Genomic DNA, 86,397 nt, shown 5'->3' with positions numbered 1-86,397 from the left:
CCTGAACCTGTTCGTCACGGCGGGTCAGGTCAGCGATTACATCGGCGCACGAGCATTGCTGAGCAGCCTGCCGGACGTGGACTGGCTTCTCGGGGATCGCGGCTATGACGCCGACTGGTTCAGAGAAGCATTGAAAGACAAAGGAATACGCGCCTGCATCCCCGGTCGAAAACAGCGCAAGAAGACTGTGAAATACGACAAGCGCCGATACAAGCGACGCAACAGGATCGAGAACATGTTCGGCAGGCTCAAGGATTGGCGGCGAGTGGCAAGCCGATACGACCGCTGTCCGAAGGTCTTCCTTTCAGCCATCGCTCTTGCGGTACCCGCCATCTACTGGCTACGAGTCCTGACCCTAAGTAACAAGCAACAAAGTCTTATGCGCACAGGTCTTTGTTGCTCTTGAATATTGTCTCATGCCAAGCTGCCAAGAACCTACAACCGGATACGTGCCTTATGTTCAAAAGTTCTGCTGGTATACTCATATGTGTTTCTCTCATGCTTCCTTTTCCGGCATCGGCCCAAGCGGAAGTCAAAACAGCTGAGTTCATTCCTTATCTGTTGGAAGAGCTCGACGAGGTGCGACGTGCGTTGGACGGTCGTGAGGCATCCCAGGAGGGAGGATGGTTCACGAGCGGGGCGGAGGACTACCAAGATGATCTCGACGAGCTTCTTGATGAGGCGCTTGAGCTCATAGCACCCGAAGAGCATGCGCAATGGACGGAAGAAGTCGAACGCTTGGATATGGCCTTGGCTGAGGTGCTTGACCTGCAGGCAGAGCTTCGCCTCGAACAAAAAGGGGCACCGGCCTCCGAAGGAGCGCGCATGGTCGATCGCCTGGTCGGCCGCGAACATCCCCCTGGAACGGTCGAGGCGATCAACCGGCGCCTGATCGAAACCGAGACCGCGATCCAAACCCTTCGCGCTGAGCGTGAAGGGGCAGCCTCTGGACTGGCTGCCGATTTGCGTGCCTTCCACGGTATCGAATTGACGCCCGATCAGGCACGTGCCGCGCTTTTGTCGGTTCACGGCGGCTTGATGGTCGAGTCCGCAGTTGTCGTGAACACACTGGTCGCGGTTGAAAAACAGTTGAGTGAGGCTCTCGAGGAAGGCCTCTCGCAAGAGACCGGGCGCCGCTATCTGGGTGCGGCCTCGATCACACGTCTCGTTCATAGTCGAATGCTTGCACGGCATCTTTCGACCTACGATGAAGTCTGGCTCCCGCGATTGGAAGAAATGCGGTCCGAAAACCTGACGCTACTCGCCGAAACACGTTTACAGCGGGAGGCCGCGCGCCTCGAAGCAACTCGCGCAACTTACGCCCGCAATGTCGAGACCCAGGAACACATCCTTGATGTGATCGGGCAATACGAAAGTATCCTGAAAGGACGCCGAGCAGAAACGGTAGCGGCCCTCCAACGTGCGACCGAACGCGCCGACGCGGCCGTGAATACGCTACGCACGCTTGAAGCGGCGGCGGCTGTATCAGGGTTGATGGACCAGTCATGGTCCGAGTTCCGGGCAGTGACTGAAGTCGAGGTGCCGGAGTTGCTCGAGCTGGAAGCGGAGGACCTTGAGCAGTTCCTTGATATTTCACGTCAATTGAGCGCTGGTATGTAAGAGCTATCTGGGCGTGGATTGCATTGGTTATCAGACTTGCCACTTCTGGGTTGCTTTAAGCTCACGCATATTAATCGCACGATTTCAGAAGTATGGCGGCATTACTTGGCGCGCTGCTGAGCGGACAGGGCAGTGTGGCATTCCGCCGACACGGCCAATCCTTCGGGGGGCCACTCGGAGATAGGTCACAGTGCCGGAATTTTCTGCCCCTGTAAGACTTTATGTGCAATCAGCGGCACCACACGTCAGGTCGTGATGAAATCCACGCTGTCGCCGTGGATGCCGGCGGCTGTCAGGCGTCCGGTGGCATAGGCTCCGGTATCCAGCGCGATGCGCCCCTCCGCGGCACTGGGGGCGTCCTGGATCACATGGCCGTAGGCCACCCACAGTCCGTCGCTGCGCGGCACGGCCATGAAATCGCGATGTCCCCACATCAGGTCGCGGTCGTCCTGATCCTGTGGCGCGCGGGCGGGATCGGCACCGGCATGGGTGATCAGCAGGTTGCCGGTCTGCATCCATTTGGGCAGGTCGCGCAGCCAGTTGATCCGGGCGTCACCCATCGCCAGTGCCAGGTCATCGCGCACGCGGTCCAGCGGGCGGGTGCCGTCGGCATTGGGACCGGCCACACCGTAGCTGGCCAGCGTCTGCAACCCGCCGTTGCGTAGCCAGCGTGGGCCCTTGGCCGCAGCATCGTCGAGGAATCCCAGCAGCATCGCCTCGTGGTTGCCGGCCAGGCAGGTGATCTGGGGGCTGGCCATCAGAGTTTCGATGACGGCGGCGGATTCGTCGCCGCGGTCGATGTAATCGCCCACGCAAACGATGGTGGCCTGCGGGGCCAGCGTCGCGATCCGGTCCAGAAGGATATCGAGCAGGCGCGCGCAGCCGTGGATGTCGCCGATGATCGCCACCGGATCGGGCACGTTCAGGGGGGGCATCGGGGCAGGCGGCGGCGTCTGGCGCGCAAAGAGGCGTGAAAACAATTGCAGCAAGGCGCTGTGGCTCCTGGTCGGTCTGGTCGGGTCGGGCGGACCGTGGGCAAAATTTGCGTCCGTATCAAGTCTGTCATCGGCAAGTGGCCCGCGACTTGATATTCAGGACGAAATTTGAAAATGGAACCTTCGGGTTGCATCGTCTATGCAAGGCGCAGCGCGGCCTGCGCATCGCGCAGTGCGCGGTATTCTGGATGAAAGAAGAATTTTGATGTCCCCTGCCCCCCAAAATACCATGACAGCCGCAGATCAGGACACGGGCAAGACCTTCAGCATCCTGACCATCCTCAACACGCTGTGGCGGGGCAAGTGGATCATCGGGGTCTGCGCGTTGATCGGTTTCCTGCATGCCGCCAACAAGGCCTACCGTGTCGAGGTGCCGACCTACCGTGCCACGACGCAGATGGCGCTGAATTTCGATGCCGATCCGGCCGCCCTGGAGATCACCGGCGGTGTGCCGCAGCTGGGACGCGACCAGTCGAGCTTCAACACCGAAATGGAAATCATCCGCTCACGGGAATTGATCGGCCGCCTGGTGGACCGTCTGGACCTGACGCAGGACCCCGAATTCAACCCTGCATTGCGCGGGGATCCGCCCTTTGGCCTGCGCGACGTGCCGGGTTGGGTGATCGGGCTGTTTCGCGCGGACCCCGAACCCGCACCCGCCGCAGCGCCCCGGCCCGTAAACCGCAACGCCGTGATCACCCGGGTGCGCAACCGGATTTCAACCTCGATCCAGCGTTTCACCTATGTGTTCTCGATTTCCGCCGTCAGCGAGGACCCGCGCAAGGCCGCATTGCTGAGCAATACGCTGGCCGAGATCTACCGCGAGGACCAGATCCAGTCCAAGGTGCAGGGCACCGAGGATGCCGCGATCTGGCTGTCGGACAGGGTGTCCGAATTGCAGGCCGAACTGGAGACGCGCCAGAACGAGATCAACGAGTTGCGCGCGCGCAGCGCCTTGGCCAGCCCCGAGGCGATTGCCCAGCTCAACAGCCAGTCGGTCGCGGCCACCAGCCAGCTGCAACTGGCGGAACTGGCCCGGACCCGCGCCGAGGATGCCTTGGCCCGCATCATCGCGGTCGAGGATGCGACACCCGCCGAACAGGTCGCAGCCCTGGACGACGCGCAGCTGCGCGGCCTGTTGGCCCGGGTTCAGACCGGCGAGGCCACCAGCCAGCAGCGGTTCGACCGCCGTTTCGTGCAGCTGCGCGAGCAGGCCGAGGCCGAGGCGATGCGGGCACAGAACCAGATCACCGAGCTGCAATCGCAGATTGACCGTCTGTCGTTGCAATTCGAAAGCCAGTCTGCCGACCTGATCACGATCGAACAGCTGGAACGCGAAACCGAGGCGACCCGGATCCTGTATGAAACATTCCTGAACCGCCTGCGTGAGACCAGCGTGCAGATCGGTGTCCAGCAGGCCGACAGCCGGGTGCTGTCAGAGGCGCTGTGGGGCAGCTATGTCGCACCGCGCAAGAGCCGGATCACCTTCATGGGGTTCCTCATGGGTGTTCTGGTCGGGGCAGGCATCGTTCTGGGCCGCGAGATGCTGCAAAACACCTTCCGCACCGCCGAAGAGCTGGAAAAACGGACACGGCTGTCGGTGTTGGGTCAGATCCCGCGAATCCCGGCCAAGGGGCGCGTGCCCACGATCATGTATCTGGCGAACAAGCCGACCTCTGCGGCGGCGGAATCGGTGCGCAACCTGCGGACGTCGTTGCTGATGTCCGATATCGACCGGCCACCGCAGGTCATCATGATGACCTCGTCGCTGCCCGCCGAGGGCAAGACGACGACCGCCATCGCACTGGCGCAGAACCTGGCCGGTCTGGACAAGCGGGTGCTGCTGATCGAGGGCGATATCCGACGCCGGACCTTCAGCGCCTATTTCCCCGATGCGACGGAACGGCCGGGCATCCTGTCGGTGATCGCGCAGTTCAGCCAGAACGCCGACAACCAGCGTCAGGCCTCGCTGGAAGAAGCGGTGCTGCGCAATGGCGATCTGGGCATCGACATCCTGATGGGCGAGAAATCGGCGATCAACGCGGCCGATGTCTTTGCCTCTTCGGCGTTTCGCGATTTCATGGCGCAGGCGCGCACGCTGTATGACTACATCATCGTCGATACGCCGCCCGTGCTGGTGGTGCCCGATGCCCGCGTGATCGGCCCCTATGCGGATGCGGTGCTCTATGCGGTGAACTGGGACAAGACGAGCCAGACCCAGGTCGCAGAGGGCCTGTCACAGCTGGCCAAGGCCAACCTGCGGGTCACGGGTCTGGTGCTGACCCAGATCGACCCGCGCGGCATGCGCCGCTACGGCTATGGCAGCAAATACGGCTATGGCGCCTATGGTGGCGGCAAGAACGGATATTACGACAACTGATCGCGGGACCGCAGGCGCCCCCGCGACCTGCGGGGGTGTCGTCAGTTCGATGCGAGCTGGTTTGCGGCGTTCAGCGGGCTGAGCAGCGACGGAATCGCCTGGGCGATCGCACGGTTCCAGCGCGTGATCGGTTGCTGCTGGACAAAGATGATGTCATCGGGTCGCAATTCGAACCGCGGGGCCAGCGTAAAGGCCGCCGCATTGCGCGCATCCAGATGCCAGGCGGTCACAGCACCCTGTGCCGCAGGATTGGGATCGGCACGCATCACGTAGATCTGCGCGGGGTTGCCTGTGATATTGTTGAACCCGCCGTTTTCGAACAGCGCGTCCGCCAGGCTGGATTGCTGGTTGAACGGCAGCGGGAAACGGGTCTGGCGGGACACCTCGCCCACCAGGAACACGTAGTCGCGTTCGGTGGCACCCAAGGATTCGCGGGTCTGGAACAGGCCGCGCTCTTCGGCCAGGACGGCGCGGCGCAGGCCGATTTCGGTCGACAGTTCGGACAGGGCCGTCGTGCGGTTTGCCCGCTGGGTCGCGATCACGCCCAGTTGGCCCTGATAATAGGCCTGCGCACGCGCCAAGTCATAGGTGACATCGACGAAAATCGCATCCCCCGGCAGCACCGTCAGGTTTTGCAGATCGGTCCGCGCCCGGAAATCCGCCAGCGGAATCTGGTAAAGCGTGCCGTCGCGGTAAATGCGGATCGAGGCGAATTCAGGGTCGTCGACCTGCAATCCGCCAGCGGTCAGCAGGGCCTCGTTCAGGCTGGGCGGGTTAAGCGTGATCGGCACTACCCGTGGCGATCTGACAGCCCCGCCCACCGCCGCGCGCCGTGCATTGAACTGCACCACGTCGAGGCTGAAATTGGGGTCGATCCCCGCCGAGATCAGGCGCGAGAATATGGCGGCTTCGGCGTCCTCGACGGTCATGCCTGCAACATTGATCGACCCGACCTGCGGGATCGAAACCGTGCCGTCGTCGCGGACCGTCAGTTCCTGTGCGGTGGTCGTCGTCGCATCCAGCGCCGTCGATTGCGCCAGCGTCAGCCTGACCGCATCACCGGTGCCCAGCGTATAGGGGCCGGGCACGGTCTGGGGCGGGGGCCGCAGTTCCAGCCGCTGCGGGGTAATATCGGGGAAATCGGGGGCCGCAGGCAGCGCACCGGCCCCGCGCAGGGACCCTGCACCCGCCGTCTGAAAGAATTCGGCAGGCAGGCTGCGCGGGCTGTAGGGCTGGCTGTTGGCAAAGCGGATGGTCTCTGCCGTCATCTTGATCTCGCGCACCGTCAGATCGCCGAAATTCTCGGATACGGTGCTGCTGACATAGGTGGAACCACAGCCGGTCAGGGCCAGTGTGGGCAGGGCCAGGGCCGTGCCCAGCAGAAGAGTGCGCAGGTTCATGTCTGAATTCGTCCCCCAAAGCCGCGCTGATCACGACCCGTTGCTTGTCGTGCCCTTATGGCATGGTGGTCTTGCGACGTCACCCTGCGACATGCCAGCAGTGCCGGTCGGTTGCAGCAACGCGACACCTTTCACGGGGCCTTGCACGGTTGCGCGGTCAAATAGGGTTGGCCTTGGAGGGTAATTGCCGTGACAATCGCCGTGGCATGTCAGACGAAAGGCCCCAGATGAAGACCAGACCTATCGCGAAACTGGACCTTGCGTCCTTTGTCCGGCCGCAGATTCCCGGCCAGCCGGGGCGGGTGACGCTGGCGCTGTGGTATCTGGTCAATGCGCTTGTCCTGCGCGGTGCTGTGCTGGGCCTGCTGCCATCGGGGGCCAAGGCGGCGCTCCTGCGGGTCTTTGGCGCGCGGATCGGGCGGGGGGTCGTGCTGAAACCCCGGATCGACATCAAGTCGCCCTGGTGGCTGGAGGTCGGGGATAACGTCTGGATCGGTGAACGGGTCTGGATCGACAACCACACCACCGTGAGGATCGGGTCCGACAGCTGCATCAGCCAGGGGGCCTATGTGTTCACGGGCAACCACGACTGGACCGATCCCGGCTTTGCCTTCTTTTGCAGGCCGGTGGACATCGGGGCAGGGGTCTGGGTCACGGCCTTTGCACGCATCCCGCCGGGCAGTGTCGTGCCCGACCACACGGCCGTGCTGGCGGATTGAACGCCTCAGCCCGCCAGCACCGCACGGTAGATGGCATGGGTCCGCGCCGCGCTGTCGTCCCAGTCAAAGGCCGCGCGCGCAAGCTGGCCTGCCGCTGACGCAGCACGGATGCGCGCTGCGGGATCGACCAGCCAGTGTCGCCAGCCTGCAGCCAGATGGGTAGGAATGGCGGCCTCATCGGTGTCGTCGATCACGACGCCTGCGCCCGCACCTGTGATCTCGCGCCAGATATTGACCCGGCGGGTCAGCAGTGCGGGCAGGCCCGCGTGCAGCGCCTCGGCCAGGGCGATGGCGAAATTTTCCTGCCGCGAGGGCAGCACGAACAGATCGCAGGCCGCCATTGCCTGCCATTTGTCCTGGCCTGACAGAAACCCGGTGAACCGCACCGCGTCTTGTAACCCCAGCTGTCGGGTCAGGTTGCGCAGCGCCTGTTCTGCCGGTCCCGTGCCGACCATCAGCAGACCGGCGTCCGGGTGATCGGAACGAACCAGATTCAGAGCCTGCAATGCGGTTTCGGGTCTCTTTTTATCGTCGAGGCGGCCTAGAAACAGGGCCAGTGACCGCCCGGCCAGATCGGGGTGCCGCGCGAAAAAGGCCGCGCGCAGACCGGCCGTATCCCCGGGCGGCGCATCCGCCCCCAGGGCCACGATATCGGCGCGGTCGTGGCCCACGACGGGGGCGGCCAGATCGCGTTCGTCCTGTGCGGTATAAATCAGCCGTGCGGCCCCGCGTAGCACGCGCCCCTCGACCAGTGCGAGGTAGGCGCGTTTTTTCAGCCGCTTTTGCGCCAGTGAATAGGGATCGAGCATACCGTGCGGTGACAACACATAAGGCACGCCCTGCCGACGGGCCGCGGCAGCGGCCACGGCGGTCAGCGGCGACCAGACCGTGTGCAGATGCAAGATGTCGGCCTGCGCGACGGCGCGCCTGACAGCGGCGCGACCGGCCCCGGTCAGTGCGGCGCGCTGGTGCGGCAGCAGGGTCAGGTCAGGATAGGTCCGGCGCAGACCGGCACCACTATCGTCGCTATAGGCGGTAGTCGTCAGGATATGTGCATCCGCACCATTCGCAGCAGCGCGCGCGACCAGCCGGTCCACGACAACCGGTGGTCCACCGGCGGCGGCGGCCATATAGGGGCTGACGTGCAGCACGCGCAGCGTCACCGCTGCACCTGTGCATAGAGGTCGGCCGTGGCCCGCGCCATGGCGGCGGCGCTGAAACGGTCCTCGGCTGCCGCGCGGGCCGCTGCACCAAGGCGCAGGCGGAGGGCCTGATCGGTGATCAGCCGCTGCAATGCATCCCGCCAATCGTCGTCGCTGTCGCACATCAGGCCGGTGACCGGATGGGTCAGTGCCTCTGCAATGCCGTCGGCGCGGCTGGCGGCGATGGGCAGGCCCGCGTGCATCGCCTCGAGCAGGGCCAGCGGCAGGCCTTCGAACAGCGAGGGCAGCACAAAGATGTCGAGCCCGGCCAGCCGCAGGGCGGCATCGTCGCGCCAGCCATCCACGTGCAGGGGCAGGCTGGCCTTGGCCGCCCGTGCGGTCAGCGAATCCCTGAGGTCACCGTCGCCGATCCAGACCAGCTGCACCCCGGTCTGCCCGGTGGCGGCGGTGTGATCGACCAGCGCCAATGGTGCCTTTTGCGCGGCGATCCGGCCGACGGTGCCCAGAACGATCGTGTCGTCATCCACACCCCAGTCGGCGCGGGCCTGCGCACGGGCGCGGGTCAGTGCGTCCGGGTCCGGCACCGCCACGCCATTCGGCACCGGATGCAGCGTGACCGGTCCCAGCCGCGCCGTCAGTTGCTGGCATGTGGCCGTGCTGACGGCGATATGATGCCCGCGCAACCGGCCCAGCACATGGGCGGTGACCCGGTCGCGCAGGCCGCCCAGCCGTGCGCCCAGATCACGGGCGGCATGGCCCACGTGGATCGTCGACAGCCAGGGTTTGCCACTGGCGGCGGCGGCCAGCACCAGATCAAGCGCATCCTCTGCCACCTGTTGGTTGATATGCAGCACATCGACGTCGAGCGTCGCAAACAGCCCTGTCAGGCGTCTGCGCTGGCGCAGGTCGGCCCAGGCCCCCAGCGCGCGGGTTGGTCGGTCATAGGTGGTGCAAAAGGCAAAGCGCCGGGTCGGAATCGCACCCATCTGGGTGGCAAATTCATCCATGCGGGGGTGATCGGGGATCAGCACCAGCACGTCATAACCCAAGGCCATCAGCCCCTGCGCCAGCACCCGCAGATAAAGCTCGCCTCCGCCGCGCGATCCCGAGCCCGAGGAGACCAGCGCGACCTTCATGCGTCAGTGCCCAGCAGGTCATGGGCGAGGGTGGCCCACCGTCGTGCACCTTCGTCCACGTCCCAGCGGGCGGCGGCGGCACGCACGGCATCGGTCATGCGCGCGCGCAGGGCCGCATCCCCCGCCAGCCGGTCCAGCACCCGTGCCAATGCGTCCGCGTCGCCCGCAGGTGTGATGAAACCGGTTTCACCGTCCTGCACCAGATCGGGGCCAGCCCCGACCGCATCACTGACCAGCACCGGCAGACCCGCGCCAAGCGCCTCGTTGACGACGACGCCCCAGCCGTCGTGACGGCTGGGCAGGCAGAACAGGTCGGCGGCGGCAAAGACCTGCGGCAGATCGGCTGGATCGCGGTGCCCCAGAAACACGACGCGGTCGCGCAGGTCTGCGGGCACGGCGGCGGCGTATTCATCCTGCGCGGGTCCGCCGCCAAGGGCCACGATCCGCAGCTGTGGGTGGGACCGCGCAACACGGTCAAAGGCTGCGAGCAACACGTCGAACCCCTTGCGCGGAATCATCTGGCCGCTGAACAGCACGTCGATGGTGTCGGGGTCAGCTGTCGCGGCATCGCGGGCCGCGCGGAACGGGGCCAGATCGCAGAAATAGGGAATGTTTGCCACCCGCACGCCCGGAAACAGCGCACGGTAGGCCGGCACGGCGACACTGCCCATGGCTGCGATGGCGCGCGCACGGCGCAGCGGTGCCTGAAGCTGGCGGCGCAGGAACGTGCCCAGCCGTCCGCGCGTGGAAAACCCCGGCACCTCGCCCCAGAATACGAATGGCCGCCCATGGCGGGCCATGCCGCGCATCGCCACCTGTGCGGTTACGGCGGAATAATCGCTGACGATCATGAGATCGGGGTCGGCCTGCGCGATCCGGCTCATGATGCCGGGGTTCCAATGGGCCGATGGGCCCAGGCGGGTCAGGGTGCGGCCCGGCAGGATCGTCTCGAAGTCGTGCAGATCGGGGATCGCCCAGGACCGGTCATGGGCGCCTGCGGTGAAATAGAACACCTGCACCTCGACGTCATCGCGCGCGGCCAGGGCCGTGAACAGCTGCCGCTGGTAGGGTGACGGGATCACGGTGAGAAAGAGGAGTTTCACGAAGGACCTTGTGTCAGGAGGAAACGCAGCCTGTCAGCCGGCGCTGAAACTGCGGGGGCGCAGAGAGGCCAGCGCGTTGTGCAGCGGGGCCATGCGGGCGTTGTAGCGGGCGTTTGCGGTGCGGAATTGCGCCAGTGTGCCCTCGAGGTCGTCAAAGGTCGCGGCCAGTTGCGCATCCAACCGCTGACAGGCGAAATCATAAAGCGCACGGTCCATCTGCGATCGGTCCTGAATGGCGCGCAGGGTATCTGGATCGAGGACTGGCGCGGCGCCGCTGCGGGTGGTGTTCAGACGCAGGTAGCGTGGGCGCGCGTCGCCCAAAAGGTGCCCCAGCAGCAGGAAGGATTCGTCGAAACGTTCCTGAATGCCGGTAAAGAAAAACGCTGTCTCGAGATTGCGTTTCGCGGTGGCGAGCATGGCGTCGTCGACGCCGCCGACCGGCGTTCGGTTGATGAAAGCCGATCCGTCGTCCGATCCGGCGATAAAGCGCACCATCCCGTTGTCCAGTTCCAGCAACCCGCTGTCGCGCACAAAGCTGGCCAGATCGCGGTCACGGGCGTGGCTGTGGTAATAGGCGGTCGGTGTATCGCGCGAATAGGTATAAAGCGACACGAAGCGGGCCACGGGATCACGCAGATAGGTCATGTAGCTGGCGGGTGCGGGCAGGTCGCGGTGGATGCCGAAACAGAAATGCCCGCCGAACATGCGGTCCTTCGTCTTGCGCGCCCGTGCGGCCGTGCGCAGATCGCCCGCCAGGCGCGGGTCACGGGTCAGCCGCCATGCCATGCGGCGCAGTGATCCCGGACCGAACCGCTGGCGCAGGTAGGTCTGCACCGTGATGCCGGCGGTTTTCTGGATATGCAGAAAGATGGCAAAGGTCTGTGGGTCCAGACGGGGTGACAGGGGATGCAGGACCGGATCGTTCATCGCAGGGAAAACCGGATGTTCCGGTAGATGACAAAAGCGATCAGCGGCAGCAGGGCCGGGGCCACCGACAGAAAGCTGCGCATGCACAGACCCGCCGGAAAGAATCCGGTGGCATAGAGGATCATGTCCATGTTCGAGCGTGCCCGAAGTGCCTTGCGGTTCCACCATCCAGCCACCGCGCCAAGGATCAGGGCCGCAAGGCCGACGGCAAGTGTCCCGCCCGCCATCCAGAGTTCTCCGACGAAAGTGGCCGACAGGGTCATGCCCGTCACGCCAAGCGCCTCTTCGATGCCCAGTGACAGGCCCTCGGGCTTGCCCGGCCAGAGTCCGCGCGGAATGGGACGGATCGCGGCGGTATAGGGAATCTCGGCCCCCAGAAACGGGTGTTGTTCGGGAAAGATATCCGTCAGCTGGGCGATGTTCACCAGGTTCATGTCGACAAAGAAACTGTCAGAGGTCGCCTCGGCCAATTCAAAGTTGCGCAGGCCCACGGTCCGGATTTCCGGCAAGTAGTAGATCGCGAAATAGCCGATGATCAGCGCAGGCCCGAAAACTGCCGCGGCCTTGGCAAAGGTCAGTTTCGGGCTGAGCAGGGCGTAGGCCGCCAGAAACGTCATCATGTGGCTGAGAAACACGTTGCGCGTGCCGCTGGCAAAGCTTTCGAACAGGACCAGATACAAGATCAGCCCAGTCAGCACCAACTGCCACAGCCGGTATCTGCGCCATTGCGCAAGGACCGCCGCCGCAAGCGGCGGGATCAGGAACTTGAGCAGGGCCAGCTCGCCGAGCAGCGCGCCCAGCGATCCCAGCTGTCCGCGGCTCCAGGGTTGGGAAAACCGTTCCCGCGACATATGAAAAAGTAGTTCCGATAGGCTGAAATTCACCGTCAGCAGCATGTAGAAATAGCCCAGCACGGCGCAGGCCAGCAGCATCAGGATCGTCGCACCGGGCGCGCTATAAAGCGTCACCTGGCGCGGCATGGCACGGCGCACGGGGGCCAGGTGGCGCCCGATCACGATCCCGGCAAACCCTAGGATCACGATTTCCACCGTCAGCTGGGCCGATCCGGTGGTCACCACGTTGCGCACCGGATCCTGCGGCAGCAGGAATTCAAAGAAGGTCAGCAGATAAAGCACCATCAGCATGAACAGGTCGACCCGGATCAGATTGCGCATGCCGACGCTGCCCTCGACCCAGAGCGCCAGCGCAAGGCCCACCGCCAGCACCGCCGATGGCTGGGTAAAGATGTCGTTCGGTGTGGTGGTCGACATGGCCAGCATGTAGCCGATCCCCAGGGCTGCCAGCAGGATCAGTGTCGACATCAGCATCAGCGCGTTCAGGTCCTGCGGCGATACCATATCCTGCGCGCGGCTGACATCGCCCTGCGCAAAAGGTTGCATGGTCTGCGTGCTCATCCAGGATGTCCCGTCGTAACTGCGCCCGGCGTCAGTGCGGCCAGTGATCGGCCCAATGTATCAAGATCAAAGCGCGTGTCGAGGCGGGCGGCCTGCATCATGCGCCGGACGCAGGCCGGGTCGGCACTGAGCCGTGACAGCGTGTCCGCCAGTGCGCCCGGTGTCAGGTCGGGCAGGATCACGCCGTCGGTGCCGTCGCGCACGACCGTGCCGCAGCGGTCCGAGGCGATGACCGGCAGGCCCTGCGCCAGCGCCTCGAGCTGGGTCAGTCCGAAGCCGTCCGACCGGGTGGGAAAGACGAACAGATCGGCGCCGGCATAGGCGGCGGGGGTTTCGTGGCGCGGGCGCGATCCGTGGAACACGATCCGGGGGTCGGCGCGGGCTGTGTCGGGGATGGTGATCTGCACGGGCCCCACCACGTCCAACCGCAAGGGCGCATCCGGCAGCGCAGCCATGGCGTCCAGCGCGATGTCGATCCCCTTGCGCCGGGTGACCTGTCCCAAGAACAGCAGGCGCAGCGGGCGATCCGCCGTGAACCGGTCGGGCAGGTGCGTGCGGGCGGGTGGGGTGGCGGCCCCCTCAAAGGCCAGCGGGACAACGGTGATGCGATCTGCGGGCACGCCCTCGGCGATCAGCCCCTGCCGCGACCAGTCGGAATTCACGAGGATGGTATCGGCCCGGTCAACCTCGCGCCGCCAATGATCCCAATAGATGGCGGGGATGGGGTCCAACGGGTCGCCAGCGGCGGCATAGATGTCGGCCACCATGCGCGCCTCGAACGGGCCGGGGTCGATCTGGCCCAGCACGGTCCGCCAGCCACGGGCGCGGGCCAGTGCGAAAATGTCACCCGCGGCATAGCTGTAGGCAAAGACTGTCAGGTCCTGCCCGGCGGGGCGGTGGGCCAGATGCGCAGCCGCGTGTCGCGCGAACCAGGCGTTGCGATGCAGGATGGCGTCCCAGCCGCCGCGCCCCGTGATCCGGTCGCCCACCTCGCGCAGCAGGGCGCGGGTGGTGGGGGCCCAGACCCGGTGATCCGCCAGCGTAGGGTGATCGCGCCCGGCCAGACGCGCGGGCAGCATCCGCCGCAGTGGATGCCCGCCTGCCCAGACATCGGTCAGCAGTTCCGACAGCAGCCCCTGCCGCGCCAGCGCCCGCGCCACCGCGAAATTCTCGCGCGCGCCGATCTGGCAGACGATCCAGGGGGCAGGGCTGGTCATGGCTGGGGCTTGGCCGTCCAGGCCAGCGCCGCCCCGGCAGAGCCGCGTTTGAGCGCGCGGTAGTCCCGGTAGCATGCCGCCGAGACAGGGCGGCGGTCGCGGCGGTGCTGCCAGGCCTCGGACAGGCCCTGTGCCAGACCGCGCAGATGCCAGCCCGCGTGACCGTGGCGCAGCCCGAACCGCAGGCCGTTTACGATGGTGCCGGCCAGATGGACGATGGCCTGCGGCATCGGCACGTTGTGCATGACGAACAGCACATCGTTCTTGCGCCCGCAGATCGCGGCGCGACGCGACGACCGGCGCGGCGATTCAAAATGATGCATCGGTGGTGCTGTCCCGGCCCGGACCTCGTGGCCGTGATCCAGCAGGCGGATCGCAAGATCGCCCTCTTCGCCCATGTAGAAATAATGCGCGCGAAACCCGCCGACCTGCTGAAAGGCCGAACGCCGGACCGCATGGGCGGCCCCCACAAAGGCATGCAACTGCTGGCGGGGATGGGCGGTGACATGATGCACCTCTTGCGAGATGCGCACGTTGACAAAGGGGATGCCGATGGCGGCGACCTGCGGGTCGGCGAAATCGGGCAATGTCTTTTCGCAGGTCGTGGGGTCGACCAGTTCCACGTCGTCATCAAAGGAAAAGACGATCTCGCAGCTGGCGGCCGCGATGCCTGCGTTGCGCTGGAACGCGGGGCCCTGCCCGGTGCCTGCGTGCAGGTAGCGCGCGGAGGACGCGATCCGGGCGACCAGATCGCGGGTGGCCGCCGACCCCTTGTCGTCCATCACGATGATCTCCAGCGGGATCGTCTGGCGTTGCAGCGAGGCCAGACAGGTGGCCAGTTCGTCATCGCGGTCGTGGGTGGTGATCACGACAGAGGCTGCGGGGGGCCGGGGGGTATCTACGTTCATCACAAGGCTCCTTTGGCGGCGGGTGTCAGGGGCCGTCCCGGCACGCCTGCGATGCGCGCGCCGGGGGCCACGTCGCGGGTGACGACGCAGCCTGCGGCGATCACGGCATCATCGCCGATCGTCACGCCCTTGAGGATGATGGCACCAGCCCCGATCCAGACGTTCCGCCCGATGGTGACGGGGGTGCCTGTCAGCGGCTGATCGGCCAGACGGATGCCGGGGGCGGTGCCGTGATCGTGGTCGGTGATATAGACGAAAGGCCCGATCATGCAGTCTGCGCCGACGCTGATCCGTTCGGAGGCGTCGAACATCGTCTGGCGGTTCACATAGCTGCGCGCCCCGATCGTCAGGCGGGGGCTGGCCGCGCGTGTGCCGCTGGTCAGCAGCACGACGCCATCGTCCAAGGCGACACCGTCCGCCAGCGCGATGTCCCAGGGGTTGCGCGGCACGCGAATGCGGTGCAACCGGCAGTGGCCTTCGATCTGCATGCCCAGCCTGCGCCAGGTCCAGACCCGCAGCCGCGAGGCCAGCCCCACAGGCCAGCTCAGCAGACGGTTGATCGTGGTGTCGGTCATGGTGTCACCCGTCCTGTCATGCGCCGCATTGCCTGGCCAAGCGTCAGTGCAGGCACCGCCAGCAGATAGCGCCAGCGCCCGGCCGCCAGCGCCCAGGGCAGCGTCCGCAGATAGAGCCGCAGGGCAGCAGTATCGCCCTGTCTGACCCCGGCCAGCACCGCAGCGCGGACATGCCCCAGCAGGATTCGGCGGCGCTGCCCGCGCCGCGCGGTCCCACCGGGATAGCGGCCCGCGGCCTCTTGGGCGACCAGCCGCGCGATCCCGGCGGTATTGCGTGCAGCATCGCCCATTTCATTGCTGTCGTGCAGGCGGTGCAGCAGGGTCACCGGGGCTGTGACCTGCACGAACCCCCGTGCCGTGCCCAGACGCAGGGCCAGATCGTGATCCTCTGCGTTGATATGGGCGGTGGTGAAACCGCCTGCCGCGTCAAAGGCGTCGCGCCGGATCACCATCATGCCCGCCCCCGCAAAATGACCGGCCCCCGCGCCGGCCAGAAAATCGGCATAAGCCTCTCCTGCGGCGGGTGCACCTTGGTGCGGTGGCGGTGTGCCCGTGAAATCGGCAAAGCGGGCGAACAACAGGGCCGGGTGGTCATGGGCCACGATCAGGCTGGCAAAGGTCCGCAGGCTGTCTGGCACCCACAGGTCATCACTGTCGAGAAACGCCAGGTAGGTGCCCGTTGCCTGGGCGGCCCCTGCGTTGCGGGCCGCACCGGGGCCTGCGTTGGCCTGTGTCAGCACCTGCACGCCCGGTCTGTCCGCCAGGGCCGCCAGCGTGCCGTCGGTGGATCCGTCATCGACCACAATCACCTGCGCGGGCGCATGGGTCTGGGCCGCGACACTGTCGAGACAGGCCATCAGATAGTCCCGTCGGTTGTAGCTGGGGATCACCACCGAAAAACCGATGTCCGCGGGATCAGTCAAGGAAATCGACCCGGTCCGTTGTGGCATGCAGCGCCAGATGCGAGGTGTCGCGATAGAGATCCGGCCCGTAAGCCTTGGTGGTCAGAAAGTTCGCCCGGGGAAAGCTGTCCTGCACCAGCGCCACATGATCCAGCAGCGAAAAGGGATAGAAGATGCCGTCGTAATCGGTGTCGTAATAGCCCTTGCCACGGGTGTGCAGCCGGCAGAACAGCGGCCACAGCCGCAGGCGGCGCAGCGCGTTCTTGATGCGGCGCGACCTTGTACCGCCCCAGCCATAGGCGTTGTGGTCCGAGAGAAAGACCCCCTTGCGTGCGACGCGACAAATTTCGCGCAGGGCCACGTCGGGGGTCGCGATATGATGCAGCACGCCAAAGGCACAGACATAGTCGAAACTGTCGTCGGCAAAGGGCAGCGCGCAGGCGTCGCCCTGTTGCACTTGGTCCTCCCCCAGCCCCTTGTCGCGGCAGACGGCGATCATTGCGGCCACGGGTTCGATGCCCCGCAGGGTCATGTCGGGATGGCGGTCGCGCAGATGCACCAGGGCCCGGCCCGTGCCGCAGCCCACGTCCAGCAGGCTGGTGACGGGGGTATTGTGCAGGATACCGTCCAGATAGCGCAGTGCGATGGTATGTTCGTCGCCGTCGATGATCTGCATTGCGTCGTAATGCGCCGCAGTGCGATCGTAATAGGCGGTCTGGGGACTGTCAGGCGTCGGTGTCATGGGCGGCGCGCTCTCAGGTTGGAGGATCGGTGACGCAGGGACCGCAGGGCGGTTTCGGTCCAGATTGACAACTCTATCAAAAAGGCTTCAACGGCGCGTTCCATGGACGCACTGGATCGCCGATGGATCGAAATGCCCTCAACTGGGTACGCCCCAGCTTTTTTGCGATCTTGTGTTTGATTTTGTCGAGTCGGCTACGATGCTGGAAGGGAGATAAATCAATCTCTTGAAGTGTGTGCGCCATATTTTTCTGTACAAAGCCGATGGCTTTTCTGACGTGTGCGTCAGAGCAATCATCTAGCAGCATAAGACCACCTTTCGTCATGACCCGCGCTGAAAAATATATATCAACAAATACATCCTCAAAAAGGTGAGAGCCATCAATATATATAAAGTCAAATGATAGACCTTCATCTATCATTTGAGGTAGTGCTGATGCAGAAAACTTATTCAGAGTTTTCATATATTCCGAAAGGCCTGCTAAATCGACATTCAGCTCACCGCAGCCATCCCATACCGTGTCCTGAAATGGATCGATCGCGTAGTGCATTCGTATTCCTGCCGGACCTAAATTTCGGTGTGCAGATGTAATTGTCAGTGCCGAAGCACCGAGCGCCAGCCCGATTTCAAGAGTTTTCGCAGGTTTTTCAACCCGCATAATTTCAGAAATAACCTCAATATTGCGACGCGTTGATAAAGAGTGGGTTTCGATACGTTTTCCAGTCCGGCCTGTCATATGGCCGGCTTCCCGAATATCTTGGATAATTTCTACGACGTTCATTGTATAAACTTTCTATGGTATGTCGCTATCACTTCTGCGAGTTGAAATCCAAAAATACGGTAGACAATACTGTAATTTACGGGTGCCGCAGCCCCGGCGGGCCGGAACCCGCGCCCCGAAATGGCGGCGTGATGCGCGCGCGCCTCGGTCCGGTCGTGGGGCCATGCGGCGCGGGCCATGTCGAACCGCGCCTGATCGATGGCCTGCTGGCGGTGCGGTGTCAGACCGCCGGTCTGGTCCAGCCAGGCCTCCAACCTGTTCAGGATCAGCGCCCGCTGGGTCCGCACGCGGGCCGGATCCCGCGTCGACAGGGTCCCGCTGTCGAACCGGCGATAGATCGCACCCCGCGCCGCAGGATGATGAACGAACCGTTTGCCCGCCATCAGCAGCCGCAGATAGAGCTCGTGTTCCTGACAGCAGGGCTGGTCCACCCGGAACCCGCCCACCGCGTCCAGGGCGGCCTTGCGCCACAGTGGCGCGCCGGTCTGCGGCAGATGCCAGCCTGCCAGCAATGCGGGCGGATCATGCGGCGCGGGGGTCGGCGTCCATGTGCGGTGCACGGCACCATGGCCATGCCATTCGACGGTTTCGGCCCCGTAAAGCACATCCGTGTCATCATCCACCGCGTCCAGCTGGGCCGCGATCTTGCCTGTCTCAAGGCAGTCGTCGGCGTCCAGAAACTGCACCCAAGGGGCCTGTGCCAGCGCCAGCGCGCGGTTGCGGGTAGCAGGGGCACCGCGGTTCGGTCCCGTTTCCCAACGGATGCGCCCGTCAAAGGCGCGGATCTGCGCCAGCGTCTCGTCGGTGGACCCGTCGTCGATCACGATGACCTCGATATCCGGTCCCTGCGCCAGCGCGCTGTCGATCGCGGCGGCAACCCAGGGGCCCGCATTATGGGCCGGGATCAGGACAGAGGCGCGGGGCGTCACGCGGCACCCTCTGGCTGGCTGGCGCGGGCGCGCCGGGGCGGGAAATCGCGGGCAAAGGTGGCAGGGTCCACACCGGCAAAGCGGGCGATGTCATCCAGCCGGTCCCAGATCTCGTCAAACGCAACACAGAGCACATCACCCCGGTAGCGTTTGAAACGGGCCAGCTGCCGCGCCTGACCCCGCAGATAAAGCCGCTGACCCAGCGGTGTATCCCCCAAGACCACACAGGCGGGCAGCCCCAGCTTGGCCGCCTGATAGGGAAAGAATCCGCGCCGGATGATGCTGCGCAGGGCCACGTCGGGATCGCCGTGGATGAACAGAATGCGCGGCCGCCCGCGCAGGAACAATGGCGGACGGGCGGGATGTTTCAGCCCGTCCTGATCGTGGGCCGCGTTTGTTTTGACGAACTGGTGCAGGTGTTTCATCACGAATGTGGTGCCCACCCCGCCGGGCGAGCAGACCAGCACGTCAAAGCGGCGCGGCGTGATCTGGGGCCAGAGCGCGCGGCGCAGCGCCTTGACAGAGAATTTGATCTTTGTTTTCGGAGTCAGCATTGGATATTCCTGAATTGTGAAATACTCAATTTAACTTGATCGCGCGCAATTAAACCGAGCGGCACGCGGCCAACGAAGGCAGCCCACCGGCTGAATGTGCTTGGGACCGCAATAATATAATCGCATTGGCTCATAGCTTGAAGGTCACCGATCACGGATCCTGGCCCCCTAATGATGTTCATGTTGGGGCTAGATGGCAGATCTTGAGGACTATCTGAAAAAACCATAATTGATACTCGGCGTGGCACACATTGTTCTGCAACATGGCGTGCGGCGATAAGGTATTCTTCTAGCGTTAGAAAGTATCGGCCATTTTGAAATACGGCATAATCGCCATGCCGCACATGTAGCCCAATGATAATATCCGCTTCTAGACGTGCCTGTCTGATGACATGATCCGAAGCAGCAGTATTTTCAAAACGAAAATATGAGCGAATGGTCGTATCGTGTTTCTTCGTGAGAGTGGTGTTTCTGAAGCGCCAGCCAAACAATGCAGTCACAGGGGTGTTCATAAGCTTTGCCAATCGGGCTGGCTCGCTTAAATCAATATCATAAGCTGGCGTAAAACCCTCGCAGGTGATGCTTTGCGCCAGAGCGTTGCTCGGCATGCGCCGAATAATTTTAGCACCCGTCAAAAGAATATCATGGGTTTTTTTTCTAATTTTTGTGGTGCCTGGTCTCTGAACTGACGTGGGATAGGTCGGAACTGCTCCTGGTCGTGACCCAACAAAAGCATCAGCATACGCATGGAATGCCGGATTTAGAACACGCAGTCCTGTTTCTGCGCCAAGCGCAACAAGATGCGCTGCTTGAAAGAGCTGGTTGCCTAGCTGTCCTCCCGTTTGCGCCATCAAAAGAGTTGGTTTCAAATCTGTTCCCCTCTTGAAATGCTCATCTCCCGGCCTCCAGCGCCTGTTCAAAGACAGCACGATGCTGTGCCGCGACGCGGTCCCAGCCGGTGGCGGGGTCCGGGGTGCGGGGGCCGCGCGGCAGGGCGAGGGCCTGCAATATGGCCTGTCCCAGCGGGCCGGGGGTGGTGTCATCTGCAATGACCGCGTTGCGGGCCTCTGCCGTGCCGGGGGTGCGGGGCACAACCACCGGCACGCCGTAATCCTGCGCCAGCGTCACCGTGCCCGAGGTCAGGCTGGCCGCAAAGGGCAGCACCAGCACATCGGCGGCGGCCAGAAGAAGCGGCACCCGGTCGTCCGGCGCCTTGCCCATATCCAGCCGGACCTGCGGCAGATGCTGCGCGCGGGCGCGGGTGGCACTGGCATGGGCGGGATCAGGGGCCTCGCCCGCGATCATCAGCTGGGCGGTTCCGCGCTGCATCCCCAGCGCGTCCCATGCGTCAAGCAGGGGCAAAACGCCTTTGTAGGGTCTGATCATGCCGAAAAACAGCGCCAGCGGCGCATCGGGGTCCAGCCCCAGGGCCGCGCGCGCGGTGACCCTGTCGGGTGCGGGGCCGTAGACATCGCGAAACGTGCCGTGGGGGATCACCGTGATCCGGGCCGGATCCGCGCCCAGCCGGTCCAGGACCGCATCGCGCGCGCCGTCGCCATGGGTGATGATCCGGTCGGCCAGCCCGGCCAGCCGCCGGGCAAAGACCAGATCGAGCCGCGGTGTCGCGGTGTCATGGCCGGTCAGGTTATGCGCGGTCCAGACCAGTCGCGTGCCGCCACGTTTGACCAGGGCCAGATCGGCCAGTGTGCGCAGGACGTAGGCTGCGCGCAGCAGCGGGGCGGTGCGGCGCAGATAGGCCTCTGGCCAGTGCAGATGGAGGATCTGGGGGCGGGGCGCGCTGCGCAGGTCGCGCCACAGCGGCAACCCGCGCCGGTAGCCACGGGGAAAGGTCACATCGACACCCAAGGGCGACAGGGCCTGTGCCAAAAGCTGCTGATAGGGATTGCCCTGCCGCCAGTCGGGGGCCGCACGCACCTGCATGTCACCCCCGCCGGTCATGTCGTTAGCAGTGCCCCCTGCAGACGCCGCATGCCTTCGGTATACATCTGGTTGCGGACCGCACCGACATAGTGGCGATAGGGTTTGTCACCCACATCCCCTTGCAGGAACACGCGGTAATCCTCGGGCAGCAGTTCGGCCCCGAAACGCGACCCTGACAGGGCAAACAGGGTCTGTTCGATGCGCCAGAAATGCCCTTCCATCATGCCCGGAATCCCTAAAAATTCCTCCATCCAGTCAAGGTTGAGACTGTCGCGGTGCACCAACCCGAAGCCCGAATTGATCTGCGGGACAATGTCAAAGCCATGGGCGCGGATCGTGTCGATATCCACCGCATAGGCGGTATCCACATCGGCGTTATAGGCGTTCACCCGGCGGTTGCGGTCGTCCAGCCGGTCCAGAAAGGCGGTAGGCCGGTCAAAGAACAACAAATCGCTGTCGAACAGGATCATCCGGTCGCTGTTCAGGAAATGCGCGAAATCGAAACTCTTGATCGACAGGGTGTTGGTTTCGCGCAGGCGGCGGCAGCGCGGATGGCCCGACAGGCTGTCGAGCACCGCATCGCGGGCGTCCGATTGTTCAATCACGCGGGCATCGGGGAAATGATGGCGCAGGGCGGTGACCGCCTCTGCGGGCAGGTCGGGGTCGCCATGGATTGCCAGCGCATAGGACCGGCCGGTCTGCGCATAGAAGCTCTTGAGCGACCAGATCAGGTTCAGCCAGTCCCCGGTCGAGGTCAGAACATGCAGTTCGGCGTCAGTATCGGTGGTGCCTGTCACCGGCGCGGTGTTCAGGATGCGGGGCCGGACGATATCGCGGGCGTAGATCAGCCGGGGCGACTGGCGGGCCAGATGGCGCGCCTTGTAGAGGAGTCTGCCGATCACGGGATATCCTTTGACGGGGACGGGAACGCGCCTGCCTTTTGATAGATGGCAAGGTAGGCGTCAATGAACCGGTCTGGGTTGTGGTCGCGGGCTGTGGCCAATGCGCCAGCCCGCAAGCGGTCCATCAGTGCGGGATCGCGGATCAGGCGGCGGGTGGCGGTGACAAGGGCTGCAGGATCATCGGGCGGAATCAGCAGGCCCGACACGCCGTCGCGCACGATCTCTGGCACACCGCCCACGGCGGCCGCGATCACCGGTGTGCCACAGCCAAAGGCCTCGAGGCTGACCATCGAACTGGTGTCGGCGCGCGACGGATGCCAGACCACGTCGGCGGCGGTGTAGTAGCGGCGCAGGGTGGCGGTATCCTCGATCATGCGCGGGGGCAGGCCGGGGATGTCGCGCAGCAGGGCGGCCATGTCACCGTCGGGCGGCACGATCCCCGTGGGTAACAGGAACAGGCGGTCGGCATCGGGCCATGTGGCGCGGATTTCCCGGGTGGCGGCGGCGGTGATGTCCAGCCCCTTGCGCAGGTCCAGCGCATTGCCCGACACCGACACCATGACGGCAAAGGCGTCGTCGGGGATGCCCAGTGCGGCGCGCGCCGCCGCCCGGTCTGTCGGATAATAGTCAGGCCGCCAGCTGGGGTTCTGCACCGTATGGCGGGGCTGGCCGCCCATGACGCTCTCCGCGATCCGGTCGGTGATCCATTGGCTGACCCCCACGGCCTGAAACCGCATCCGCCCGTAGGCCAGGCGGCGGGCGGTCAGGATCTCGGCACTCGCGTCGCGGGCCTGATAGATCAGCGGCCACTGGCCGAACTGCGGACAGGACCCGCAGCGCCGCATCCAGCGGTCACAGCCGTAGGGATAGACGCAGTTGCCCGTCAGCGGCGCCATGGAATGCACGGTCCAGACGATGGGCTTGTCCAGCCGGCGGACCAGATCCAGCAGGCTGACGGGCGGCACGTCGTGCAGGTGCACCACGTCGTAATCCGCCAGTCGCGCGGGATCAAAGGCCACTGGCCCGTTGGGCGACAACAGGTTCAGCGCACCGTAGCCCAGCCTCTGCACCACGCGCCGCTTCAACCCACGGCGCGGCGCGGGTGGGGCGTCGATAGTCTGGACGAAATCCGCATCCGACGTCTTGGTCGCGACCAAAAGGTCGGCGTGGATGCCGCGATCCCGCAGCCCTTGCGTCAGGTAATGGGCGACCCGCGCAGCCCCCCCGCGCCAGTCCGTCGTCGAAAGCGCCAGCACCCGCATGTCAGCCGCGCCCGATCAGGCGGCGCAGGGCCTGTTTCACACGCGAGCCCGCGCGAAAGAACCGGGGGAAATCGGCCTTGTAGTTGCGGCGCAGCCTGGTTTCCCAGACCTGTTTCTGCCAGGGAAAGGTATTGTCCTCGACATCCGGCGGCAGCACGGCGGTGAACACCTCGTCCCAGTTGGGACCGTAGAGGCGGCGCAGCTCCTTCGCGGCGAAATTGCGCGCGCGGCGCTGGTATTCATGGCGCGACAGCGGCACGACCTGACCGTAGGTGCTGCCACCTGGCGCATGATAGAGTGTCGCCACATCCGAATAGGCCAGAAACCAGCCCGCGCGATAGACGTTATAGGCGAATTCGGTCCCGGCCCCCTGGGAATAGTGGAACCGCGGGCTGCAATAGCCGACCTCACGATAGGCATCCCCCCGCAGCAGCATGGCCAACCCGTGGATCGTCGAGGCCTTGTGCCACTGGCGTCCCGGTTTGGGAAAACAGCCCTGATAATCGTCGGCCTCTGGCTCTCCCGGGCCGATCGCGGCCATCGCGGGGTCGGTCTGCATGGCCTCCCACAACAGCCGCAGCGTGTCCTGACCGGGGGCAAAGACGATGTCGTTGCACACGAACCAGTAGTAATCCCAGGCGGGCCTGTCCGCATGGGCAAATGCCAACCCCTGATTGAACGCGAAATAGCGCCCCCGGTAGGTCGGGTCATGGAAACTGTGGGTGGCATGGCGCGACCGGCCCTGCGGGCTGCTGCCGGCCTCGACCACGTATAGCCCCACATCCAGCCCGGCCCCCATGTCGCGGACCTGTTCCACGACGGCGTCGGTCAGGTCGGGGCGGTCACGATTGATGACGATGATGGCGACACTATCCATGGGCGGGATCCTCGAACTGGTCGGACAGATGCAGGCAGGGCCAATACAGCGGGTCCTCGATCCGCAGCGCGCCCACGGGCGGCGGGGCGGGGATGCTGTCCAGTGCCGGCAGGCCCGCCAGACGGCGCAGCAGGGCCGCGGCATTGGCCCATCCGGCCGCGGGCGACAGCGCACCGCCCGGGATATGCAGCAGGCGGTCGCCCAGCCCGGCGGTATCCATCAAGGCGGCGGTCACGGCGGAATCGTCCACCAGCAGGTCATAGCCCGCCCCGTCCCACAGCGGGGCCAGCGCCCAGGGCGTCTTGGCCGCCAGCGACAGGGGGCGGGCGGCATGGGCCGGGGCCGCAGCGGACCACAGCGGGTCCGCGTCGTCGGGGGCGGTGGTCAGGCGATGGGCCAGATCCTCGGCCGCCATGACACGGGGACCCACCAGCGCGCGCAGGGCAGGCAGGCGGTCCAGCAGCAGATCGACACGGGTGCGCGCACTGGCCGTGGCCAGACCAAGGACCGCACCACGGGTCTGCAACCAGCCCAGCACCGACAGCATCGGCAGGTCCGGAGTGACCACGATACGCGGCGCGGTCAGGGCCGGGTGGTGCCTGCGGTCCACGGCATCATAGCGCGGCCGCCCGCGCAGCAGATGCAGCCGCCCGCGCCATGACACCTGCATCCGGTCATAGCGCCAGCCCGGCACGATGGCAGGATCACCATAGCCGCCCCGATCCCAAAGCGCGGGACAGGTCTGGCTACCGTGCAGCAGCGTGTCGTCCAGATCCAGCGCGATCCGCAGACCACCAGGCAGGCTTTGCCCTGCAAGGACCTGTCCGGCCCAGTGATCGACCGCATCCGGGTCCGCCAGCGGCACATCCAGCGCAGTGCGATCCAGCAGCGCAGGCGGCGGCGCGATCGCCTCCGCCGGGCGCAATGCGGCCAGCGCAAGGATGATATCGGGGGCGGTGGTCATTGCCACTGCACATCCGTGCGCAGCACCCGGGCCGGCACACCGCCGACCAGGCTGCGCGGCGCCACATCGCGGGTGACGACAGCGCCCGCCGCGACAACAGCCCCGTCACCGATGGTCACCCCCTTGAGGATCATCGCACGCTGTCCGATCCAGACATCATTCCCGATCACCACAGGTGCTGTCGCAGAGCCGCGCCCCGCCAGACCGTGATTGTCGGAATCGCGGATCACCACGTCAGGTCCGATGGCGACCCGGTCACCGATACGGATATCCGCAAAACAATCGATGGTGCCGCGATAATTCATGTAGCCCGACCCCAGCGTCAGCCGCGCCCCCGGTGCCAGCGCACAGACGAACCCCGTATGCAGCCGAAACCGCCCCGTCACCGTGATCGCAGCCCCGGAGTCGAGCTTGAGCACGCAGGGCAGGGCCACGAAATGCGGCCAGCGCGCGCCCAGATGCAGCAGACCGTCCGACATTGTGATGCAGGCGTCAGAAGCGGCTGCGGCACGCACGCCAGCCTCGACCACCAGCCGACCCGGTCCGGTGACGCGCACCCACCGTCGCAACACAAGGCCCCGCATGACGCCCACCAGTTGCCCGCGCCGTGCACGCAAGGATGCGATCATCCTGTCCCCTCCTGCGGATCGGTGCTGAGCGGGTAGCCCAACAGCTTCAGTTCAGGGGCAGAGAGGGCCTCGAACAGCCTGATCTCGTCTGAGGTCATGCGGTCGCGCCAGCCACCGACCGCGCCGGTTTGCAGGGTATGGGCCTTGCGCGGGTCGTCGCTGGTGGCCCGCGCGCGTTGCCGGTCCAGATCGGTCAATGCGATGATCCGAGCGATGCGGTCATCGCTCACGGATTTGCCCAGAAAATCCGCCACGCGGCGGATCTGGGCTGCGGGATCGTGGCGCAGATCCTCGTAGCGCAGCATCAGGAACCGGTCGGGATAGCGGCGCTGATAGGCCAGCGCCTGCCGGACATGATCATGCCACAGGCCAAAGGGCCGCCCGGCCCGGTCCGCGATATAGGTCAGCCGGTCGCCGGCGTAGCTGCCGACCTTGTCCTGGTAGGCATGGTTCGACAGGGTCGCATCACGCCCGTCGCGCACGTTGTAGATCACGCGCGGAAACAGATCAAAGGCAGGTGTGTGGTTTTTCAGCACCCGCGGGGTGGCCGTGCTGTGGTCCGCCTCGCGGCTGCGCGGCACCAGCCTGTCGATCACATCCAGATCCACGTCATCCAGTGTCGGGTCCAGCACAAAGGCCACGATCATCCGGGTCCAGGTGTTGCCCGAGCGTGGAAAGGAACACATGTAGACATCGCTGGCCCGGCTGTTAGTTTGGCGCAATAAGCGCGCCCGCTGGCCCGGTCGCAGCACGCTGAATGAAATGCCGTGACCAAAGAGCCATGATTTCAAACTGCGCGCCATTGCCGGTCTCAGGTCCAGCTATGGTCGATGATCACCGGCCCGACTTGGGTGTTACCGCTGAGGGTGCCAGTGCCCAGGTAATCGCCCTGTTCGACATCGATTGCGGCGGCGTTGGCCAGATGATGTAGTCGGTTGCCATTCAAAAGCATGTTCAGGTTCAGCGTATAGCGGCCCGCCGCCAGCGGCAGACGGTCGAGGTGGATACGGACCTCTCCGGTCGGGGTGCTGGCGTAGGTCTTGCCGAAATCGTCAGATGACAGCTGCGTCAACCGGTTGCCAAAGGCATCCAGCACCCCGATCCGGAAACTGAGCGATTTCACCCGTTCGGGATCGGTGCGGTAGCCCAGCACGATATCGCAGGGGGCACCGCAGATAGCACCGCGCAGCTTGTTGGCCGGGCTTTCGATGCGCAGGCTGATAAAGGCGGCGCCGTCGCGCCCGCTGTCGGTGATCGCGCTGGAGTTGCTGTCATGATCGCCTGCGTAGCGGGTCAGCACCTCGTCGATGGTGCCGGTCATGGTCAGGCGGCCCTTTTGCAGCAGGATGCCTGTCTTGCACAGGTTGCGCAGTGACCCCTGGTTGTGGCTGACGATCAGCACCGTGCGCCCCTCTTGTGACACCTGTTCCATCTTGCCCAGGGATTTGCGCTGGAACGCGGCATCGCCCACGGCCAGCACCTCGTCCACCACCAGGATTTCGGGTTCCAGATGGGCGGCCACCGAAAAGGCCAGCCTGACGGACATGCCGCTGGAATAGCGTTTGACGGGGGTATCAAGGAATTTTTCCACGCCGGAGAAATCGACGATCTCGTCCAGCTTGGCGCGGATTTCGGCCCGGCTCATGCCCAGGATCGCCCCGTTGAGAAAGATATTCTCGCGGCCCGTCAGTTCGGGATGAAATCCGGTCCCGACCTCGAGCAGGCTGGCCATGCGTCCGGTAATGCGCGCCTGCCCCTCGGTTGGTTCGGTGATCCGCGACAAGACCTTGAGCAGGGTCGATTTGCCCGCGCCGTTGGCACCCACGACGCCGACGATATCGCCGCGTTTGACGTCGAACTCCAGATCACGCAGCGCCCAGAATTCCTCGACACTGTCGCCCGCCAGCAGCTGTTCGCCGCGCAGGGTGCGGCCCAGGTTGCGCCGCAGGCTGGCGGCGGTCTGGGCCAGCCCCTCGCGCAGGGTGGTCGCGCGCTGGGTGTCGTGGCCGATCAGGTAGCGCTTGCCCAGGCCGCGCACGGAAATCATCGTGTCAGTCATCAGATATAATCCGCAAAGCTGCGTTCCGTGCGCCGAAAGGCGCGCAGGCCGAGGAACATCAGGCCCGCCGTCACACCCAGCCCCAGCATGAAACCGGGCCAGTAGATCACAGCCTCGCCACCCAGGATGCACCAGCGGAACCCGTCGATCACCGACACCGCCGGGTTCAGACTGTAAAGTAGGCGCCACTGATCCGGCACCACGTCGCTGGAAAAGCCCACAGGCGAGACATAAAGGCCCAGTTGGACGACGAATGGCACGATGAACCGGAAATCCCGATAACGCACGTTGAGCGACGCCAGATAGAGCGCGGGCCCGAAGGCCATGGCCACCGCATAGACCACGAAAATCGGCAGGAACACGATGTGCCAGCTGGGCGGATACCAGAAAATCAGCATCAGGATCAGCAGCACGCAGAACGAAATCAGGAAATCCACCAGCGACACGATCGAACTGGCCGCCGGCGTGATCAGGCGCGGATAGTAGATCTTGCTGATCATGTTGGCGCTGCCCACGAGACTCTGCGAGGCATCACCCAGGATCGTGGACATCAGAAACCAGGGCAGCATGCCTGCATAGACCATGATCGGGTAGGGGGCATCACCCACGCTGGGCAGGTTCGCGATCCGGCCAAAGATGAAGGTGAACACGATCATCGCCATGACCGGGCGCACCACGGCCCAGGCCGCCCCCAGTGCGCTTTGCTTGTAGCGCACGGCGATGTCGCGCCAGGCCAGCACAAAGAACAGTTCGCGGTAGGACCAGATATCGCGCCAGTAGTGGCTATCTGTCCGCCCGTTTTCCAAGACGATCTGCCGCAAGGCCGGGGTCGGGGTCTCTGTCATGTCCAAATCGGTTCTTTCAGCGGGCGACACCCTGCGGGGCCAGCCTGCGCGGGCGTAAATGCAATGTCGGACCTGGTCCGTGTCAACGGGTGCACAGCTATCCCGAAAAGACCCGGATAGAAAAGAGCCACCATTGCAATTCCACGGGCGAAGGGCACTCTTGGGGCGGACGTTGCCTGTCGGCAACCTGCATGCCGCATCAGCCGCCGTCGGGGCCCACCATGAAGATCGCCTATCTGCTGCCGGACAATGCGCTGAAATTCGTGCGATACTTCCAGCCCTACCTGACGCCCTCGGGGCAGCCGCGCTGGCGGGATGCCGAATTTGTGGTGAACCCCGATGGCGGGCATTTCGACGGGGTCGTGGTCCACCAGAGCGTCAGCGCGCTCAGCCGCAGCTATCGGCTGACCTGCCCGCCCGGCCGGACGCTGATCTGCCTCAAGGAACCGCCCGACATCACCTTTCTGCCGCGCGGCTACCTGGCGCAATTCGCGTCCGTGATCTGCCATGACACACGGGTGCGCCATCCGGGACGCAGGCTGGAGCCGGGTGCCCATCACTGGTTCGTCGAGGTGCCCCATGACGACATCGAACCCACCGGGTTCACCGACAAGCAGCGGCTGATCTCGGCCGTGGTGTCGGCCAAGACCGATACGCCCGGCCACCGGCAACGCCTGGCGCTGATGCACCGGCTCAAGGCGCATTTCGGCGACCGGCTGGACTGGTGGGGACGCGGCATCAACGATCTGACCGCCCCCAAGATCACCGCCCTGCGCGATCACAAGTATCACATCTGTCTCGAAAACGGGGCCTGGCCCGGCTATTGGACCGAAAAGATCATCGATGCCTATGTGGCCAATTGTGTGCCGGTCTACTGGGGGGCACCCGATATCGGGCGCTCTTTTGACCCGGCCACGATCCTGGGCATCGACATCGCGGACCCCCAGGGCTGCATCGACCGGATCGAGACCGCCATCGCCAGCGACATGTATGCCCGCGTGCAGGAGGGGCTGGCCCGCGCCCGGCGGCAGATCCTGACCACATATCACCCCTATCAGATCTACACCGACCGGCTGGCGGCACTGCCCGCCACGCCCGCGCGCGAGATCACGATCGCCCCGCAGACCGATTTCGCCTACGCACCGCAGGACCGGATCGCGCACCGGATCTGGCGCTGGCGCAACCGCCACCGCATCTGAGCGCATCCTGCGCTGTGCAAGTCACACGCCTGTGATTATAGAGATGCCGACACCGATTATTTTGACGCAAAAGGATTTCCGCATGGCCCGCCTTTATGACAGCCGCAAACGCATTCTGGTCACCGGTGGGGCCGGTTTCGTAGGCTCGCACCTGATCGACCGCCTGCTGGAACAGGGCCACGAGATCATTTGCGTCGACAACCTGTTCACCGGCACCAAGCGCAACGTCGATCACCTGCACAACCATGCCCGGTTCGAGCTGATCCGCCATGACGTGACCTTGCCGCTGTATGTCGAGGTCGACGAGATCTACAATCTGGCCTGTCCGGCGTCGCCCGTGCATTACCAGCACGATCCGGTGCAGACGACGAAAACATCCGTGCATGGTGCCATCAACATGCTGGGCTTGGCGAAACGCCTGAAATGCAAGATCTTTCAGGCCTCCACATCAGAGGTCTATGGCGACCCGTCGGTGCATCCGCAGCCAGAGGGCTATTGGGGTAACGTCAATCCCATCGGCATCCGGTCATGCTATGACGAGGGCAAACGCTGCGCCGAGACGCTGTTTTTCGATTATCACCGCCAGCACGGTCTGGACATCAAGGTGGCGCGAATCTTCAACACCTACGGGCCGCGGATGCACCACGCCGATGGGCGGGTGGTGTCGAATTTCATCGTTCAGGCGCTCTTGGGCCAGCCGATCACGATCTACGGCGACGGCCAGCAGACGCGGTCGTTCTGCTATGTGGACGATCTGGTCGAAGGCTTCATCCGCCTGATGGACACCGGGCCGGACGTGACCGGACCGATGAACCTGGGCAATCCGGGCGAATTCACCATGCTGGAACTGGCCGAACAGGTGCTGGCGCTGACCGGGTCGAAATCCAGACTGGAATTCATGGACCTGCCGCAGGACGACCCCAAACAGCGCCGCCCCGACATCACGCTGGCCAAGACGACGCTGGACTGGGACCCGGAGGTCAAACTGACCGAAGGCCTGCGCCGCACCGTCGATTATTTCAAGACACGCCTGCCCGAACTGCAGGTCGTCTGACCCGGACAGCATGGCGCGGATCCCGGCAGGCCCGGGCCGCGTCATTGCAGGCGTAAGTCAGCGCACCGACAAATAAGATTAAGTCTTGTATATACATCCTATACCACTAATATTAGATCTTGAGTAGAATGCCGACAGCGCTGTCTAAACCTATTTGTAGGCAGTTTTTGACGTAAGAAAATAACGCGAAACAAATACAGTTTATGTTCTATAGCATAATTAATTAATGCGTCTGGAATTATGGATTATGAAAATTCACTATTTTTATAGTATGTAATCTCAATTGCCGTAGTGTATTAATTATCAAGAACGTGGAGTAATATTAACTCCGAATAAAATTAACTTCCACATCAGCAGGCAAGGTTGAAAGAAATATAAATGATATTTGAGGATAGAAAAGTCATCTTTCTGCATGTGCCGAAAACAGGTGGAAATTCCATCCAGGATACGCTAAGGGATTACACTGAAGATGAAATTATAATTTCAAACAAACGACAAGATGGCATTGAACGCTTTGAGCTGCGTAATAAAAAATTTGGGAACCTTAGGAAGCATTCCTCCCTTCAAGAATACAAGTTAGCATTGCAAAATGATTTCTATAAATATCAAATTTTTACTACTATTAGAAATCCATTTGATCGACTTGTAAGTTTCTACTTCTCGCCCCACCGCGGCGAAGTGGATTTCTCACCAAAAGAATTTTCGGAGTTTGTGCGAAAGCAAGAACCTCTCGAAAACTTCCTATCTATTCGTAGAGGGTTTTTTAATAATTTGAAACCATATGATCAGGTGAATTACCTTAAATTTGAAAATTTAGGGGAAGATTTCAAAAAATTATGTCGAGCACTTCACATTGATCCACCAACGTTATCACATCGAAACATCAGCAAACGACTGGACTATAAAGAGTGCTTTGATGCTAAACTGAAACGCTGGGTCGAAAAACAACACAGATTTGAGATACTGATCGGTAATTATAAATTTTAGCGTTGGAACCTATAATTTAAGATGTCCAGACTTCCTAGGTGTTTGATCCCACGGTTTGATGGTGCGATCCTTTCTCAGGCTTGGAAGGAAGCATTATGGGACAAGTTCGTCACGGGAGCGCCACGACCACGCACGCCGTCAGAGCTGCAATACAGCGATCGCAAGCTTCGCTCGCGCAGCTAAGCAAGGAATTGGGTATCAACCCCAAGACAGTTGCGAAGTGGCGCAAGCGTGCGACGGTCGAGGACTTGAAGACCGGGCCAAAAGAGCCGCGCTCGACCGTTCTCACTGAGTCTGAGGAGGCAATGATCGTGGCATTCCGTCGACACACGTTGCTGCCGCTGGATGATTGCCTCTATGCTCTGCAGCCATCGCTTCCGCATCTGACCCGCTCGGCATTGCATCGTTGCCTTCAGCGGCATGGGGTCTCTCGCTTGCCAGATGTCGAGGGCGACAAGCCCAACCGCCAGAAGTTCAAGCGTTACCCGATCGGCTTCTTTCATATCGATATCGCGGAAGTTCAGACGGTGGAGGGCAAGCTCTATCTCTTTGTGGGCATTGATCGGACCAGCAAATTTGCAGTCCCGCAACTCGTGGATAAGGCGGATCGCAAGACAGCGTGGGAGTTCCTCGAGCACCTGCTTAAGTCAGTCCCTTATCGCATCCACACGATCCTGACGGACAACGGGATCCAGTTCGCTGAGCAACCCCGCAACCGCAATACCGCATCATCTAGGCAGATGCGGTTCGACATGATCTGCGAGGCAAATGAGATTGAGCATAGGCTCACAAAGCCCAACCACCCGTGGACTAATGGCCAGGTCGAACGAATGAACCGGACGATCAAGGATGCTACCGTCAAACGATACCACTACGACAGCCACGACCAGCTGCGCACGCACCTCGCAGACTTCATGGCAGCCTACAATTTTGCTCGCAGACTGAAGACCCTCAGCGGGCTCACGCCCTACGAATATATCTGCAAAATCTGGACATCAGAGCCAGACAGATTCATCATCGATCCGATCCATCAAATGCCGGGACTGAACACCTACGGCCACTTGATCTGTAGGAAAATATGGCATTTCTATTTTATAGATGTGGGACATTCTAACTTCACGCCAAAACTAATTATCTATTAATGATGATTATGTCATATATCGCCTGCCTTAAGGCCATTTTCCGGCCTACGCGCGCAGCGTGAGTTTCATACTGGCGTCATGCCAGCGTTACATGCGTCTGCACAACAATGGTGAGGGTCTTGCGGATAGGTCGTTGCCGCAGCCCTGAATGACATTGTGCGGGACTGACATGATTGCGCCGTTCTCAGTAGGGTCGAAACCGTATCGTGCGTTCCGCAACCGTCTTGGGTGCGGCGCGCCGGATCATGACGGCGACTTTCGCGATCTGCTGATGGCGCGGGCGCAGATGCCGCACCGGATCGGATTCCGTCAGGCCAATCTCGACACCGGGTTTTCCGCGAACCTCGCACGGTTGTTCCCGCAACTGATCGCAGTGGACGCGCCACAGATCGACGGCGATACCCCGGTTCTGATGTATGGCGCGCTGATGCCCGATCCGCAGAAATCACATGCCAGCACCACCGCATTGATGCCACATGTAAAGCCCGACGATCCCGTCACCTATTTCGAGATGGGGTTCCTCGCATCCACCACAAGCTGGGCCGAGGCGCTGGCGTCACGCGATCCCGCACAGGCCTGTCTGGGATATGTTTTCGACGACCGCGCCCAATATTACATGTCGGACTACGAAACCCGGCTGGACGCGAAACTGAACGGCGATTTCACACTGTCCCCGCAGGATCGCGACCGGGCTGAGGCTGCCATGCGCCGGATCGTCGCCGACCGGATATCCAAGTATAACTCGCAGCCATTCTACCGCCCCGTGGTATCGCCTGAATTTGCGCGGCGCGTGCTGGTGGTGGACCAGAATTTCTCGGATGCATCGACGTTCTACGGACGCGCAGACCACCGGACATTCAAGGCGATGCTGCGCGCCGCCATCACGGAAAACCCCGATGCAGAGATTTTGGTCAAGACGCATCCGGACCTTGCCTGGTCCAGGGACGGCACGCGGCGCGGGTATTTCGACCACATGACCTCGCAGGGGCGGGTGCGGATCATCCGTGACGCGGCCAACCCGTTCGAACTGTTCGATCTGGTGGACACGGTCTACGTCGGCACCAGCGGCATGGGATTGGAAGCCTTGCTCGCGGGCAAGCGCGTCGTGTGTTTCGGCGCACCTTGCTATGCAGGCTGGGGTCTGACCGACGACCGCGGGACCGTGCCCCATCGCCACCGCAACCGCGATCTGGCGGAATTTTTCCACGCCTTCTACATCTGGTATACGGTCTATCATCTGCCGGATGGCCCCGTGCCTGCCCGGATCGAGGACGTGCTCGACTATATCGTCACCCATCGACCTGTCCGGCCCATTCCACAGATCGCCCCGGCACAGCCCACCCTGTCCATCGTCATTCCGGTGCACGGGGTCGAATCCTACATCGCAGAGTGCCTGACCTCGATCCAGAAACAGACGTTTCAGGACTTTGAGGTCATCGCCATCGACGACGTCAGTCCCGACAGATCGGCCGCCGTCGTGCAGGCCTATGCAGATCGGGACCCGCGTTTCCGTCTGGTGACACGCAGGGAAAATGCAGGCCCCGGCTTTGTGCGCAATCAGGGCATCGACCTCGCGCGGGGACGCTACGTGCTGTTCATCGATCCCGATGACTACATGCCCGATCCAGACCATCTGGGCCGGATCATCGCGATGGCAGAGGCTGACGGCGTGGACATGGTCCGGTTCCGCAAGGTCCACGAACAGATCGAGGATGCCGATGGTGCAGTTGTCCGGATGCGTCCCGATCCCACAGAGGCATTCTTTGCAGCAGAGGTGCAGGACACCACGCCCGCCGACCATCCGCAGATCGCGCATTCGCGCCATTTCTGGAACTGGCTCTATCGCCGCGACTTTCTGAACGACAAGGCCATTCGGTTCAAAACGGCCTACCGCGAGGAACGCGCCTTTCTGATGCAGGCCTATCTGGCCAATCCGCGCCTGTCGGTCTGCGACAGCGATGGGGTCGTTTACCGGATCAGGCCCGGGTCTGCGGTGCGCCGCAAACAGACGATGTCCGACGTCAGAGACCAGCTCGACAACTTTGATCATGTGGTCAGCTTGCTTGATGACCAGCACGCATTCGAACCGACATCGCCCCATTGGTGGCTGGCGCGGTTTCAGGTGTCCCAGTTCCTGCACTACCTGTTTTTCGGCTTTGCCTGGAAAACTGCGACAGAAGAGGGCGAAACCGATGCCTTCATGACACGGCTGGCAACGACGCTGCAACGCACCGCACTCTGGCCGGACGATGTGATCGGCGACCCGGACTCCATGGCCGCGCGGCACTTTCGCTGCGGGGCCTACGGGCTGCTGCTGGCGGCGACCATGGCGCAGCGCGCCGACCTGATTGCGCTGGCACGCACCCTGAGCCCGGTCCCGGCCGATACGCTTTATGACATCTACCTGCATGCGCCGCAGACGCCGACCGAACACCGATTGCAGGCCGCACTCAATACCTATGCGCGCAACGAACGTGTCACGCAGGCCGGCGCGCGGGCTGCGGCCCCCGCGCGCCCGATCCGTCTGATCATCCACATCGGGGCCACGAAAACCGGCAGCACTGCCCTGCAGCACCTGATGGACGACAACCGCCCGGCCCTGCTGCGCGCCGGCATCTGGTATCCGGAAACAGGATTGCTGCGCCAGATCGACCGCCCCAGCAAACAGGCCGGACACGCCCGGTTCATGGCAGAGGCCCGGCGCGGGGGCACGGCCCTGCGGCGACATATCCTCTCGGGTCTGGCCGCGATGGGGGACCGCATCCACACTGTCATACTGTCGTCCGAGGCATTTTTCCTGGAGCCGGATTCAACAGCGCTGGCCAAACATTTTCCGGATTTCGACGTCGAGATGATTGTCTACCTGCGCCGTCAGGACGAATGGGCCAACGCCCAATACGCCGAATTCGTCGCGGGCGGTGCCATCAGCCGCGAGGCGTTGCCCTTTGCGGATTGGTTGTCGAAACCGGCCACGCAAAGCTTGCTGGATTATGACGGCCTGCTCCGGCGCTGGAAGGCCTGCCTGCCGCAATCCGCACTGCATGTCCGGCGCTATGACCGGTCGGACGGCCGCGACTGGGATATCATCACGGATTTCACCGACACCCTGAACCTGCCCGTGATCGGCGACCTGCCACGCCCCGCCGCAGACCGTGGCAATGTCGCCAGCCTGTCGGCCTGTCACGTCGAACTCATCCGGCACTACAATCTGCGGGAATACGACACCACCAACGCCTATCTGGGCTTTGTCGGTGCCCTGACGGATCGCCTGCTGGACTGGCGCCGCGCGCGCGACCTGCCCATGCCGAAACCCTGGTTTCTGACCGACACCCTGTCGGACCGCATCATGGCACAAGCGGCAAGGGGCAATGCGCGGATTGCGCAGGAACATTTCGACCGGTCCGGTGGCGATGCTTTTCCGCCCCGTGCGGCATCTCCCCCCGACAGCACCCTTTATCTGGCCGAATGCAACATCGCAGAAGCCACCTATCAGGAACTGGCGATGCGCAGGACGACACGTCCGGGCATGGTGAATTACGGCCCCCTGGCCTGGCGGCGCTGGACCTTTGTGCCGCTGATGACCGCCGGCTACGCGATGCGCGGCAAACGCATTTTGGCCCGTCGGTTCTGGACCGATCCTGCGGGTTTCGCGCTCACGCATTGGGCCGGACGCAGACCGGGACTGATGAAAATGACCTTTGCCCACCTTCGGACGGATTATGCGCCACACACCCCACACACAGGTGCGATACATGCCAGATAAACCCAATACGCGCCGCCCCATCACGCTCGAAGTGCCAGAGGCCTGGTTGATGAACCCCGGCGACGGGGCGCAGCACCGAATGTTCTATGCGGGTCTTTTGTCGGCACTGGCGGAAATGAACGTGACCATCGATCCGGTCTGGCTGCCGCGCGGTGCCGAACGGGCGCCGCGGCGCGGGACGAACGACAATTTCGTCATCAGCTTTCATTCGCATGGGTCCGACGGCTATCTGATGCGCTGCAAGGAATCCTATATCCCGATGTATTTCACCATGGATGCCATGGGATACTCGTGCTTTTCGGAACTGTCGCGCCATCCCGAACGGTTCCTGCCCGCCATTGCGCGGATCGACACGACCCGTGCCAAGGATTTCGTTGACGGGATCGCGCAGGATCTGCGGACCAACAACCTGTCAAAATATCCGCAACCCGACAGCGTGGCACAGGACCGGACGGGCTATGTCTTTGTGCCGTTGCAACTGGAATGGGATTCGGTTGCCAAGGGGACCTGGATCGACCCGCTTGCTGCGCTGGAACGGACCATTCATGCCGCCAGGAACACGGGCCGGCATACGATCGTCAAACGCCATCCCCTGTGCCGCAGCCCCAAGATCGCCGCCACCCTGGACCGGCTGGCGGCCGATCCCGATGTCACCGTGTCCACCGCATCGGTCAACAGCCTGATCGCGGGGGCGGATCTGGTGGTCGGTGCAAATTCGGGTGTCCTGTTCGAGGCACTGCTGCAGGGACGCGACGTTGTCAGCTTTGCCGCATCGGATTTCGGACTGGCGACCCATCAGGTGCGCAGTCTGGCGCATCTGGAAAAGGCGATTGCCGCCCCGGCCCCGCCCGACATGGCATGGCGATATCGGTTTTTGTCCTGGTATCTGCGCGACTACTGCGTGCAGGCCGACAACGTGGCCGCGATCAGGCGCAAGATACAGGCCTTTGTGACGCGCCCACGACAAGCCGACGCGGCAGTCCTGCAACGCAGGTATGCCGGACAGGGCAATCTGTATTTCTATTCCGTCTTTGACCGGATCAAGCGCCGTATCTTCTCTTGATTGGCCGGATGATCGTGATTCGCCCGGCGCGGATCAAGCGGCGCGGTCCGGCGTCCTGTTATTGAGTAGCACCCGGCAGGCCGCATCCTGACCGCCCTTGGGCCGCGCGCATGCCGCAGCGCAGCACCTGGATGGCGCGCGAATCTGGTGCTGTGGGACCCTGCCCTGATTGCGCCTTGAACCGATCATACCTTGGGATGATTCAGCTCATACCTTGGTCTGAAGCGGTTCTGACCTTGGGGGGGGTGTCCCGCAACTCGCCCCATCGGACGATTTCGCAGCACGGCCGGGGCTGTCAAATCTCAGGGCATCCCGGATCACTCCCGATCCATAATAACTCTGAAAGAGACTATCATGACCCTGGCACGTAACCTCCTCTCCAAGACCATCCGCACCTTCGTTCGTGACGAGGACGGCGCGACCGCCATCGAATACGGCCTGTTCGCCGCCCTGATCGGCGCCGTGATCGTCGGCACCGTCGCGACGCTGGGCCAGGATACGCAAGCCGGCTTTTCCGCGATCAGCACCGAACTGAAGGCTGCACAAGCAACAGCCGATACATCCGGCGGCTGAAACAAAGAGACCGGTGCCGCCGGGCCAACCGGCGCACCGTCCCTGCCTCTTCTTTCTCTCTCTGTATCAGGATCACTGCGATGACCCGCCCCCCTTCCGACACAACGCCCCTCGCCGCCTACGTCTGCACCGACGAAGGGGCCGATGTCGCGCGGACGGCGGTGGAACGGTCAGGTGGCGACGACAGCGCCCTGCGGGGTGGCGGTCTGAGCGGTGCGGCGCGTCTCTGCTCGGGCGCGCCCATCGCACAGACCCTGCTGACAGAGATGGGCAATATTCCCGTCGACATGGCCTGCGACTGCGTGACCGAACTGCGCGCCACGGGGGCCGAGGTGATCGTGCTGGGCCGGGCTGATGATATCGGCACCTACCGCGCGTTGCGGCAGGCCGGTGCGCTGGAATATTTCGCCTTTCCGGTGACCGCGGACGAGATCCTGGCGATCCAGCGCCGCCCGCCCGCCAATGATGTCACGGCCCCCGCCAGCCGCCGTCCCTGCATCGCGGTGACCGGCAGCAACGGCGGTGTCGGTGCCAGCCTGCTGGCCCGGAACCTGGCGGTGCATGCCGCCAATCCGCGCGGCGCCAACATGCGCACCGCCCTGATCGATGCCGACCTGCGGTTCGGCGCACAGGCGCTGGACCTCGACCAGGATCACACGCCGGGGTTCATCGATGCGCTGCGCAGCCCCGACCGGGTCGACGCGACCTTTCTGTCGGCCACCATGGCCAGCCTGGGGCCGCAACTGTCGCTCTATAGTCATCACATCCGGCTGACGCAGGATGTCGCGATGCTCGAGGAAGGCCTGCCCGGCCTGATCTCTGTCCTGCAGTCGGAATTCGCGGCCACCGTGCTGGACATGCCCCGCGGCACGCTGCTGCGTGACAGCGCCCTGCTGCAGGCGCTGGATACGCTGGTCATGGTGGTGCCCGGTGGCTACGGCGGGGTGAACGCCGCCGCCCGCATGATCCAGACCCTGCGCGAGGATGCCCCCGACCTGCGCATCCTGCCGGTCCTGTCGGACCTGCGCCGCGATGCGGGCCTGACCGCACGCGACATGGGCCGCAGCATCGGTCTGGACATCGCAGCCACCCTGCCCCGCTGCGACAAGGCCGTCCTGCAGGCGCATCGCACCGCTGGCACGCTGATCGACGCAGCCCCGCGCAGCCCCTACGCCCGCGCCGTCCGTGACCTGTGGTCCATGATCGGCCCGGCCCCAGCCCAGGAACCCTCCGCACGCGCATCGCTGCTCAAGCGGATGTTCGGATGACACTCCACCTTGCCCAACCGTCGCTGCGCAGCGCGGTGACGCAGGTCCTGGACCTGTGCCGCCGGATCGACGCCGAGGGGCTGGCGCATCAGGACCGGGTAAACGCCGCGATTTCGCATCTGGTCGACACGGCCGAAGCGCCCTGGCCGCTGGCGCTGCAACGCCAGATCCTGACCGAGGCGACCCGTATCCTGACCGAAGAGGCAGGCGAGGCCCCGACCCCCGAGCCCGATCCCGCGCCTGCGCCCGCACCCGCACCGCGCCAGACCCTGCGGGCCAACGCCCCCGCGGCGCAGAACCCGACTGCAGCGCAATCCGCAAAACCGGCACCCACCGCTGCCATACGGACCACCCAGTCGGGCAACGACATGATGGCGCTGTCCAACATGGTCATCGCCGACATATCCAACACCGCCGATTTCGCGGATATGGCCAGCTTGCCCCGCGACGAACAGGACAAGATGATCCGCGAGGCGATCCGGCAGATGTCGGACCGGCGCAAGCTGCATCTGAACGGTCAGGACATCACCGACCTGGTCGGCATCGTGCTGGCGGACATGCTGGGTCTGGGCCCGCTGGAACCACTGCTGGCCGATCCCGACATCAGCGACATCATGGTCAACGGGCCGCACCAGATCTTTGTCGAACGCCATGGAAAACTGGAACTGACCGGCATCACGTTTCGTGACAACGCCCATGTGGTCGCCATCGCCACCCGCATCGTCGCCGCCGTCGGGCGCCGCATCGACGAGGCGCAGCCGATGGTAGATGCCCGCCTCAAGGATGGCAGCCGGGTCAACGTGACCGTGCCACCGCTGGCGATCGACGGCGCCACCATCACGATCCGCAAATTCCCCGCGGCCCCCGTGCAACTGTCCCGGCTGGTCAAGGGCGGCAGCCTGTCGCCGCAGATGGCGGGATTTCTGGAACTGGCCGCGTTCCTGCGCCTGAACATCCTGGTGTCCGGCGGCACCGGGTCGGGCAAGACCACGCTGATGAACGCCATGTCGCAATTCATCCCCGAGGGCGAACGCGTCGTCACCATCGAGGACGCGGCCGAACTGCGATTCCAGCAGCCCCATGTCGTGCGGTTCGAGACCCGCCCGCCCAACGTCGAAGGCACGGGCGAGGTCACGATGCGCACGCTGGTGCGCAACGCCCTGCGGATGCGCCCCGACCGCATCATCATCGGCGAGATCCGTGGTGACGAGGTGCTGGACCTGATGCAGGCGATGAACACCGGCCACGACGGGTCGATGTCGACGCTGCACGCGAACTCTCCGCGCGAGGCGCTGACCCGCGTCGAGAGCATGGCCGCCCTCGCCGGTTTCGCCCCCGGTGGCGGCGTGGTGCGCCGCCAGCTGGTGGATGCGGTGAACTTGATCGTGCAGGTCAGCCGGATGCGCGACGGCAAACGCCGAATCACCTCGATTTCCGAAATCGCGGGGCTTGAGGGCGATTCCATCACGCTGCAGGAACTCTTTGCCTTTGTGCCCGATCCCGACAGCACCCGCACCGAAGTGAAGGGACGCTACGTCTATTCGGGATATCGCCCCAAATTTGCCACCCGCGCCGCCGATTACGGGGTGTCCGCAGACCTTGATGCGGTGCTTGGGGGCTGAACCATGCCAACACTCATCCTGACGTTTCTGGGCGGTTTCGTGGTCTACGCGGTGCTGGCGCTGGTCGCGGTCATCATGGCCGACCGGCTGCGCAGGCGCCATCTGGACCGGTTGCTGCGCGCGCGTCCCGACACGGGCGGCATGCAGGTCGAGGAAACCATGCGCGCGGCCAAGCGCAAGGCCGCATCCGACACCCCGCCCAGCGAGTTGAGCGCCAGGCTGGCCCGTCACATGGCCCGCGCGGGCCTGGAGATGACCGTGCGGCAGGCCATGATCCAGGGCAGTCTGGTCGCCGTGGCGGTTTACGGGCTTGGCACCTTGGTGCTGGGCCTGCATCCGCTGGCCGCCCTGATCCTGGCCGCCGCAATGCCGGTGCTGCTGGGCGGGCTGGTGCTGCGCGTGGCGCGGGCGCGCTACATCCGGTCCTTTACCAATGATCTGCCAGAGGCGCTGGACGTCTTTGCCCGCGGCCTGCGGGCGGGCCGGCCCGTGGCCGATTCGCTGACCATCGTGGTCGAATCCAGCACCGGCGGTCTGCCGATCCTGCGCGAATTCACCCGCGCGCGCGACGAGATGCGCATGGGCAACAGCCTGCCGGATACGCTGGACCGGCTGAACCGCCGCATCCCCACGGCCGAGGTCGCGTTCTTTGCCGTGGCCACGGCCTTGCAGACCGAAACCGGCGGCAACCTGATCGAGACGATGGAAAACCTGGCCAAACAGCTGCGCGACCGCCGCCAGTTGCGCCGCAAGGCCCGTGCCCTGTCGTCAGAGGCCCGCGCCAGTGCGATGATCCTGGCCGCCCTGCCCTTTGCCGTGGCGCTGCTGATCGGGTTCCTGAACCCCACCTATCTGGGCGTGCTGTTCACCGATCCACGCGGTCAGGTCATGGCCACCGTCGCGGTGGCCAGCATCGGTCTGGGGATCATGACCATGGTCCGCATGGGCAAGCTCAATGTCTGAGGCGATGACCCCCCTGTTCTGGATGGCCTTTGTCGGGCTCACGCTGATGATGGCGGCGCTGGGGATGCTGATCTACGTCCAGTCGCGCGACAGCGAAACCGCGGCCCGCATCCAGCGCGCCACCGGGTCCGGCCCCGCACGCGACCAGCGCCGCGGGCCACATGCCGCAGGCAGCCTGTCGCACAGTGGCGCCTACCTGCGCCGCATCGTGCTGCTGACCGGCGAGAGGCTGGCCGCGATGATGGGCGGCGAGGCGCGCGAAACCGTGGCCGAACTGGCCTCGGCGGGGTATCGCGGGCGCGACGCGCTGCTGATCTATGCCTTTTTGAAAACCGTGCTGCCTGCCTCGGCGGTGCTGGTCGGTGTGCTGTGGCTGTGGCTGGACGGGCCGCGCGGCGCGCGCATGATCCTGCCCGGCGGGTTGGTTGCCGGTATCGCACTCGCCCTGTCAAAGGGGGTCGACATCTTTATCGACCAGCGCCGGCGCAAGCGTCTGGCCCGCATCCGTCAGGGCTTTCCCGATATGCTGGAACTGCTGGTGATCTCCTCCGAGGCGGGTCTGGGCCCGCAGCCTGCGCTGCACCGGGTCGCGCGCGAACTGGCGGTGGCCGAACCCGAACTCGCCCGCGACGTGCTGCAGATGGTGTCCGAGATGGGCATGACCAACAACCGTCGCGGCGCCTATGACCGGTTCAACGCCCGCATTCCCCTGCCCGAGGTCGGCGTGTTCCTGCAGACGCTGGACCAGTCCGATACCTACGGCACCCCATTCGCCCGTGCCATGCGCACGCTGATCACCGAACAGCGCGCCAACCGGCTGATGGCGGTCGAGGAACAGGCAGCCCGCCTGCCGGTGCTGATGACGCTGCCGCTGATCTTTTGCATCATGCCGGCGGTGTTCGTCGTGCTGCTGGGGCCTGCTGTCCTGAATATCATCGACAACATCATGCGTGGGGGCTGACCCGTGTTTTCTGCATTCAACCAGAGACTGAAACGCCGTGCAGGGTCGTTCTTGCGCGACCGTGACGGGGCCGTGGCCATCGAATTCGTGCTGATCGCGCCGATCCTGTTCGCGCTGCTGTTCGGGATCATCACGGTGGGCTATTTCCTCGGTATCAGCCATTCGGTGCACCAGCTGGCCACCAGTGCGGCCCGCGTGTCGGTGGCGGGGCTGAACGGCACCGAACGCGCCGCACTGGCACAGGATTACATCGCCGAGGCCTCCAGCCATTATCCGCTGCTGACGCAAAGCGCGATCACACCCGCCATCACGGTGGTCGACACCGGTGTGCCCAGCATCACGGTCAATGTGACCTATGCGCTGGACGGATCGCTGCTGGAACTGGCCAACGGGTTCTTGCGACTGGGCCTGACAGATCTGACGGGGCGGGCCTATGTCGCCTATTGACCGGATCATGACCCGCTTTGCCCGCGACGAGGATGGCGCCGTGGCCGTCATCGTCGCATTGGTGCTGACCATGCTGCTGGGTTTCGTGGCCTTTGGCGTGGATATCGGCGCGCTTTATCGCGAACGGGCCAGCCTGCAGGCCACCAGCGATCTGACCGCCATGTCCGCGATGGGTGATCCCACGGCAGCCACGGCGCGGGCGCAGATCGCATTGGGGGCCAACGGGCGGGATGCGGCCACGCTGACCGACCTGCAACCGGGCCGGTTCCTGCGCAACCCCGCCATTGCGCCCGAACAGCGGTTCACCCCCCTGCCCGCCGGCAGCCCCGGCATCAATGCCATCGCCGTCACGCTGACCGATGATGCGCCGCTGTATTTCGCGCAGATCTTTACCGACGAACAGCAGGTCAGCCTGACGGGCCGTGCGCTGGCCACCCGCACCGGGGCTGCCAGTTTCAGCCTGACAAGTCATATCGCCCGGCTGGACGGGCTGGACCTGAACCGCGGCATCATGCGCCGGTTCGGCACCACACAGGGCCTGACCCAAGGCAACATGAACGATCTGGCCGCAGCCGAGGTGCGGATCGGCGATCTGGTGCTGGGCATCGACAGCAGCAATCCCAACCCGGCCGCGATCCTTGATGGCACCGCCACCGACGTGGCCGTCGTCAGCGCCCTACGCGACCTGGTGCCCAGACCTGGCTGGGGTGCGCTGTCGCCAGTGGTGAACAGCGCCAGTGACGCGCCATTCGACATGACCCAGCTGATCAGCAGCGCCGAGACCGATCTGGGACTGACGCTGGTGGATTTCCTCAACCAGATCGAAATGCCGGCACTGGACGTGCTGCGCGGCCTGGTCGGCAGTGGCCAGACCCGGATCGACCCCATCGTGACCAGCGATATCGAGGTGCCGGGGCTGACCGCGATTTCCGCCCGCATCGTCGCGGGCGAACCGCCTGCGCAATCGGGCTGGATCGCCATCGGCGAGGCCGGCACCCAGCTGCACCGTGCAGCCGCACGGCTGACCACCGACATCAGCCTGAGCGCGGGCACGCTGGGGCTGATCGGCACCGGCGTCAGCGCAAGCGAGATCAAACTGCCGTTGATGGTGGAACTGGCCGGATCAACCGCGACGCTGGACGACATCAGCTGCACGGGCACGGACCCCGATACGGTGATCGCCCGGTTCCGCACCAGTCACACGCCGCTGCATCCGGGCAATGGCACATCGGTCGCGGCGCTGTATCTGGGCACCCTGCCCGCAGGCACCTCTGACAGCACCACGATCAACCCCGCGTCACTGGATTATGCCGATCTGCTGGACCTGACGATCCGTGTAGCCGTCCCGCTGCTGCCAGACATCGTGGTGTCCGGCATCACCGTGCAGGCGCGCAGCAACGTCACCGTCGGTCAGTCACAGGTGGGCAGCATCGCATTCACCCGCGCCGATCTGGCCGCAGGCCGGACCACCGCCAGCTATGGGTCAGGTCAGGTGACGCGCACCGCCATCGCGGACTTGTTGTCACCGGACAATCTGGAACTGCGGGTAAAACCGGGCGACGCGGGCCTGGTGAGCGGGCTGGTCGCCCCCGTGCTGGACACCGTCATGGCCGCCCTGCCCGGCCAGATCCTGACCGCGCTGACCGATCCGCTGGACGGCATCGTGGACGGGATCATCGCCCCCACCGGCCTGCAACTGGGTGCCGGAGAGCTGGCCCTGACGGGCCATCATTGCGAATTGATCCGGCTGGTGCAGTGATCGTGCAGATCAGCCCGCGGCGCGGTGGTTCAGGTCCTGTGCATCACGGGCGGGGGCCGCACGGCGCGCGCGGCCGACCAGCGGCAGTACCTTGCGGGTGTCGATCCGCGCAGGCGCTGCGGGGGCCTGTTCGGCCTCCTTGGCCATGGCGCAGACCTCGTCGGTGACAAAGGCCATCAGCTGGTAACGCGACCCCAGACCCGATTTGGTATAGATCGCCCCCAGCTGCGATTTGACCGTCGACAGAGCCGATCCACGCATGTCGGCGATTTCGCTGTTGGAAAATCCCTTGGCCACGAAAATCGCGACATCGGCCTCGGCCTGCGACAGTGCCCAGTCCTGCGCATAGCGCGAAATGACGGTTTCCTTGGCCACGGGTTCGCTCGCACCCGGCGCCATCCGGCGGCGGCGTTCAGAGTTCAGGTTCCGTTTCACCTGACCATAGGCCAGCACCCCCACACCCGTGGTCAGCATGAAAAACGCCACAAAGAGCGCCCCCAGCACCAGCGGTGTCGCCTGCGCGGGGCTCAGTGCGAAATGCATGACAAGACAGGTCTTGAGCGCGGCAATCGCGGCGATCATCGCGGTGCCTGTGATCCATAAACGTGACATGAGGGCCATCCTGACTAAGAAACGATGTGTTTCCCCGAATGTCCCAGCGGAATATGGCTGAACTACGCCATTTTCTGGGGCAGCCCCGCATATATCCTAAAACAGGATCAGTATTTCCGCACAGAAGACCTGCATCACGTCCGGGCGTAGACATCCTCGTAGCGGATGATGTCATCCTCACCCAGATAGCTGCCGGTATTTGGTGGCTGCTAACCGATAAACCATGCATAAGAACGGCGGATGATCGAGAGTGCGCCTAATAATGCTAATCAACTTTTATCAACATGGCACAAAGAACTACAGCGCTGTCGAGAGCCAGATTTTCGGAACCATTCAGGCACATTTGCCGCGGTTCATGTGGCAACAGAAACCTTACTATATACCCGGTGCCTTGAATTTTGCGTTGTTCATCGAACAACAGGCCGAGGTATTGATGTCGCACGGGGCTGCGGACAAAAATTATCATTTCCGCCGCGAACGGTTCAACTCCAGCCTCTATATCAATAATTCACGCGCCAGGCAGCATCTGATCGTGCCAGGCAATTTTCTAAAAAATAGGATCGTAGGGTCCGATTATCTGCGCTTTGACGCGGATCATGTTCATATCGGGGGGTGGCCTCGACTGGATTACCTGCAGGACAAGGCCGCGCAAACCGCACCACGCAAACCTGGTGCAACGCCGCGTATTCTATGGGCACCTACACACAATTTCATCAAGGGCGTGGAGTCGCCCCGGTCAATGTCAAGCTATCCGGGGTTCGAACCCTACGCGGAAAAGCTGGCCGAAACCTATGACGTCGAGGTATCCCTCCACCCGCGCAACCGGACACAGAAACGCCCAACTGACGATGCCCTGATCGACTGCGATATTGTCATCACCGATTTTGGTACCATGGTTTACGAGGCCATTGCCTTGGGCAAACACGTGATTTTCCCGTCTTGGCTCATTGCCGACGAAATGCTGCGCCGGATGAACCCGGACAGCGCTGAATTCAAAATCTTTGATCAGCGAATAGGGATGCACGCGGACTCCTTCGAGCATTTGCAAGAGCTGGTCGCGCAATGCGCCGGGACCACGCCGACCCCGCATCCGTTCTATGCAGATTTTCTGGACCCCAACACCTTTGGCCGGTCCGGTAAGGTGATTGCCCGTAAACTGATGAAGCTGGCGTTGCGGCCGCGGCCTTTGATCCGGCCAATGCCGCTGCGCACTATGGCACAACACGGGTTGGGCCTGAACAATGAGCTGAACACATCCGGCAAGGCGCTGGACATTCAGTTTGAGGCCCCGGCGCAACTGAACAAGGCAAGTCTGACCTGCTACAATCCGATCCGGATTGGTCGATATTCCTTTTTACAATCCGGCACCGTGAAATTTACCAGTAGTATTGGGCGCTACACCAGCATCGGTCCAAATGTCATTCTGGGTGAAACGGAACATCCGACCGAATGGCTGTCGACCTCGCCCGCGCAATACTACGCCGGACAGTTTGATTTCTATCCGCCTGAAAAAACCGCTGCTCCCGCGCGCGTGATCAAACGCACATCCGACAATACAAAAGCCCCAGGCGGTCAGGTGGCGATCGGTAACGACGTCTGGATCGGAGCAAATGTGGTAGTCAGACGTGGTGTCACGATCGGTGACGGTGCAATCATTGCCGCCGGGGCCGTGGTCACGACCGATGTGGCCCCCTATGCCATTGTCGGTGGTGTGCCCGCAAAACATCTGCGCGACCGGTTCCCCCCCGAGACGATTACGGCACTGCGCAAACTGAAGTGGTGGGACTTTGACATCAACGATCTGGCCGACGTGCCCTTTGACCGGATCGACGATGCGATCGACACCATCCGCGCGCGTCTGGCCAATGGCGAAATCGCACGCAAACCACTAGACCTGCGTCAGGTCACGGTCACCGCAACGGGCAAGCGCAAGAACTGGCGCCGCCTGATCCGTTAGGGTCACGTCCGGGCGTAGACGTCCTCGTAGCGGATGATGTCATCCTCACCCAGATAGCTGCCGGTCTGCACCTCGATCAGGACCATCGGCACCTTGCCGGGGTTTTCCATGCGGTGCACGGCCCCCAGCGGGATATAGACCGACTGGTTTTCGCTGATCAGCTTGATCTCGTCGTCCACGGTCACCTTTGCCGTGCCCTGCACGACGATCCAGTGTTCGGACCGGTGGTGATGGCTTTGCAGGCTCAGCGCGGCACCGGGATGGACCACGATGCGTTTCACCTGGAACCGGTCGCCGACCACCAGGCTCTCGAACCAGCCCCAGGGGCGGTGATCCTTGGGGAATGCTTCGGCCTGCGGGGCCTTTTTCTGTTTCAGCGCCGCGACCGCCTGTTTGACGTCCTGCGTGCGGTCCTTGTGGGCGATCAGCACGGCGTCGGGCATGGCGATGGCCACGATATCGGTCAGGCCGATGCCCACGATGGCCTGACCCTCCACCTCGGATCGCAGCAGGGTATTGTCGCAATCCAGCGCCGTGGCAGGCCCCGACAGGGACAGGCCACCGTCCTGGGTTTCGCGCCAGACGGCGGCCCAGTCGCCCAGGTCTGACCAGCGCCCGGCAAAGGGGACGACCGACAGGTTGTCCGCCTTTTCCATGACCGCGTAATCGATGGAAATGGCAGGTGCGGCATCCCAATGGTCTGCCGCCAACCGGGTAAAGCCCAGATCGGATTGCGCCCCATCCAGCGCGCCCTGCACCGCCGTCACCATGTCTGGGGCAAAGCTGCGGTAGGCCGCGACGATGGCGCGCACGGAAAACAGGAAAATACCCGCGTTCCACAGGTAACGGCCCTCATCCAGCATGCCTTGCGCGGTTTCGGCATCGGGTTTCTCGACAAAGGCCTTCAGCGGCAGCGGCGTCAGATCGTCGGTCGGGGCCGCGGCCAGTTCCAGATAACCATAGCCCGTCTCGGGCCGGTCGGGGCTGATCCCGAATGTCACCAGCCGCCCGTCACGCACCGCAGGCAGCGCCGCCTGCACGGTGGCGTTGAAGGCCGCTGTGTCGGGGATCACGTGGTCCGACGGGGCCACCAGCATCACGCCGTCCGGATCGCTGGCGAACAGGTGCAAGGCTGCGGCCAGCACGGCAGGCGCTGTGTCGCGGCCCGCGGGTTCGATCAGCACGGCACCGGGGGCAATGCCCGCCTCGGCCAGCTGTTCGGTCACGATGAACCGGAACGCATCGGCGGTCACCACCACGGGGGCAGCATATCCGTCACCGGCCAGACGGCGCGCACTGGCCTGAAACAGGCTTTCGTCCCCGATCAGGGGCGAAAATTGCTTGGGATAGCTCTTGCGCGACAGCGGCCACAGCCGCGTGCCCGACCCACCACACAACAAAACCGGAGTGATCATCGCGGGATACCTCATCATTATTCTTTGCGCCACCTTAGCGGCAAAACATGGCACCTTGATGCCTAAAATTCATCTTTTCGGCGCAGCGCACCCCGGCATCATCTTGCCCCAATACTCCCGCCGGAGGCTCCCGTCCGCCCTACTTGGCGCGCACGGCGGCCCCTGCGTCCACCTGTTGCAGATACCAATCGTAGGTCTGCGCGATCCCGTCAGCCAATGCGATCTCCGCCGTCCAGCCCATCCGCGCCAGCCGAGATACATCCATCAGCTTGCGCGGCGCACCATCGGGGCGGCTGGGGTCGGTCAGGATGTCGCCCTGATACCCCACGGCGGCCGCCACCATCCGTGCCAACTCCAGGATCGTGACATCCACACCGGTGCCCACGTTGATATGGCTCAGCATCGGTTCGGTTTCCGCCTCATAGGTCGCGCGGTCCAGATCCATCACAAAGAGCGACGCCGCCGCCATGTCGTCCACATGCAGGAATTCGCGCATCGGCGTGCCGGACCCCCAGATCGTGACCGACGGATCGCCCGCCCGTTTCGCCGCATCGAACCGCAGGATCATCGCGGGCAGCACGTGACTGTTTTCGGGATGAAAGTTATCGCCCGGACCGTAAAGGTTCGTGGGCATCACGCTGCGATAGTCGCGGCCATACTGGCGGTTGTAGCTTTCACACAGCTTGATGCCTGCGATCTTGGCCACGGCATAGGGTTCGTTCGTGGGCTCCAGCGTGCCGGTCAGCAGCGCGTCCTCGGCCATGGGCTGCGGGGCTTCGCGCGGATAAATGCAGGATGACCCCAGTTGCAGCAAACGCTGCACGCCTGCCACATGGGCCTGGTGGATGACATTGCATTCCATCATCAGGTTTTCGTAAATGAACTGCGCGGGATAGGTGTTGTTGGCGATGATGCCGCCCACCTTGGCCGCCGCCAGAATGACCACGTCCGGTTTTTCCGCGGCCATGAAATCGCGCACCGCAGCCTGGTCGGTCAGGTCCAGTTCCGCACTGGTGCGCGTGATGAGCTCATTCCCACCGCGCTGTTCCAGCTGGCGCAGGATCGCGCCCCCCACCATGCCGCGATGGCCTGCGATATAGATACGTTGCATGGGCTGCGTCCTTGTTTTGAATTACGTCTCTGGCGCCAGCGCCAGATCGAGAAGTTGCGGGATCATCAGCCGCGACCCAAAGCTGCTGAGGTGATCGTCGTCGAAATACAGGAATTGCCCGTCCTGCGCGATCCGGCAATCGGGGGTGCAGAACACCGGGCCGGGATCGACATAGATCGCCCCGTGTTTCTGCGCCATCTCGGTCAGGATCGCCTGCGCGCGGGCGTTGCGCTGGCGGTAATCCTCCAGATCGGGGGTGTCTGGTAGCGGCCGCCCCGCCATCAGCGCCCGCGTGGCAAAGGTCGGCACGTGATAACCGATTTCGGGAATTCCGCCGATCAGCACGATCCGGTCGGCATGAGGCCGGATCGCCGCCAGCATGCGGTCCAGACCATAGCGCGTCAGGTCCGCGTTATCGCCGTCTGCGGGCGCAGCCGCATCAACGGGGACCAGCGTCGCAAGCGGACCGTCCTCGCCCGGCGGTCGGGTGCCTTCGGCCAGCATCGCCCATCTGGCAAGCACGATCACGGTATCGATGCGGGTCTGCGCGCCGATCCAGCCCGCAGTGGCCTCGATCCATTGCGAGCATTGTGGTGCCATCATGTGTGTTCGCTGAACCCCCAGCAGGGGCGGGCAACCCGGACCATGAAAGGCAAGTCCCTGTCGATCATGGTCGCGTAGCCAATCATCGAATCCCGGCGTCGCCCATTGGGTATGTGAATCACCAATCATGACGATAACACGCGGTTCGCTGCTCGCCTTGCCCAGCTCGGCACAGCGCGGTGCTGATATCTGCGCAATACCGCAGCTGTCCTCACGCGCCACGCGCATCGTGGCCTGCGTATAGGCCTGTTCCAGACCTGCGGGCAGGCGGGCGGGGAAACCGTCCTTGACCATCAGCAGCGCAAACAGGCCCAGCAGGGCCGCACCCCCGGCCCCCGACAGCGCAAAGATCGCCCGGCGACCGAAACGCGCGCCGCCCTTGTGTGCGCGAAACGGGCGTTCCACGAACCGCCAGCTGGCCCAGGCCAGCCCCAGCGACAGCATCAGACAGATCACGATGGTTGCGGGGTCCAGATTGCCGCGCGCACTGGTCAGGATCCGTGCCGCCACCAGCACCGGCCAATGCACCAGATACAGCGAATAGGACATCAGCCCGATCCCCACCATGCCACGGGTGGACAACAGCCGCCCGGTCAGCGTGATCTGCGATTGTCCCGCCCAGATGATCGCCACCGCCCCAAGGCAAGGGGCCAGCGCGTTCAACCCCGGAAAGGGGTCGGTCTTGTCCAGGGTGAACACTGCCCAGGCGATGGCAACCAGACCGGCGGCGGCCACCAGTTCGGCCAGCAGCCGGTGGCGCAGCACAGGAAACGCCCCCAGCGCCAGAAGCGCGCCCAGACCCAGCTCCCACACACGGGTGGGCGTCAGGTAGAATGCCGCGACCGGGTGACGGGGCACCATCCAGACCGCCAGTGCGAATGACGCCAGCGACAGCCCCGCGATCAGCAGGGTCCGGCTGGTGCGCCGCCAGGCCGCGATCAGCCACAGCAACACCGGGAACACGATGTAGAATTGTTCCTCGACCGCCAGCGACCAGGTGTGCAGCAAAGGCTGCATGGATGTCGCGTTTGCGAAATAAGCGCTGTCGATGCGGAAAAAGTAGATGTTGGACGAAAACAGCAGCGATGCGATCCCCGCCTTGCCTATCACCACGTAGTGCTGCGGCAGCAGCAGGAACCAGAACACCACGATGCAGGCGGCCAGCACCACGAACAGCGCAGGCAGGATGCGCCGCGCGCGGCGTTCGTAGAAATCGATCAGCGAAAACCGCCCCTGTTCCAGCTCGCGCACAAGGATCCCCGTGATCAGGAACCCCGAGATCACGAAAAACACGTCCACGCCGACAAAACCGCCCGCGAACAGGCTCAGGCCCGCATGCCCCAGCACCACCGGCACGACGGCAAGCGTGCGCAGCCCGTCGATATCGCGCCGGTAGCCGGTAAAGTTCATGGGCCTAGCCCTCGACGCTGACCGGCAGGTCCAGACCGTGGGTTTTCAACAGCGCGTAGCGGCGCGCGGATTTGAGGTCTTCGCGCACCATTTCGGCGCACATCTCCTGGGCCGTGATCTCTGGCGTCCAGCCAAGGTTCGCCTTCGCCTTGGCGGGATCACCCAGCAGGGTTTCGACCTCGGCGGGGCGGAAGTAGCGCGGATCGATGCGCATGATGACATCGCCCACCGCGATATGCGGGGCCAGATCACCGTCGACAGCCGTGACGGTCGCGATTTCGTCCACGCCGGTGCCGGTGAATGCCAGTGTCACACCCATTTCAGCGGCCGACCAGGTGATGAACTCGCGCACGGAATACTGCACGCCAGTGGCGATGACGTAATCCTGCGGTTCGTCCTGCTGCAGCATCATCCACTGCATGCGGACGTAATCCTTGGCATGGCCCCAGTCGCGCAAGGAATCGATATTGCCCATGAACAGGCAATCCTCGAGGCCCATGGCGATGTTCGCCAGACCCCGCGTGATCTTGCGCGTGACAAATGTCTCGCCGCGGCGCGGGCTCTCGTGGTTGAACAGGATGCCGTTGCAGGCATACATCCCGTAAGCCTCGCGGTAGTTTACCGCGATCCAGTAGGCATACATCTTGGCCACCGCATAGGGGCTTCGGGGGTGGAACGGCGTGGTCTCGGTCTGGGGGGTTTCCTGCACCAAACCATACAGCTCCGACGTCGATGCCTGATAGAATTTCGTCTTTTTCTCCAGCCCCAGAAAACGGATCGCCTCGAGCAGGCGCAGGGTGCCCATGGCATCCACGTCTGCGGTGTATTCGGGCGCCTCGAAGCTGACGGCGACGTGGGATTGCGCGCCCAGGTTATAGACCTCGTCCGGCTGCACCTCTGAAATGATGCGGGTAAGGTTGGAACTGTCGGTCAGGTCGCCATAGTGCAGCTGGAACCGCTGGTTGTCGGTATGCGGGTCCTGATAGATGTGATCGACCCGGCCTGTGTTGAACAGCGACGCGCGGCGCTTGATGCCGTGCACCTCGTATCCCTTGTCCAGCAGGAATTCCGCCAGATAGCTGCCGTCCTGCCCGGTCACACCGGTGATCAAAGCCCGTTTCGTCATGTATCTGGTCCCGTTCCAACGCCTGTCATCGATCTTCTGTCGCAAAACCGGCACCCTCACAACTGCGGGGGGCAAAGGGCCTGGCATTCGCCACGGACCGTTGCGGGTCTGCCCCATAGGCCGGGCGCTGCGGTCAGACCGCGTTCACCCTGGCGCAGGACATCATCGCGCGATCCCTGATGACCGGAGCCATGCCATGACCACATATACCCCCCGCCTCGATCTGCCGTTTATCGAGGGCGCGCAGGCGCAGAAACACATCACGCACAACGCGGCCCTCGAACGGCTGGACCTGATCGTGCAGGGCACCGTCGCGGGGTTCGATGCCACCGACCCGCCCGGCACCCTGACCGAAGGCACCTGCTGGCATCTGGGCGAGACCCCCACCGGGGACTGGGCCGGGCACGACGGCGATATCGCCTGTGTCGCAGGCGGCGGCTGGTTGTTCATCACGCCGGTGGTCGGCTGGCGGCTGTGGGACCGGGCGACAGGCGTGCTGCGGGTGAACACCGGCACCGGCTGGGACACGGTCGGCGGCACCCCCGATCTGAACAATCTGGCGGGCGTCGGCGTGAACGCCACGGCAGACGCCACCAACCGGCTGGCGGTGGCCGCGGATGCCACGCTGCTGACCCACGCAGGCGGCGGTCACCAGCTCAAGGTCAACAAGGCCGGCCCCACTGATACCGCCAGCCTGCTGTTCCAGTCAGGTTGGTCGGGGCGGGCGGAAATGGGGCTGGCGGGCAGCGATGATTTCGCGATCAAGGTCAGCGCCGATGGCGCCACATTCACCGAAGCGCTACGGATCGATGCCACCACGGGTATCGTGACCATGCCCGCCACCCCGGCGACCAGCCCCGTTTCCAACGGGGCGCGGCAATTGCTCAGCTATCGGTTCCGGCATTTTCTCTATCCCGACCAGCGCTGGTGCGCGCCCTCGTCGCATACCGGATCGGCCAATGCCTCGCAGAACCTTGGCACCGGGGCAGAACCCAGCATCGATTTCGACTGTGCCGCACTGCTGATTTCGGCCGGGTCCCATATCGACCGGATTGTGCTGGCGGGCGACATCACCAGCAGCGACGTGGCCGACCTCGAGATCGGGATCTATTTCCAATATGGCCCTTGGAACGCGGGCTGGACCAACAACACATCCACCCTGCGCGACACCATCGTGGCCCCGGCCCTGACCGGCCTGGGTCAGATCAACGGCATGGTGCGTGTCAGTTACGCGGTGGATTACACCGCCCCCGACGAAGGCTATGTCTTTGCCGCGATCCGCGCCGCGGCAGGCAGCACGCTGGGGGGCACGCGCTATTTCAACTGTTCCGGCCTGATCGGCATGACCGCCCCGAACTAACGGGCCAACCGCCCCTTGAGCCAGCCCAGATAGGCCGCATCCGCCGACCGCAGCGCGGGGCGGCCACTGGCGACCCAGAACGCGCGCCATTCGGATTCCAGCGCATAGACATCCCAGCCCGGCGCCAGCGCGCGCGCCGCATCCAGCGTCTGGGGTTTGAGCGTGACACCCGCCTGTTCGGTGGGCATGCCGCGCCGGGTGAACCGAATGAGATCGCCCGCCTCTTCTTCCATCGTGTAGTCAGGCAGTCCGTCGGCGGTGATCATCCGGCGCAGCGCCGCACGGAACACGCGCAGGGGCGCGTCCGATCCCGCCTTTTCGTGCAGCGTGGCGACACTCGCACGCCAGGTCCGCTGCTGGCCGCAATGTTTGCGGGCCAGCTCGTAGATGCGGCGTTCGAGCGGTTTGCGCAGGCTGAAATAATCGCGGCTCAGCGTCAGGACGGATTTGGCCTGCACCGCCCGGAACAGCCAGTCCGACAGGGTCACGCGCACGCTGACCATCCGGCCACCGCGGGATTTGCGCACGATCTCCCAGCTTTCGATCAGGCCGAAACCAGTGGTGGTTTCCAGATCGCCCGTGACGATGTTGGTGGTGATGCGGGTGCCGGCCAGCCGTTCGAACCCGTCGCGCAACCGGGTATAGCTGTCGCCGCCCGTATCGCGCTGGGTCGCCATCAGCAGATCATGCGCCGTCAGCGTCAGGGTGCGGGCAATCGCACGACCTGCGTTGAGGGCGGCCATCAACTGGCTGATACAATAGATCAGGATGTCCTTGTCGTGGATCGTGGCCCGCCCCCGCACCGAGGGCGTCACCGTCACCGTGGTATCGCCACGGGTATAATGGCGGATCGTCTTGTCGGGCCGCGTGGACAGTGAAAACATCGGATGTTCCATCGACCCCAGATCCCCCTTGGGAGCTGCGTCAAAGATATCGCATACGAAAAAATCGTCCGGTCGCGCGGTGCTCATGTCGGTCTGCCTGTCCTGCTTCCGGTCGTTGCCGGTCGATTCCCGCTTCGGGGTTTCAGTGACACCCTAAAGTTATCCACAGGTCTGTGTAAACGCCCGTGAACGGGGGATCAGAGTCACCGCATTGGTGTATCAGAGTCGGGCTATCGGGGGATCAGAGTCGCAGCGGTGTTTCGGTGACGCGATAATCTGCTTTGAATCAGGCTGTTACCGATGCTGCCTGTTTCCGTAACTATCAACTAACGATCTCTAACACCATATTTTTTTTGGCAGCACACCAAAGCCGTGGTAGCGCTGTGTCATCCCCCTTGATTTGCTTAGAAAAACGCGCCCATGTGCAACCTTTTCTTCCATGTGCGTGGTTTTTGCGTATATTGACCCAAAGGCCGCACATAAGGCCGTCAGAGGGATCAAGAGATGAGCAGCACAGACCTTCCACCATATTTTCGCATCAACCCAGATCAGGCGCTGGCCGATTTGGATGATCCCGTCACCACCACCGGTTTCGCCAGTATCGCAGGGGCGGCCCGCGCGGGCCGTGACGACCTGGCCGGGCGTGGATTGGCAGAGGATGGTCAGCGGCATCTGCGCCTGTTCTCGACCTGGGAAATCACCCGCTACCTGATCCCCGTGGCCCAGGCCCATTTCCGCCGCGTGCTGAAACAGAACCCCGACCTGCCGCAGGGCCAGTCGGAAACCACGGGCGGCGCCAAGTGGTTCACCCTCGACGAGGTTCTGCGCCTGCGCGCCTTCTTTGGCCGCGAGGGGTCAAAGGCCAAGGAATATGTCCCCTACCGCCCCAAGGGGCTGCCTGCCAAAATGGTGGCGGTCGCCAACTTCAAGGGCGGTGTGGGCAAGACATCCACTGCGGCGCATCTGGCTATGTCCGCCGCCCTCGATGGTTACCGCGTGCTGGTCATTGATCTGGACAGCCAGGCCTCGATGACATCCGTCTTTGGCGGCCGGGTCGAGGATGAATGGCAGACGGTATTCCCGCTGCTGGCGCGGCATTATGCGAAACATTTGCAGCTCGACAACCAGCGGCGGCTGGATCGCGGTGACGCCCCGCAGCCGCTGGACGACACCCTGACCGAGGCGCTGGGGATCACGGCGCAAAGCCTCGTGCAGAAAACCCACTGGCCGAACATCGATCTGATCGGCGCCCAGCTGAACCTCTATTGGGCGGAATTTCAGGTGCCGGTCTGGCGGATGCAGGGTCGCGGATGGAAACTGTGGGATGCGCTGACGGATACGCTGGACGCCGACGGCATCCTTGACGACTACGACGTGATCTTCATCGATACGCCCCCTGCCCTGGGGTATCTTACGATCAACGGGTTGGCCGCCGCAGATATCCTGCTGGTCCCCGTCGGTGCGAGCTTTCTGGAGTTCGATTCCACGGGGCGGTTTTTCGACATGCTCCACACCACGTTCCAATCCATCGAGGAAGGTGAGAACCTCGCCGCCCGTGCGCTGGGGCGCGAAGAGATGGCGTTCCAATGGGATGCGGTCCGTGCGGTCGTCACACGGTTTGACGGCAGCCAACAGACCGAAATGGCGGGTCTGATGCAGGCCTATCTGGGCAAGACCCTGTCGCCCCACCGTCAAGATTTCACCGCCCTGATCGGTCAGGCCGGCGAACAGGTCCAGGGGATCTACGAAGCAGATTACCGCGATTTCAATCGCGAAACATATGCCCGTGGCCGCGAGACATTTGACGCCACCTATGCTGCCTTCAAGAGCCTGCTCTTGGGGGCTTGGCGGCGGGATGAACTGGCGCAGGCAAAGGCTGCGGAGTGATCGCTATATTACATAATATGTTTCGCATGCGAAACATCACGGAATCGACATATAATTTTTGCGCAGCGGGCGCAGGGCTCAGAACCTGTTTACCAAGCCCCCTGATTGTCGCATCCCGCAAGGAGACACCCGATGGCCAAGCGTAAGAGACTGACACCGGAACCGACCCGCCACGCACAGGTCGCGGCCCCCGAAACCAAGACGGCCATGCCGCGCGGATTGTCGGGCACGCGGATCCCGATTGCGGATGTCGCACAGGATGCATCATCGTCAGCCGCCTTGGCCGAGGTCGCGCAAACCCTGACCGAGGCCCGCAGCGAAGGGCGCCTGATCCAGCGCCTGCCGCTGGACCTGATCGACGCCGATCATCTGGTGCGCGACCGCATGGTCGCCGATGCCGAAGAGATGACGGTCCTCAAGGACAGCATCCGCGAACGTGGCCAGCAGACCGCGATCGAGGTGGTGGCACTGGAAGGTGGGCGCTTTGGTCTGATCTCGGGCTGGCGCCGTCTGGGGGCCCTGCGCGATCTGGCGTTCGAGACGAAAGATGCCGCGTTCGAGACTGTTCTGGCTATCGTGCGCACCCCGTCCGATGCGGCGGACGCCTATGTCGCCATGGTCGAGGAAAACGAGATCCGCGTCGGCCTGTCGTTCTATGAACGCGCCCGGATCGTGGCACGTGCGGTGGACAAGGGCGTGTTCAGCAGCGACCGGGTTGCGCTGTCGCAATTGTTCGCCGCCGTGTCGCGGTCCAAGCGGTCCAAGATCGGTAATTTCGTGTCTATCGTGCGTTTGTTAGACCCTGTTCTGGCCCACCCCACGGATCTGACGGAACGGTCCGGTCTGGCGCTGGTGCAGGCGCTGGAGGCGGACACCACACTGGCCGACCGTCTGACGGCAGCCCTGTCGCGGACACCGCAGCGGACGGCCGCACAAGAGGCGCAGATCATCGCGGATACGATTGCTGCGACCCACGCCCCTGCCCCACCCTATGCGCCGCAGGACCGGCCCAAGCTGCCGTCGCTGCGCGAAACGCTGTGTGACGGTCTGGAATACCGCGTGGACAAGGACGGGCAAATCCGGCTGACGGGTGCAGCGCTGCAGGATCAGGCGTTCGTGTCGCGGATGTTGCAGGCGCTGCGTGATCTGGATCGTAGATAAAAACAGGCTCTGACCCTGGGGTCAGAGCCTGTTTCGCAGCGCGACAATCATTCGTCCTCAGTCGATCCCATGTTGATGTGGTGCTGGGCGATCGCGTCATCGATATTGTCGAAATAGGTCAGTTGACCGTCCTCAAGCACGACACCTGCATCGCACAGGCGTTTGATCTGCGTCATCGAGTGCGTCACCACGATCGCCCCCGCCGTTGTCATCCGGTCCATGAAAGCGGCGCGGCTCTTGCGCTTGAAGGCGGCGTCGCCCACGGATGTGACCTCGTCCACAAGATAGGTGTCAAAGGGGATGCCGATGGAGATGCCGAAGGCGAGACGTGATCTCATGCCCGAGGAATAGCTTTGCACCGGCGCATGAAAATGCGGGCCGAGTTCGGCGAAATCCTGCACGAAATCCACCAGTTCATCGGTGTCGACGCCGTAGATGCGGGCCACGAATTTCGTGTTCTGCGCACCCGTCATCAGCCGATTGAAACTGCCTGCAAACCCCACGGTCCAGCTGACGGTGCCGGTCTTGTGGATGATGCCGCTGTCGGGACGGATCGACCCGCCGATCATGCTCATCAACGTGGTCTTGCCCGCACCGTTGCGTCCCAGCAGACCCACCGATCGCCCTGTGGGAAACGTCACGTTGGCGTTGCGAAAGATCGTCTTGCGCCCGCCGGGGGTGCGAAAGGTTTTCGTGACGTTGTCGAACTGGATCATTTGCGATCGCGCAGGGCGTAGTAAATCAGGCTGGTGATGGCCCAGATCAGAAAGCTGAACAGCGCCACCAGCGACAGGATCAGCCAGCGTTGCGGATACTGGGATTTCTCGGCCAGCGTCGGCGTGATGTAGGGGGCGAGATAAAAGCTCTGGCGGTTGGCCTCGCCGCGGGCGACATCGAATGCGCTGAGTGCGAGCGCATAGGCGTTTTCGGCGTATTCGCGGTCCACGGTCAGGCGTTCGAATTCCGCGACGGTCTCGGCGTATTCCACGCCTTCGGGATCGGCCGATCCGCCGCCCGATCCGAACTTGCGCCGTTCCTCTGCGATACGCGCTTCGATCACCTCGAGCCTGCGGCGGGCCTGTGCGACACGCGGATCGCTGGCGCTGGCGGTTTCAGAGATCAGGTCGAATTCGATCAGGGCCGCGGCCTGTTGCGCCTGCAGCGTGTTCAGCAGGCCCATCTGGCCCTGGATGTCGGCGGTCAGGTCGACGATCTGGTTTTGCAGGCGGAACGTGGTCAGCGCCTCACGGACGTATTTCAGGCGGTCCACGGCGATCAGCAGATCCTCTTGGGCATAGCGGGTCGCATCATCGCGTGCGATCTGTGACAGCTGGTTGATCAGCGTGCTGCCCTGCTCAAAGATTTCCTCGGCGATGCGGGTGGCGTCGGCGGGGTCAAAGGCCAGCACCAGCAGTTCCATCAACCCGGTGCCGCTGTCGTAGGAAATCCGGACCATGCGCTGCCAGTAGGATGTCAGGTCCTCGATCGTGGCACCGTCGGGGTCGAAACCCAGCAGCGGATCGCTGTCGTGGTGGCGGGCGTAGATCGTTTTCAGGTCGAGGGCCGCGTCCACCTGACGGACCATTTCCTGACTGCGGATGAATTCATAGAGAATGTCTGTTTCGCGGCTGGCGGACCCGCCACCGGCCAGACCGCCGCCCAATCCACTGAGCATGTCGGCGGGGGTTGCGACCTCTTCGGAGCGGACGGTGAACCCCAGGGTCGAGGCATATTGATCCGCAGCCCGTCCCCAGAGGTAAAACGCGCTGAGCAGGATCGGCAGCAGTGTGATGACCGCAAAGGACACGACAAGGCCCCAGTGCCGTTTGCGCACGCGGGCGGGCCCTGCGACGGGCTTGATTGGCTTTGCGGGTTTTTTGGGGGCTGCGGGGGCTGCCGTGGTGGTCGGTTCAGGGGTCTGTGGGGTCTCGGTCATCTGGCGTGGCCTTTTCTGCTATGGCCTTGTTACGCGGCTTGGGCCGGTTTGTCAGCGGCCCTTGCAAGGGCATGTGCCGTGTCATTGCGCCCCCGGCGGCGCAGCAGCCCGTCGCGCAGGCCCATGCGCATCAGTTTGTAATAGGTGCGGCGTTCCACGCCTTGGGTATGACGGCCACGGCGCCACCACATCAGCGTGTAATAGGCGAGGGCTGCGGGAAACACGATCGGTCCTGCGGCCTGGCGCGCGATGCTGACGCCGTTGCGGCAGTGGTAGTAGATTTTCCACAGGGGGCGATAGACGAACCCCTCGCCCAATGTGCCGCAGTCGTGTTCGAATCGCACGGATGGCGCCAGTGCCATGGTGAACCCCGCGCGGCGCAGGCGCAGGGAATAGAGCACGTCATCGCCGTAGATGAACAAACCACCCTCTGGCAGGCCGATCTCGGCCACCGCGTCACGGTGGACGAAGTAGCCGACGAAGGACGCCACATCGAGCGGCAGGGCAGGGGCGTCGGGGGCAAAGGCCGCGTCAGAGACGTGAAATCCCGCGCGCGATCCGGTGAACAGGGTCTTGGCAAACAGCCCCGCGTGCCAGAACGGATTGCGCGACGGGCGGTTCATCTCGCACAGGGTGCCGTCGGGATAGAACACGGCGGCGGCGACACAGCCAAGACGGGGGAATTGCGACTCCAAGCCGGGTGTTTCGCGGCGAAACACAGCCAGTGCGCCGGGGGCAGGGCGGGCGTCGTCATCCATCAGCGCCACCCAGTCGGGGTCAAGCTGGTCGCGGGCATAGGCCATGCCAGCCTCAAACCCCCCAGCACCGCCGGTGTTGTCGTCCAGCCGGATGACATGGACCCGGTCGCTGGCCTGTGCAGGCAGCCAGTCGGGCGTGGCATCGGTGCTGGCGTTGTCGACGACGACGATATGATCGACATCCTCGGCCAGCAGGCGGGGCAGGGTGATCTGCAATTCCGCCAGGCGGTTGAACGTGACGACGATAGCGCAAAGGGTCATAGCGGGGCCTGTGAAAAGAGCGGGGCAGGGGTGCCAGCGGCCTGTGCTGCCAGAAAGGCGTCAGCGGTATCCAGCGCCTCGCGGATGGTGACATCCATGTCGAGGTAACGGTAGGTGCCCAAACGCCCCATGAATGTCACGTTGGAAACGGTCTTGGCCCGTTCCACATAGTCTGACAGCAGGGCTTTTTCCGCGACCAGGCGGATCGGGTAATAGGGCGTGTCGCCCGGTTCGCAGGCGCGGGCGTATTCACGGTAAAGCACTGATTTTTCGTGGCTTTCCCAGGGTGCGAAGTGTTTGTGTTCGGTGATGCGCGTAAACGGCACTTCTGGATCTGGATGGTTCATCACCGCACAGCCCTGCCAGTCGCCGTCCGCGCGGAATTCCTCGAAATCCAGCGTGCGGTAACCCAGCCGGCCGATGTCATAGCCAAAGAACCCGTCCAGCGGCCCGGACCAGAACACATGGTCCCAGTCACCGGCGGTGGCGGGATCGAACACGGTGTTCAGCTGGACCGTGATCAGCGGATGATCGAGGATGTTTTCCACCAGTGCGGTATAGCCGTTCACCGGCATCCCCTGATGCGGATGGGCAAAGTAATTGTCGTCGTAGTTGAACCGCAGCGGCAGGCGTTTCAGGATCGAAGCCGGCAGGTTGGCTGGCGAGGTGCCCCATTGTTTTTCCGTGTAGCCCTTGAAGAAGGCGGCATAGAGGTCGGGCCCGACAAAGGCGAGCGCCTGTTCCTCGAAGCTTTCGGGTTCGGGGATATCGGCGGTCAGGGTGGCGACATGGGCGCGCATCTCGTCGGGGCGCAGGGCGGTGCCGAAGAACTGGTTCATCGTGTGCAGGTTGACGGGCAGGGTATAGACCGCCCCCTTGTGCGTGGATTTCACCCGGTTCTTGTAGGGCGCGAATTCACCGAATTTCCGGACATAGTCCCAGACCTCGTCATCGCCGGTGTGAAAGATATGCGGACCGTAGGTATGAACCATGACGCCGGTATCGGCATCGCGGGCCGTGTGGCAATTGCCCGCCACGTGATCGCGTGCATCGACGACGGTGCAGGCATGGCCTGCCTCGGCCAGCTTGCGTGCGACGACCGCGCCGGAAAAGCCCGCGCCGACCATGATAAACCGCTGTGTCATTCTGCCCTCGGCACCCCACATGTCGCTGCGCTATAACCGGAACTGGCGCGTGGGGCAAAGGGCACGGCCCGCGCGAAATCCCCTGCACGGGGCAATGGGCGATTGACCCTTTGGGGCGGGCTTGTATTTTGCGCCCAACCGCCACCGAGACCTCTCCTGCCAGAGGGGCCAGTGCGGACCAGGGGAGACGGTCATGAATGTCATCATGCGCACGGCACTGCTGACGGTGCTTACGGCGGGCCTTGCGGCCTGCAACGCGCCGCGTGGGGCCGGTTTCCAGTCCGAGGTTCTGGCCGCCAGCAGCACGCAGGTGTCGGATGTGGACGGCACCCCGATCTATGATTTTTCCGTGTTCAGCGTGACGCGCGACAGCCTGCCGGTGTTGCAGGCCTGGCCGTCCAACAACACGGACCGGATGTCCTGGATCAGCCATCAGGCCCAACCCCAGAGCATGATCATCACCCCCGGTGATACGCTGGCGATCACCATCTGGGACGCCGAGGAAAATTCGCTGCTGACCGCCCCCGGCCAGCGCGTAGCCCAGTTGCAGAACGTCAAGGTTGGCCCGGACGGGCGAATCTTTTTGCCATTCGTGGGCAACATGCGCGTCAGCGGCATGGCCCCCGACACGGCCCGCACGCGCATTCAGGAAATGCTGGTGAACACCGTGCCATCCGCACAGGTGCAGCTGAGCGTCGATCCCGGTCGGGCCAATACCGCCAACCTGGTGTCGGGCGTGCGTGCACCCGGTGTCTATCCGCTGCCCGATCGCAATGTCAGCCTGCTGACCCTGCTGTCGCTGGGCGGCGGCGTGAACGATGCGTTGCCCAACCCGCAGGTGCGCCTGTTCCGGGGCAACCGGTCCTATGGCATCGGTCTGAACCGTCTGTTCGACGACCCATCCCTGGATACGGTGATCCAGGGCGGCGACCGCGTGCTGATCGAGGCGGACGACCGCTATTTCCTGTCGCTGGGGGCGACCACCACGGAATCGCTGCATGTCTTTCCCAAGGATGAGGTCACGGCACTGGATGCGCTGGCGATCATCGGCGGTGTGAACGATGCCCGTGCCAATCCGCAGGCCATTCTGGTGCTGCGCGAATACGCCGCCGCCGATACGGTGGCAGGTCCCGTCAGTTCCGCCGGGCCGCCGCAGGAACGGGTGGTGTTCACCATCGACCTGACATCGGCGGACGGGTTGTTCAGCGCGGGCAAGTTCCAGATCCAGCCCGGTGATCTGGTCTATGCCACCGAAAGCCCGCTGGGGGCGACCGCCTCGGTCATCGGGCTGGCGGGTGCGACGCTGGGGCTTGCGAACTGATCCTGTCCTGCGGCGATGATTGTCGCAGAACAGGCAACGCTGTGTTGCAACCCTGAGGTTGTTTAACCACAATTCCGACAGTATCGCGCCGCCTGCGCGGCACCTTTGCCCGGTTTCCTGAAGGTTGATGATTTCCGCTGCTGCTGCGGGAATCCCCCTGAAACCGAAGGCTGCCCCCGGTCGTGTCATTCAATCGTAACGAGCAATATCTGTTAGAGTTGATCAACCGCGCTCGCCTGGACCCGCAGGCCGAGGCGGCGCGTTACGGGATCGACCTGAATGCCGACCTCAAGGACGGCACCATCACCACCAGCGCAAAACAGGTGCTGGCCCCCAATGACCAGCTGCATGCGGCCGCCACCGGCCACAGCGCATGGATGCTGGAGAACGACAGTTTCAGCCACGGCGGGGCGAACGGGTCGAACGGCGGCACCCGGATGCGGGCCGAAGGATATGAATTCACCGGGGCCTGGTCCTGGCGTGAAAACCTTGCCTGGCGCGGGGTCTACGGCACCGGCAGCATCGACATGTCCACCGCGATCGCTGCCCATCACGAAGGTCTGTTCCGCAGCGAAACGCACCGCGTCAACACCTTTGCCCCCCAGCTCAAGGAGGTGGGGATCGGCCAGGTCGGTGGTACCTTTACCGAAGAGGGGCGGGATTACGCGGCCTCGATGACAACGGTGAATTTCGCGGCGACGGGGACGGATGTCTTTGTCACCGGGGTGGCCTTTGACGATGCGGACGGCAACCTGTTCTACGGCATGGACGAGGGGGTCAAGGGTGTCACCCTGCGCCATGGTAGCCGCAGCGTGCAGACCGCCGAGGCTGGCGGCTATGCGCTGGCGGTGGCCCCCGAGGTGGCCAGTGACGTGACGGTGCTGGTCGGTGACGACGTGCTGGCGGAACTGAGCATCGACACCAGCGCGGGCAACGTGAAGCTGGACGTGGTGACGGCCGCCGACGGCGACCGCGTGCTGTTGCTGTCGGGGTCCGCCACGGTCGATTTCGGCACCACCGAGGTGCGCCTGCTGGGCCGCGCCGATCTGGACCTGACCGGCAGCGCGGGGGGCGATTTCCTGACTGGCAACGCGGGCAGCAACCAGCTGTCAGGTGCCGATGGCCGCGACCGGCTGTCGGGCGAGGACGGTGCGGACGTGCTGACCGGGGACGAGGGCCGTGACCGTCTGTCGGGCGGTGCGGGTGACGATACGCTCTACGGTGGCGAGGGGATGGACGTGCTCTATGGCGGGACCGGCAACGATACCTTGTATGGTGGCACGCATGACGACCGGCTGGTGGGCAACGCGGGCGACGATCTGCTGTTTGGCGGCGCGGGTGACGATTACATGATGGGTGGCCTCGGTGCGGACCAGTTCCATTTCGACGCAGGCACCGACCGGATCGCGGATTTCGAGGTCGGCATCGACCGGCTGCTGATCGCGGCGGGTCTGGCCGATGACGCGCAGGCGGTCATGGACCGCGCGCAGGTGGTGGACGGCGATACGGTCATCACATTCGACAGTGGCGATACGCTGATCCTCGAAGGGTTGAGCGACGTGTCGGTGCTGGCGGAGGATATCGCTTTTCTGTAGGTCTTGTCCCCGTGTGCCGCGATCGGCACGCAGGAGGGCCCGGGCATGCGCGACACCATTCTGATCCTTGGCGGCACGGGCAAGCTGGGCCGTGCTCTGGCCCGTGTCTGGCCGGATGATCTGCCCGCCCTGTGGCAGCACCGCCCTGACAGCGCCGCCCCCGCCACCCCCGCGATTGCCTGGGATATCCTGAACAGCCCCGCGCCGCTGGCCGATCTGGAACGGGCGGGTGTCGCGGGCATTCTGGCATTGGCGGGATACGCAGGCCCCGACCCCGATCTGCTGGCACAGAACTTGCCGCTGGCGCAGGCCGCGGCCCAACTGGGCAAAACACTGGGCTGTCGGGTGCTGGTGGCGTCCTCGCAGGCGGTTTACGGCCCGTGCAGCGGCCTGCTGCACGAAGGCTCCGCCTGTGCGCCGCAGGGTGGTTACGGTGCCGCGAAACTGGCGATGGAAGGCACCCTTGCCGGGCAGGACCATGTGACCTGCCTGCGGATCGGCAATGTCGCAGGCTGCGATGCGCTGGCCGCCGGTATCGCTGACGCCACGCCAGAGAACCCCGTGACATTGGACCGGTTCGCGGACGGGCAGGGGCCGCGGCGTGCGATGATCGGTGCAGCCGACCTGATGGCGATGATGCCTGCGCTGTTTGCCGCCCCCGCGCTGCCGCCTGTGCTGAACGTGGCGCGCGCCGGGTCGGTGGATATGGCCGACGTTCTGGACGCCCTCGGCCAGCCATTCGTCTGGCGCGACGCGGGCCCTGATGCGCTGCCTGACTTGCGGCTGGATGTGACCCTGTTGCAGGGGATTTTTGCTGTGCCGGACGCCGATGCCGCCGCCATGGCGCAGCAGGGGTGGCCCGCATGAGTGCGGGCAAACGCATCCTTGATCTGGTGCTGGCGGTGACGCTGGGGCTGTTGCTGTTGCCGCTGATGTGCGTGCTGATGGCGGTGCTGCTGATCACCGAAGGCCGCCCGCTGTTCTATATCAGCGAACGGATGCGCGCGCCGGGCCGGGGGTTCGGGCTGATCAAGCTGCGCACCATGCCCGTGGGATCGGACAAGGTTGGCGGTGTCACGGGCGGCGACAAGCAACGGCAGATGAGCCGGATGCACCGCCTGCTGCGCCGGTCCCGCGCGGATGAGATCCCGCAACTGTGGAACGTGATCCGGGGGGATATGAGCCTTGTCGGGCCGCGCCCGCCGCTGCGCCGCTATGTCGAGGATTATCCCGACCTCTATGGCGCCGTGCTGGCCTGCCGTCCGGGGATCACCGGACTGGCCAGTCTGGTCTATCACGCGCATGAGGAACGTCTGCTGGCGGCCTGCGATACCCCAGAGGCGACCGAGGTCACCTATCGCCGCCGCTGCATCCCGCAAAAGGCGCGGCTGGACCTGATCTATGCGCGGCACCGGACGCTGTGCTGGGATCTGGTGCTGATCGGACGCACGGCGATCAAACCGTTCAGATGAACACCAGCGTTTCGGCCAGCGTATCCAGCGTGGTGCCCGCGACCGCCAGCGCCGTGTCATCGCCAAAGCTCAGCGTTGCATCCGCGCCGTCCATGCGTCCGTAGAGGAACATCAGGTCATCCCGGCTGATGCCGCCACCCCAGAGGTCGGTTTCGATCATGATGCGATCCACCAGCGGGTCGAAATCGGTGACGGTCGCCGCCCCTTGGGTAAAGACGAAACTGTCTGCCCCCGCACCGCCGGTCAGGATGCCGAGGCCCGCGCCCGCGTCCAGCCAGTCATCGCCGTCGCCGCCCAGCAGCGTATCGTCGCCCGCCCCGCCGAACAGGCTGTCGGCGCCTGTCTCGCCCGACAGTTGATCGTCGCCCGCGCCACCTTGCAGGATATCGGTATCGGCCCCGCCGAACAGGGTGTCATTGCCCGCGCCGCCATCCAGCTGATCCGTGCCTGCCTCCCCCCATAGACGGTCATCCCCGGTCTGGCCCGACAGGGTGTCGTTGCCCGTGCCGCCAAAGAGGGTGTCGTCCCCGTCGCCACCGCGCAGGATGTCGTGATCCGCCTCGCCCAGCAGGGTATCGCGGCCCGTGCCGCCGGACAGGTCGTCGGCACCATCCCCCCCCGACAGGCGGTCGTCCCCATCGCCGCCAAAGAGCGTATCCGTGCCTGTGCCCCCGGACAGGCTGTCGGCGCCTGCGTTGCCAGACAGCTGGTCGTCGCCTGTGCCCCCGAAAAGCGTGTCATCATCCGCGCCGCCGAACAGGTGGTCATCACCCGCATCGCCAGCCAGCGTATCGCGCCCGTCGCCGCCATGGATCGTGTCGTGGCCGTCGTCGCCGAACACCCGGTCATCGCCGGTGCTGCCGTCGACCCAGTCATCGCCGTCACCGCCATAAACCGTGTCGTTGCCCGCGCTGCCATAAAGCAGGTCGTGGCCTGCACCACCGAACACCGTGTCATCACCGCTGGACCCATAGAGCAGGTCGCGCCCGTCGCCGCCGTAGGTCCTGTCATTGCCGGACCCGCTGCTGACCCAATCGTCACCGCTGCCTGCATAGATCCGGTCACCGCCACTGCCGCCGTAGATGCGGTCATTGCCGCTGACCCCGCCATAGAGGGTATCCCCCCATGTCCCGCCATAGATCGTGTCGCTGCCAGAGCGTCCGGAAATCGTGTCGCGCCCCGATCCGCCATAGATCAGGTCGTTGCCGGACTCCCCGCTGATGAAATCGTCGCCGCTGTGGCCAGACAGGCGGTCGTGGTTCGAGCCTCCGAACAATCGGTCGTTGCCCGATCCGCCATAGAGCCAGTCGCGCCCCGATCTGCCGTAGAGCCGGTCGCTGGCACTGCCACCTGACAGGCGGTCGTTGTTGGTGCCACCATAGAGCCTGTCCGCCCCCGACCCACCATAAAGCCGGTCACGGCTGGACCCGCCATACATGCGGTCATTGCCGCTGCCGCCGTAGAGCCTGTCGTCGCTGCCGCTGCCGTAGAGCCGGTCGCCGGCGGACCCACCGTAAAGTCTGTCGCGCCCCGATCCGCCATAGAGCCTGTCGCCCCAGGACCCGCCGTAAAGGCTGTCGTTGTTGGTCGATCCATAGAGCCGGTCATTGCCGCTGTCGCCATAGATGTAGTCGCGCCCGCCCTTGCCCATCAACGTGTCGTTGCCACGATTGCCATCCAGCCTGTCCGCCTTGCTGGTGCCGGATTTGGTATTGGCACCGCTGGATCCAGACCAGTCGATGCCGGTGATCCGACTGCCGGAAAACCCCGAAAAGCTGAGTGACGGGATCGCCCCGGACCCGGCAGTCAGCGGCCATGCGCCGGGGGCGGGCTGGTCTGCGGGATTGCTGCCCGGCACGTCCCAGACCGAAGGGGACGCGCCGAGGGGCCTGGGTTGCAGGCCGGAGGTATAGCCTTCGTAGACGGGCAGATCGACGGGATCCAAGGGTGGCGTGGTATAGCCCGGTGTGATGACGATCGGAATGCGAAAGGCGCCGATCAGGTCGGTGTCGGGCAGGGTGCGGTGGTCGATGGGCTGGCCATCCGCGCTGCGGACCTCCAGCACCTCGTCGCCATAGGTGATGCGAAACCCGGTCTGGGTGATCGCAAGGTCCAGCTGGCTGCGCGACCGCAGGAACGACCAGCCCGACAGGTCGATCCGGTCCAGGCCGGGCTGGAAATCCGCGATCGTGTCGGGGGTGCCATCCGCCGCCAGCACAAAGATATCCGCCCCCGCACCCCCGGTCAGCGTGTCGGTGCCCGCCCCGTCGCGCAGAATGTCGTCGCCTGCACCGCCGAACAGCCGATCGGTGCCTGCGCCGCCGGTCAGCAGATCGCCCCCGGCGCTGCCGGTCAGGGTGCCGCCTGCAGCGCTCGCCGTTCGGGTCAGGCCCGCGGCCCCCGCATCATAGCGCAGCAGGGTCAGCCCCGGTTCCGAGGCCGAGCCTGCGTAGATGTCGATGGCGCTGCCGTTGCTGCGCGCGGTGATGGCGGACACATTGGCCAGCGTGGTGTCCACCGCATCGGCCAGCGTGGCGCGGTGCAGCAGGGTGCCGTCGGGCAGCAGTTGCAGCAGGGTGATGCCATCATCGCCACCGCCCGCGATCACATAGGCCTGGCCCTGATGGCGGATGGTGGTCATGGCCGCGACCTCTCCGAAGCGGGTGTCGCGGGTGTCGAGCAGGTGATCGACCGGCGTCAGCGCACCATCCGCCCCGATGCGCAGGGTGGTCAGGCTGTCGGTGTCTGCGGCGGCAACCACCAGCCAGTCCGACCCGCCCGCGCTGATCTGGCCCACGGCGGTGGGGGCGCTGACCCAGAGGCTCTCTGCGTTGCCGGTGGCGTGGCGCGCGGTCAGTGTGCCGGTGGCCCCCACGGCCCATGTGGTAACACCGTTTTCCAGCGCCGAGGCGGTGAACAGATAGGTCTGCCCGGACACCGTGGCGGTGACGGCGGATGACACGTCGGCGGCATAGGTGGCGGCGGTATCCGCGATGATGCGCGTGTCGATCAGCCTGCCCTGGTCGGAAAATGTCAGTTGCGCCACGCCACCGCGCCCGGCCAGCCCCCCCCAGACCACGTGATTGCCGTTTGCCAGTTCCACGCTGGCGGTGTGTTGCAGGCTGCCCCAGATGCCGGTGCTGCCTGCCACCGTATCCCCCGGAAGCAGGGCCCCGCTGGAGGACACGCCGCGCAGCACGAGTGCGCCACCCGCCCCGCCGCCGGTCATGATCACGGGGCCTGCGTCCAGATCCAGCGGGGTGATCCAGCCATGCCCGCCCGGGCGCAGCACGTCGCTGTGGGCCTGCGTGTTGCGCAGGCTCAGTCCGTCGTCCGACAGGGTCCAGCTGTAGATGCGCCCGTCGTAATTGGTGGTGGCGAACAGGCGGCCATCGATGATTTTCAGATCATCGGGGGCAGAGACACGGGCGGAATCCCAGGCCGTGACCTGTGTGATCCGTGTCAGCTCGCCCATTGATGATACCCGCCACAGCCTGCCATGCCCCCAGGATCAGGGCAGGGCCGTGCGCGGTGCAGGCGGAACCGGGGCAGCAGCGTGACGCTTTGTGCAGGTTTTCCGAGACTTTTATGCAAAACGGACGGGCAGCGCAGGCCACATCCGGCGCATTTCGACCCGTGCCGGGGGCTCTGCCCTTGAAACAGAGGCAAGGGGGGGCCTAAGACATACTGTGGCCCGCTGTCGCGGCGGGACCTTGGATCGGGAACGGGTGTCTATGTATCGATGGGTCAGCATTCTGCCGCGACGCGCCAAGCGCGGTGTGCTGCTGTGTGTCGATATCCTGCTGATCCCGGTGGCGCTGATCGTGGCGCTGACGCTGCAGGGCAATGCGCTGGTGGATGCCGACACGCTGGCACGGCACTGGCTGGCGCTGCCGGTGCTGATGGCCATCGGCGGGTTGCTGTCCAGCGTGCTGGGCCTGCCGCAGGTGCAGCTGAAATCCTACGAGAGCCACGCCATCGCCCTGACCGCAGGCCATGCGGTGCTGATGGGGGTCTCGGCGGCGGTCATCTATGACATGGCGGGGGTTGCGGCCCCCTTGGCCAGTTTCATCAACTTTGCGCTGGTCTATTTCCTGATTTCGGTCGCGGCACGGATCGCGATGCTGAACATCCTGCTGCATATCTACCGGCAGGGGCAGGACATCAGCCGGGTGTTGATCTACGGGGCCGGGCGCACGGGGCGCCAGCTGGCCGCCGCGTTGCGCGGGGACGAAACCGTGTTTCCCGTGGCGTTCATCGACGACAATGTCAGTGTGCAGAACACCATCATCCAGGGGATCATGGTGTCGCCGCCCGTGGCGCTGAATGCGCTGGTGCGCGAACACAAGATCGACCGCGTGCTGCTGGCGATGCCGTCGGCACCGCGTGCGCGGGTGGCCCAGCTGTCGCGCCGGCTAGAGGACATGGGGCTGGAGGTGCAGACCCTGCCGTCATTCGCCCAGCTGACCGGGCGCGAGGCGCTGATCGACCAGTTGCAGCCCGTGGTGCCGGGCCGGTTCCTGGGCCGCGAGGCGCTGGACGGGTCGCTGCCCAAATCGGGGGCCACCTACAAGGACCGCGTGGTGATGATCACCGGGGCGGGCGGGTCCATCGGGTCGGAACTGTGCCGCCAACTGCTGACCCGCAAACCGTCCAAGATGGTCCTGTTCGAGGTCAGCGAGCTGGCGCTCTATGCGCTGGACATGGAATTGCGCGCCCTGCTGCGCGACCAGACCATCGAGATCGTCCCGGTGCTGGGCACGATCACCGACGAGGCGCTGTTGTTGCGCGTCATGACCACCCACGGCGTGCAGGTCGTGTTGCACGCCGCCGCCTACAAACACGTGCCGCTTGTCGAGGCCAATCCGCTGGTGGGCATGTCCAACAACGTGCTGGGCACGCAGGCGCTGGCGCAGGCCGCCCAGACCGCCGGTGTGGACCGGTTCATCCTGATTTCATCCGACAAGGCGGTGCGCCCCACCAACATCATGGGGGCCAGCAAACGCCTGGCCGAGATGATCCTGCAGGACATGGCCAGTCGGTCCGGCAATGGCGGGACGATTTTCACCATGGTGCGGTTCGGCAATGTCATGGGGTCCTCGGGGTCGGTCATTCCGCTGTTTCAGGAACAGATCCAGAAGGGCGGACCCGTCACGCTGACCCACCGCGATGTGACCCGGTTTTTCATGACCATCCCCGAGGCAGCCGCGCTGGTGCTGGTGGCGGGCGGCTTTGCGCAGGGCGGCGATGTCTTCGTGCTGGATATGGGCGCGCCCATCCGCATCTATGATCTGGCGCGCCAGATGATCGAAAGTGCCGGCTACCGCGTGATCGACGACGACACCCCCGACGGCGATATCGAGATCAAGGTCACCGGGCTGCGGCCTGGCGAAAAGATCTACGAAGAGCTCTTGATCGGTGAAGGCCAGCTGACCACGCCGCACCCCAAGATCATGCAGGCCCGCGAGGCGCATCCCTCTGAAATCGAGGTTGCCGCAGCCCTCAAGGCGCTGCGCCGCGCGTTGGACACCGCCGACGAGGACGCGTTGCGCGCGCTGGTCGCCCGCTGGGTCGAAGGCGGCGAACAGGTGCTGACCCCGCGCACGCAAGACGTCAAACAATAGGAACAGACCCGATATGCCCCCCAAATTCGGCACCTCTGGCCTGCGCGGCCTTGTCGTGGACCTGACGCCCGATCTGGTGGCCGATCACGTCCGCGCCTTTGTCGCGGCCTGCGATACGGGGACAGGTCTGTTCGTGGGACGCGACCTGCGCGACAGCTCGCCTGCGATTGCCGCGATGGTGATGGAGGCCGCCCGGGCCGAAGGGCTGGCCGTGACCGATTGCGGTGCGGTGCCGACGCCTGCGCTGGCGCTGGCGTCCATGGGGGCGGGGGCCGCGGCCGTGATGATCACCGGCAGCCATATTCCCGCCGACCGTAACGGGCTGAAGTTCTATCTGCCGGGTGGCGAGATCGGCAAGGATGACGAGGCGGCGATCCTGACGCATCTGGGGCGTGCCCCTGCGGGTAAAGCCGGCACGCTGACGGTCAACACGACCGCAGGTGCCGATTACGTCGCCCGCTATGTCAGCGCCTATGGCGCGGCACTCGCGGGGCTGACCATCGGCGTCTACAGCCATTCCGCCGTGGGCCGCGACCTGCTGCTGGCAGTGGTGGCGGGTCTGGGGGCCACGCCGGTGGAACTGGGCCGGTCCGAAGTGTTCATTCCTGTCGATACCGAAGCGGTCGATCCGGGTGTGGCCGCGCAACTGCGGGACTGGGCCGCGGAACAGCACCTTGATGCGATCGTATCCACCGATGGCGACGGCGACCGCCCACTGCTGACCGATGCGGCGGGCCGCGTGATCCCCGGCGACATTCTGGGCCAGATCACCGGCACAGCACTGGGGGCTGACGTGGCCGTGACGCCGGTATCGTCGAATACCGGGGCCGAACAGGTGTTCGGTCGCGTGATCCGCACACGGATCGGGTCGCCCCATGTGATCGCGGGCATGGACCAGGCGGGGGGTCGTGTCGTGGGATACGAGGCCAACGGGGGATTCCTGCTGGGGTTCGATGCAGAGGGCCTGACAGGCAAACTGTCCGCACTGGCGACGCGCGACGCGGTGCTGCCCTGGGTCGCACCACTGGCCGCGGCCCGCGCGGCAGGTGGGCTGGCCGCATTGGTGGCAGACCAGCCCGCCCGGTTCACCGCCGCCGACCGCCTGCAAGGGGTGCCGACCGAAGCCTCATTGGCTCTGGTTGAAAAATTAGGCTCTGAACTGCAGGATAGAGCCGCATTTCTGGATGACCTTGACGGTGCCGAACAGGCGATCGACCGCACCGACGGGCTGCGCATGACACTGATGGACGGGCGCATCGTGCATCTGCGCCCCTCTGGCAATGCCCCCGAACTGCGGCTTTATGTCGAAAGCGACAGCGCCGATGCCGCCGCCATGACGCTGGACCGGGGTCTTGCGCTCTTGCGCCGGACGCTGGGCTGATTGATGCAGAGCCCCATGACCGATACGCCACTACCCAGCCCCAACCTCAAGCCGCCCCGGTTCCAATCGGTGCGCGCCATCGTGGCGTTGATCCTGCGCGAGATGGCGGCGACCTACGGGGCCTCTCCGGGGGGATATGTCTGGGCCGTGCTGCAACCGGTGGGCATGCTGGCGCTGCTGACGCTGGCGTTTTCACTGATCGTGCGGGCACCGTCGCTGGGCACCAATTTCGCGATGTTCTACGCCACGGGGTTCCTGCCGTTCACGCTGTATAGCGAGATCGAGGGCAAGACGAACAACGCGATCATCTATTCGCGCGCCCTGCTGGCCTATCCGCGCATGACCTGGGCAGACCCGGTGCTGGCGCGGTTCATACTGCACCTGCTGACGCAGATCACCGTGTTCTGCATCGTGATCGTCGGCATCATCTTGGTGTTCGAACTGCACCTGACGATCACCGTCGGCCCGATCATGGTCGGGCTGGCCATGGCCGCATTGCTGGGTCTGGGGGTCGGTCTGGTCAACGCGGTGCTGTTCGGCCTGTTCCCGGTCTGGAAAACCATCTGGAAGATCATCACCCGGCCGCTGTTCCTGGCCTCGGGCATCTTCTTTATCCTCGAGGACATGCCGCAGGGGGTGCAGAATTTTCTGTGGTGGAACCCGCTGGTGCATGTCACCGGCCTGGTGCGCACCGGATTTTATTCCGTCTATCACCCGACCTACATTTCGCTGACCTACGGGTTCGGTCTGGCGCTGGTGCTGATCCTGCTGGGACTGATCTTCATGCGGGCCAATTATACAAAGGTGCTGGAGGCGCGTTAGGCCCAGCCGAACCGGAATGTCGTGCGATCACCGGTGCGATGCAGATAGCCTTCTTGCCACAGGATCAGGGCGGCGACCTGCCGGTCGGCAGGGCGTCCCGGCAACAAGGCTGTGCGCAGCTGTTCGGCTAGTGCGCTGGGATTGCGCGGGAATGACACGTTGGGCGTGCCGGTCGAACAGTTGAAACTGGTCACCGGCGTGCGCCAGTCGCCGTAGTTTTCCGTCAGGTAGCGGTCGGCGTCGGCAGGGCCGCGCACGGACAGGCCCGAGAGCGCGTAATCGGACAGTGTGAATGCGCTGTTGTCCCAGCGATGCTTGGCCGAGCCGTGCCAGCACAGATCACCGTCAGGGTGATGCACGAAAATATCGATGCCGATGCCGCTGGCGTGCATGACCCGGATAAGAGCAGGCAGCGGCTGGCCGATCCACAAACCGTCGGGATCGCGGGTCAGGTCGAGATGATCGCTGGCATTGATATAGGCCAGATCGGGGCCGGCCGTGATCTGGTGGCGCAGCCTGGCTTCGTCGAAATCCGCGATGTCGATGCCAACGTCGATGTCATAATCATGGGCCAGAAAGGCGCCTTCGCGCACAGCACCCAGAAAGGTGCCGGAAATCACGTAGAACGGCAGGTCGCATGACTGGATTGCAGACAGGGCGGCGCGGGCCTGATCCAGTGTGAACTGCGGCGCGGATTTGCCGGCGACCTGCTTGCGGGTGTCGGGATAGGTCATGTCACGGACCAGATCGCTTGCCTGTGTTTCGAACCGTTGCATCAGGGCCTGCTGTTCGGCGGGGTCCCGGCTGTCGCGGATCTGGCGCGCGAGCACATAGAGCCTGGCAAGATCGGCGTGCAGTCCCCTGCGCCCTGCCAGCCAGTCCGCAAGCGCGTGCACCGCGCCGGGGTCCATGTCGCTGGTCGGATCGAACAGTGGAACATCGCCGGGCATCATGCGCGCCGTCCAGCCGTGGGTCAGATACCAACGCAGTCGGTGCAATGCTGTGGCGAACCGGTCACCACGGCACAAGGCGGCCGCTTCGCGTGCCAAGGCGGCGCGGCCGGTGATGATGAAGGTGGCGACCGCCATCAGTCCGGCAAAGGTCAGACGCAGCGCAGGACCATGAGAACGGTTCAGCCAGCGCAGCGCACGAAAGGCGCGTGGGGACATGCCTATCCGGCCTGCTCGGTGTGCAGACGCTTGATCGCGGTCGATGAAATGGTGGGCGTGCGGGGGAGGTAGATCACCTGGCACAGATCGCTCAGGTCGTCGAACTTGCCGGTCCAGTCCGCCCCCATGGTGAACACGTCGATATTGTGCTCGGTGATATCGGTGCGTTTCTGTTCCCAGTTTTCCTCTGGGATGATGACGTCGACGCAACGCAGCTCTGCCAGCATGGCGCGGCGCGTTTCATAGTCGAAATGCGACTGCTTACCCTTGATGTCGTTGAACGCATCCGAAGAGATCGCGACGGTCAGGTGGTCCCCCAGCGCGCGGGCGTGCTGCAACAGTAGGACGTGGCCATAGTGAAACGTATCAAAGGTCCCGTAGGTAATGACTTTTTTCATGTGGCCGCCTTCTCTGGGCCCTGTGGGCCTTTGGTTTGTGAGGCGGTATCATGTGCGCAGGCCCGGTTTCAAGATTTATCCCCGGGCGGTATCGTCCGTCAGCTGCCAAGGCCAGTCATAATAAGGATCTGAGACGGTCCATCCGGTGCCATAACGTGCTTCTAGAAAGGCCTCTGGCTGTGCGGGTGTACCGACGGTCCGGCCCTTGAACGTCATCTCACCGGGGGGCAGCAGAACAGCAGTGGGGATGGTTTTCATCGCCATTTTCGACATGTGCAAACTGGTATTTTCTCCGTTCACCAAGAGCGGAAAGACGTCCACATATTGCTTTGTTGCCGGGTCATGCATGTGAAAATTTGTATAGCTATTGGGCCGGGTTGTCCGCCAGCCTTTGTCGCGCAGAGCCTCAAACAAGGCGGCTAGCTGTGGTTCCAGTGCGGCCCGGTTGGCGGCTTCGAAGGGGATCATCAGGTCGATATCGTCGTCATGGGCGATGAAATCACCCTCACGCACCGCACCCAGCAATGTGCCGTAGCCAATCATCGCCGGGAAACCCAGCTCTTCCAATACCCGATTGGCGTTTTCCAAGCATGTCATGAATACATCCGCGTTTGCACGCAGGCGAGAGACGTCGGAAAACCCGTGCCGTGCCAGCATCAGATCACCTGCCCCGATCCGGGAGGCTGCGGCTTTGACCTCGGTTGTCAGCCGTTCCAACCGTGCCTTGCTGTTCAGCACGGATTGGAACAGGTGCATTGAGGTGGTGGACCCAGGTACGCGCAGACGTTGAGCTGCCAGTAGATGTGCCAAAACGGTCCATTCATCGTCGCTGAGATCTGTCCCTTTGGGCAGGCGTTGTGTGGGAAACAGTTGTAGCAAGAGACGTTGTTCAGTGGCATCCTCGGTCAGCATCGGCTTGCGCTTGCGCACCCGCTTTGCCAGCGCCTGCAGAACCTGCGTGCGCGCCAGTGCTGCCATCGCCGGATCCTCGAGCATGTGGCGGTCCAGTGACACACCGCTTATTCGGGTCAGCAAATCCAGTGTGGTGTCGACGACGCGTGTGGCATTGACTGATAGGGTCGGGCGCCAATGGCCGTTCGCATCGGCCATGGCCACTGACAGCGCGCGTGCGCGCAGGCTCTGACCATCCCGGCGGTTATAGACACGCAGTGTGCCGGCGCTGACGGGGTTGGCAAAGCTGACGGTCACATAGGGACTTTCCTCTGGCTTGGTCCGGACACCGCCAAAGGCGAACAGATCGCGCGCGCCATTTTTCGACATGGCGTTACTGCTTTGGGTGACCGTGACATCAGTTTCTGCAATGGGAATCTTCTTGCCGTTGGAATCGAAGAGTTCCAGCCCGCGCAGATCGATTTGACCGGTTGCCCTGTTCGCCAGAAAGAGTGTGACCTTTGAGATATCGCCCCCCGTCGGCAATGACAGGTAATCAGCGTGGACGCCGCCGAACAACCCTAGCGAGGGCAGCATCGCGGTGGTGCCCGGGGCTCTGCGATGGGCGACACCGTCCTCGTGCGGTGGTAGATGCGCCTTGGGGCAGCCCTTTTTGCGCAGGAACGGGCAGGCCTCGAGCAGCGGGCCGTAGTCATAGTGCATTGGCGCGCCGTTGAAAGTCAGCGCGTTGCCCAGCAGTTTGGTCGTGACCGTGCGTTTCGCCAGATCCAACTCTTGTGCAAGACGCCATTTTTGCACGCTGGCAAAGTAGTCATGGAATTTGAATTCGCCGCCGCGCGGAGAGGTCGAGGCCAGCCACGCGCTGGGAATGCCATAAGCATCCGCGAGGATCAGCCCGTGCAGCGAGGACGTCACGATCTTGCGGCACGATAGCATATCGCGGACCACACCCTGAATGTCGGTACGGGAAAAGTCGATCATCTTGACCCCAGGCCCGTAGGAGGCCTCGCGCCATGCGCGTTCGCTCCATCGGACGCAGACGCCGTATTCATGGGTGATCTTGACCCGTGGAAAATAATACCAGGGCATCAAGAGGGCGGGATCGCCGTAAACTTTGGGCACGGTTGCGCCGAACCCGCGCGAGGCAGACAGTTTGGATCGGGTCAGTGGACCACGTACGGCGGTATAGCGGGCGTCGGTTGCGACCTCTTTCTGGGATTCCGTGCCATACATGCCAGTGCCCCAGAGGATCGAATGGGACGAGCCTTGATTGGTGATCGAGCCTACGACGACGTAATGCGGCTGGCTGCGATCTGCGACGGCGACGGGTTTGCCGGTCATTTTTTTGACCAGCCACGGTGAAATCAGATCACCAAAGTTCTTGGTGTAGGTAAAGTAGTTCAGCGGGATCTTGCCATCGACCTCGATGAGGTCTGCGACCTCGTATTGGTCCAGCAGGTGACGCTGGCGCCGACTGCCGAACCGGCTGGGCATACGACGCGCCATCAGGGATTTCGCAAGATTGGTAACGGCGGTACGGGCCCGGGAGTGCTTCATCTGGGGTGTCCTGTCTTTGGCCGCTGGTCCAAAATGTCTAGCACGCGGGCAGCGGCGCGCCCATCGTCTTTTGGGGCGTAGTCGGCGCGCAACGTGTCGCGCCGGTCCCCATAGGTCGCGTTGAAATCCACATTCATCGCCTGCACCAGCGCAGCGGTATCGGCACATAGCGGGCCGGGCGCGATATCAGCCAGCGGCACGTAGAATCCGCGCGTGGCATCGGCGTATTGATCCAGATCCGGCACGAGGAAATAGATTGGTTTTTCCATGACCGCGTAGTCAAAGAAGATCGACGAATAGTCGGTGATCAGCGCATCGGAGGCCAGCATCAGTGCGTTGACATCCGGGTGGTGTGTGACATCGACGACGCCTGGCGGACACCAGTTGGCGGCATTGGCCGTATTGGAATGGCCACGGTACAGCACGACGGTCTTGGCTTGCGTGCGTTCCTGCAGCAAATCCATGTCCAGAAAGAACACGCGCCCGTATCCGCCGTGCGGTCCCTTGAGGTTGTCGCGCCAGGTTGGGGCGTAGAGCAGGACATGGGTGTCGTCGTCCAGACCCAGCGTGTCGCGTGTCTGCTGCCGCAGATCATGCGCCGCGTCGTTGACCAGTGCGTCATTGCGTGGATAGCCCTCTTGAAGGATTTCGCCAGCATAGCCAAAGGCCTGCGGAAAGATCCGCGCCGCGTAATCATTCTGCGCGATCAGGTAGTCCCAGGAGGCCGCCTCGTTCACCATGAGGGCACGGTAACTGAGCGACAGGCTGGTTGTGGGCGCATCGTGGCCGATTTTTTTGAGGGGCGTACCATGCCAGGTCTGTAGATATGTCTGGTAGGGTCGTTTGATAAAGAACCAAGGCCAGTTGTTGTTGTTCACCAACAAGCGGGCACTGGCCAGCATGTCGTACCATTCGGGCGAAAACCGCAGCAGTGGCGTGGCCCAGTCTGGCACCGATATGGTGGGTGATGCGACTGACCAGTATTGTGCCGTCTGTGGCTGGCGTTGGTGCAGCGCGTGCGACAGCGCCAGTGGGGAATCGCCGATCGTAGCGCCGCCAAAGGCCTCGAACAGGACCGCATCCCGTGGCACATGATCGGCGCGGTAGGCTTGTTGCAACAGATATTCTGTCCTGAGTGCGCGCACGGTGCCTTGTGCCCGACCCAGTTGTACCCACAGGGCTTGGGCACGGGGGGTCAGGGTCAAGGTCACGCTGTCACCGTCGTGCTTTTGTGAAATGGGCAACCCTGCACCAAGGTCATTGGACACCTGTGGCCAGACTTTTTCGCCATCCTGCGGTACAAGGACGACGGCATAGCCGCGAGTGCGGCTGAGCGGGCTGCCAGCCTTTGTCGTCAGTGGCAGTGTCACGGTGAAATCGCCATCCTGTGACGGAAGTCTGGCACCACTGCCGGGTACGAATTGACTGAATAGTCTGGCGGTGACGATACCGCCGCCGTGGCGCCATCCGCTGATCTGCAAGCCACCATCGGTCAGGGTCACATCGGTGATTTCAGCGACCAAGGGTGCGGTCTGCAGGCAGATCACGCCCTTGGGGGCGGCGCGATAGAGGTAGGGACGCATCCGGTCGGTCCGGATTCGCCGTTCGGCTCTGCCCCAGACCAACGGTTTGCGTAGACGGCCTGTGACGGCCCAGAACTGCCAGTCCCGCAAAATTCCTGAGCGGGGCGGAATGTTGAAGGTCACGACTGCCCCGTCCGCCTCTTGCGTGACGCGGCCCGTGACGCGGCCCAGGCGGGCGGTGGCCCGGAACCGCGTACCGGGCTGGACGTCATTTGCCAGCTTCAGGCAGAGCGTATCCTTGGTGGCCCATGCGTCCTGCACGGCTGGGCCGGGCAATGGGTCGTACCGCAACTGCAAACCGGCGTTTCGCGCCGTTTGCATAATGCTCCACCGTCCCTGTGTACTGGCCTCGGCAAAGCTTGCCAGCCGTCCCTGTGCGGTTTGATCGTCAGCGGCCAGCGGTACCGTGCAGGTCACACCGTCCACCGTCACTGACACCTGCAGATTCCAGTGTCCCGCTGCCAGTGCCGTCAGGTCAAAATGCGCCTCAAAGCCCGAGGCGGCGTGATCGTTCCAGGGGTCATTGGCACGGACATCGGCCTCTGGCGCGTCAAAGCGGTCCAGTCGATCACTCTGCACCACGCGGTCCGGCCCGTCACCACTGACCTGATGCGCGTGTAGTGTGATCGTGCTGTTGGCAGCGGTCTGGCTGAGATTTTTCAAGAATGCCGTGCCGCGCACGATCAGTGTTTTCGCATCGATTGTGACAGTATCGATGTATTGCGAAACGTCGATATTCACCCCTGGATTGAGGCATTCGACCACTCCGTCGGGCCGCAGGTCCAAGCCATCAAAATAGACGTCGCAGATCCGTGCGGTCCCGTTGATGACGGTGCCGGGCACTTGCCAGGTTTGGCGTTCGCGGCGTTGCAGCAAGGTGGAGATATCGGCGCGGTGCCCATGATAGGCCGCAGCAGCTATCAGCCGGTCAGAGACGGATACCGCGCGTAGCAGGTCATATCCAAACGTATCGATGAAATCGCGTACCTCGGCGTGTAGCGTGTTCCAATAGGCGTCTTCTGTGCGTGGTACCTGTTCGTAGTAGGGCCGCATATCGAAACCGATGATCTTGACCAGCAGTGGGCGTTTGATCGCATCTGGTTCATCCGCAACCGCAGCGGTCAGGTCCGCGATCACACGCCAGCGTCCGTTCAGGTCGTCAAGCGAGGCCTTTTGCTGCGTGATAGAGGTCCCGTCGTCGCGGATGCGCCAGTGGCAGACGACGTCGCTGAGGATATCGAAGGTGCCTGCCTTGTAAGCCTTAAGTGACGGAAGCTGGTCTTCGTAGAGGCCAGTTGGAAAGCCGCCGACAACCCGTTCGAAGAATGCCCGCCGGTATAGTTTTGTCCACGCAAAGACGTTCTTGAGCACCTCCGGTTCGTCCGCCAAGCGACATCCTGTGCGACTGTGTCTGTGTAGTCGTTGTGCCCAAGGTGGTACGTAGCGCCCTGTGGGCGTATCACGCATCAGCGACCCTACGACAAAGTCAGACCCGCTGTGCACGAGGCTGCCCAGCATCTTTGCGATGGCTTGCGGTGGTATCGTATCGTCTGAGTCCACAAAGCAGAGCATCTCTCCGGTGGCATGTTCCACACCGGTATTGCGCGCAGCACCCAGACCACCGTTGGCCTTGCGCACGATCTTGATGCGTTTGTCACGTGCTGCGTAGCGCTGAAGCACGGTGATCGAATCGTCAGGCGATCCATCGTCAACGCAGATGATTTCAAGCTTGCGGTGGGTCTGTGCGAGGATCGAATCCAAACATGCAGGCAGAAAGGCTTCGACATTGTAGACGGGAACAATGACCGAAACGGTCGTCTGACGTCCCGGACGATTTACGTCGTCGCGGACACGCTTGATCAGTGTCTTGATACGGCGTGCAAACGTCAAGGACCGGTCTCCTAGAATGGGGCCTGTTGTTGGTGAATGCCGTCCTATAGCGACCCTGAACGATGATCAACGCTATGGGCCGTGACCGGGCGCGTTGCCCTTTGGCACGCAGGGTCTTATGCCTGTCGCAACTTGTGACAATGGGCAGGCCCCGTACGGCACATTCCGACATCGAGGAGCTCCGTATGCGGCGCTATTTAAGCATCATGGGCCAGCTCTCGGCGGTACGGCAGCTTCCGTTGTTTATATCGCTTCTGGGATGTCTGCTTGTCCTGGCATTGGGGCTGGTCGTGCCGACAGTCACGATGGACGCCGACGACATGCTGGGGCTGGTCATTGTGCTGCTCGTTCAGGGAATCACACTCTATGTTCCGACCCTGCTGACACGGTCCGTGCCGGTGATGCTATGGCCAGCCGGGCAGGTGCCCCATGAAATCTACGGTCGTTGGGTCGGATATGGTTGTGTGGTTTTGCTGGTGCTTGGCTTGTTGACGGGCTGGACGCTGTGGGCGGCCATCATCGTCGTTTTGGGGTTCGGTCTGTACGGGATCAGCGCACGGCAGCATTACCGCGCGTTGCATGCGCAAACCCAGCGGGCGCTGCGCCAGATAAAACCGGATTTCTTTGTTTATACCGGAGGCCTGGCTGCGAATACATATCAGTTAACCCAATGGCTGCCGGTGCTTGCGGCGTCACGCCACCAGTTTGCGATCCTGTGTGAAACGCAGGATTTTGCTGCAGCACTGCCACCGACAGATTTACCGGTCCTGGTCACGCGCAGCCTGCGGGGCAACGAGCAGGTTACGGCTACTGGAGCCAGTGGTATGCTCTATACGGGTAATCCGCAGACCAATACCGGGTTTTTGCGCTTTGCGCAGTTGCAGCACGTGTTCATCAACCACGGCGAAAGCGACAAGGTCGTCAATCAGAGCAAGCTGTTGCAGGCCTACGATCGTCTGTTCCTGGCGGGGCCGATGGCGCAGCAGCGCCTGACTGACGCCGGTATTGCTCTGCGCGAGGGTCAGGCCGTGCATATCGGCCGCCCGCCGGTCGAACTGGACCTGACGCGCCTGACCGATCCTGCAGGCCCGGTGCGCCGGGTGCTCTATGCGCCGACCTGGGAAGGGCTGGTCAAAGAGGCCGATTATACCTCTGTGCGCGCCGAGGGCTTCGCCATGCTGGAGGCGCTGCTGGCAGTGCCGGAGCTTGAGGTGACGGTCAAACTGCATCCGCTGACCGGATCCAAGTCGCAGGCCCAGGCTGTCTGGCGCAAACGCATGCTGGCCCTGTGTCAGCAGCGTGGCGTGACCGTCCACGGGCCTGACTATCCGATACATACGGCGATGAACGACAGCGACCTGCTGATCTGCGATATCTCCTCGGTGCTGAACGACTACCTGTATACCGGCAAGCCCATCGTGCTGTGCCATTTCGGTGAAATGCCGGTCGATCAGGTGCGCGATGAATTTGCATCCGCACAGGCGGCCGCAATCCTGACTGATCCGGCGCAGACCGCGCAGGCCCTGTCCGACAGCACGGGACCGCAGATGACGGCTGCACGTGCGGCCGTGGCAGAAGCATCCCTCAGTCTGTCGGGTGGCGGCATGATGGACCGCTTTGATGCGGCGCTGGCACAGCTGAAACAGGACTGACGCAGGCGGCTGTTCCCATGGGGACATTGTGTGCAATAGGGGCTGCATCGCACAAGGAGCATCACCATGAAAATCGCCGTGGTCGGTCTGGGATATGTGGGCATGTCGAATGCGGTGCTGCTGGCACAGCACAACACCGTCGTGGCCGTCGATCTGGACCCTGCGCGCGTGGATCTGGTGAACGCGCGCCGCAGCCCCATCGAGGATGCAGAGCTCGCGGATTATCTGGCCAACCGCGCGCTGGACCTGCGTGCGACCACCGATCTGGCGGCGGCGGTGCAGGGGGCGGATTATGCTATCGTGGCCACGCCCACGAACTACGATCCGGTGGCGAATTTCTTTGACGTCAGCTCTGTCCGGGCGGTGACCCAGGCAGTGCTGGCCGCCTCACCGGACACCACGGTCGTGATCAAATCGACGATTCCCGTGGGCTGCGTGGCCGAATTGCGCGCGGATCTTGGGTCGGACGCCATCCTCTTTTCCCCCGAATTCCTGCGCGAGGGGCGCGCGCTGCACGACAACCTGCACCCCAGCCGGATCATCGTGGGCGACCGGGGCGAGGCGGCCCGCCGCTTTGCCGAGCTGCTGGTGCAGGGGGCCGTGAAAAAGGACGCGCCCGTGCTGTTCACCGACGCGGGTGAGGCCGAGGCGATCAAGCTCTTTGCCAATACCTACCTTGCGATGCGCGTGGCCTATTTCAACGAACTCGACAGCTATGCGCTGATGCGGGGCATGGACAGCCGCCAGATCATCGCGGGTGTGGGCCTCGATCCGCGGATCGGCGATCACTACAACAACCCCTCGTTCGGCTACGGCGGTTATTGCCTGCCCAAGGATACCAAGCAGCTCCTCGCGAATTACGCCGATGTGCCGCAGAACATGATGCAGGCCATCGTGGATGCCAACCGCACCCGCAAGGACGTGCTGGCCGACCGGATCGTGGCGATGAACCCGGCCTGCGTGGGCATCCACCGGCTGGTGATGAAGGCGGGGTCCGACAACTGGCGACAGTCATCGGTGCAGGGCATCATGAAGCGGATCAAGGCCAAGGGGATCACCGTCGTGGTCTATGAACCCGCGCTGGAAGAGGAGCGTTTCTTTGGCTCCGAGGTGATCCGCGATCTGGATGCGTTCAAGGCGCGCTGCGATCTGATCGTGGCGAACCGGCTGACGGATGATATCGCCGATGTATCGGACCGGGTGTTCACGCGGGATCTGTTCGGCAACGACTGATCCCTCTGCATGAGCTACACGACGGCTTAGGGTCAGGACCCATTGATTTCCGCCTGACGGGGTGATTCACCGCTGCAAAAATGGGGGGTGAACATGTCTGATCTTTTCTGGCTGACGGATGCGCAGATGGCGCGCCTCGAGCCCTTCTTCCCGAAATCCCACGGCAAACCGCGCGTCGATGATCGACGCCAACTACCTGAAGGCCCACCGGACAGCGACCAGCATGGGCGTTAAAGGGGGGGGGCGCTGTCGCCTGATTGGTCGCACCAAGGGCGGCATGAACACCAAGCTGCATGCCATCTGCGACAGCGAAGGCCGGCCCCTGAACCTGTTCGTCACGGCGGGTCAGGTCAGCGATTACATCGGCGCACGAGCATTGCTGAGCAGCCTGCCGGACGTGGACTGGCTTCTCGGGG

General features: G+C 63.7%; 69 protein-coding genes and 2 pseudogenes. 31 read left to right on the top strand and 40 right to left on the bottom strand.

Features of this window, described 5'->3' with window-relative positions:
* Both BMX27_RS15420 and BMX27_RS15415 read left to right on the top strand, forming a co-directional pair.
* Positions 1-343, top strand: a pseudogene (locus BMX27_RS15420) (IS5 family transposase); the annotation flags it as partial.
* Between the two features lie 155 nt (positions 344-498).
* Complete coding sequence (locus BMX27_RS15415) at positions 499-1,620, top strand: hypothetical protein (protein ID WP_143056840.1); 1,122 nt, start codon at positions 499-501, stop codon at positions 1,618-1,620.
* 245 nt (positions 1,621-1,865) lie between these two features.
* Here BMX27_RS15415 and BMX27_RS15410 read toward each other — a convergent pair whose 3' ends face one another.
* Complete coding sequence (locus tag BMX27_RS15410) at positions 1,866-2,555, bottom strand: metallophosphoesterase (protein ID WP_090161094.1); 690 nt, start codon at positions 2,553-2,555, stop codon at positions 1,866-1,868.
* A 265-nt stretch (positions 2,556-2,820) separates the two neighbouring features.
* Between BMX27_RS15410 and BMX27_RS15405 the strand changes: the two genes are divergently transcribed.
* Positions 2,821-4,995 carry a GumC family protein gene (locus BMX27_RS15405; RefSeq protein ID WP_177172754.1) on the top strand — a complete coding sequence of 725 codons (2,175 nt, stop codon included), beginning with the start codon at positions 2,821-2,823 and terminating at the stop codon, positions 4,993-4,995.
* A gap of 41 nt (positions 4,996-5,036) precedes the next feature.
* Here the strand turns inward: BMX27_RS15405 and BMX27_RS15400 are convergent, their stop codons facing one another.
* Positions 5,037-6,395 (bottom strand): polysaccharide biosynthesis/export family protein, encoded by a 1,359-nt coding sequence (locus tag BMX27_RS15400; RefSeq protein WP_177172753.1) that lies wholly within the window; start codon positions 6,393-6,395, stop codon positions 5,037-5,039.
* 227 nt (positions 6,396-6,622) lie between these two features.
* On the opposite strand from BMX27_RS15400, the gene BMX27_RS15395 reads away from it, so the two are divergent.
* On the top strand, positions 6,623-7,114 hold the full coding sequence (locus BMX27_RS15395; protein WP_090161081.1) for an LbetaH domain-containing protein: 492 nt from the start codon (positions 6,623-6,625) through the stop codon (positions 7,112-7,114).
* Positions 7,115-7,119: 5 nt separating this feature from the next.
* Here BMX27_RS15395 and BMX27_RS15390 read toward each other — a convergent pair whose 3' ends face one another.
* The 23 genes from BMX27_RS15390 to BMX27_RS15280 all read right to left on the bottom strand — a co-directional run bounded on the left by BMX27_RS15390 (position 7,120) and on the right by BMX27_RS15280 (position 28,945).
* Positions 7,120-8,277, bottom strand: a complete 1,158-nt coding sequence (locus BMX27_RS15390) for a glycosyltransferase (RefSeq protein ID WP_090161079.1) — start codon at positions 8,275-8,277, stop codon at positions 7,120-7,122.
* Positions 8,274-9,413 carry a glycosyltransferase family 4 protein gene (locus BMX27_RS15385; RefSeq protein WP_090161077.1) on the bottom strand — a complete coding sequence of 380 codons (1,140 nt, stop codon included), beginning with the start codon at positions 9,411-9,413 and terminating at the stop codon, positions 8,274-8,276. Before BMX27_RS15385 ends, BMX27_RS15390 begins: the two co-directional genes overlap by 4 nt.
* Positions 9,410-10,516, bottom strand: coding sequence for a glycosyltransferase family 4 protein (locus BMX27_RS15380; protein WP_090161075.1), 1,107 nt, complete (start codon positions 10,514-10,516; stop codon positions 9,410-9,412). The genes BMX27_RS15385 and BMX27_RS15380 overlap by 4 nt, the downstream gene beginning before the upstream one ends.
* Positions 10,517-10,549: 33 nt before the next feature.
* Positions 10,550-11,443, bottom strand: a complete 894-nt coding sequence (locus tag BMX27_RS15375; RefSeq protein WP_090161073.1) for a sulfotransferase family protein — start codon at positions 11,441-11,443, stop codon at positions 10,550-10,552.
* Positions 11,440-12,858, bottom strand: a complete 1,419-nt coding sequence (locus BMX27_RS16920; protein ID WP_090161072.1) for a hypothetical protein — start codon at positions 12,856-12,858, stop codon at positions 11,440-11,442. Before BMX27_RS16920 ends, BMX27_RS15375 begins: the two co-directional genes overlap by 4 nt.
* On the bottom strand, positions 12,855-14,075 hold the full coding sequence (locus BMX27_RS17110) for a glycosyltransferase family 4 protein (RefSeq protein WP_177172752.1): 1,221 nt from the start codon (positions 14,073-14,075) through the stop codon (positions 12,855-12,857). Before BMX27_RS17110 ends, BMX27_RS16920 begins: the two co-directional genes overlap by 4 nt.
* Positions 14,072-14,983 carry a glycosyltransferase family 2 protein gene (locus tag BMX27_RS15360; RefSeq protein WP_090161068.1) on the bottom strand — a complete coding sequence of 304 codons (912 nt, stop codon included), beginning with the start codon at positions 14,981-14,983 and terminating at the stop codon, positions 14,072-14,074. Before BMX27_RS15360 ends, BMX27_RS17110 begins: the two co-directional genes overlap by 4 nt.
* Positions 14,983-15,558: an acyltransferase gene (locus BMX27_RS17105; protein ID WP_090161065.1), complete on the bottom strand. Its 576-nt coding sequence runs from the start codon at positions 15,556-15,558 to the stop codon at positions 14,983-14,985. Before BMX27_RS17105 ends, BMX27_RS15360 begins: the two co-directional genes overlap by 1 nt.
* Positions 15,555-16,481 carry a glycosyltransferase family 2 protein gene (locus tag BMX27_RS15350; protein ID WP_177172751.1) on the bottom strand — a complete coding sequence of 309 codons (927 nt, stop codon included), beginning with the start codon at positions 16,479-16,481 and terminating at the stop codon, positions 15,555-15,557. The genes BMX27_RS17105 and BMX27_RS15350 overlap by 4 nt, the downstream gene beginning before the upstream one ends.
* Positions 16,474-17,202, bottom strand: a complete 729-nt coding sequence (locus BMX27_RS15345; protein ID WP_090161090.1) for a class I SAM-dependent methyltransferase — start codon at positions 17,200-17,202, stop codon at positions 16,474-16,476. Before BMX27_RS15345 ends, BMX27_RS15350 begins: the two co-directional genes overlap by 8 nt.
* A gap of 76 nt (positions 17,203-17,278) precedes the next feature.
* Complete coding sequence (locus tag BMX27_RS15340; RefSeq protein ID WP_090161061.1) at positions 17,279-17,983, bottom strand: class I SAM-dependent methyltransferase; 705 nt, start codon at positions 17,981-17,983, stop codon at positions 17,279-17,281.
* Positions 17,980-18,912, bottom strand: coding sequence for a glycosyltransferase family 2 protein (locus BMX27_RS15335; protein WP_090161059.1), 933 nt, complete (start codon positions 18,910-18,912; stop codon positions 17,980-17,982). The genes BMX27_RS15340 and BMX27_RS15335 overlap by 4 nt, the downstream gene beginning before the upstream one ends.
* Positions 18,909-19,466: a hypothetical protein gene (locus tag BMX27_RS15330; RefSeq protein WP_090161058.1), complete on the bottom strand. Its 558-nt coding sequence runs from the start codon at positions 19,464-19,466 to the stop codon at positions 18,909-18,911. The genes BMX27_RS15335 and BMX27_RS15330 overlap by 4 nt, the downstream gene beginning before the upstream one ends.
* Positions 19,460-20,335 (bottom strand): alpha-1,2-fucosyltransferase, encoded by an 876-nt coding sequence (locus BMX27_RS15325; RefSeq protein ID WP_177172750.1) that lies wholly within the window; start codon positions 20,333-20,335, stop codon positions 19,460-19,462. Before BMX27_RS15325 ends, BMX27_RS15330 begins: the two co-directional genes overlap by 7 nt.
* A 22-nt stretch (positions 20,336-20,357) precedes the next feature.
* Positions 20,358-21,425: a glycosyltransferase family 4 protein gene (locus tag BMX27_RS15320; protein WP_090161053.1), complete on the bottom strand. Its 1,068-nt coding sequence runs from the start codon at positions 21,423-21,425 to the stop codon at positions 20,358-20,360.
* Positions 21,422-22,309 (bottom strand): hypothetical protein, encoded by an 888-nt coding sequence (locus tag BMX27_RS15315; protein WP_090161051.1) that lies wholly within the window; start codon positions 22,307-22,309, stop codon positions 21,422-21,424. The genes BMX27_RS15320 and BMX27_RS15315 overlap by 4 nt, the downstream gene beginning before the upstream one ends.
* Entirely contained in the window at positions 22,306-23,565 is a 1,260-nt protein-coding gene (locus BMX27_RS15310; RefSeq protein ID WP_177172749.1) for a glycosyltransferase, read from the bottom strand. The genes BMX27_RS15315 and BMX27_RS15310 overlap by 4 nt, the downstream gene beginning before the upstream one ends.
* Positions 23,566-23,572: 7 nt before the next feature.
* A complete protein-coding gene (locus tag BMX27_RS15305; RefSeq protein ID WP_090161047.1) occupies positions 23,573-24,448 on the bottom strand; it encodes a glycosyltransferase family 2 protein in 876 nt (291 codons plus the stop codon).
* Entirely contained in the window at positions 24,441-25,418 is a 978-nt protein-coding gene (locus BMX27_RS15300; RefSeq protein WP_143056838.1) for a hypothetical protein, read from the bottom strand. The genes BMX27_RS15305 and BMX27_RS15300 overlap by 8 nt, the downstream gene beginning before the upstream one ends.
* Positions 25,409-26,041, bottom strand: coding sequence for an acyltransferase (locus BMX27_RS17100; RefSeq protein WP_090161040.1), 633 nt, complete (start codon positions 26,039-26,041; stop codon positions 25,409-25,411). Before BMX27_RS17100 ends, BMX27_RS15300 begins: the two co-directional genes overlap by 10 nt.
* The gene (locus BMX27_RS15290) at positions 26,038-26,844 is read right to left on the bottom strand and encodes a sulfotransferase domain-containing protein (protein ID WP_090161038.1); all 807 of its coding nucleotides are present in this window, start codon (positions 26,842-26,844) and stop codon (positions 26,038-26,040) included. The genes BMX27_RS17100 and BMX27_RS15290 overlap by 4 nt, the downstream gene beginning before the upstream one ends.
* An 8-nt stretch (positions 26,845-26,852) precedes the next feature.
* A complete protein-coding gene (locus BMX27_RS15285) occupies positions 26,853-28,100 on the bottom strand; it encodes an ABC transporter ATP-binding protein (RefSeq protein WP_090161036.1) in 1,248 nt (415 codons plus the stop codon).
* Entirely contained in the window at positions 28,100-28,945 is an 846-nt protein-coding gene (locus BMX27_RS15280) for an ABC transporter permease (RefSeq protein ID WP_090161088.1), read from the bottom strand. Before BMX27_RS15280 ends, BMX27_RS15285 begins: the two co-directional genes overlap by 1 nt.
* Positions 28,946-29,166: 221 nt before the next feature.
* Here BMX27_RS15280 and BMX27_RS15275 point away from each other — a divergent pair, with 221 nt between their 5' ends.
* From BMX27_RS15275 to BMX27_RS15215, 13 genes are all read left to right on the top strand, one after another.
* Positions 29,167-30,144, top strand: a complete 978-nt coding sequence (locus BMX27_RS15275; protein ID WP_090161034.1) for a glycosyltransferase family 10 domain-containing protein — start codon at positions 29,167-29,169, stop codon at positions 30,142-30,144.
* Between the two features lie 82 nt (positions 30,145-30,226).
* Positions 30,227-31,198: a UDP-glucuronic acid decarboxylase family protein gene (locus BMX27_RS15270; RefSeq protein ID WP_090161032.1), complete on the top strand. Its 972-nt coding sequence runs from the start codon at positions 30,227-30,229 to the stop codon at positions 31,196-31,198.
* 378 nt (positions 31,199-31,576) lie between these two features.
* Entirely contained in the window at positions 31,577-32,185 is a 609-nt protein-coding gene (locus BMX27_RS15265) for a sulfotransferase family 2 domain-containing protein (RefSeq protein WP_090161030.1), read from the top strand.
* 95 nt (positions 32,186-32,280) lie between these two features.
* Entirely contained in the window at positions 32,281-33,327 is a 1,047-nt protein-coding gene (locus BMX27_RS15260; RefSeq protein ID WP_256212585.1) for an IS481 family transposase, read from the top strand.
* A gap of 169 nt (positions 33,328-33,496) precedes the next feature.
* Positions 33,497-37,090: a glycosyltransferase gene (locus tag BMX27_RS15255; protein WP_177172748.1), complete on the top strand. Its 3,594-nt coding sequence runs from the start codon at positions 33,497-33,499 to the stop codon at positions 37,088-37,090.
* Positions 37,080-38,153: a hypothetical protein gene (locus BMX27_RS15250; RefSeq protein ID WP_090161026.1), complete on the top strand. Its 1,074-nt coding sequence runs from the start codon at positions 37,080-37,082 to the stop codon at positions 38,151-38,153. The genes BMX27_RS15255 and BMX27_RS15250 overlap by 11 nt, the downstream gene beginning before the upstream one ends.
* A gap of 354 nt (positions 38,154-38,507) precedes the next feature.
* Positions 38,508-38,726: a Flp family type IVb pilin gene (locus BMX27_RS15245; protein ID WP_090161024.1), complete on the top strand. Its 219-nt coding sequence runs from the start codon at positions 38,508-38,510 to the stop codon at positions 38,724-38,726.
* A gap of 80 nt (positions 38,727-38,806) precedes the next feature.
* Positions 38,807-39,994, top strand: coding sequence for an AAA family ATPase (locus tag BMX27_RS15240; protein WP_090161022.1), 1,188 nt, complete (start codon positions 38,807-38,809; stop codon positions 39,992-39,994).
* Positions 39,991-41,616, top strand: coding sequence for a CpaF family protein (locus tag BMX27_RS15235; protein WP_090161020.1), 1,626 nt, complete (start codon positions 39,991-39,993; stop codon positions 41,614-41,616). Before BMX27_RS15240 ends, BMX27_RS15235 begins: the two co-directional genes overlap by 4 nt.
* A gap of 3 nt (positions 41,617-41,619) precedes the next feature.
* Complete coding sequence (locus tag BMX27_RS15230; protein WP_090161018.1) at positions 41,620-42,579, top strand: type II secretion system F family protein; 960 nt, start codon at positions 41,620-41,622, stop codon at positions 42,577-42,579.
* Positions 42,572-43,540 (top strand): type II secretion system F family protein, encoded by a 969-nt coding sequence (locus BMX27_RS15225; protein WP_056038726.1) that lies wholly within the window; start codon positions 42,572-42,574, stop codon positions 43,538-43,540. Before BMX27_RS15230 ends, BMX27_RS15225 begins: the two co-directional genes overlap by 8 nt.
* Positions 43,541-43,543: 3 nt before the next feature.
* Complete coding sequence (locus tag BMX27_RS15220; protein ID WP_090161016.1) at positions 43,544-43,987, top strand: TadE/TadG family type IV pilus assembly protein; 444 nt, start codon at positions 43,544-43,546, stop codon at positions 43,985-43,987.
* Positions 43,974-45,746: a TadG family pilus assembly protein gene (locus BMX27_RS15215; protein ID WP_090161014.1), complete on the top strand. Its 1,773-nt coding sequence runs from the start codon at positions 43,974-43,976 to the stop codon at positions 45,744-45,746. Before BMX27_RS15220 ends, BMX27_RS15215 begins: the two co-directional genes overlap by 14 nt.
* A 9-nt stretch (positions 45,747-45,755) precedes the next feature.
* Here the strand turns inward: BMX27_RS15215 and BMX27_RS15210 are convergent, their stop codons facing one another.
* On the bottom strand, positions 45,756-46,358 hold the full coding sequence (locus BMX27_RS15210) for a helix-turn-helix transcriptional regulator (protein ID WP_177172747.1): 603 nt from the start codon (positions 46,356-46,358) through the stop codon (positions 45,756-45,758).
* 739 nt (positions 46,359-47,097) lie between these two features.
* Here BMX27_RS15210 and BMX27_RS17065 point away from each other — a divergent pair.
* Entirely contained in the window at positions 47,098-48,315 is a 1,218-nt protein-coding gene (locus tag BMX27_RS17065) for a CatB-related O-acetyltransferase (protein ID WP_177172746.1), read from the top strand.
* Positions 48,316-48,317: 2 nt separating this feature from the next.
* Here the strand turns inward: BMX27_RS17065 and BMX27_RS15200 are convergent, their stop codons facing one another.
* The 4 genes from BMX27_RS15200 to gmd all read right to left on the bottom strand — a co-directional run bounded on the left by BMX27_RS15200 (position 48,318) and on the right by gmd (position 53,980).
* Positions 48,318-49,730 carry a mannose-1-phosphate guanylyltransferase/mannose-6-phosphate isomerase gene (locus tag BMX27_RS15200; RefSeq protein WP_090161009.1) on the bottom strand — a complete coding sequence of 471 codons (1,413 nt, stop codon included), beginning with the start codon at positions 49,728-49,730 and terminating at the stop codon, positions 48,318-48,320.
* 139 nt (positions 49,731-49,869) lie between these two features.
* Positions 49,870-50,841, bottom strand: coding sequence for a GDP-L-fucose synthase (locus BMX27_RS15195; RefSeq protein ID WP_090161007.1), 972 nt, complete (start codon positions 50,839-50,841; stop codon positions 49,870-49,872).
* A 21-nt stretch (positions 50,842-50,862) separates the two neighbouring features.
* Positions 50,863-52,854, bottom strand: a complete 1,992-nt coding sequence (locus BMX27_RS15190; protein WP_090161005.1) for an acyltransferase family protein — start codon at positions 52,852-52,854, stop codon at positions 50,863-50,865.
* 4 nt (positions 52,855-52,858) lie between these two features.
* Positions 52,859-53,980, bottom strand: coding sequence for a GDP-mannose 4,6-dehydratase (gmd, locus tag BMX27_RS15185; protein ID WP_090161003.1), 1,122 nt, complete (start codon positions 53,978-53,980; stop codon positions 52,859-52,861).
* A gap of 196 nt (positions 53,981-54,176) precedes the next feature.
* Here gmd and BMX27_RS15180 point away from each other — a divergent pair, with 196 nt between their 5' ends.
* Positions 54,177-55,340: a DUF2793 domain-containing protein gene (locus BMX27_RS15180; protein WP_177172745.1), complete on the top strand. Its 1,164-nt coding sequence runs from the start codon at positions 54,177-54,179 to the stop codon at positions 55,338-55,340.
* Here the strand turns inward: BMX27_RS15180 and BMX27_RS15175 are convergent.
* A complete protein-coding gene (locus BMX27_RS15175; protein ID WP_090160999.1) occupies positions 55,337-56,311 on the bottom strand; it encodes a replication initiator protein A in 975 nt (324 codons plus the stop codon). The genes BMX27_RS15180 and BMX27_RS15175 overlap by 4 nt on opposite strands.
* A 417-nt stretch (positions 56,312-56,728) precedes the next feature.
* Between BMX27_RS15175 and BMX27_RS15170 the strand changes: the two genes are divergently transcribed.
* Both BMX27_RS15170 and BMX27_RS15165 read left to right on the top strand, forming a co-directional pair.
* On the top strand, positions 56,729-58,111 hold the full coding sequence (locus BMX27_RS15170) for an AAA family ATPase (protein WP_090160997.1): 1,383 nt from the start codon (positions 56,729-56,731) through the stop codon (positions 58,109-58,111).
* Between the two features lie 132 nt (positions 58,112-58,243).
* Positions 58,244-59,272, top strand: a complete 1,029-nt coding sequence (locus tag BMX27_RS15165) for a ParB/RepB/Spo0J family partition protein (protein ID WP_090160995.1) — start codon at positions 58,244-58,246, stop codon at positions 59,270-59,272.
* Between the two features lie 47 nt (positions 59,273-59,319).
* Here BMX27_RS15165 and BMX27_RS15160 read toward each other — a convergent pair whose 3' ends face one another.
* The 4 genes from BMX27_RS15160 to glf are packed head-to-tail and all read right to left on the bottom strand — an operon-like array spanning position 59,320 to position 63,372.
* Entirely contained in the window at positions 59,320-59,988 is a 669-nt protein-coding gene (locus BMX27_RS15160) for an ABC transporter ATP-binding protein (RefSeq protein WP_090160993.1), read from the bottom strand.
* A complete protein-coding gene (locus BMX27_RS15155; protein WP_226749163.1) occupies positions 59,985-61,208 on the bottom strand; it encodes a KpsE/RkpR family capsule polysaccharide export protein in 1,224 nt (407 codons plus the stop codon). Before BMX27_RS15155 ends, BMX27_RS15160 begins: the two co-directional genes overlap by 4 nt.
* Before the next feature lie 29 nt (positions 61,209-61,237).
* The gene (locus BMX27_RS15150; protein WP_090160991.1) at positions 61,238-62,227 is read right to left on the bottom strand and encodes a glycosyltransferase; all 990 of its coding nucleotides are present in this window, start codon (positions 62,225-62,227) and stop codon (positions 61,238-61,240) included.
* On the bottom strand, positions 62,224-63,372 hold the full coding sequence (glf, locus tag BMX27_RS15145; protein ID WP_090160988.1) for a UDP-galactopyranose mutase: 1,149 nt from the start codon (positions 63,370-63,372) through the stop codon (positions 62,224-62,226). Before glf ends, BMX27_RS15150 begins: the two co-directional genes overlap by 4 nt.
* A 193-nt stretch (positions 63,373-63,565) precedes the next feature.
* Here glf and BMX27_RS15140 point away from each other — a divergent pair, with 193 nt between their 5' ends.
* The 4 genes from BMX27_RS15140 (at position 63,566) to BMX27_RS15125 (ending at position 67,760) form a co-directional block, all read left to right on the top strand.
* Positions 63,566-64,693: a polysaccharide biosynthesis/export family protein gene (locus tag BMX27_RS15140; protein WP_090160986.1), complete on the top strand. Its 1,128-nt coding sequence runs from the start codon at positions 63,566-63,568 to the stop codon at positions 64,691-64,693.
* A 182-nt stretch (positions 64,694-64,875) separates the two neighbouring features.
* Positions 64,876-66,288 (top strand): CAP domain-containing protein, encoded by a 1,413-nt coding sequence (locus tag BMX27_RS15135; protein ID WP_090160984.1) that lies wholly within the window; start codon positions 64,876-64,878, stop codon positions 66,286-66,288.
* Positions 66,289-66,333: 45 nt separating this feature from the next.
* Positions 66,334-67,155, top strand: a complete 822-nt coding sequence (locus tag BMX27_RS15130) for an NAD-dependent epimerase/dehydratase family protein (RefSeq protein ID WP_090160982.1) — start codon at positions 66,334-66,336, stop codon at positions 67,153-67,155.
* On the top strand, positions 67,152-67,760 hold the full coding sequence (locus BMX27_RS15125; RefSeq protein ID WP_090160980.1) for a sugar transferase: 609 nt from the start codon (positions 67,152-67,154) through the stop codon (positions 67,758-67,760). Before BMX27_RS15130 ends, BMX27_RS15125 begins: the two co-directional genes overlap by 4 nt.
* On the opposite strand, the gene BMX27_RS17095 is transcribed toward BMX27_RS15125, so the two are convergent.
* The gene (locus BMX27_RS17095; protein ID WP_090160978.1) at positions 67,753-71,235 is read right to left on the bottom strand and encodes a calcium-binding protein; all 3,483 of its coding nucleotides are present in this window, start codon (positions 71,233-71,235) and stop codon (positions 67,753-67,755) included. The two genes, BMX27_RS15125 and BMX27_RS17095, sit on opposite strands and share 8 nt — an antisense overlap.
* A 259-nt stretch (positions 71,236-71,494) precedes the next feature.
* Here BMX27_RS17095 and BMX27_RS15115 point away from each other — a divergent pair, with 259 nt between their 5' ends.
* Genes BMX27_RS15115 through BMX27_RS15105 form a run of 3 tightly spaced genes read left to right on the top strand, consistent with a single transcriptional unit; the run spans position 71,495 to position 75,587 of the window.
* Positions 71,495-73,384 (top strand): polysaccharide biosynthesis protein, encoded by a 1,890-nt coding sequence (locus BMX27_RS15115; protein ID WP_090160976.1) that lies wholly within the window; start codon positions 71,495-71,497, stop codon positions 73,382-73,384.
* A 13-nt stretch (positions 73,385-73,397) separates the two neighbouring features.
* A complete protein-coding gene (locus BMX27_RS15110; RefSeq protein WP_090160973.1) occupies positions 73,398-74,765 on the top strand; it encodes a phosphomannomutase in 1,368 nt (455 codons plus the stop codon).
* A gap of 3 nt (positions 74,766-74,768) precedes the next feature.
* Positions 74,769-75,587 carry an ABC transporter permease gene (locus BMX27_RS15105; protein WP_256212584.1) on the top strand — a complete coding sequence of 273 codons (819 nt, stop codon included), beginning with the start codon at positions 74,769-74,771 and terminating at the stop codon, positions 75,585-75,587.
* On the opposite strand, the gene BMX27_RS15100 is transcribed toward BMX27_RS15105, so the two are convergent.
* The 4 genes from BMX27_RS15100 to BMX27_RS15085 all read right to left on the bottom strand — a co-directional run bounded on the left by BMX27_RS15100 (position 75,584) and on the right by BMX27_RS15085 (position 83,096).
* On the bottom strand, positions 75,584-76,756 hold the full coding sequence (locus BMX27_RS15100; RefSeq protein WP_090160969.1) for a LicD family protein: 1,173 nt from the start codon (positions 76,754-76,756) through the stop codon (positions 75,584-75,586). The genes BMX27_RS15105 and BMX27_RS15100 overlap by 4 nt on opposite strands.
* A gap of 2 nt (positions 76,757-76,758) precedes the next feature.
* Positions 76,759-77,154: an adenylyltransferase/cytidyltransferase family protein gene (locus BMX27_RS15095; RefSeq protein WP_090160967.1), complete on the bottom strand. Its 396-nt coding sequence runs from the start codon at positions 77,152-77,154 to the stop codon at positions 76,759-76,761.
* Positions 77,155-77,229: 75 nt separating this feature from the next.
* A complete protein-coding gene (locus BMX27_RS15090; RefSeq protein ID WP_090160965.1) occupies positions 77,230-79,623 on the bottom strand; it encodes a LicD family protein in 2,394 nt (797 codons plus the stop codon).
* A complete protein-coding gene (locus tag BMX27_RS15085) occupies positions 79,620-83,096 on the bottom strand; it encodes a bifunctional glycosyltransferase/CDP-glycerol:glycerophosphate glycerophosphotransferase (protein WP_090160964.1) in 3,477 nt (1,158 codons plus the stop codon). The genes BMX27_RS15090 and BMX27_RS15085 overlap by 4 nt, the downstream gene beginning before the upstream one ends.
* A gap of 185 nt (positions 83,097-83,281) precedes the next feature.
* On the opposite strand from BMX27_RS15085, the gene BMX27_RS15080 reads away from it, so the two are divergent.
* The 3 genes and pseudogenes from BMX27_RS15080 to BMX27_RS15070 all read left to right on the top strand — a co-directional run.
* Entirely contained in the window at positions 83,282-84,748 is a 1,467-nt protein-coding gene (locus BMX27_RS15080) for a CDP-glycerol glycerophosphotransferase family protein (RefSeq protein ID WP_090160963.1), read from the top strand.
* 66 nt (positions 84,749-84,814) lie between these two features.
* The gene (locus BMX27_RS15075; protein ID WP_090160962.1) at positions 84,815-85,981 is read left to right on the top strand and encodes a nucleotide sugar dehydrogenase; all 1,167 of its coding nucleotides are present in this window, start codon (positions 84,815-84,817) and stop codon (positions 85,979-85,981) included.
* A 93-nt stretch (positions 85,982-86,074) separates the two neighbouring features.
* Positions 86,075-86,397, top strand: a pseudogene (locus BMX27_RS15070) (IS5/IS1182 family transposase); the annotation flags it as partial.

The sequence above is a fragment of the Loktanella sp. DSM 29012 genome (assembly GCF_900110705.1).
Lineage (GTDB): Bacteria > Pseudomonadota > Alphaproteobacteria > Rhodobacterales > Rhodobacteraceae > Loktanella > Loktanella gaetbuli.
The sequence above is the reverse complement of the archived record's forward strand: the minus strand, read 5'-3'. Positions and strand labels throughout refer to the sequence as shown.

What these genes read in the sequence shown, in the direction of transcription:
- BMX27_RS15100 (WP_090160969.1), bottom strand. Translation starts at nt 76,756, where the DNA reads ATGTCCCCACGCGCCTTTCGTGCGCTGCGCTGGCTGAACCGTTCTCAT.
- BMX27_RS15320 (WP_090161053.1), bottom strand. Translation starts at nt 21,425, where the DNA reads ATGACCGGCGGGGGTGACATGCAGGTGCGTGCGGCCCCCGACTGGCGG.
- BMX27_RS15115 (WP_090160976.1), top strand. Translation starts at nt 71,495, where the DNA reads ATGTATCGATGGGTCAGCATTCTGCCGCGACGCGCCAAGCGCGGTGTG.
- BMX27_RS15155 (WP_226749163.1), bottom strand. Translation starts at nt 61,208, where the DNA reads ATGACCGAGACCCCACAGACCCCTGAACCGACCACCACGGCAGCCCCC.
- BMX27_RS15195 (WP_090161007.1), bottom strand. Translation starts at nt 50,841, where the DNA reads ATGCAACGTATCTATATCGCAGGCCATCGCGGCATGGTGGGGGGCGCG.
- BMX27_RS15150 (WP_090160991.1), bottom strand. Translation starts at nt 62,227, where the DNA reads ATGACCCTTTGCGCTATCGTCGTCACGTTCAACCGCCTGGCGGAATTG.
- BMX27_RS15165 (WP_090160995.1), top strand. Translation starts at nt 58,244, where the DNA reads ATGGCCAAGCGTAAGAGACTGACACCGGAACCGACCCGCCACGCACAG.
- BMX27_RS17100 (WP_090161040.1), bottom strand. Translation starts at nt 26,041, where the DNA reads ATGATCGCATCCTTGCGTGCACGGCGCGGGCAACTGGTGGGCGTCATG.
- BMX27_RS17110 (WP_177172752.1), bottom strand. Translation starts at nt 14,075, where the DNA reads ATGACCAGCCCTGCCCCCTGGATCGTCTGCCAGATCGGCGCGCGCGAG.
- BMX27_RS15080 (WP_090160963.1), top strand. Translation starts at nt 83,282, where the DNA reads ATGCGGCGCTATTTAAGCATCATGGGCCAGCTCTCGGCGGTACGGCAG.
- BMX27_RS15075 (WP_090160962.1), top strand. Translation starts at nt 84,815, where the DNA reads ATGAAAATCGCCGTGGTCGGTCTGGGATATGTGGGCATGTCGAATGCG.
- BMX27_RS15160 (WP_090160993.1), bottom strand. Translation starts at nt 59,988, where the DNA reads ATGATCCAGTTCGACAACGTCACGAAAACCTTTCGCACCCCCGGCGGG.
- BMX27_RS15110 (WP_090160973.1), top strand. Translation starts at nt 73,398, where the DNA reads ATGCCCCCCAAATTCGGCACCTCTGGCCTGCGCGGCCTTGTCGTGGAC.
- BMX27_RS15175 (WP_090160999.1), bottom strand. Translation starts at nt 56,311, where the DNA reads ATGAGCACCGCGCGACCGGACGATTTTTTCGTATGCGATATCTTTGAC.
- BMX27_RS17095 (WP_090160978.1), bottom strand. Translation starts at nt 71,235, where the DNA reads ATGGGCGAGCTGACACGGATCACACAGGTCACGGCCTGGGATTCCGCC.
- BMX27_RS15280 (WP_090161088.1), bottom strand. Translation starts at nt 28,945, where the DNA reads ATGACAGAGACCCCGACCCCGGCCTTGCGGCAGATCGTCTTGGAAAAC.
- BMX27_RS15105 (WP_256212584.1), top strand. Translation starts at nt 74,769, where the DNA reads ATGCAGAGCCCCATGACCGATACGCCACTACCCAGCCCCAACCTCAAG.
- BMX27_RS15270 (WP_090161032.1), top strand. Translation starts at nt 30,227, where the DNA reads ATGGCCCGCCTTTATGACAGCCGCAAACGCATTCTGGTCACCGGTGGG.
- BMX27_RS15305 (WP_090161047.1), bottom strand. Translation starts at nt 24,448, where the DNA reads ATGGATAGTGTCGCCATCATCGTCATCAATCGTGACCGCCCCGACCTG.
- BMX27_RS15095 (WP_090160967.1), bottom strand. Translation starts at nt 77,154, where the DNA reads ATGAAAAAAGTCATTACCTACGGGACCTTTGATACGTTTCACTATGGC.
- BMX27_RS15235 (WP_090161020.1), top strand. Translation starts at nt 39,991, where the DNA reads ATGACACTCCACCTTGCCCAACCGTCGCTGCGCAGCGCGGTGACGCAG.
- BMX27_RS15125 (WP_090160980.1), top strand. Translation starts at nt 67,152, where the DNA reads ATGAGTGCGGGCAAACGCATCCTTGATCTGGTGCTGGCGGTGACGCTG.
- BMX27_RS15240 (WP_090161022.1), top strand. Translation starts at nt 38,807, where the DNA reads ATGACCCGCCCCCCTTCCGACACAACGCCCCTCGCCGCCTACGTCTGC.
- BMX27_RS15345 (WP_090161090.1), bottom strand. Translation starts at nt 17,202, where the DNA reads ATGACACCGACGCCTGACAGTCCCCAGACCGCCTATTACGATCGCACT.
- BMX27_RS15340 (WP_090161061.1), bottom strand. Translation starts at nt 17,983, where the DNA reads ATGAACGTCGTAGAAATTATCCAAGATATTCGGGAAGCCGGCCATATG.
- BMX27_RS15260 (WP_256212585.1), top strand. Translation starts at nt 32,281, where the DNA reads ATGGGACAAGTTCGTCACGGGAGCGCCACGACCACGCACGCCGTCAGA.
- glf (WP_090160988.1), bottom strand. Translation starts at nt 63,372, where the DNA reads ATGACACAGCGGTTTATCATGGTCGGCGCGGGCTTTTCCGGCGCGGTC.
- BMX27_RS15385 (WP_090161077.1), bottom strand. Translation starts at nt 9,413, where the DNA reads ATGAAGGTCGCGCTGGTCTCCTCGGGCTCGGGATCGCGCGGCGGAGGC.
- BMX27_RS15285 (WP_090161036.1), bottom strand. Translation starts at nt 28,100, where the DNA reads ATGACTGACACGATGATTTCCGTGCGCGGCCTGGGCAAGCGCTACCTG.
- BMX27_RS15400 (WP_177172753.1), bottom strand. Translation starts at nt 6,395, where the DNA reads ATGAACCTGCGCACTCTTCTGCTGGGCACGGCCCTGGCCCTGCCCACA.
- BMX27_RS15360 (WP_090161068.1), bottom strand. Translation starts at nt 14,983, where the DNA reads ATGAACGTAGATACCCCCCGGCCCCCCGCAGCCTCTGTCGTGATCACC.
- BMX27_RS15180 (WP_177172745.1), top strand. Translation starts at nt 54,177, where the DNA reads ATGACCACATATACCCCCCGCCTCGATCTGCCGTTTATCGAGGGCGCG.
- BMX27_RS15190 (WP_090161005.1), bottom strand. Translation starts at nt 52,854, where the DNA reads ATGAACTTTACCGGCTACCGGCGCGATATCGACGGGCTGCGCACGCTT.
- gmd (WP_090161003.1), bottom strand. Translation starts at nt 53,980, where the DNA reads ATGACGAAACGGGCTTTGATCACCGGTGTGACCGGGCAGGACGGCAGC.
- BMX27_RS15215 (WP_090161014.1), top strand. Translation starts at nt 43,974, where the DNA reads ATGTCGCCTATTGACCGGATCATGACCCGCTTTGCCCGCGACGAGGAT.
- BMX27_RS15330 (WP_090161058.1), bottom strand. Translation starts at nt 19,466, where the DNA reads ATGCTGACTCCGAAAACAAAGATCAAATTCTCTGTCAAGGCGCTGCGC.
- BMX27_RS15405 (WP_177172754.1), top strand. Translation starts at nt 2,821, where the DNA reads ATGTCCCCTGCCCCCCAAAATACCATGACAGCCGCAGATCAGGACACG.
- BMX27_RS15090 (WP_090160965.1), bottom strand. Translation starts at nt 79,623, where the DNA reads ATGAAGCACTCCCGGGCCCGTACCGCCGTTACCAATCTTGCGAAATCC.
- BMX27_RS15200 (WP_090161009.1), bottom strand. Translation starts at nt 49,730, where the DNA reads ATGATCACTCCGGTTTTGTTGTGTGGTGGGTCGGGCACGCGGCTGTGG.
- BMX27_RS15255 (WP_177172748.1), top strand. Translation starts at nt 33,497, where the DNA reads ATGATTGCGCCGTTCTCAGTAGGGTCGAAACCGTATCGTGCGTTCCGC.
- BMX27_RS17065 (WP_177172746.1), top strand. Translation starts at nt 47,098, where the DNA reads ATGTCAAGCTATCCGGGGTTCGAACCCTACGCGGAAAAGCTGGCCGAA.
- BMX27_RS16920 (WP_090161072.1), bottom strand. Translation starts at nt 12,858, where the DNA reads ATGAGCACGCAGACCATGCAACCTTTTGCGCAGGGCGATGTCAGCCGC.
- BMX27_RS17105 (WP_090161065.1), bottom strand. Translation starts at nt 15,558, where the DNA reads ATGACCGACACCACGATCAACCGTCTGCTGAGCTGGCCTGTGGGGCTG.
- BMX27_RS15170 (WP_090160997.1), top strand. Translation starts at nt 56,729, where the DNA reads ATGAGCAGCACAGACCTTCCACCATATTTTCGCATCAACCCAGATCAG.
- BMX27_RS15230 (WP_090161018.1), top strand. Translation starts at nt 41,620, where the DNA reads ATGCCAACACTCATCCTGACGTTTCTGGGCGGTTTCGTGGTCTACGCG.
- BMX27_RS15375 (WP_090161073.1), bottom strand. Translation starts at nt 11,443, where the DNA reads ATGAACGATCCGGTCCTGCATCCCCTGTCACCCCGTCTGGACCCACAG.
- BMX27_RS15130 (WP_090160982.1), top strand. Translation starts at nt 66,334, where the DNA reads ATGCGCGACACCATTCTGATCCTTGGCGGCACGGGCAAGCTGGGCCGT.
- BMX27_RS15210 (WP_177172747.1), bottom strand. Translation starts at nt 46,358, where the DNA reads ATGTCACGTTTATGGATCACAGGCACCGCGATGATCGCCGCGATTGCC.
- BMX27_RS15250 (WP_090161026.1), top strand. Translation starts at nt 37,080, where the DNA reads ATGCCAGATAAACCCAATACGCGCCGCCCCATCACGCTCGAAGTGCCA.
- BMX27_RS15140 (WP_090160986.1), top strand. Translation starts at nt 63,566, where the DNA reads ATGAATGTCATCATGCGCACGGCACTGCTGACGGTGCTTACGGCGGGC.
- BMX27_RS15265 (WP_090161030.1), top strand. Translation starts at nt 31,577, where the DNA reads ATGATATTTGAGGATAGAAAAGTCATCTTTCTGCATGTGCCGAAAACA.
- BMX27_RS15245 (WP_090161024.1), top strand. Translation starts at nt 38,508, where the DNA reads ATGACCCTGGCACGTAACCTCCTCTCCAAGACCATCCGCACCTTCGTT.
- BMX27_RS15410 (WP_090161094.1), bottom strand. Translation starts at nt 2,555, where the DNA reads ATGCCCCCCCTGAACGTGCCCGATCCGGTGGCGATCATCGGCGACATC.
- BMX27_RS15225 (WP_056038726.1), top strand. Translation starts at nt 42,572, where the DNA reads ATGTCTGAGGCGATGACCCCCCTGTTCTGGATGGCCTTTGTCGGGCTC.
- BMX27_RS15395 (WP_090161081.1), top strand. Translation starts at nt 6,623, where the DNA reads ATGAAGACCAGACCTATCGCGAAACTGGACCTTGCGTCCTTTGTCCGG.
- BMX27_RS15275 (WP_090161034.1), top strand. Translation starts at nt 29,167, where the DNA reads ATGAAGATCGCCTATCTGCTGCCGGACAATGCGCTGAAATTCGTGCGA.
- BMX27_RS15415 (WP_143056840.1), top strand. Translation starts at nt 499, where the DNA reads ATGCTTCCTTTTCCGGCATCGGCCCAAGCGGAAGTCAAAACAGCTGAG.
- BMX27_RS15290 (WP_090161038.1), bottom strand. Translation starts at nt 26,844, where the DNA reads ATGGCGCGCAGTTTGAAATCATGGCTCTTTGGTCACGGCATTTCATTC.